Annotated in this window: 97 protein-coding genes and 1 tRNA gene (1 of these 98 running past the window's edge); 44 read left to right on the forward strand and 54 right to left on the reverse strand. The window is 70.5% G+C overall.

Annotation, left to right across the window (positions count from 1 at the left end):
* Positions 1–496 precede the first annotated feature (496 nt).
* A complete protein-coding gene (locus ABTW72_RS15465; protein ID WP_350859121.1) occupies positions 497–1,183 on the forward strand; it encodes a Type 1 glutamine amidotransferase-like domain-containing protein in 687 nt (228 codons plus the stop codon).
* Positions 1,184–1,241: 58 nt separating this feature from the next.
* Here ABTW72_RS15465 and ABTW72_RS15470 read toward each other — a convergent pair whose 3' ends face one another.
* Entirely contained in the window at positions 1,242–1,781 is a 540-nt protein-coding gene (locus tag ABTW72_RS15470) for a DinB family protein (protein ID WP_350859123.1), read from the reverse strand.
* Between the two features lie 141 nt (positions 1,782–1,922).
* On the opposite strand from ABTW72_RS15470, the gene ABTW72_RS15475 reads away from it, so the two are divergent.
* From ABTW72_RS15475 to ABTW72_RS15490, 4 genes are all read left to right on the forward strand, one after another.
* The gene (locus ABTW72_RS15475; RefSeq protein ID WP_350859126.1) at positions 1,923–2,318 is read left to right on the forward strand and encodes a hypothetical protein; all 396 of its coding nucleotides are present in this window, start codon (positions 1,923–1,925) and stop codon (positions 2,316–2,318) included.
* Positions 2,319–2,989: 671 nt separating this feature from the next.
* The gene (locus tag ABTW72_RS15480) at positions 2,990–3,487 is read left to right on the forward strand and encodes a DUF1877 family protein (RefSeq protein WP_350859129.1); all 498 of its coding nucleotides are present in this window, start codon (positions 2,990–2,992) and stop codon (positions 3,485–3,487) included.
* Between the two features lie 189 nt (positions 3,488–3,676).
* A complete protein-coding gene (locus ABTW72_RS15485) occupies positions 3,677–4,402 on the forward strand; it encodes a hypothetical protein (RefSeq protein ID WP_350859132.1) in 726 nt (241 codons plus the stop codon).
* Positions 4,403–4,691: 289 nt separating this feature from the next.
* Positions 4,692–5,039 carry a pentapeptide repeat-containing protein gene (locus tag ABTW72_RS15490; RefSeq protein WP_350859135.1) on the forward strand — a complete coding sequence of 116 codons (348 nt, stop codon included), beginning with the start codon at positions 4,692–4,694 and terminating at the stop codon, positions 5,037–5,039.
* A gap of 130 nt (positions 5,040–5,169) precedes the next feature.
* Here the strand turns inward: ABTW72_RS15490 and ABTW72_RS15495 are convergent, their stop codons facing one another.
* The 3 genes from ABTW72_RS15495 to ABTW72_RS15505 form a co-directional block, all read right to left on the reverse strand.
* A complete protein-coding gene (locus tag ABTW72_RS15495; protein WP_350859138.1) occupies positions 5,170–5,505 on the reverse strand; it encodes a hypothetical protein in 336 nt (111 codons plus the stop codon).
* A gap of 116 nt (positions 5,506–5,621) precedes the next feature.
* A tRNA-Val gene (locus ABTW72_RS15500) sits at positions 5,622–5,693 on the reverse strand.
* A 50-nt stretch (positions 5,694–5,743) separates the two neighbouring features.
* On the reverse strand, positions 5,744–6,391 hold the full coding sequence (locus tag ABTW72_RS15505; protein WP_350859141.1) for a PGPGW domain-containing protein: 648 nt from the start codon (positions 6,389–6,391) through the stop codon (positions 5,744–5,746).
* A gap of 273 nt (positions 6,392–6,664) precedes the next feature.
* Between ABTW72_RS15505 and ABTW72_RS15510 the strand changes: the two genes are divergently transcribed.
* Entirely contained in the window at positions 6,665–7,096 is a 432-nt protein-coding gene (locus ABTW72_RS15510) for an SsgA family sporulation/cell division regulator (protein ID WP_007457244.1), read from the forward strand.
* Between the two features lie 114 nt (positions 7,097–7,210).
* On the opposite strand, the gene ABTW72_RS15515 is transcribed toward ABTW72_RS15510, so the two are convergent.
* Positions 7,211–7,987 (reverse strand): glucose 1-dehydrogenase, encoded by a 777-nt coding sequence (locus ABTW72_RS15515; RefSeq protein ID WP_030333678.1) that lies wholly within the window; start codon positions 7,985–7,987, stop codon positions 7,211–7,213.
* Between the two features lie 202 nt (positions 7,988–8,189).
* Between ABTW72_RS15515 and ABTW72_RS15520 the strand changes: the two genes are divergently transcribed.
* Both ABTW72_RS15520 and ABTW72_RS15525 read left to right on the forward strand, forming a co-directional pair.
* On the forward strand, positions 8,190–9,182 hold the full coding sequence (locus ABTW72_RS15520) for a helix-turn-helix transcriptional regulator (protein ID WP_350859144.1): 993 nt from the start codon (positions 8,190–8,192) through the stop codon (positions 9,180–9,182).
* Between the two features lie 7 nt (positions 9,183–9,189).
* A complete protein-coding gene (locus ABTW72_RS15525; RefSeq protein WP_030333674.1) occupies positions 9,190–9,645 on the forward strand; it encodes an RrF2 family transcriptional regulator in 456 nt (151 codons plus the stop codon).
* Between the two features lie 21 nt (positions 9,646–9,666).
* On the opposite strand, the gene ABTW72_RS15530 is transcribed toward ABTW72_RS15525, so the two are convergent.
* The 8 genes from ABTW72_RS15530 to ABTW72_RS15565 all read right to left on the reverse strand — a co-directional run bounded on the left by ABTW72_RS15530 (position 9,667) and on the right by ABTW72_RS15565 (position 18,998).
* On the reverse strand, positions 9,667–10,632 hold the full coding sequence (locus tag ABTW72_RS15530) for an acetylxylan esterase (protein WP_350859147.1): 966 nt from the start codon (positions 10,630–10,632) through the stop codon (positions 9,667–9,669).
* Between the two features lie 94 nt (positions 10,633–10,726).
* Positions 10,727–11,407, reverse strand: coding sequence for an N-acetylmannosamine-6-phosphate 2-epimerase (locus ABTW72_RS15535; RefSeq protein ID WP_350859149.1), 681 nt, complete (start codon positions 11,405–11,407; stop codon positions 10,727–10,729).
* The gene (locus ABTW72_RS15540; protein WP_350859152.1) at positions 11,404–12,351 is read right to left on the reverse strand and encodes an ROK family protein; all 948 of its coding nucleotides are present in this window, start codon (positions 12,349–12,351) and stop codon (positions 11,404–11,406) included. The genes ABTW72_RS15535 and ABTW72_RS15540 overlap by 4 nt, the downstream gene beginning before the upstream one ends.
* Positions 12,352–12,353: 2 nt before the next feature.
* The gene (locus ABTW72_RS15545; RefSeq protein WP_350859155.1) at positions 12,354–13,292 is read right to left on the reverse strand and encodes a dihydrodipicolinate synthase family protein; all 939 of its coding nucleotides are present in this window, start codon (positions 13,290–13,292) and stop codon (positions 12,354–12,356) included.
* Positions 13,289–14,356 carry an oligopeptide/dipeptide ABC transporter ATP-binding protein gene (locus ABTW72_RS15550; protein WP_350859158.1) on the reverse strand — a complete coding sequence of 356 codons (1,068 nt, stop codon included), beginning with the start codon at positions 14,354–14,356 and terminating at the stop codon, positions 13,289–13,291. The genes ABTW72_RS15545 and ABTW72_RS15550 overlap by 4 nt, the downstream gene beginning before the upstream one ends.
* Positions 14,353–16,311, reverse strand: coding sequence for a dipeptide/oligopeptide/nickel ABC transporter permease/ATP-binding protein (locus tag ABTW72_RS15555; protein ID WP_350859160.1), 1,959 nt, complete (start codon positions 16,309–16,311; stop codon positions 14,353–14,355). Before ABTW72_RS15555 ends, ABTW72_RS15550 begins: the two co-directional genes overlap by 4 nt.
* On the reverse strand, positions 16,311–17,267 hold the full coding sequence (locus ABTW72_RS15560; protein ID WP_350859163.1) for an ABC transporter permease: 957 nt from the start codon (positions 17,265–17,267) through the stop codon (positions 16,311–16,313). The genes ABTW72_RS15555 and ABTW72_RS15560 overlap by 1 nt, the downstream gene beginning before the upstream one ends.
* Positions 17,268–17,372: 105 nt before the next feature.
* Positions 17,373–18,998, reverse strand: coding sequence for an ABC transporter substrate-binding protein (locus ABTW72_RS15565; RefSeq protein WP_350859166.1), 1,626 nt, complete (start codon positions 18,996–18,998; stop codon positions 17,373–17,375).
* 138 nt (positions 18,999–19,136) lie between these two features.
* Here ABTW72_RS15565 and ABTW72_RS15570 point away from each other — a divergent pair, with 138 nt between their 5' ends.
* Positions 19,137–19,868: a FadR/GntR family transcriptional regulator gene (locus tag ABTW72_RS15570; protein WP_350859169.1), complete on the forward strand. Its 732-nt coding sequence runs from the start codon at positions 19,137–19,139 to the stop codon at positions 19,866–19,868.
* A gap of 225 nt (positions 19,869–20,093) precedes the next feature.
* On the opposite strand, the gene ABTW72_RS15575 is transcribed toward ABTW72_RS15570, so the two are convergent.
* Positions 20,094–20,972 (reverse strand): amidohydrolase family protein, encoded by an 879-nt coding sequence (locus ABTW72_RS15575; RefSeq protein ID WP_350859172.1) that lies wholly within the window; start codon positions 20,970–20,972, stop codon positions 20,094–20,096.
* Between the two features lie 216 nt (positions 20,973–21,188).
* Between ABTW72_RS15575 and ABTW72_RS15580 the strand changes: the two genes are divergently transcribed.
* The 4 genes from ABTW72_RS15580 (at position 21,189) to ABTW72_RS15595 (ending at position 31,863) form a co-directional block, all read left to right on the forward strand.
* Positions 21,189–23,978, forward strand: a complete 2,790-nt coding sequence (locus tag ABTW72_RS15580; RefSeq protein WP_350859175.1) for a glycosyl hydrolase family 95 catalytic domain-containing protein — start codon at positions 21,189–21,191, stop codon at positions 23,976–23,978.
* Between the two features lie 90 nt (positions 23,979–24,068).
* Positions 24,069–26,852, forward strand: a complete 2,784-nt coding sequence (locus ABTW72_RS15585) for an alpha-L-fucosidase (RefSeq protein ID WP_350859178.1) — start codon at positions 24,069–24,071, stop codon at positions 26,850–26,852.
* A gap of 31 nt (positions 26,853–26,883) precedes the next feature.
* Positions 26,884–29,154: a family 20 glycosylhydrolase gene (locus tag ABTW72_RS15590; RefSeq protein WP_350859181.1), complete on the forward strand. Its 2,271-nt coding sequence runs from the start codon at positions 26,884–26,886 to the stop codon at positions 29,152–29,154.
* 75 nt (positions 29,155–29,229) lie between these two features.
* Positions 29,230–31,863, forward strand: a complete 2,634-nt coding sequence (locus ABTW72_RS15595) for a discoidin domain-containing protein (protein ID WP_350859183.1) — start codon at positions 29,230–29,232, stop codon at positions 31,861–31,863.
* A 67-nt stretch (positions 31,864–31,930) separates the two neighbouring features.
* On the opposite strand, the gene ABTW72_RS15600 is transcribed toward ABTW72_RS15595, so the two are convergent.
* From ABTW72_RS15600 to ABTW72_RS15625, 6 genes are all read right to left on the reverse strand, one after another.
* Positions 31,931–32,254, reverse strand: a complete 324-nt coding sequence (locus ABTW72_RS15600) for a DUF202 domain-containing protein (protein WP_350859186.1) — start codon at positions 32,252–32,254, stop codon at positions 31,931–31,933.
* 15 nt (positions 32,255–32,269) lie between these two features.
* Positions 32,270–32,581 carry a YidH family protein gene (locus ABTW72_RS15605; protein ID WP_350859189.1) on the reverse strand — a complete coding sequence of 104 codons (312 nt, stop codon included), beginning with the start codon at positions 32,579–32,581 and terminating at the stop codon, positions 32,270–32,272.
* A 74-nt stretch (positions 32,582–32,655) separates the two neighbouring features.
* On the reverse strand, positions 32,656–34,068 hold the full coding sequence (locus ABTW72_RS15610; protein ID WP_350859191.1) for a sulfatase family protein: 1,413 nt from the start codon (positions 34,066–34,068) through the stop codon (positions 32,656–32,658).
* 28 nt (positions 34,069–34,096) lie between these two features.
* Positions 34,097–35,098, reverse strand: a complete 1,002-nt coding sequence (locus ABTW72_RS15615) for an aliphatic sulfonate ABC transporter substrate-binding protein (protein WP_350859194.1) — start codon at positions 35,096–35,098, stop codon at positions 34,097–34,099.
* On the reverse strand, positions 35,095–35,877 hold the full coding sequence (locus tag ABTW72_RS15620; RefSeq protein WP_350859197.1) for an ABC transporter ATP-binding protein: 783 nt from the start codon (positions 35,875–35,877) through the stop codon (positions 35,095–35,097). The genes ABTW72_RS15615 and ABTW72_RS15620 overlap by 4 nt, the downstream gene beginning before the upstream one ends.
* A complete protein-coding gene (locus tag ABTW72_RS15625; RefSeq protein ID WP_350859199.1) occupies positions 35,874–36,689 on the reverse strand; it encodes an ABC transporter permease in 816 nt (271 codons plus the stop codon). Before ABTW72_RS15625 ends, ABTW72_RS15620 begins: the two co-directional genes overlap by 4 nt.
* A 330-nt stretch (positions 36,690–37,019) precedes the next feature.
* Between ABTW72_RS15625 and ABTW72_RS15630 the strand changes: the two genes are divergently transcribed.
* Entirely contained in the window at positions 37,020–39,452 is a 2,433-nt protein-coding gene (locus ABTW72_RS15630) for a family 20 glycosylhydrolase (RefSeq protein WP_350859202.1), read from the forward strand.
* Between the two features lie 103 nt (positions 39,453–39,555).
* Positions 39,556–40,749 carry an ROK family transcriptional regulator gene (locus ABTW72_RS15635; RefSeq protein ID WP_350859205.1) on the forward strand — a complete coding sequence of 398 codons (1,194 nt, stop codon included), beginning with the start codon at positions 39,556–39,558 and terminating at the stop codon, positions 40,747–40,749.
* Between the two features lie 66 nt (positions 40,750–40,815).
* Here the strand turns inward: ABTW72_RS15635 and ABTW72_RS15640 are convergent, their stop codons facing one another.
* Genes ABTW72_RS15640 through ABTW72_RS15650 form a run of 3 tightly spaced genes read right to left on the reverse strand, consistent with a single transcriptional unit; the run spans position 40,816 to position 43,569 of the window.
* The gene (locus tag ABTW72_RS15640; RefSeq protein WP_350859208.1) at positions 40,816–41,658 is read right to left on the reverse strand and encodes a class II fructose-bisphosphate aldolase; all 843 of its coding nucleotides are present in this window, start codon (positions 41,656–41,658) and stop codon (positions 40,816–40,818) included.
* A 10-nt stretch (positions 41,659–41,668) separates the two neighbouring features.
* Complete coding sequence (locus ABTW72_RS15645; RefSeq protein WP_350859211.1) at positions 41,669–42,565, reverse strand: SIS domain-containing protein; 897 nt, start codon at positions 42,563–42,565, stop codon at positions 41,669–41,671.
* Positions 42,541–43,569: a 1-phosphofructokinase family hexose kinase gene (locus ABTW72_RS15650; RefSeq protein ID WP_350859214.1), complete on the reverse strand. Its 1,029-nt coding sequence runs from the start codon at positions 43,567–43,569 to the stop codon at positions 42,541–42,543. The genes ABTW72_RS15645 and ABTW72_RS15650 overlap by 25 nt, the downstream gene beginning before the upstream one ends.
* Positions 43,570–43,955: 386 nt before the next feature.
* On the opposite strand from ABTW72_RS15650, the gene ABTW72_RS15655 reads away from it, so the two are divergent.
* From ABTW72_RS15655 to ABTW72_RS15665, 3 genes are read left to right on the forward strand one after another with little or no spacing between them, the layout of a single operon-like run.
* Positions 43,956–45,029 (forward strand): right-handed parallel beta-helix repeat-containing protein, encoded by a 1,074-nt coding sequence (locus ABTW72_RS15655; RefSeq protein ID WP_350859217.1) that lies wholly within the window; start codon positions 43,956–43,958, stop codon positions 45,027–45,029.
* 20 nt (positions 45,030–45,049) lie between these two features.
* Positions 45,050–47,401 (forward strand): family 20 glycosylhydrolase, encoded by a 2,352-nt coding sequence (locus ABTW72_RS15660; protein ID WP_350859220.1) that lies wholly within the window; start codon positions 45,050–45,052, stop codon positions 47,399–47,401.
* The gene (locus tag ABTW72_RS15665; protein WP_350859223.1) at positions 47,398–49,590 is read left to right on the forward strand and encodes an RICIN domain-containing protein; all 2,193 of its coding nucleotides are present in this window, start codon (positions 47,398–47,400) and stop codon (positions 49,588–49,590) included. The genes ABTW72_RS15660 and ABTW72_RS15665 overlap by 4 nt, the downstream gene beginning before the upstream one ends.
* A 68-nt stretch (positions 49,591–49,658) precedes the next feature.
* On the opposite strand, the gene ABTW72_RS15670 is transcribed toward ABTW72_RS15665, so the two are convergent.
* The 3 genes from ABTW72_RS15670 to ABTW72_RS15680 form a co-directional block, all read right to left on the reverse strand.
* Positions 49,659–52,382: a discoidin domain-containing protein gene (locus ABTW72_RS15670; protein ID WP_350859225.1), complete on the reverse strand. Its 2,724-nt coding sequence runs from the start codon at positions 52,380–52,382 to the stop codon at positions 49,659–49,661.
* A gap of 363 nt (positions 52,383–52,745) precedes the next feature.
* Positions 52,746–53,525 (reverse strand): DeoR/GlpR family DNA-binding transcription regulator, encoded by a 780-nt coding sequence (locus ABTW72_RS15675; RefSeq protein WP_350859228.1) that lies wholly within the window; start codon positions 53,523–53,525, stop codon positions 52,746–52,748.
* Between the two features lie 213 nt (positions 53,526–53,738).
* On the reverse strand, positions 53,739–56,081 hold the full coding sequence (locus ABTW72_RS15680; RefSeq protein ID WP_350859231.1) for a beta-galactosidase: 2,343 nt from the start codon (positions 56,079–56,081) through the stop codon (positions 53,739–53,741).
* 359 nt (positions 56,082–56,440) lie between these two features.
* Between ABTW72_RS15680 and ABTW72_RS15685 the strand changes: the two genes are divergently transcribed.
* On the forward strand, positions 56,441–58,165 hold the full coding sequence (locus ABTW72_RS15685) for an exo-alpha-sialidase (protein WP_350859234.1): 1,725 nt from the start codon (positions 56,441–56,443) through the stop codon (positions 58,163–58,165).
* Between the two features lie 63 nt (positions 58,166–58,228).
* Here ABTW72_RS15685 and ABTW72_RS15690 read toward each other — a convergent pair whose 3' ends face one another.
* The 7 genes from ABTW72_RS15690 to ABTW72_RS15720 all read right to left on the reverse strand — a co-directional run bounded on the left by ABTW72_RS15690 (position 58,229) and on the right by ABTW72_RS15720 (position 63,693).
* Entirely contained in the window at positions 58,229–58,846 is a 618-nt protein-coding gene (locus ABTW72_RS15690; protein ID WP_350859237.1) for a malonic semialdehyde reductase, read from the reverse strand.
* A complete protein-coding gene (locus ABTW72_RS15695; RefSeq protein ID WP_350859240.1) occupies positions 58,843–59,406 on the reverse strand; it encodes a flavin reductase family protein in 564 nt (187 codons plus the stop codon). The genes ABTW72_RS15690 and ABTW72_RS15695 overlap by 4 nt, the downstream gene beginning before the upstream one ends.
* The gene (locus ABTW72_RS15700) at positions 59,403–60,737 is read right to left on the reverse strand and encodes an LLM class flavin-dependent oxidoreductase (protein WP_350859243.1); all 1,335 of its coding nucleotides are present in this window, start codon (positions 60,735–60,737) and stop codon (positions 59,403–59,405) included. Before ABTW72_RS15700 ends, ABTW72_RS15695 begins: the two co-directional genes overlap by 4 nt.
* An 11-nt stretch (positions 60,738–60,748) precedes the next feature.
* The gene (locus tag ABTW72_RS15705) at positions 60,749–61,618 is read right to left on the reverse strand and encodes an ABC transporter permease (RefSeq protein ID WP_350859246.1); all 870 of its coding nucleotides are present in this window, start codon (positions 61,616–61,618) and stop codon (positions 60,749–60,751) included.
* Positions 61,611–62,456 (reverse strand): ABC transporter ATP-binding protein, encoded by an 846-nt coding sequence (locus tag ABTW72_RS15710; protein WP_350859249.1) that lies wholly within the window; start codon positions 62,454–62,456, stop codon positions 61,611–61,613. The genes ABTW72_RS15705 and ABTW72_RS15710 overlap by 8 nt, the downstream gene beginning before the upstream one ends.
* Entirely contained in the window at positions 62,453–63,484 is a 1,032-nt protein-coding gene (locus ABTW72_RS15715) for an ABC transporter substrate-binding protein (protein ID WP_350859252.1), read from the reverse strand. Before ABTW72_RS15715 ends, ABTW72_RS15710 begins: the two co-directional genes overlap by 4 nt.
* 131 nt (positions 63,485–63,615) lie before the next feature.
* Positions 63,616–63,693 (reverse strand): putative leader peptide, encoded by a 78-nt coding sequence (locus tag ABTW72_RS15720; RefSeq protein WP_349881247.1) that lies wholly within the window; start codon positions 63,691–63,693, stop codon positions 63,616–63,618.
* 247 nt (positions 63,694–63,940) lie between these two features.
* Between ABTW72_RS15720 and ABTW72_RS15725 the strand changes: the two genes are divergently transcribed.
* Positions 63,941–64,120, forward strand: coding sequence for a DUF4236 domain-containing protein (locus tag ABTW72_RS15725; protein WP_030333600.1), 180 nt, complete (start codon positions 63,941–63,943; stop codon positions 64,118–64,120).
* Positions 64,121–64,290: 170 nt separating this feature from the next.
* Here the strand turns inward: ABTW72_RS15725 and ABTW72_RS15730 are convergent, their stop codons facing one another.
* Both ABTW72_RS15730 and ABTW72_RS15735 read right to left on the reverse strand, forming a co-directional pair.
* The gene (locus ABTW72_RS15730; RefSeq protein ID WP_350859256.1) at positions 64,291–65,175 is read right to left on the reverse strand and encodes a hypothetical protein; all 885 of its coding nucleotides are present in this window, start codon (positions 65,173–65,175) and stop codon (positions 64,291–64,293) included.
* A gap of 24 nt (positions 65,176–65,199) precedes the next feature.
* The gene (locus tag ABTW72_RS15735) at positions 65,200–65,721 is read right to left on the reverse strand and encodes a VOC family protein (protein ID WP_350859259.1); all 522 of its coding nucleotides are present in this window, start codon (positions 65,719–65,721) and stop codon (positions 65,200–65,202) included.
* A 49-nt stretch (positions 65,722–65,770) separates the two neighbouring features.
* On the opposite strand from ABTW72_RS15735, the gene ABTW72_RS15740 reads away from it, so the two are divergent.
* Together ABTW72_RS15740 and ABTW72_RS15745 are read left to right on the forward strand one after the other, a co-directional pair.
* Positions 65,771–66,232 (forward strand): MarR family winged helix-turn-helix transcriptional regulator, encoded by a 462-nt coding sequence (locus ABTW72_RS15740; RefSeq protein ID WP_030333595.1) that lies wholly within the window; start codon positions 65,771–65,773, stop codon positions 66,230–66,232.
* A 57-nt stretch (positions 66,233–66,289) separates the two neighbouring features.
* The gene (locus ABTW72_RS15745; protein ID WP_350859260.1) at positions 66,290–67,936 is read left to right on the forward strand and encodes a tetratricopeptide repeat protein; all 1,647 of its coding nucleotides are present in this window, start codon (positions 66,290–66,292) and stop codon (positions 67,934–67,936) included.
* Positions 67,937–67,963: 27 nt separating this feature from the next.
* On the opposite strand, the gene ABTW72_RS15750 is transcribed toward ABTW72_RS15745, so the two are convergent.
* Positions 67,964–69,325 (reverse strand): ATP-binding protein, encoded by a 1,362-nt coding sequence (locus tag ABTW72_RS15750; protein ID WP_350859950.1) that lies wholly within the window; start codon positions 69,323–69,325, stop codon positions 67,964–67,966.
* 74 nt (positions 69,326–69,399) lie between these two features.
* Complete coding sequence (locus ABTW72_RS15755) at positions 69,400–70,056, reverse strand: response regulator transcription factor (protein ID WP_112585109.1); 657 nt, start codon at positions 70,054–70,056, stop codon at positions 69,400–69,402.
* A gap of 95 nt (positions 70,057–70,151) precedes the next feature.
* Here ABTW72_RS15755 and ABTW72_RS15760 point away from each other — a divergent pair, with 95 nt between their 5' ends.
* Positions 70,152–71,279, forward strand: a complete 1,128-nt coding sequence (locus ABTW72_RS15760) for a LolA family protein (protein ID WP_350859263.1) — start codon at positions 70,152–70,154, stop codon at positions 71,277–71,279.
* 68 nt (positions 71,280–71,347) lie between these two features.
* Here ABTW72_RS15760 and ABTW72_RS15765 read toward each other — a convergent pair whose 3' ends face one another.
* Complete coding sequence (locus tag ABTW72_RS15765) at positions 71,348–71,974, reverse strand: SGNH/GDSL hydrolase family protein (RefSeq protein WP_350859266.1); 627 nt, start codon at positions 71,972–71,974, stop codon at positions 71,348–71,350.
* Positions 71,975–72,120: 146 nt separating this feature from the next.
* On the opposite strand from ABTW72_RS15765, the gene ABTW72_RS15770 reads away from it, so the two are divergent.
* Complete coding sequence (locus ABTW72_RS15770) at positions 72,121–74,433, forward strand: HelD family protein (RefSeq protein ID WP_350859269.1); 2,313 nt, start codon at positions 72,121–72,123, stop codon at positions 74,431–74,433.
* Between the two features lie 85 nt (positions 74,434–74,518).
* Here ABTW72_RS15770 and ABTW72_RS15775 read toward each other — a convergent pair whose 3' ends face one another.
* Positions 74,519–74,938 (reverse strand): hypothetical protein, encoded by a 420-nt coding sequence (locus ABTW72_RS15775; RefSeq protein ID WP_350859272.1) that lies wholly within the window; start codon positions 74,936–74,938, stop codon positions 74,519–74,521.
* A 191-nt stretch (positions 74,939–75,129) separates the two neighbouring features.
* Between ABTW72_RS15775 and ABTW72_RS15780 the strand changes: the two genes are divergently transcribed.
* Together ABTW72_RS15780 and ABTW72_RS15785 are read left to right on the forward strand one after the other, a co-directional pair.
* On the forward strand, positions 75,130–77,172 hold the full coding sequence (locus ABTW72_RS15780) for a glycerophosphodiester phosphodiesterase family protein (protein ID WP_350859275.1): 2,043 nt from the start codon (positions 75,130–75,132) through the stop codon (positions 77,170–77,172).
* Between the two features lie 270 nt (positions 77,173–77,442).
* Positions 77,443–77,727 (forward strand): hypothetical protein, encoded by a 285-nt coding sequence (locus tag ABTW72_RS15785; protein ID WP_373861193.1) that lies wholly within the window; start codon positions 77,443–77,445, stop codon positions 77,725–77,727.
* 65 nt (positions 77,728–77,792) lie between these two features.
* Here ABTW72_RS15785 and ABTW72_RS15790 read toward each other — a convergent pair whose 3' ends face one another.
* On the reverse strand, positions 77,793–78,740 hold the full coding sequence (locus tag ABTW72_RS15790) for a sporulation protein (RefSeq protein WP_350859278.1): 948 nt from the start codon (positions 78,738–78,740) through the stop codon (positions 77,793–77,795).
* Between the two features lie 344 nt (positions 78,741–79,084).
* Here ABTW72_RS15790 and ABTW72_RS15795 point away from each other — a divergent pair, with 344 nt between their 5' ends.
* A complete protein-coding gene (locus ABTW72_RS15795) occupies positions 79,085–79,615 on the forward strand; it encodes a hypothetical protein (protein ID WP_350859280.1) in 531 nt (176 codons plus the stop codon).
* On the opposite strand, the gene ABTW72_RS15800 is transcribed toward ABTW72_RS15795, so the two are convergent.
* The 4 genes from ABTW72_RS15800 to ABTW72_RS15815 all read right to left on the reverse strand — a co-directional run bounded on the left by ABTW72_RS15800 (position 79,602) and on the right by ABTW72_RS15815 (position 85,118).
* Positions 79,602–80,141 carry a hypothetical protein gene (locus ABTW72_RS15800; protein WP_350859283.1) on the reverse strand — a complete coding sequence of 180 codons (540 nt, stop codon included), beginning with the start codon at positions 80,139–80,141 and terminating at the stop codon, positions 79,602–79,604. The genes ABTW72_RS15795 and ABTW72_RS15800 overlap by 14 nt on opposite strands.
* Before the next feature lie 82 nt (positions 80,142–80,223).
* Positions 80,224–81,726: a chymotrypsin family serine protease gene (locus ABTW72_RS15805; protein WP_350859286.1), complete on the reverse strand. Its 1,503-nt coding sequence runs from the start codon at positions 81,724–81,726 to the stop codon at positions 80,224–80,226.
* Positions 81,727–82,312: 586 nt separating this feature from the next.
* Positions 82,313–83,089 carry a DeoR/GlpR family DNA-binding transcription regulator gene (locus ABTW72_RS15810; RefSeq protein ID WP_350859289.1) on the reverse strand — a complete coding sequence of 259 codons (777 nt, stop codon included), beginning with the start codon at positions 83,087–83,089 and terminating at the stop codon, positions 82,313–82,315.
* Positions 83,090–83,126: 37 nt separating this feature from the next.
* A complete protein-coding gene (locus ABTW72_RS15815) occupies positions 83,127–85,118 on the reverse strand; it encodes a beta-galactosidase (protein ID WP_350859291.1) in 1,992 nt (663 codons plus the stop codon).
* Between the two features lie 282 nt (positions 85,119–85,400).
* Between ABTW72_RS15815 and ABTW72_RS15820 the strand changes: the two genes are divergently transcribed.
* The 7 genes from ABTW72_RS15820 to ABTW72_RS15850 all read left to right on the forward strand — a co-directional run bounded on the left by ABTW72_RS15820 (position 85,401) and on the right by ABTW72_RS15850 (position 93,640).
* Positions 85,401–86,729: an ABC transporter substrate-binding protein gene (locus ABTW72_RS15820; RefSeq protein WP_350859294.1), complete on the forward strand. Its 1,329-nt coding sequence runs from the start codon at positions 85,401–85,403 to the stop codon at positions 86,727–86,729.
* Positions 86,730–86,750: 21 nt separating this feature from the next.
* Complete coding sequence (locus ABTW72_RS15825) at positions 86,751–87,707, forward strand: carbohydrate ABC transporter permease (RefSeq protein WP_350859297.1); 957 nt, start codon at positions 86,751–86,753, stop codon at positions 87,705–87,707.
* On the forward strand, positions 87,704–88,618 hold the full coding sequence (locus ABTW72_RS15830; protein WP_350859300.1) for a carbohydrate ABC transporter permease: 915 nt from the start codon (positions 87,704–87,706) through the stop codon (positions 88,616–88,618). Before ABTW72_RS15825 ends, ABTW72_RS15830 begins: the two co-directional genes overlap by 4 nt.
* On the forward strand, positions 88,615–90,750 hold the full coding sequence (locus ABTW72_RS15835) for an alpha-galactosidase (protein ID WP_350859303.1): 2,136 nt from the start codon (positions 88,615–88,617) through the stop codon (positions 90,748–90,750). Before ABTW72_RS15830 ends, ABTW72_RS15835 begins: the two co-directional genes overlap by 4 nt.
* 104 nt (positions 90,751–90,854) lie before the next feature.
* Entirely contained in the window at positions 90,855–91,256 is a 402-nt protein-coding gene (locus ABTW72_RS15840; protein WP_350859306.1) for a YciI family protein, read from the forward strand.
* Between the two features lie 3 nt (positions 91,257–91,259).
* Entirely contained in the window at positions 91,260–92,522 is a 1,263-nt protein-coding gene (locus ABTW72_RS15845; RefSeq protein WP_350859952.1) for an RNA polymerase sigma factor, read from the forward strand.
* A 797-nt stretch (positions 92,523–93,319) separates the two neighbouring features.
* Positions 93,320–93,640, forward strand: coding sequence for a DMT family transporter (locus ABTW72_RS15850; protein WP_112585076.1), 321 nt, complete (start codon positions 93,320–93,322; stop codon positions 93,638–93,640).
* 55 nt (positions 93,641–93,695) lie between these two features.
* On the opposite strand, the gene ABTW72_RS15855 is transcribed toward ABTW72_RS15850, so the two are convergent.
* A complete protein-coding gene (locus ABTW72_RS15855; RefSeq protein ID WP_350859309.1) occupies positions 93,696–95,057 on the reverse strand; it encodes a cellulase family glycosylhydrolase in 1,362 nt (453 codons plus the stop codon).
* A 374-nt stretch (positions 95,058–95,431) separates the two neighbouring features.
* Here ABTW72_RS15855 and ABTW72_RS15860 point away from each other — a divergent pair, with 374 nt between their 5' ends.
* Together ABTW72_RS15860 and ABTW72_RS15865 are read left to right on the forward strand one after the other, a co-directional pair.
* Entirely contained in the window at positions 95,432–96,394 is a 963-nt protein-coding gene (locus tag ABTW72_RS15860) for a TIGR03557 family F420-dependent LLM class oxidoreductase (RefSeq protein ID WP_350859312.1), read from the forward strand.
* Positions 96,391–97,266 carry an alpha/beta fold hydrolase gene (locus tag ABTW72_RS15865; RefSeq protein ID WP_350859315.1) on the forward strand — a complete coding sequence of 292 codons (876 nt, stop codon included), beginning with the start codon at positions 96,391–96,393 and terminating at the stop codon, positions 97,264–97,266. The genes ABTW72_RS15860 and ABTW72_RS15865 overlap by 4 nt, the downstream gene beginning before the upstream one ends.
* A gap of 137 nt (positions 97,267–97,403) precedes the next feature.
* Here ABTW72_RS15865 and ABTW72_RS15870 read toward each other — a convergent pair whose 3' ends face one another.
* From ABTW72_RS15870 to soxR, 7 genes are all read right to left on the reverse strand, one after another.
* Entirely contained in the window at positions 97,404–98,213 is an 810-nt protein-coding gene (locus ABTW72_RS15870) for an endonuclease/exonuclease/phosphatase family protein (protein ID WP_350859318.1), read from the reverse strand.
* A gap of 11 nt (positions 98,214–98,224) precedes the next feature.
* Positions 98,225–99,715 carry a phosphatase PAP2 family protein gene (locus ABTW72_RS15875; RefSeq protein ID WP_350859320.1) on the reverse strand — a complete coding sequence of 497 codons (1,491 nt, stop codon included), beginning with the start codon at positions 99,713–99,715 and terminating at the stop codon, positions 98,225–98,227.
* Positions 99,716–99,784: 69 nt separating this feature from the next.
* Positions 99,785–100,786, reverse strand: coding sequence for a YihY/virulence factor BrkB family protein (locus ABTW72_RS15880; protein ID WP_350859323.1), 1,002 nt, complete (start codon positions 100,784–100,786; stop codon positions 99,785–99,787).
* Positions 100,779–101,783 carry a diacylglycerol/lipid kinase family protein gene (locus ABTW72_RS15885; RefSeq protein WP_350859325.1) on the reverse strand — a complete coding sequence of 335 codons (1,005 nt, stop codon included), beginning with the start codon at positions 101,781–101,783 and terminating at the stop codon, positions 100,779–100,781. Before ABTW72_RS15885 ends, ABTW72_RS15880 begins: the two co-directional genes overlap by 8 nt.
* A 94-nt stretch (positions 101,784–101,877) precedes the next feature.
* Entirely contained in the window at positions 101,878–102,456 is a 579-nt protein-coding gene (locus tag ABTW72_RS15890) for a Clp protease N-terminal domain-containing protein (RefSeq protein ID WP_091400793.1), read from the reverse strand.
* A complete protein-coding gene (locus ABTW72_RS15895) occupies positions 102,456–102,692 on the reverse strand; it encodes an HTH domain-containing protein (protein WP_030336062.1) in 237 nt (78 codons plus the stop codon). The genes ABTW72_RS15890 and ABTW72_RS15895 overlap by 1 nt, the downstream gene beginning before the upstream one ends.
* Before the next feature lie 32 nt (positions 102,693–102,724).
* Complete coding sequence (gene soxR / locus ABTW72_RS15900) at positions 102,725–103,204, reverse strand: redox-sensitive transcriptional activator SoxR (protein WP_350859328.1); 480 nt, start codon at positions 103,202–103,204, stop codon at positions 102,725–102,727.
* 84 nt (positions 103,205–103,288) lie between these two features.
* On the opposite strand from soxR, the gene ABTW72_RS15905 reads away from it, so the two are divergent.
* The 6 genes from ABTW72_RS15905 (at position 103,289) to ABTW72_RS15930 (ending at position 111,383) form a co-directional block, all read left to right on the forward strand.
* Positions 103,289–104,176: an NmrA/HSCARG family protein gene (locus ABTW72_RS15905; RefSeq protein ID WP_350859330.1), complete on the forward strand. Its 888-nt coding sequence runs from the start codon at positions 103,289–103,291 to the stop codon at positions 104,174–104,176.
* Between the two features lie 91 nt (positions 104,177–104,267).
* Positions 104,268–105,128, forward strand: coding sequence for a universal stress protein (locus tag ABTW72_RS15910; RefSeq protein WP_350859332.1), 861 nt, complete (start codon positions 104,268–104,270; stop codon positions 105,126–105,128).
* A gap of 67 nt (positions 105,129–105,195) precedes the next feature.
* Positions 105,196–107,589 carry a phosphoketolase family protein gene (locus tag ABTW72_RS15915; RefSeq protein ID WP_350859954.1) on the forward strand — a complete coding sequence of 798 codons (2,394 nt, stop codon included), beginning with the start codon at positions 105,196–105,198 and terminating at the stop codon, positions 107,587–107,589.
* Positions 107,550–108,458, forward strand: a complete 909-nt coding sequence (locus ABTW72_RS15920) for a universal stress protein (protein WP_502892210.1) — start codon at positions 107,550–107,552, stop codon at positions 108,456–108,458. Before ABTW72_RS15915 ends, ABTW72_RS15920 begins: the two co-directional genes overlap by 40 nt.
* Positions 108,459–108,631: 173 nt before the next feature.
* A complete protein-coding gene (locus ABTW72_RS15925; RefSeq protein WP_350859338.1) occupies positions 108,632–109,615 on the forward strand; it encodes an Acg family FMN-binding oxidoreductase in 984 nt (327 codons plus the stop codon).
* Positions 109,616–109,709: 94 nt separating this feature from the next.
* Positions 109,710–111,383 (forward strand): sensor histidine kinase, encoded by a 1,674-nt coding sequence (locus tag ABTW72_RS15930; RefSeq protein WP_502892215.1) that lies wholly within the window; start codon positions 109,710–109,712, stop codon positions 111,381–111,383.
* A 15-nt stretch (positions 111,384–111,398) separates the two neighbouring features.
* Here ABTW72_RS15930 and ABTW72_RS15935 read toward each other — a convergent pair whose 3' ends face one another.
* Positions 111,399–112,037, reverse strand: a complete 639-nt coding sequence (locus tag ABTW72_RS15935; RefSeq protein WP_030488585.1) for a response regulator — start codon at positions 112,035–112,037, stop codon at positions 111,399–111,401.
* A 192-nt stretch (positions 112,038–112,229) separates the two neighbouring features.
* Between ABTW72_RS15935 and ABTW72_RS15940 the strand changes: the two genes are divergently transcribed.
* On the forward strand, positions 112,230–113,204 hold the full coding sequence (locus ABTW72_RS15940) for an Acg family FMN-binding oxidoreductase (RefSeq protein WP_350859341.1): 975 nt from the start codon (positions 112,230–112,232) through the stop codon (positions 113,202–113,204).
* Between the two features lie 14 nt (positions 113,205–113,218).
* Here ABTW72_RS15940 and ABTW72_RS15945 read toward each other — a convergent pair whose 3' ends face one another.
* A complete protein-coding gene (locus tag ABTW72_RS15945) occupies positions 113,219–114,211 on the reverse strand; it encodes an NAD-dependent epimerase/dehydratase family protein (RefSeq protein ID WP_350859344.1) in 993 nt (330 codons plus the stop codon).
* A gap of 239 nt (positions 114,212–114,450) precedes the next feature.
* Here ABTW72_RS15945 and ABTW72_RS15950 point away from each other — a divergent pair, with 239 nt between their 5' ends.
* A protein-coding gene (locus ABTW72_RS15950; RefSeq protein ID WP_350859347.1) for an ABC transporter ATP-binding protein crosses the window boundary here: on the forward strand, positions 114,451–115,343 show its 5' portion. It continues 40 nt past the right edge of the window; 893 of the gene's 933 nt are visible here — the first part of the coding sequence; its start codon is at positions 114,451–114,453; the stop codon falls past the right edge of the window.

Raw genomic sequence — 115,343 nt, forward strand, 5'->3', positions numbered from 1 at the left:
CCAACGATCGCCAGTACAGCCGCAAATTGGAGACCCAGATCAAGCGGCTACGCCCCGAGGACCTCGACTGTCTGATGCGTGACGACGAAGGCGACGCCCAGTAGCAGGCACCAGAGCCTTTGGCCGGCGCTCCTTGCCCCCAGACAACCGACACGGAGGCCCTGACCCGCCGTTCCAGCGAGGTGTACGCGGCAGACCGCATCCGCGGACCGCTGACAGTGTCGTAACCGCCGGCGACCCTCCTTTGGGAATGCGGACCGAGCCTGTCGGCCTCTGCCGGAGGTCAGCGGCTGGCATTGGGAGCAGATCGATTGTGCCGTCGCCCGCCCGGTTGGACCCACGTGTGTGCTCACCTCCGCTCAATTCGCGTGGTTGACGGTTGGACGGCCGCCAGCGGATGATCGAGCGATGTGTCGCTCGGGTCAGCGAGCCGGGACGCTGGTTCTCATGGGCAACATGATCGCCGTCTTACCGTGGCTTTAGGAGAGCGGATCTGATGAAGTTTCTTCTCACGTCGTCGGGCATCTGTAACCCGAGCATCTCCGACGCGCTCGTCGACCTGCTGGGCAAGCCGATCGCCGAGTCCACGGCTCTGTTCGTCCCCACCGCTGTCTATCCCTTCCCCGGCGGAGCGGAGAGGGCGTGGAAGGCGGTCCACGGCCAGGCTTCGATCCCGCTGTCCCAGCTCGGCTGGAAGTCCCTGGGGTTGTTGGAGCTCACCGCGCTGCCGACCATTCGACAAGAGAACTGGGTCCCCGCGGTCCGGGAGGCCGATGCCCTCCTGGTCTGGGGCGGCGATGTGCTGTACCTGACCTACTGGCTGCGCCAGTCGGGCCTGGCCGACCTCCTGCCGTCGCTGAGTGACACGGTTTATGTGGGGGTCAGCGCCGGGAGCATCGCGGTCACCCCGTACAACTGCGACGCCGAATTCGACAGTCAGTTCGTCCCTGACGGCAGCGACATGGCGCAGGGCGCCGACCGGGCGCTGGGGCTGGTGGATTTCACGCTGTACCCCCACCTCAATCACCCGGACATGGAAGACACCGAACTGTCCAACATCCAGAAGTGGGCGTCCGGAATCCCGGTCCCGACTTACGCCATCGACGACAACACCGCCATCAAGGTGGTCGATGGCAGCGTTGAGGTCATCTCCGAAGGAGACTGGGAACTGATCAACCCCTGACCGAGACGTCAGCCGAGCCAGCCCTAGACAGGGCGGGCCGACACCTCACAGGTGTGGGTCACAGGCCGGTTCGCCCGTCGATGCACTCGCGCAGGAGGTCGGCGTGGCCAGCGTGCCGCGCATACTCCTCGATCACGTGGACAAGCACGTCGCGCGTGGCGTGGCTGCCACCATCGACCGGCACCTCGCGGCCCAGGTCGGCCTCCTCGAGGGCGTCGAGCCATTCGTCGGCCTTGGCGATCTCGGCCTTCCAGGTTGCAAAGGCGTCCTTCACCACCGCTGGGTCGGGGACCGCGCCCCCGAAGTCCCAATTCGGGTCGTCGTCGTGCTTATAAAGGCACGGCGCGTCGGTCCGCCCTTGCAGCACGCGCTGGAACCAGTGGTTCTCCACCTGAGCCAGATGGCGGACCAGGCCGAGCAAGCTCAGGGTGCTGGGCGGTACCGAGCGTCGGCCGAGCTGCTCGGCGTCCAGTCCGTCGCACTTCATCTCTATGGTCAGACGGTAGTTGCCGAGGTACTCCCGGTAGGTCGCCTTTTCGCCGACGGGCTGACCGAAGGTCCTGGGGTCGCCCCCGGGGGCGGTCCACAGTTTGCTCACGGCGCCACCCAATCGCGGCCGGAGCGCACCAGTCAAGTGCGTTGTGGTCCCCCAACTTCGACGGCCACCAGGAGGGGTTCGACCGCCGCTCGCTCTCGTCACCCATCTCGGCTCCAGTACCTCCCCGGATAGCCTCAGCGCATGCGTTACCTCACCCGGCCGTTCATCCTCGGCGCGCTCGGCCGCAGGAAAGGCGTTGAGCAGTTCGTTGGGGCCATCACGCTGGCGGGCGTCCGAGGCATTCGCTTGGTCGCGGTCTGGCCCTGGCAGGACGGCTACAACGTGTCCGTCCACGACCTACAGGACCTGGACGACGAACACTGCCGCGATCTTCTCGTGTTCCCGCCCCTCGACCCGGAAGACGAGGACGACACGGGCTACGGCCACGTGATCGACCACGTTCAGGACCCCGCCGAAGCGTTGGAGCTGGCGGAGCGGGACACCGGGGCCTCCCCTGATCGGTGGGTCAACCACGGGGTCGCCGGGGAGGACTATGCGGACTTCGTGGTGGCGAGGCGAGCCCAGCACCGACCCTGACCGTCGGTTCGACTGTCAGCTTGGGAATCGGGTTGATCTGCACGGTGGGTAGTGACGCCCTCGTGCAGCGTTAGACGGAACGTGTCCTATTCGGCCAGTGGAGCGCACCTCAGCTGACCGGCGTTGACCGCTGCATCGGGCACGCTGCGGGCACAGCTGGCTGAGTGCCTACGCTGATGTCCATGGAAGGCATCGGGGCTGGGGCCATGTTGCTGTGCGGCGCGCTGAGTTGCCTGTTCGTCTGCCTCATGGTTTGCGCCGTCGCTGCGGCATGGGCCACTCGGCCCGAACGTAGGCGCTGACCCCACAGCCTGACCTCTGCGTCCCGAAAGAACAGTCACGGTCGCTTCACCTGCACCCGCACGTGCCTTGGCCTGCGAGAACGGTCCACCAACGTCCGTGCAAGTCCCGCGCGAACCGGTTGTCACCCAGTTCGGCACTCACCATCTTTGCTGATGCGGCGCCACGTCATCGAGTGGTCGACGCCCGCCCCGCCGGACCACCACCAACACCGGCACCCGAACCCATGCGGGTGGAACGCCGCGTCAGCTGATCACCGAGGTCGCTCGATCCACCACCAAGGTCATCGCTAGATTCAAAGCTCGTAAACCAGAGCTCCCACGACGAGCAGCCGCCCCGCTCGCCCGTCCAGCGCAAGGAGTAACAGCCCGGTGAGCTTTCACATGCACCTGCGGGCCACGGCCTCCAACGAGATCCCACAGGATTTCACGTCGCTGCTCGACTTCATGTGGTCCGCCTGGGAGACCCATCCGGAAGAGTACGCAGCTGGTATCGCCGGTTCCATCGAGAAGGACTTCGGCCACGTCGACGAGCTCTACACCATGGGCACGGACCAGGGTGACGCCACGACTGCCGCCAGCACTCTGCCGATCTTCGGCGGCCGTCACATCTGCAGCCCGGCGAAGGACCAACCGCCGTTCGTCATCCTCAACCCCGCCGAGACGCGAGGAACGGCCGAGTTCCTCCGCATCGTCTCCTTCGACGAACGCTGGCAGATCGCAGGGGCGAAACTCTCCAAGCCATACGTCGGCTGGAAGGACGAGAACGCGGCCAGGAACATCTTCCTCGGCTACCACAACGACCTACGCACCTTCTACGCGCGGGCCGCAGAAGCCGGACGCGCCGTGATCAAAGCCTTTTGGTATTAGACGCGTCGGGCAACGCAACCCAGAAGAAGTAGCCGCTGGATGTGCAGCTGGCTACCCTGACACAAGATCGTCTAGCCGAACGTGTCACCCAAGCCCCGAGACTGATCTGTCAGGCAGGTCCTGAGACCCGACAGTGCTACCCGTCTCATGTCGTACTCCGGATCATGGGTTACACCTCGGCTCCAGTTGATGGGTTACACGATCTTGCGCTCGCCGGCTACTGGTCGTGAACCTCCCCATTGGGACGCGAAGGGCCTCATCGACAGCCGCTGTGGCACGCTGGCCGGCGTGACGGACTTCCAGGCGCTTCTGGATGCAGCGGCGGTTGACCCCAGATCTCCGGCGTGGAACAAGATATGGACGCAGTCGTGCCACCAGGACACCTGCGATCCGGCGAGTGCTGTACTACTGCCGTGGCTGGCCCGTACCTGCGCGGCCTTCCCCGCCGAGGATCGGGAGAAGGCTTTGGTCCTCGCCGGATTCATCGCAGTCGACGCCGACGCCAACAGCCGCACACTCCACGCCGACGACATCGCCATGCTGCGCGCGCTGACCCTGGACACCCTGGCGACCGGCACGGCGAGCGACGAGATGTTCGTCTACCTTCTGCAGGCGGTCCTCGGCTTTGAAGGCGACGAGACCTGGGGCAAGGAACTGGACCATCTCAACGACGGCGAAGTCGACGTCCAGTGCCCGGCGTGCGACGAGGAGCTTCTCATCGAACTCGAATCCCAAGATTCGCCCGTTGAACCCGGTCTCTCCTCCCCGCTCGCTGCACGCTTGCACTCGACGGCCGTGCAGGCGGGACGCGCATCGGTAGCGACTGGACTCACGTATCTGTTCGGACGAGTCACCTGTACCTCGTGCGGGGCGACGTTCCCGCTCGCGGACCACCTGGCCGGCCACGCACTCTAGACGTCCGCGCCCGACGGCATCAGGCAGCCAGCCCAGCCGCCATCCTGGCAACCGCTCTTGAGACGCGTCGCCACGAGCATCGTGTCCCGGGCGGGGTTAGCCGATTGGTTACCTCCCGTAACAGCGCCACTGCATCGGCAGGCTAACTGTCACCCATCAATCGGAACCGATGCGTCACGCATCAACTGAAGCTCGACAGCCAGCTGGCGGCTGTCCTGCCGAATGCCCCCCAGGTCAGTGAGGAGAAAGCAGGTGGTTCGGCAACGGACGACCACGCTACGGTTCGCGGATGAGCATCCTGCCCGGCGCGACGAAGAAGTCGTTCGCGGGTCGCGATCTTCGGCATCACACACTTGATGGGCACTCGTTCAAGTTGTGTGACTTCCGTGGCGCCGACCTTCGGGGCGCCTCCCTCCGCGGTGTCAGCTTCTCTGGCTGCGATCTGCGGGATGCCGACCTGCGTGACACGGATCTGTCCTACGCGCGGTTCAGCCACGTCGTGACGCACGATCCGGAGTACGGACGCACGGACGTTACCGGGGCCCGGTGGAACGGGGCCAACCTTCGAGGCGTCACCGCCGAGCGCGTCATTGGATGGCCGCACGGCCTCTCAGACTCCGGGGTCACGTCCGGTTGACGTGTCGGCACCCGGTGCTGCTCTGGCGCTCGTCGAGGATGCCAGTGCGGCCCTTCCTGCCGGATCGCTGGCCTCGACCTCGGTTGACCGACGGCAAGGTCGCCGCCTACCTGACCAAACCGGTGGTCCTTCAGCTCTCGCCGGCGCTGACGGCTGGCAGGTCGAGGTAGGCCAGCAACCTCAGAACACCGGCGAGGTGTTGCAGGTCGTGCCAGAGCACCGGCACGTCGTCTGCCGGACGGCGCAGCAGTGCCTGTAGCTCTGCCACGTCGTCACTACTCTGCCCGACGTCGATCCCCGACTTCGGAACGTCTCTCGATTCGAATGCGGTCCCCAGGTCGACGTTCCAGTAGAGATCGACACCGACACGGGACAGATCGATCTCCGCGCCGAACCGCTCCTCCACCATGTCCAGCAGCACGCCGCACACCCGGCGAAGGTCTTGAACCTTCAGCACGTCCGTCACGGTTCACGCCCTCCCGGCTGCGCCACACGCAGACGCAACGATCCCGGCTGCTGCACAGGCAGCAAAAAGGCCATCCCCAATGAAGAGAATGACCTTTGACCTGCGCGAACTGAGAGTGGGCGATGCTGGTATCGAACCAGCGACCTCTTCGGTGTGAACGAAGCGCTCTCCCACTGAGCTAATCGCCCTCAGCGCCACTGACTCTACCCGATCGTGGAACCGGACCGGAAATCCGGGGTCAGTGCGTCGCGAGGTACTGCATCGCCTCGGCCACCACGTCGATGCCGAGGCTGTACTTGAGGGACAGCCAGACCACCGTGGCCACGAAGACCAGGCCGACGGAGCCGAGCACGATTCGCACCAGCAGCGATTGTCTCGTTACCCAGCGTGTCCATCCGTGGACGTGGCGGCGGGTGAAGCCGAGCAGTCGGCGCGCCCAGTGATATTCGACGGCCCAGATGCCCAGGCCGGCGATCACCAGCAGCCAGCCGGGCCCGGGAAGCGGGATGAGGGCGATGCCGATGGTCACCACCAGCGCGCCGGCGATCGCGATGAAGATCTTGAGTGCGATCCGGCCGGTGGGGTTGGCGCGGATGAGGTCGAGGGTCAGCGAGATCCGCTCACGCCAGCGGGGCGGGCGCGGCCGCTCCTGCACGGCGATTCCGCCACCACGGCCAGCGTCGGCGTCGCCACCGCCACCAGCACCGGTGCCGCCGCCACGACCGGTGCCATCACCACCGGGACGACCGGCGTCGGACGCCGGCCGACCGGCCGGTTCGGGCTGCTCCATCGGCACTCCGTACCCCCGCTTTTCGGCTGTTCGGACCGCGACTTTCGGCGGGACGGGCGCCGCCGCCGGATCCACTGAGGATTGCTTCGTCACCATTTCACCCCCCAGTGTCGCTCGGGCCCGTCACTGCAACGGCCGACTGGACGTTACCGGAGTAAGTCGACGACTGAGCCACCCGATACCGGGCGGGATCACGCACTGGGCAGAACCGGAAATCCTACATGAATGCTCACATTCACGCGGCCTTTCCGTCCCCCTTCCCACCACTGGGTGAAGTCAGCGTATGGCGGAGCGTAGCCAGGAGTAGCACCTGAGTATGGGAAAAGCGGGACACGCGCGTTCCGCAGCGGTGCCGGGGGGAGAACGTCCATGAGTGTCATCCGACCGACGACCGTAGAGGTCGAGACGTCGCTAAGGCTCGTCGCACCTGACGCCACCGCCTTGCCGGTGCGTGCCAGTCTGCGTTACGACCCTGCTGACCCGTATGCGGTCCATGTCCTGTTCCATGCCGAATCGGCAGGGGGCGAGGCGGTGAGTTGGTCGTTCGCTCGCGAACTTCTGGTCACCGGCCTGGACGAGCCGGCCGGCATCGGGGATGTGCGGGTCTGGCCCTGGGCCACACCGCGCGGCGACTTCGTCGCGCTGGCCCTCTCGTCACCGGACGGCAACGCCCTCTTCGAGGTGCCGCGCAGCGTCCTGGTGCGTTTCCTTCGACGGACCTACGTCGTCGTCCCGCGCGGCCGTGAGGCCGAGCACCTGGACGTCGACACGGCGGTGAACCGGCTGCTCGCCGGTCGCTGACCGCCCGAACCTGCAACACCGGCCACACCGGGGCCGCGCGGATCTGCCGAGTCCGCGCGGCCCCGGCACACACCCGAGGTGTACGCGGACAGTGCGCCCCGGATCGGCCGGTGCTCAGCCGTGCGTGGTGATGCCGCCGTCGACGGGAATGACCGCCCCGGTGAGGTACGCGCCGGCGCGCGACGAGAGGTAGATGGCCGTGCCGGCCATGTCCTCGGGGCGCCCGATGCGGCCCAGCGGCACCTGCTGCTCGATGGCGGCCCGGCTCGCCGGGTCGTCGAGCGCGAACGCCATCATCTTGCTCTCGAACGGGCCGGGTGCGATCGCGTTGACGGTGATCTGCTCACCGGCGAGTTGGTGGGCGAGGCTGCGGGTGAGCATGTGCACGGCCGCCTTGGTGGCCGAGTACGCGTACACCTCCATCATCGGCACCCGGATGCCGTCGATCGACCCGATGTTGATCACGCGGGCCGGGTCGTCGGCGCTGGCGGCGGCGCGCAGCGCCGGCAGCAGCGCCGTGGTGAGCCGGAAGACGGCCTTGACGTTGACCGCCCAGAGCTTGTCGAACGCGGCCTCGGGGTAGTCCTCCAGCGGTGCGCCCCAGGTCGCGCCGGCGTTGTTGACCAGCACGTCGAGGCGGCCGAAGCGCTCGCGCACGGCGGCGGCCAGCGTCTCGGCGCCGGCGTCGTCGCTGAGGTCGGCGGGGATGGCCTCGCAGCGGCCCTCGGCGGACAGGGTGGTGGCGACCGCCTCGCAGACGTCCGCCTTGCGCGACGAGATGATCACGTGTGCGCCGGCCCGGACGAAGCCCTGGGCGATCATCAGCCCGATCCCCCGCGAGCCGCCGGTGACCAGGACCGTCTTACCTTCGACCGAAAACAGCTGCGTCATGCCCATCCCATCGCGAGTCGGCGGGTGCCGCCGGCCGGTCGGGTGACCGGCGGATGCCGGGCGGACCGCGGACCGACGGCGCTACCGCCGGGTAACGTAGCCCGGCCGCCGGGAGCGGGACAAGCCCGCAGCTTGCCGCGGATTCCGCTAGGAACGTCGATCGGGATGCGGTGACCTGCGGTTCGAGCTACCGTCGCAGGCGATGGTCTCCACCGATCCCTCCCCCGCGCCATCGATCGGAACGGCGTCTCCCGTCACCGACGAGATAGCCACGTTCGCGCTGGCCGATCTTGCCGGTGCCCCGGGCTGGCGTCGGCCGGTGATCGTCGAGCGGGAGCTGTTGATTCTCACCACGCGTGGGCACGGCGACGCGGAACTCGACTTTCACCTGCTGCCGTGCCGGCCCGGCACACTGCTGCGGGTCCGCCCCGGCCAGGTGCTGCGCTGCGCCGGCCCCCAGTTCGACGCCACAGTGGTCGCCTGGGAACCCGAGGCGCTGCGCGACTTCGACGTCGACCTGACCACGACCGCGACCTGGCGGCAGTTGGCCGGTGAGGACGAGGACGCGGTGATCAGCGAGGTGAGCCAGTTGGCGGTGGACTGTCGGCGGCACCCCGACGGCCCCACCGCCCGTGCGCTGCTCCGGCATCAACTGGCCGTGCTGCTGCTGCGGCTTGCCGTGGCCCACGACGACCGGTCGCCGTCCCGACCCGAGGACGAGACGTTCCACCGGTTCCGCCGCCAGGTGGAGCATGGCTACCCGCACACCCGGCGGGTGGAGGACTACGCGGCCGAACTCGGCTGCTCGGTACGGACCCTGACCCGGGCCTGCCTGGCCGTCACCGGTCGCAGCGCCAAACAGGTCATCGACGAGCGGGTCGCGTTGCAGGCCAGCCGGTTACTGACCGCGACGGATCAGCCGATCGCCCAGATCGGCCGGCGGCTCGGCTTCTCCGAACCCACCAACTTCGGCCGCTTCTTCACCCGCGAGGTCGGGGTCAGCCCCGGCGCGTTCCGGGCCGCCCGTGATCAACCGATGGCCGGCCGGGTGGTCCGACCGCGACCGCCGGCCGAGTCGACCGGCGTCAACGGCGGCTGGTTCCGCACCGGCACCCCGGGCGAACCCGCCAACGGCGGGCACGCCACGAGGTCCGGGCCGCCCGCCGGAGGGCCCGGCGGCACCGGGCGGGCATGATGGCAGGGTGCAGATCTCCGCGCGCGGCGACTACGCGGTACGGGCGGCGTTGAGCCTCGCCACCGCGTACCCCTCGCTGCTGTCTACCCAGGCCATCGCCGCGGAGCAGGACATGCCCCGCAAGTTCCTGGAGGCGGTCCTGGCGGATCTGCGCCGGGCCGGCATCGTCCGCGCCCAACGCGGCGCCGAGGGCGGCTACACGCTGGCCCGCCCGCCACGCGAGGTGACCGTCGGCGCGGTGCTGCGCGCCGTCGAGGGCCCGCTGGCCGGGGTACGCGGGTTACGCCCCGAGGAAACCCGGTACGAGGGTTCGGCGGAGAACCTGCCCGGCCTGTGGGTGGCGGTGCGCGCCGCCGTGCGGCGGGTCGTCGACGAGGTGAGCCTCGCCGAGATCGTCAGCGGTCGGCTGCCCGCGCACGTCCGCAAGCTCACCGCGCTGCCCGACGCGTGGGAGCCGCGCTGACGCCGGCCGGGCAGCCTGTCCTCAGCGGCCGAAGAGCTTGTGCAGCCAGGCGAGCTGTTCGAGCTGGTGGTGCGCCTCGCCACCCTCGTGGTCGTTGAACTCGTACACGCGCACCTCCTTGTCGCCGCCGTAGCGGTGGTAGGCGGCGAAGCAGGTCGAGGGCGGGCAGGTCTGGTCCATCATCGCGATGGAGAACAGCGCGGGCGCGGTCGCGCCGGGCGCGAGCACCGCGGCGTCGACGTACGACAACGTCCGGAACACCTGGCCGCTCCGGTCCCGGTGGAGCGAGAGATACTCGACGATCTCGCCGTAGGGGCCCTGAGGGGCGACCTGGACACCACGCGGGAAGTCACACAGGAAGGGCACGTCGGGCATGGCTGCCGCGACGCCCGGGAACAACGCGGCCACCGCCAGCGAAAGGCCGCCTCCCTGACTGATGCCGGTGACGACGACCCGGTCGGGGTCGACGGCGGGATGTTCCTGAGCGGCCTGGGCGAACCGGACCGCGTCGGTGATCAGCCTGCGGTAGTAGAAGTCGTCCGGGCTGGTGACGCCGCGGGTGAGGAAGCCGGGAACGGTGCCCGACGGGTACGGGTGCGGGTCGGCGGTGACGCCGGTCGCGGCACTCCAGCCCTGACCCCGGGTATCCATGATCAGGTGAGCGAAGCCCGCCGAGGCCCAGAACAGTTTCTCGTGTGCCAGGCCACGGCCTCGGCCGTACCCGAGGTACTCGACCACGCACGCCAACGGCTCGGTGGCATTCGCCGGCAGGTGCAGCCAGCCGTGCACCGGCTCGCCGCCGTAGCCGGGAACGCTGACCGAGAACGTGTGGATCTGGGTGAGGCCGGTGTGGACGGGTTCGTACGTCGCCGCCGCGGCCCTGTCGGCACCCAGCGTCCGCTCCCAGAAGGCGTCCAGGTCGTCCGGAACAGTCAGGTCGGGTCGGTACGCCCAGCAGTCGGCGAGGGTGAGATCGCTCAGAGCCACAGCTTGGCCTCCAGGACAGCAGGTTTGTCGGTGGGTGTGACGGGCCGCCGTCGGTCCGCACAGGACCGCCGGGCGGTGGGGCGTTCGGGAGCCGCTACCGGGCGTCCGCCATCGCCGACGCGAACCAGCCGGTGATGGTGCTGGGGTGGGTGATCGCAGTGCCCACCACCACCGTCCACGCCCCGGCCCGTAGCGCCTGCGCCGCGTGGGCCGGTGTGTGGATCCGGCCCTCGGCGACCACCGGCACGTCGATCGCGGTGGAGAGCCGGGCGACCAGGTCCAGGTCGGGGCCGGGCTGCTTGCTGGTGTACGCGGTGTAGCCGGACAGGGTGGTGCCAACCAGGTCGGCTCCCGCCGCCGCGGCGGCGATCCCCTCGGCGAGGGTGGAGCAGTCGGCCATCACCAGAGCCCCGGTCAGCTCGTGGACGGCGGCGATGGTGTCGCCGAGAGTGCGGCAGTCCGGTCGGGGTCGCGCGGTGCCGTCGAGAGCGACGACGTGCGCGCCGGCCCGCGCCACGGCCAGCGCGTGCTCGAGCGTGGGGGTGATGAAGACGTCGTCGTCCCCGTCCTTCCACAGCCCGATCAGCGGCAGGTCGACCGCCCCCCGGATGGCCGCGATGTCCGCCAGGCCCTGGGCACGGATGCCGGCGGCGCCACCCTGGGCGGCGGCGAGGGCCACCCGGCGCATCGTGTCCGGGCTGCGCATCGGCTCACCGGGGTACGCCTGGCAGGAGACGACGAGGCGGTGGCGGAGGTGCGCGATCAGCTTGTTCATGCGGTGCCCTCCCAGGCGAGTGAGGCGGCGCCGAGAAGTGGGGCGTCCGATCCGAGGGTGGAGGCGAGCACGGGCACGTCGACCAGGCTGGGCAACGTCTCCCGCCGCACGGCGTCCCGAAGTGCCTGCCACCAGAGGTCACCGAGGCCGGCGACCCCGCCGCCGATGACGACCGCGGCGGGGTCGAGCACGTTGACCAGCCCGCCGACCGCCGAGCCGACGGCGGCCCCGCCGAGCAGGACCACCTCCCGGGCGGTGGCGTCGCCGTCCGCGGCGCGCGTGGCCACCGCGCGCAGGTCGTCGACCGGCCGGCCGGTACGCCGGACGTACTCTTCGGTGAGGCCGGGCCCGGAGGCGATCGCCTCCAGGTGCTCCTGGCCGCCGCAGGTGCACGCCAGCCCTGCCGCGTACGGCGAGGGCTGGTGGCCGGCGTGGCCGGCCGCGGAGTGGGCACCGGCCAGCACGGTGCCGCCGATGACGAACGAGGCGCCGATACCGGTGCCGACCGCGATGAAGAGCGTCGTCTCGTGGCCGACCGCGACGCCATGACGCGCCTCGCCGAGGGCGTGCGCGTGCACGTCGTTGATGACGGAGACGGGCAGGTCCAGCAGCGCCCGCAGTCGGCCGCTGAGGTCCGTGCCGGCCCAGCCGGCCAGGGCGTCGGTGGCCGAGAGCACCCGGCCCGTCCGGTGGTCGATCACACCGGCACTACCGACTCCGAGGGCACGGACGTCTGTCCCCGTCGCCCTCGCCCGCAGCCGACCGACGAGGTCGGCCGCGGTGTCGAGGATGGCGGTCGCCCCGGCCCGGCCAGGGGTGGGCGCGGTGATCCGGTCGACGACCTCACCGTGACGCGTCACGATGGCGGCAGCCGTCTTGGTGCCCCCGATGTCGAGCGCGGCTACCGCCTCGTCGACGACCGGGGGCTTGCGTGCCTCGGACATGGCTAGAGCAGCCCCGCCAGTTCCAGGTGGGCGCGCACCCGGCTCGCCTCATCGGCGTCGAGCGGTCGCATCGGAAGTGACACGGCGTTGCTGTCGATGACGCCGAGCAGGGCCAGGGCCGTCTTGAACGCGCCCACGCCCCGGGTCGCCCCCGCCGCCGTCGCCGGGTCGGCCGCGTCGACGATCCGGAACAACCGGGTCAGCCGTTCCTGCTCCGCGCGGGCGGTGTCCCAGTCGCCACTCACGCACGCCCGGTGGAGCCGCACGTAGCCCTCCGGGTCCACGTTGCCCAACCCGGGGACGGAACCGGAGGCACCGGCGAGCATCATCGCGTCGACCACCACCTCGTGGCCGGTCAACAGGCTGAAGCCGGCGTCCGGGGCGTGTTCGGCGATGGACAGCACCAACTGGCGGAAGGAGACGTCGTCGCCGCTGGAGTCCTTGACGCCGGCCAGGACGCCCTCCGCGGCGAGCCGGCTCAGCAGACCCGGTGAGAGCTTGGTGTGCACACAGACCGGGATGTCGTACGCCAGCAGGGGCAGCTCGACCGAAGCGGCGAGCGACCGGAAGTGCCGCTCGACCTCGTGCGGGCCGACGATGGCGTAGAAGGGAGCGGTGGCCACCAGGCCGTCGACACCCAGGCGCGTCGACGCGTCGGCCCGGTCGAGGACCCGGCGCGTGGTCGGCTCGATGCAGCCCGCGATGACCGGCACCGTCCCGCCGACCGTCTTCACGACGGTTTCGAGTGCCTGGTCCCGCTGGCTGTCGGTGAGGAACACCGTCTCGCCGGAACTGCCGAGGGCGAAGATGCCGTCGACGCCGGCGGCGAGCATCCGCTCGACGAGTCGCTCAAGGGAGGCGACGTCGACCGCCCCCTCCTCGGTCAGGGGGGTGACGACCGGCGGCACGACTCCGGCGAACCGCGGGGCTGGGGTGGTCACGCTGTCTCCTCGACATCTAGGGGGGTGGTGCGGCCGGTCGCTGCTCTGGCGAGCTCGACCAGCTCCGTGTTGCTGGATCCGGCAGGAACGGGGTGGTAGCACCGGAACTCGTGGGCACCGCCGGCGCCCGACTGGATCGGCGGCATCTCGATGGCGCAGCCGTCGGTGGCCTTCCAGCACCGGGTGCGGAACGGGCATCCGGTGGGCGGCCTGGTGGCGAGCGGGACGGGGCCGACGAGCGGGATCGGGTCGAGCGGCGAGAGCAGACCCGGCGTGGCGGAGAAGAGCGCCCGGGTGTACGGGTGCTGCGCGACCTCGGGAAGCCCGGCGGCGGGTGTCTGCTCCACGATCCGGCCCAGGTACATGGTGACCACGCGGTCACTGATCCGCTTGACCGTCTGGATGTCGTGCGAGACGAAGACCATGGCCAGGTTCAGCCGCTCCTTGAGGTCCAGGAGCAGGTTGAGGATCTGCGCCCGCACCGACACGTCGAGGGCGCTGGTGGGCTCATCGGCGATGACCAGGCCCGGTTCCAGGGCCAGGGCACGCGCGATGGACACCCGCTGACGCTGACCGCCGGAGAGCTGGCTCGGCAGAACGTCGGCGACCGACCGGGGCAGCCCCACCAGGGCCATCAGCTCCCTGACCCGCTCCTCGCGCTCCGTGCGGGTGCCGCGGCGGTGCACGTCGAGCGGATCGCGCAGGATGTCGCGGACCGGCATGCGCCGGTTCAGCGACGTGGCCGGATCCTGGAAGATCATGCCGACCCCGGCGCCGATGTGCTGGCGTCGTTCCGACGAGTTCATCGACCAGACGTCCTTGCCGGAGAACGCGACAGTGCCGCTCGTCGGCTTCTGGAGACCCACCAGCACCTTGGCCATGGTGGACTTCCCGCAGCCGGACTCACCGACGACACCGATGGTCTCGCCGGAACGCACGGTCAGGTCCGCGCCGGTGAGGGCGTACACCCGCTCGCGGCCGAACATGCCGCCCCCACGGGTGCGGTGAACCACGTGCACGTCGCGCAGCTCGACGATCGAGTCGTGCGGGGCTGTCGCACTCATCGGGCCAGCTCCTCTTCCCTGATGGTGACGGCCGGGTGGTGACAGGCGTACCGGTGGCCGGCGTCGCCCTCCAGGCGGGGCGTCTCCTCCCGGCAGATCTCGGTCGCCATGGGGCAGCGGTCGGCGAACCGGCACCCCGGCGGGAAGTCGGCGGGCGACGGCACCACACCACGGATCTGGGTGAGCCGCTCCGCGCCGGCTTCGAGGGAGAGCACGGAACCGAGAAGTCCCCGGGCGTAGTGGTGCGCCGGCGCTCCGACCACGTCGGCGGTGACACCGCTCTCGACGATCTGCCCGCCGTACATCACCACGACGCGGTCCGCGACGTCGCTGACCAGCGCCAGGTCGTGGCTGACCAGGATCAGCGCGAAGCCCAGCTGGCCGCGCAGCCGCAGCAGCAGTTCCATGACCTGTGCCTGGACGGTGACGTCCAGCGCGGTGGTCGGCTCGTCGGCGATGATCAGGCGTGGGTCCCGGGACAGCGCCATGGCGATCACCACGCGCTGCCGCTGCCCACCGGAGAGCTCGTGCGGGTACGCGGACAGGGTGCGCCGCGGGTCAAGGCCGACGAGTTCCATCAGCTCCTCGGCGGACCGGGTGCCGCCACGGCTGATCATCTGGCCGAGCTGGGGGCCGATGCGCAGTGAGGGGTTCAGGGCCGACAGGGCGTCCTGGTAGACCATCGCGATCTCGCGCCCCATCAGGGCACGGCGTCGTTTGGTGCTCACCGTCAGCAGGTCGGTGCCCGCGAACCGGACCTCACCGCGAACCCGGGCACCCTGCGGCAGCAGGCCCATCACGGCGAGGGAGGTCAACGACTTACCCGAGCCGGACTCCCCCACCAGGCCGAGGACCTCGCCGGGGCGGACGTCGAAGGTCAGGTCGTCGACGATGTCGACTCCACGGTGGCGTCCCTCGAACCCGATCGACAGGTTCCGGACCTCCAGGACCGGCTCACCCTCGGGGAGCGGACGGGCCCGCTCGCGCAGCCGCTGCGCCGCCTCGGCCAGGCCGGGCAGTTGCACCATCTCACCGGAGCCGGGCTGCGCCTCCTCCTGCGCGTCGCCGACCTTCGTCGAGGTGGCCCGCCGCGCTGCCGGGGCGGCCCAGGCGTCGGACATCCCCTCGGAGAGCACGTTCAGGGCGAGCACGGTGAGCAGGATCAGCAGGCCGGGGAAGAACGTGGCCCACCAGCCACCGATCTGGACCATCTCCTTGCCGAAGGCGATGACCGAACCCCACGAGGACGCCGCCTCCTGGGGCGCCAGCCCGCCACCGATGAAGGAGAGGGACGCCTCGAACACGATCGAGTCGGCCACCATGACGGTGACGAAGACGAGGATCGGGGCAGCGCAGTTACGCAGGATGTGCCGCCAGAGGATGTGCGGTCGTCGGGCGCCGATGATCCGTTCGGCCGCGACGTAGTCCTCCCGGTACTGCGAGAGCACGTTGGCGCGGACGATACGCGCGATCGAGGGCACGAAGACGAAGCCGATCGCGACCACGAGGACCACGAGACTGTTCTTGCCGAACGAGATGATCAGCAGGGCGGAGAGCACGATGGCGGGGAATGCCATGACGACGTCGAGGCAGCGCATCACCACCTCGTCGATCGCGCTCCGGCTCGTCGCCGCGATCGCGCCGAGGATCGCACCGAACAGCAGGGCGATGCCGGCGGCGCCGAAACCGACGATCAGGGAACGCCGGGTGCCGGCCACCAGCCGGGAGAAGACGTCGCGTCCCAGTTTGTCCAGGCCGAACCAGTAGTCGCCGTTCGGGCCGGTCAGCGCCGGGCCGAGGCCGGCCTGCGCGGGGTCGTGCCGCAGGATCAGCGGCGCGAAGATGCCCACCACGACGATGAGCAGGACGAAGCTCAGGGCGATCCGGGCGGTGACGCTGAGCCGTTTGAAGGCGATGCCGGGCGCCGACAGTCGGGCGGTGAGTGTTCGACGCATCAGTGGGCTCCGCGCAGTCGAGGGTTGGCGAAGAGGTAGAGGATGTCGACCACCAGGTTCACGAAGACGAAGCAGATGGCGATCGTCAGCACGGTTCCCTGCGCGAGTGCGGTGTCGTTCTGCTGCACCGCGCTCATGATCTGGGTGCCCATGCCGGGCAGCGAGAAGATGGCCTCGATGACGACAGTGCCGCCCAGCAGGTAGCCGATCCGCAGGCCCAGCACGGTGAGCGGGTTGACCAGTGCGTTGCGCAGCACGTTGCGTCCGATCACCACGCGCGGTGGCAGCCCGGCGCCGATGGCGGTCCGGACGTAGTCCTTGTCGAGTTCCTCGACCATCGACGTCCGCACGATTCTGGCCAGCGTGCAGCCGACCGGCACGGCGAGAGCCAGCGCGGGCATGGCGAGGGACTGCAACCAGAGGGAGAGCGAGTCACCCGGGTTGACGTACCCGCCGGTCGGGAAGACGGGGCGGCGGACCGACAGCTCCTGGATGAGCAGGAGGGCCAGCCAGAACGACGGCATGGCGATACCGGCCATCGAGACGAACCGGATGACCTGGTCGGGCCAGCGGTCGCGGTACAGCGCCGCGGTGATGCCGAGGACCAACGCGATGACCAGCGCGCCGACGATGCCGAGGGCCGTCAGCTGGATCGTCAGCGGCAGCGCCATGGCGATCTTGTCAGCGACCGGAACGGACGGCGGGAAGGTCACGCCGAGATCGCCCCGGAGCAGGTCGCCCAGGAAGTGCAGGTACCGCAAGGGCAGCGGGTCGTCGAGCCCGTTGGCGGTCTTGAAAGCGGCCACCTGCTCGGGGGTCGCCTGATCGCCGAGGACGGACAACGCGGGATCGATCGGGGAGAACTGCATGATCACGAAGACGAAGATCGTGATGCCCAGCACCAGCGGTATCAGGGTCAGTAGTCGTCGCGCGACCAGGCTCAGAACGCTCAGCATGGTGTCTTTCTCTCGTCGAGGGCCGCCGGGACGTCCCGCCCAACCCCAAGGGACAGAGGGCTGGGCGGGACGCGGAGGGGCCAGGGTGGGGCCCCCGAGGCGGGCTCAGCCCTTTCGGCTGGAGCCCAGGAAGTACAGGCCGGTGGTCGCCGCACCCGAGAAGTCGGAGAGCTTCGCGGGGTCGTACGCGGTGACGACCTTGGTGTGCAGGATCGGGTACAGGGGAGCCTCGTCGGCCACCTTGTCCAGGGCCTGCTTCCACAGCGCCTTGCGGGCCGCCTCGTCGGAGGTCTGCGCTGCCTTGTCGAGCAGGTCGGCCATGGCCTTGCGGTCCGCTGCGTTCCAACGGTAACGCTGCCCCGGCCAGGTCTCGCCGTAGTAGAACCAGCGCATCAGCAGGTCGGTGTCGACGCCGAAGACGCTCGGGTCACCGGTGGCCATGAGCACCCGGAAGGTGTCCTTCGGAACGATGTCACCGTAGATGGCCGAGGACGGCACCGTGTTGAGCTTGGCGGTGACGCCGATCTTCTTCCACTGCTCGATGACCAGCGGCGCGACATCCTTCACGACCGAGTTGTCAGTGGTGTCGAGCTGGAACGACAGGTTCGTGACACCGGCCTCCTGAAGCAGGCTCTTGGCCTTCTCCAGGTTGTAGTCGTAGACGGTGGCGGCCTTCTGGTAGTCCTTGTTGCCCTCGTCCAGGTAGCTCGTCGCCGGGCTGCCGTAGCCGTTGAGGGCGGTCTTGATGACCTCGTCCTTGTTGATCGCGTAGTGCAGCGCCTGGCGCACCCGCTTGTCGTTGAACGGCGCCGCCGACGAGTTGAACATGAGGAAGACCTGGTTGAAGGCCTGCTTCACATCGACGGTGTACTTGTCCTTGAGCGAGTCGACGTTCAGGTACGGCACCGACTCGATGGCCTGGACACGACCGCCCTGCAGGTCCGACACCCGGGCCGAAGCCTCCGAGGTGGTGTTCCAGGTCATCGTCTCGACCTTGGCCGGACGCGGGCCGTTGTAGTTCGGGCTCTTGCTGAGCTTGACGCCCGACTCCTTGGACGCGCTGTCCAGCTTGAACGGGCCCGAGCCGATCGGTGCCGTGTCGAAGGCCTTCGAGGCCGCCGGGTCCGCGGTCTTCGCCTTCGGCAGGACCTTGATGACGGCGATCCGCTCGGAGAACAGGGCGAACGGGTACTTCAGCTTGAACTCGACAGTCGTCGCGTCCTTGGCCGTCACCGAGTCGATGAACGACACGAAACCCTGCATCAGCGGCGGGGCCTTGGGGTCGGCCGGCTTCAGCACGCGGGTGAAGGACCAGGCGACGTCCTCGGCGGTGACGGGCGTGCCGTCGGAGAACTTGGCGCCGTCACGCACCGCCACGGTGTAGGTGAGCCCGTCGGCGCTGGCCACCGGGTCTTCCTTGGCGAGGGCGCGGTAAGGTTCCCGGGTAACCGGGTCAAGATCGATCAGACCCTCGAAGATGTGCTGGTTGACCGCCGTCGCCACCGCCGACGAGGCGTTCCCCGGGTCGAACCCGCTAGAGAGGGTGAACGCGAGGGTGGTCTCGATCGACGTCTTCCCCCCGCTTCCCTCGACGGCGTTGGTCGAGGCCGGGCCGCCGCTGCAGGCGACCAGTCCGAGAGCGAGGGCCGCCGCGGTGGACGCGACGCCCAGCGCGCGGAGCCGGCGCGCGGGGAAGCGCCAAGTCCCCGATGACTTAACGGTGGTGCTCACGTAGCTGCCTCCATAGGCTCTTCATGCGCTCGCGTAACGCTCGCGCTGAGGGATTCGAAGATAAATGGGGTCTGACGTCAGACATCTGATGCCGATAGGGTGAGCGTGTCAGATCCGTGAACGAAGGGCAAGTGGCAGATGACGACCATTGACGCATCCCCGCTACGCGGTGCGGAGCGCCCAGGTCCGCGCCGGCAGGAGGTGGGGGCCAAGATCAAGGAGTACATCCTCCGCAACCGCCTCAAGCCGGGAGACATTCTGCCCACCGAGGCGGAACTGTGCGAGGCGGTGGGCGCGAGCCGCTCAAGCGTCCGCGAGGCCGTCAAGATCCTTTCCGCCCTCGACATCGTCGAGGTGCGGCACGGCCACGGCACCTTCGTCGGCCGCATGTCCCTCGCCGCCCTCGTGGAGGGTCTGACCTTCCGCGGCCTCCTCAGCGGTGAGGAGGACCATCACGTGCTGGGGCAGGTCGTCGACGTCCGGCAGACCCTCGAACAGGGGCTCGCGGCCCAGGTCATCGCCGTTCTCGACAGCGAGCACCAGGCCGCCCTCTCCGCGCTCGCCGACGAGATGGAGAGTCTGGCCGCCCAGGGCATGGACTTCCTCGACGTCGACCGGGCCTTCCACGTGAAGCTGCTGGAACCCCTCGGCAACGACCTGATCCTCCAGCTGACCGAGGCGTTCTGGCAGGTACAGGCCATCGTCGCCCCCACACTGCGTACCCAGCAGGAGGACCGGTTGATCACCGCCCAGCGGCATCGGGCGATCGTGCACGCGATCGCAGCCGGAAACGTGGAGGGCCTACAGGCTGCCATCGCCGAGCACTACGCGCCCATCCGGGCGAGCATCGCCCGCGTCGTACAGGCCTGACTCGCCACGATCACCCCCTACGGACTCCGGCAGAGGACCCGCGACCCACGCCATGTCGTCACCTGACTGGGTCGGCATGACGGCCAGGGGTGACCGCACTGGTCGTGCCGCTGACGGTTGAGCTGTTCGAAGAGTCGGACGGCGATGCCGGTCAGCGGCCACGGCCGGTCACCACGCCCGACACCCACCCGCTCGACGGCCATCGCCGTGCCGTCACCGCAACCCTCACACCGCCAGCTGGTAGACGCGCGCGGCGGTGGCTCCGAAGATCGCCTGGGAGGCTGCCTCGGTCAGCGGCGGCAACACCTGGTGCAGCGCGGCCCGGATCCGGCCGTAGCTACCCGCGAGCAGGCACACCGGCCAGTCGGAACCGAACATCAGGCGCTCCGGTCCGAATCGGACGATCGCCTCGCGGACGAACGGTCGCAGGTCGGCGGCGCGCCACGAGTCCCAGTCCGCCGCCGTCACCAGACCCGACACCTTGGCCGTGACGTTGGGCAGTTCGGCCAGCGCCGCGAGCGGTCCGCGCCACCGGTTGAACCCCTCCGCACCAGCCCGGATCTCCGGCTTGCCGAGATGGTCGAGAACGAAGCGCACGCCCGGCAGCGCTGCCGCGGCCCGGGCTGCGGCGGGCAGCTGGTCCACCCGAACGACCAGGTCGAAGGCCAGCCCGGCCGCCGCAACGACACGCAGGCCGTGACGCACGTCCGGACGGTCCAGGTAGTTCGGGTCCGGCTCGGCCTGGATCTGGGCGCGGACACCGACCACCCGTTCGCCACCGAAGCGCCGAAGGTGCCTGGTGATGCGGGCCGTCAACCCGGGACCGGTCAGGTCCGCCCACAGCACCACACCGGCGATCTGCGGCGCCTCGGCGGCCCACCGGAGCAGGTCGTCCGACTCCGCCTCGTCGCATCGCCCGCCCTCCACGAGGACGGAGTAGTCGACCTGGGCCGAACGTAGTTGCGCCTGCCACTGGGCCACTGTGAACGGGCGGCGGACCGACCGCATCCGGTCGTCGTCGAGCCAGGCGTAAGCGGGCGGATCTTCCCAGAGGTGATGGTGCGCATCGACGGTCAGCGCGCGGGCGCCGGATTGAGGCCGCACCCCACCTCCCACATACATCATATGTTTGCGGAGATCATAGCTCTGACATCAGATATCTAACATGAGTCGATGTCTAAATCAATACCCCGGATGAGCTGTTATTCCATGACCACACGCGACGACCCTCCGCCCAGGCGGCGTCACCAGGCTCTTACGTCCGCGCCATTGACAAAAATATACATCCCACGTTAACTCCCGTGGCATAGAGGAGGCCCTATGCCTGTCATCGGCGGTATCCAGACGATCCTGCGCGCCGCGAGCGCGGCCCTTCTTGTGGTCGCGTCCCTGACATCCGTGTCCACCAGCTTCGCCGCAGCCGAAGCCGCGGCCGACCCCGAACTCGCGCTCTGGTACGACGAACCGGCTGCCAACTGGGAGAGCAACGCGCTGCCGCTGGGCAACGGCGCGCTCGGCGCCATGGTCTTCGGCGGCATCCAGACCGAACGCCTCCAGCTCAACGAGAAGACACTGTGGACGGGCGGGCCTGGGACGGCCGGATACCACCACGGCAACTGGACGTCACCACGGCCCGGCGCCCTGGCCGGGGTGCAGGCGCAGATCGACCGGGACACCCGGATGGCACCCGGCGCGGTCGCCACCGCGCTCGGCCAGCCGGCGACCGGATTCGGCTCGTACCAGAACCTGGCCGACATGTACCTCGACATGTCCGGCACACCCACCACGGTGAGCGGCTACCGGCGCGAACTGGACCTCGCTGAGGCCACCGCCCGCGTCGGGTACGCCCACGGCGGGGTGACCTACCAGCGTGAGTACGTCGCCAGCTACCCCCGCAACGTGATCGTCGCCCGGCTGTCGGCCAGCCAGGCCGGGAAGATCTCCTTCGTCCTTCGCACCGTCTCGGCCCAGCCCGGCAGCACCGTCACGGTGGCGAACGGCCGGATCACCGTCCGAGGCACGCTGCCCGGCAACGGGCTGATCCACGAGACCCAGTACCGGGTGGTGACCACCGGCGGCAGCCGGACCGACGGCACCGACCGGATCACGGTCGCCGGCGCGGACTCGGCTCTCGTCGTGCTGTCCGCCGCGACGTCGTATGCCGACACCTACCCCACCTATCGCGGCGTCGACCCCCACACCCGGGTGACCCAGGCGGTCGACGGCGCGGCGAGCTCGACGTGGGCGGCGCTACGGGCGGCCCACCTGGCCGACTACCAGAAGCTCTTCGACCGCGTCCGGCTCGACGTGGGCGGGCAGATGCCGAACATCCCCACCGACGACCTGCGGTCGGCCTACACCGGTGCCGCCGGACGGGCCCAGGACCGCGCGCTGGAGTCGCTGTACTTCTCCTTCGGCCGGTACCTGCTCATCTCGTCGTCCCGCGGCGGCTCCCTGCCGGCCAACCTCCAGGGCATCTGGAACAACTCCAACAGCCCGCCCTGGCAGGCCGATTACCACACCAACGTCAACGTCCAGATGAACTACTGGCCGGCGGAGACCACCAATCTGTCCGAGACGGCCACGCCGCTGTTCGACTTCATCGACGCGCTGCGGGCGCCCGGCCGGGTCACCGCACAGAACATCTACGGTACGAGCGGCTGGGTCACGCACCTCAGCACCAACCCGTACGGCTTCACCGGCGTCCAGGACTGGGCCACCGCCTTCTGGTTCCCGGAGGCGGCCGCGTGGTTGTGCCAGCACCTCTACGAGCACTACCGCTTCACCCGTGACACGACGTTCCTCCGCGACCAGGCGTACCCGGCGATGAAGGAGGCCGCGGAGTTCTGGCGGGCCAACCTGCACGTCGATCCGCGCGACGGCAGGTTGGTCGTCTCGCCCAGCTACTCACCCGAGCAGGGTGACTTCTCGGCCGGCGCATCGATGAGCGAGCAGATCGTGTGGGACCTGCTCACGAACACCATCGAGGCGAGCGCCACGCTCGGCGTTGACGCCACCCTGCGCGGGCAGTGGCAGACCACGCTGAACAAGCTCGACCCCGGCCTGCGGGTCGGCTCCTGGGGTCAGTTGCAGGAGTGGAAGGCGGACTGGGACAGCCCGACCAACGACCACCGGCACGTCTCGCACCTGTACGCCCTGCACCCGGGGCGGCAGATATCACCGTCGACGACCCCCGCTCTCGCCAACGCCGCCCGCGTTTCGCTCACGGCGCGCGGCGACGGCGGCACCGGCTGGAGCAAGGCCTGGAAAATCAACTTCTGGGCTCGGCTGCTCGATGGCGACCACGCCCACAAGATGCTCAGCGAGCAGTTGAAGAGCAGCACCCTCGCCAACCTGTTCGACACCCACCCGCCGTTCCAGATCGACGGCAACTTCGGGGCCACCGCCGGAATGGCGGAGATGCTGCTACAGAGCCAGAATGCCGTCGTCGACGTGCTGCCCGCCGTGCCGGCGGCCTGGCCCACCGGCTCGGTCAGCGGTCTGCGGGCACGCGGCGACGTCACTGTGGACGCCGAGTGGCGCAATCGGCTGGCCACTCGGATCACGCTGACCGCCGGCAGCGGCGGTTCCCTCACCGTACGGAATCCGATGCTGGCCACCGCGTCGCTGGTGGACCTGACCAAGAACCAGGCCGTGCCGGTGAACCGCACAGGTGACCGGGTGACGTTCACGGCCGAAGCAGGGCACCGCTATCAGGCGGTCTCCGACGCCGCGACCGGCACGATCGCCGGGGTGGCCAGCGGTCGCTGTGTCGACGTACCCGGCGCCGCCACCACCGACGGCACCGCCCTCATCCTCTGGGACTGCACCGGAGCCACCAACCAGACCTGGACCCGCCAAGCCGACAACACCATCCGCAACCGCGGCAAATGCCTCGCCCCCGCCAGCACCACAGCCGGCGCCGCCGCCACCATCACCACCTGCGGCACCACCACCAACCAACGCTGGACCTACGACACCACCACCAGAACCCTGCGCAACCAGGCCACCGGCACCTGCCTCGACGCCAACGGCGGTGCCACCGCCAACAACACCAAACTCATCCTCTGGCCCTGCACCACCGCCACCAACCAGCAGTGGCTGATGTGACGCGGGCCCTCACCGCCGGCCGGCCGTACCCGTAGGTCACCCCACCTCCGCGCCGCCCCTCCCTGACCCGTTCCCGGAGAGGACATCCCCGTGACCCCCACCCCGCGCCGCCGCGCGCGCGCAAGCGGCGCCGCCCTGGCCGCCCTGATCATGCTCGCCACCTGCCTGGTCCAGCTCACCCCACCGGCGGCACCGGCCGCCGCGGCCCCAGGGGACGGCACGATCACGGGGGTGGCCAGCGGTCGCTGCGTCGACGTACCCGGCGCCGCCACCACCGACGGCACCGCCCTCATCCTCTGGGACTGCACCGGAGCCACCAACCAGACCTGGACCCGCCAAGCCGACAACACCATCCGCAACCGCGGCAAATGCCTCGCCCCCGCCAGCACCACAGCCGGCGCCGCCGCCACCATCACCACCTGCGGCACCACCACCAACCAACGCTGGACCTACGACACCACCACCAGAACCCTGCGCAACCAGGCCACCGGCACCTGCCTCGACGCCAACGGCGGTGCCACCGCCAACAACACCAAACTCATCCTCTGGCCCTGCACCACCGCCACCAACCAGCAGTGGCGCGTCGCCGCCGCCGGCTACCAACCACTGCTCGATGTCGGCTTCAGTGGCACGTTCACCTCCACCACCGGCTACACGCCGTCGACTGGTGAACTGGTCGACGGGCAGCTCACCCGACTGGCCGGCAGCGAGACGATCAGCGGTTCGGCCGTCACGCTCACCGGAGGTGGCACCGGCGTCGGGTTCTCCCCACGGATCCCGGTGACCAGCACGAAGTACGTCAACAAGAGTCTGCTGGCCGAGGCGGTCGTGCGTCGCCAGAGCGGTGCCACCCTCAGCTTCGACACGGTGCTCAGCCTCGCCGGCGGCGGCTACTACCGCTACGCCAGTGGCTCACAGAACACGACCGAGTTCGGCATGTACGGCCCGGACGCGCCCTACTACGACACCAGGCAGAGCGGGCCCAACCTGTCCGACACGCAGGACACCCACGTGGCGCTGGCCTACGAGTACGTCAGCGACTCCGCAGCCCGCCTCGTCGCCTACGTCAACGGCTGCCAGGTCGGGACCACAGTCACCACGCCGGTCGCCGCCGCCAACGCCTCGCAGGGCCTGCTGACCTTCGGCAACGACGCCGGCACGAGGAACCGCGGCTGGCACGGCACGGTGGACGCCATCGCACTCGCCTCGATGAGCGGTGCCGCCAGCCCGGCCGATTTCCAGCTCGACGCGCCGGTCTGCGGAGGCAATCCACCGCCCGCCGGCTGCGCGGGCAACCCCGGCACCAGCGGCCCGGTCACCCCGGCCAACGTCATCGCCGTCGACCCCTGCGACACCCTCGACCGGGTCCGGCAGAAGGCCGCCCAGGTCACCCCCACCGCCGGCCAGCTGGCCTGGCAGCAGCGCGAGCTGACCGCCTTCCTGCACTACGGCATGAACACCTTCACCGACGTCGAATGGGGCAGTGGGAACGAGGACCCGGCCCAGTTCAACCCGACGGTGGTCAACCCGACCCAGTGGATCGACGTGCTCAAGCGCAACGGGTTCAAGCAGGTCATCCTCACCGTCAAGCACCACGACGGGTTCCTGCTCTACCCGTCGCGGTACAGCACCCACTCGGTGCGCAGCACCCCCTGGTGGGGCCGGACAAGCCAGAGTGACATCCTGCGCGCCACCGTCAGCGCCGCCCGCGCCGCCGGACTCGCCGTCGGCTTCTACCTCTCCCCCGCCGACGGCGCGGAGATACCCGGCCGGCGTGGCGGCGACCGCTTCGGCAACGGCAGCGCCAAGCGGTCGGTGACCATCCCGACGCTCGTCGCCGGGGACACCCGCAACCCGACGCGGACGTACGCGTACAACGCCGACGACTACAACGCCTACTTCCTCAACCAGCTCTACGAACTGCTCACCGAGTACGGGCCGATGGCCGAGGTGTGGTTCGACGGTGCCAACCCGTACACCGCGTACCCGCAGCCGTACCAGGTCGATGACTGGTACCGGCTGATCCGGACCCTGCAACCCGACGCCACGATCGCGATCAACGGCCCGGACGTGCGCTGGATCGGCTCGGAGTCCGGGGCGTTCCGCGCCGACGAGTGGAGCGCACTGCCGTTCAAGGGCGCCGGCCCCGGCGCGTTGAACCGCGACGACGACATGCTCGGTGGTGCCGCGTCGGGCGACCTGGGTTCCAGCGCGCTGATCGGCCGCAACCTGGGGACGGTCACGTACCTGTCGTGGTATCCGGCCGAGGCGGACGTGTCGATCCGGCCCGGCTGGTTCTGGCACGCCGGCCAGAACGGCTCGGTCAAGCAGCCGGCCGCGCTGATGCAGCTCTACGAGAACGCTGTGGGTCGCAACGCCAATCTGCTGCTCAACGTCCCGCCGAACCGGGCCGGCGTGATCGACACGCCGGACGTCACCGCCCTCGACGGGTTCGGCACCGCCCAGCGCTCGCGGTACGGCCGGGAACTGTTCGCCACGGCGGGTGCGACCGGCACCCACGCCACCCTCACCGACGCGGCCCTCGCCACGTACTGGTCACCCTCGGGTGGTGCCACCACCGGCGCTGTCGAACTGACCGCCTGCCGGGCCCGCACGTTCGACCGGCTCCTGCTGCAGGAGTCGGTCGGCAACGGCCAGCGCATCGAGGTGTTCGCCGTGGACGCCTGGATCAACGGCGGCTGGCAACAGGTCGCCGCCGCCGGAACGGTCGGATACAAGCGGATCGTGCCGCTGACCGCCGCCGTGAACAGCGACCGGCTGCGGCTGCGGGTCACCGCCGCGCGCGGTGTCCCGCAGGTCGCGACGCTCACCGCGTACGCCACCGACAGCACCGCCAACCCGGCGTCCTGCTGACTTCCCAGCCCTTTCCCGAGAGGAGCGGTTCATGCGTCTTCGACGTATCAGCGTCACTGGAGCGGTGGGGGTCCTCGCCGCCGCACTGTTGACGGTGCCGGCCACACCGGCCTCGGCCGCACCGGGTGACCTGCAGGTGATCCCGGCGCTGAAGCAGTGGACGGCGGGCACCGGCAGTTACACCTTCGGCACCACGACCCGGATCGTGGTCGATCCCGCGTACACCGGCCAGCTCAACGACGACGCGGCCACCTTCGCCGCGGACCTGCGGGACCTGACCGGCCGCACCGTCCCGGTCACCACGGGAACCGCCGCCACCGGCGACATCCGGCTGACCCTGGGCGGCAGCCAACCCGCCGAGGGCTACACCATGACGGTCGGGTCGAGCATCACCATCCAGGGCTCGACCGACGCGGGCGCCTTCTACGGCACCCGGACGGTGCTGCAACTACTCAAGCAGTCCGCCACCGTGCCGGCCGGCACGACCACCGACGCCCCGACCAAGTCCGAACGCGGCATGATGGTCGACGTCGGTCGCAAGTACTTCACCGTCGACTGGCTCCGCAAGCACGTCAAGGAGCTCGCCTACCTGAAGATGAACCGGCTGCACCTGCACCTGTCCGACACGTTCGGATTCCGGTTGGAGAGCACCACCCACCCGGAGGTGGTGTCGGAGCAGTACTACACCAAACAGCAGATCCGCGACCTCATCGCCCTGGCGGCCCAGTACCACATCGAGGTCGTCCCCGAGATCGACATGCCCGGCCACATGAACGCGATCCTGGCCGACCACCCGGACCTGCAGCTCGCCGACACCAGCGGCAACCGCAACCCCTACTACCTCGACCTGTCCAAGCCGGGTGCCTACACCCTCACCCGGGACCTCATCACCGAGTTCCTGCCGCTGTTTCCCGGCCGGTACTGGCACATCGGCGCGGACGAGTACGTCGGGAACTACGCCGCCTACCCGCAGCTTCTGACGTACGCCCGCGCGACATACGGGCCGAACGCCATCGCGAAGGACATCTACTACGGCTTCATCAACTGGGCCAACGACATCGTCCGAGCCGGCGGCAAGACCACCCGCATGTGGAACGACGGCATCGGCACCGACGGCACCATCCGGCCGGCGTCCAACATCCACGTCGAGGTCTGGTACAACTACGGCATCACCCCGCAGGCCCTGCTGGACCGGGGGCACGCCATCTCCAACCAGGCGTGGGATCCGACCTACTACGTTCCCGCCATCAGCAAGCCGAACGTGACGTGGGCGTACGAGACGTGGACCCCGGACCGGTTCCAGGGCAACAACACCATCGGCGATCCGTCCCGCAACCTGGGCACGATGCTGCACATCTGGTGTGACTACCCGGACGCGGAGACCGAGGACCAGATCGCGGCGGGCATCCGGACCATCCTGCGGGTGATCGCCCAGCAGACCTGGGGGTCACCGAAGCCGGTCACCACGTACACCTCCTTCGGCGCGATCATCGACCGGATCGGCCGGGCTCCCGGCGGCCCGGCGGTGGCGACCGGCAACCTGGCGACCAACCGCCCGGTGACCGCGTCGTCGACCGAGACGGCCAGCTTCCCGGCCTCGGCGGCGGTGGACGGCGACATCAGCACGCGCTGGTCCTCGGCCTACACCGACCCGAGCTGGATCCAGGTCGACCTCGGCAGCAGTCAGGAACTCTCCCGGGTCGCACTGCGCTGGGAGGCCGCCTACGCGCGGGCGTACCAGATCCAGACCTCCACCAACGGCACCACCTGGACCACCGCCGCGACAGTCACCGCCGGGGACGGCGGCACCGACGAACACCTCCTCAACACGACCGCCCGGTACGTGCGCATGCAGGGCACGGCAAGGGCCACCACCTTCGGTTACTCGCTCTGGGAGTTCGAGGTCTACGGCCCGAGGAAGGGCATCATCACGGGCGCAGCCAGCGGCCGCTGCGTCGACATTCCCGGGAGCAACACCACCGACGGCACCGCCGTCAACCTCTGGGACTGCAACAGCGGCGCCAACCAGACGTGGACCCACCGCAACGACGGCGCCCTCACCGCGCTCGGCAAGTGCCTCGGGCCGGCGAACGGCAGCCTCACCGACGGCACCGCGATCGTGATCAGTGCCTGCACCACCGCCACGACCCAGCGGTGGACGTACGACGCGGCCTCGGGCAGCTACCGCACCGGCGGAAAGTGCCTCGACGCCAACGGCGGCGCGACCGCCAACGGCACCCGCCTCATCCTCTGGTCCTGCACCAGTGGCGCCAACCAGCGCTGGAGCACCCCTACCGCCTGAACCACAGATGGAGGCACGATGCAGCACGCCATCCCCCCGCCATCCCCATCGGCAGCACGGCCACGGCGACGCGTCGTGCCCACCATCGTTCTGGCCCTGATCGCCGGTGCCGTCGCCACGGTCGGGGGCCATCCGGCCCCGGCCGGGGCGGCGGTCCCGGTGGATCCGACCTACACCGACGCCGCCGGCCTGGTCTTCCCCGGCGTCCAGCCGGGGGCGGCGACGGCGTCGCGGTCCGGCAGCAGCTTCACCCTGGCCAACGCGGCGCTGTCGACCACCTGGAGCCTGCTCGGCAGCACCGTGTCGCTGACCCGGTTCGACAACCGGGCGGCGAACGCCACAGTGCCGATGAGCCTGCGTGGGCTCTTCACCCTCACCCTGGCCGACGGCAGCACCATCACGACAGCGAACACGACGGTCTCCGCCGCCCCGGTGGTCAGCGACCTGCCGGCGAACCCGGCGTCGGCACGGTTGGCGGAACGTTTCGCCGGCAAGGCGGTGACCACCACCTTCCGGTACGGCGGCGGCGCGCGGACCCTCGACGTGCAGTGGCAGGTACGGCTGCGCGGCGGCGCCAACTCCGTGCAGCACAGCTTCACGGTGCGCTCGGTGGCCGGCACGTTCGACGTGACCTCCCTGCGCCTCGTGGAACTCGGACTGGCGAACGCACGGGTGCTCGGCAGCGACGACGGCAGCCCGGTGGTGTACGGCACGACCGGCAGCGAGACGGTGTTCGTCGGCATCGAGAACCCGATGGCGAAGGCGACAGTGACCGGGTCGGCGGTCGACATCGCGGTGCCGCGCGCCGGGGACCTCACCGTCGGCACATCGTGGGTGTACACGGCATCCACCGGTGTGTCGCCGGCCGGGCAGCTGCGCCGCTCGTTCCAGTACTACCTGCAACGCGAACGGGCTCACGACCGCCGGACGTTCCTGCACTACCAGAGCTGGCTGGACCTCAAGCCACCCGGCGAGGTCATCAACAGCGCCGAGCTGACAAGGGCCATCAACCTGTTCGGCACCCAGCTGCGCAACCGCGGCGCCACCATCGACAGCTTCTGGGTCGACGACGGCTGGGACTACCTACGGACACCTCAGGTCGACGAGACGAATCTGAACGTCTGGTCCTTCGACCCGACCCAGTTCCCCACCGGCTTCGCACCGCAGAAGGCCGCCGCCGCGCAGTACGGCGCGTCGATGTCGGTGTGGATGTCACCGTTCGGCGGGTACGGCACCAGCGCCGCCACCCGCCAGGCCATCAACGCGAGCAAGCCGGCCGACCAGCGGCTGGAGACCCACAGCGGGGGTCAGTTCAAACTCGGTGCAAGCCGCTACTACGACCGGTTCCGGTCGGTCGCGTTCGACATGATGGACAACCAGGGCGTACGCGGCTTCAAGCTCGACGGCATCGGCGGTGGGCTCTACCAGTCCGGCCCGAACGCGAACTACATCGCCGACTACGAGGCACTGCTCGGGCTGACGGGGGATCTGCGGGCGCACCAGAAGGACGTGTTCGTCAACGCCACCGTCGGCACCTGGGGATCGCCGTACTGGTTGTGGTACACCGACTCGATCTGGCGCGACGGGCACGACGCGGGCCTGGTCGGCGCCGGCAGCGCCGAGCAGCGCTACGTCAACTACCGCGACTCGGAGACGTTCCGCAACAACACCACGCAGAACCCGCTGTTCCCGATCCCGAGCCTGATGAACCACGGGGTCATCTTCTCCGACCGCACACCACAGTTCACCGCCGACTACGACCTGACCAAGGCCAGCGTGCAGGCGGAGGTGTCGCAGGACATCCGTGCCTACTTCGCGCTCGGTCTGAGTCTTCAGGAGCTGTATGTGCGCAACACGCTCGTCGACGCCAGCAGGCCGGGCGCGGCCTGGTTCTGGGACACCGTGGCGGCCAACGCCAGGTGGGCCCGCGCCAATCAGGGACTGCTCAGCGACGTGCACTGGGTCGGCGGTGACCCGGCGGTGGGTGCCGTCTACGGCACGGCCGCCTGGAACTCCTCGGCCGGGGCGTCCAAAGGCATGCTGATGCTGCGTAACCCGTCGGCGTCCGCGCAGAGCTTCACTGTCAACCCGCAGACGGTCTTCGAGCTGCCCGGCGGGACCCACCAGCGGTACAAGTTCACCGAGCGCGACGGGCGCCGGTCCGGCTTCGTGTCGGGTCCTGCCGCACCGGTGACCATCACGCTGGCGCCGTTCGAGGTCGCCGTCTTCCAGGCCACGCCGACGGACGAGGCGATCGGCGGCGGAGACAGCCCACAGCTGTCGCGCGCCCGCTGGACCGCGACGGCGGACAGCGTCGAGACCGTCGGCGAGAACGGCGCCGCCGCCAACGCCATCGACGGCAACCCCACCACCATCTGGCACACCCGCTACGCCGGCGGCGTCGCCGCCATGCCGCACCAGATCACCATCGACCTGGGCGGCACCTTCCGCATCGACAGACTCGACTACCTACCCCGACAGGACGGCGGCACCAACGGCACCATCGCCGACTACCAGATCCAGACCAGTACCGACGGCACCACCTGGACACAGATCGCCGCCGGTACCTTCGGCTCCGGCAGCACCCTGAAGTCGGTCGTCTTCGCGTCCACCACGGCCCGGCACGTCCGCCTGCGCACCACCCGCGCGGCGAACGGCGCCGGGTACGCCTCCGCCGCCGAGATCAACCTGTACGGGTCGACGGCCTGATCGGTCCCTGCCGTTCCGGGGCGATGCTGGTGTGCCCCGGAACGGCAGGATCGACGGCGATCCCGCCCTACCGGGCGAGAACGTGGGCGAGGACCGCCACGCCGCCGGTCACGACCAGCGCGCTGCCGGCGGCCAGCAACGCGGCACCCTCCGGCTGACCCGGGTGGGTGGGCAGTCGGACGGTCCGATACCGACGCCGCGCCAGGACGGCCACCGCGACGGCGAGTGGAGCGCAGGCCAGCACGAGCCCCGCCGCGAACGGATGACGCGGCACCAGTTCCCGTCCGACGGCCACCAGCACGGTGGCCGTCGCCAACGCCGTACGAAGCCACGCCAGCAGGGTGCGTTCGGCCTGCGCTCCCCGGTCGGCGAGCCACGGCGGCTGCGTCACATCAGCACCACGACATCAGATCAGCACCACGACGACGATGGTCACGCCGGCCGCGACCACCCCCACCGCCGACACAACGGCGACGGGGGTGGACGGCAACGGCAGTTGGAGCCGCAGCGCCCGTTCGTTGCGGCTCCAACGAGGGAACGCCTCGACGGCCACCCCGACGGCGAGCACCGCCAGCACGGCCGCCGCCCACTGCGAGCCTTCCGTGCCGAATGCCTTCACCGCCGCCGCGGCCACCATGAGACCCAGCGCGGTCCGCAGCCACGCGAGGAAGGTGCGCTCGTTGGCGAGGGTGAACCGCGGGTCCGGTTCCGTGCCCACCCCGTAGACGCGGTGTGGCCAGCGGCGGTCGGCTGGTCGGCCCCGACCGGCCGGCGCGGGAGGTACCTCGTCCGTCACCCGCTGACCGGCGCCGGGGGCTGCCACGGGGCGTCACCGCACTCCCGCTGGACGCGGGCGAGTTCCTCGACGAGCGCCGCCCTGATCCGCGCGTAGGCCGGGTCGTCGTAGACGCTGCGCATCTCCCACGGGTCGGCGCGCAGGTCGAACAGCTCCCACTCCGGCTCCTGCGCCGTGGCGGAGGTGCCGGGCAGACCCAGCCCGTCGGCGTAGTAGTAGACCAGTTTGTGGTCGTGGGTGCGTACGCCGTAGTGCGCCCACACGTGGTGCTCGTCGTCGTCGTGTTCCCAGTAGCGGTAGTACACCGACTGCCGCCAGTCGTCGACGTCCTCGCCGCGCAGGAGTGGTCGCAGTGAACGTCCCTGCATGCGGGGGTCGGCCGGTACGTCGGCGTAGTCGAGGAACGTCTGGGCGAAGTCGACGTTCATGGCGAGCGCCCCGGTGGTGGAGCCGGCCGGGATCTCTGCCGGGTAGCGGATCAGGAACGGCATCCGCAGTGACTCCTCGTACATGAACCGCTTGTCGTACCAGCCGTGGTCACCGAGGAAGAAGCCCTGGTCGGACGTGTAGACGACGATGGTGTCGTCGGTCAGCCCGTGCTCGTCGAGATAGTCGAGCAGGCGGCCGACGTTGTCGTCGACGCTGGCGACGCAGCGCAGATAGTCCTTGATGTAGCGCTGGTAGGTCCAGAGAGCGGCCTCGTCGGGGTCCAGGTGTGGTGGCAGCATCTCCTTGATGTCGTTGGCGGTCAGGTCCCGATCCACCCGCATCCGGGCGGCTCGGGCGGCGGCGGCGTGCCCCGAGTGGTCGTCGTCGAACGAGCCCGGCACGGCCACGTCGTCGACGTACATGTCGCGGTGCTTTTCGTCGGGTTCCCAGTTGCGGTGTGGCGCCTTGTGGTGCACCAGCAGGCAGAAGGGCCGCTGCGGGTCGCGCTGGTCGAGCCAGTCGACGGCCAGGTCGGTGATGATGTTCGTGCAGTAGCCGGGGCGGACGTGCTCGGTGCCGTCCATACCGATGAAGACGGGATCGCGGTAACGACCCTGGCCGGGTACGACCTCCCAGTAGTCGAACCCCCGGGGGTCGTGCTCCGGGCCGTGCCCGAGGTGCCACTTACCGACCAGGGCCGTCTGGTAGCCCGCGCGGCGCAGCAACTCCGGGAAGACGAGCTGTCGGTTGTCGAACTCGGTCGACAACGTCTGCACGCCGTTGACGTGGTTGTAGGTCCCGGTGAGGATGGTGGCCCGGCTGGGCGCGCACAGCGAGTTGGTGCAGAAGCAGTTCTCCAGGAGAGCACCGCCCGCCGCGATACGGTCGATGTGTGGCGTCTCGTTGACCTTGCTTCCGTAGGCGCCCACCGCGTGCGCGGCGTGGTCGTCGGCCATGATGAAGACGATGTTGGGCCGCACGTGCTGGTCCTCTCTCACGCGACTCGACTCAGGACGCGTACGCGGCGGCGTCGTAGTAGGTGCTCGGGTCGACCGCGTTCGGCAGCTTCCCGAGGTCCTTGAAGAGCCCGTTGAGACCGGTCAGCCAACCCGCGACGGTGCCGTCGGTGGACTTGGCGGCGAGCTCCGCCGACGGCAGGAACCGGGCGTTGGCGGCTTCGGCGCGCAGTTGGTCGATCGGGGCCGACTTGAGGAATTTCGCGGTGACCTCGACAGCGCGGTCCAGGTTGGCCGCTCGCTCGTCGTTGGCGACACGCAGCACCGCGAGCACCTTCTTCACCAGGTCCGGCTTGCCCGTCACCACGTCGTTGCGGCCCACGTAGGCGGACGGGAAGCTGATGGCCGGGTAGAAGTCGTCGTTCTTGGCCAGCTCGGTCAGCTTCGGCACCCGCTTGCTGATGGTGCCGATGAGCGGGTACCAGATGCCGGCCGCGTCGATCTGGCCCGACCCGAACGCGGTGACGACGGTGCTCGGGTCCATCGTGACCTTCTTGACGTCGTCGATGGAGAGGCCGGCGCGCCGCAGGGCCAGCCGCACGATCATGTCGCCGGAGGTGCCTTCCGGCACGCCGACCCTCTTACCCTTGAGCGCGGCCATGGAGGTGATGCCCGGCTGGGCGATGACCCGGTCGGCGAAACCGAGCGAGTTGATGGCGATGACCCGGGCCTTGCCGGAGGCCGGCAACCACATCGCGCCCGGGCCTAGGTAGCCGAAGTCCAGATCCCCCGCGCCGAGCGCCTGCACCTGGAGGGGGCCGTTGGTGAAGACCTTGAGGTCAGGCTTGAGCCCGTGTTGGGCCCACAGCTTCTTGTCGTCGGCGATCGCCATCAGGCTCGCGCCGGTGAAGTCGGCGATGTAGCCGAGCTTCACCGGTTCGGTGGCGGAGCCGCCGGCTCCGGACTGGTCGTCGTCGCCGCAGGCGGCGAGGGCCGCGGTGGCGCCGAGGCCGACGAGGCCGGTCAGCATGGCACGACGGGAGAGAGCGCTCATCGGGATGCACCTTCCTGGGGGGTCTGGTGGTAGACAGCGCGCCAGACCCGATTGCGGATCCGGGAGAATTCCGGGGAGAGGCGAACGGCTTCGGTGCGTGGGTACGGCAGGTCGACGTCGATGACCTCGTGCACCCGGCCCGGCCGGGCAGCCATGACGACGACCCGGTTGGCGAGGTAGACGGCCTCGTCGACGTCGTGGGTGATGAACATGACGGTGCGTCGCTCGGAACCCCAGGTGGCCAGCAGCTGATCCTGCATCTGCACCCGGGTGAGGGCGTCCAGGGCGCCGAAGGGTTCGTCCATGAGCAGGACGCCGGGGTCCACGGCGTACGCGCGGGCGATGGCGCACCGCTGCCGCATCCCGCCGGACAGCATCCGGGGCAGCGCGTCCGCGAAGTCGGTGAGGCCCACCAGGTCGATGAAGTGCTGCGCCCGTCGTCGCCGCTCAGCCCGCCCGACCTTGGCGATCTGGAGACCGAACTCGACGTTCTGGCGCACGGTCAGCCAGGGGAACAGTGCGTACTGCTGAAAGATGACGCCACGTTCCGGGCCGGGTCCACGCACCGGTCGCGAGTCGACGAGCACCTCACCGCCGGTGGGTTCGACCAGGCCGGCCGCGATGTTCAGCAGGGTCGACTTGCCGCAGCCGGACGGGCCGACCACTGTGACGAACTCGCAGTCGGCGATGTCCAGGTCGACGTCCCGCAGCGCGTGGAACGGTTTGCCGCCCACCTCGAACGTGCGGCTGGTGGAGCGGAAGGAGATCTTCTCGGTCATCGGCGTTCCTGCCATCCGGTGAGGCGCTTCTCCGCGCTGAGCAGGAGCCGGTCCATGATCAGGCCGAGCACGCCGATGGTGATCAGGCCGACGAAGATGCTTGGCAGGTCGTAGTAGATCTGCGCCTGCTGCATGCGGTAGCCGAGGCCCTCCTGCGCGGCGATCAGCTCGGCGGCCACCAGGGTCGCCCACGCCGCGCCGAGGCCGACGCGCATGCCGACCAGGATGAACGGGGTGGACGCGGGGACGATGACCCGGCGGAACACCACGGCGTCGTTGGCGCCGAGCACCCGGGCTGCGTTGATCATGGTGCGTTCGACGCTCACCACGCCCTGGAACGTCGACACGACGCAGGACAGGAACGCGGCCAGGAAGATGACGAAGATCTTCGGCGTCTCCCCGATGCCCATGAGCAGGATGGCCAACGGGATGACGGCCAGGGGCGGGATCGTGCGGAAGAACTGCACGTAGGGCTCGATCAGGCCACGTGCCGTCCGGTACCACCCCATCAGGAAGCCGACCGGAATCGCGAGGGCGGTGCCGAGCGCGAATCCGATGAGCACCCGGCGCAGGCTGGCGAGGCTGTCGTCGAGCAGGGTGCCGTCCATGGCGAGTTCACCGGCGCGGACGGCGACCGCCTGCGGCCCGGGAAGGCCGGACACCCCGACCCGGGCGAGCACGATCCAGATACCGATGCCGAGCACGACGGCGATCACGTTCCACGCCAGCAGCGGTACGGCGCGGCGTGGTGGCGACGCCGCGCGGGTGGTTTCCGGCCCGCGGGTCCGGGGCGGCTGAACGTCTATCGGCACGGTGACCCTCCGTAGCCCAGGTCGGATTGGGCGCGCCTTCCGGGGCGGGTGGCGCTCAAGGTAAGGGAATCTTTGGTGACCCGACTAATCATGTCAACCCTCCGGACTAAAAAGGCCGAGCTGGGAGCGCCGTCTCGATTCATAGGACATCCGATGTCTGGTGACCAGGAACCCTATGGGTGGCTGCGGTGCGCTGACAACGCCCGCCCACCCCACCGGAGGTGGCGAATATTGTTCGACGCGTTGACTAAATTGGCGACTCTCGTCAGACTGCGGCGTACCGAGCCATCCCAGCCGCCCGGCGCTCCGGGCGACGGCCCAAGGAGTCCCATGTCGATTCCACGCTCCCGCCACGGCACCGGATCGAGACGCCGGCTGATCGCCGCCCCCGTCGCGCTGCTGATCGCCGCGACGCTCGTCGCGCCGGTCACCTCCGGCACGCCGGCCGCGGCTGCCGCCGCGCCGGTGAACCTGGCCCGCACCGGCACCGCCACCGCGTCGAGCGTCGAGCTCGACCGGGCCGACTTCGTCGCCGCGCACGTCAACGACGGCGACCGCAACACCCGGTGGTCGTCGAAGTACCAGGACGCCAACTGGGTGCAGGTACGGCTGGCGACCCCTGCCACGGTCGACCACGTCGTGCTCGCCTGGCCCAACGCGTGCGCCCGTGACTTCACCCTGCAGACCTCGGCCAACGGCACCACCTGGACAGACGTCGCCCGCGTCCAACGCGACACCTGCCCCCGGACGGACGTCATCGCGGTGAACTCGGCGCAGCCGGTGTCCCACGTGCGCATGCAGGGGCACCAGCGGTGGGCGGGTTACGGCTACTCGATCTCCGAATTCGAGATCTGGAACGAGACGGCGCCCGCACCCGCGCCCTCGCTGGGCCTGCTGCCCCGACCGGTGTCAATGACGGAGAACGGCGGCACGCCGTACACGCTGGACCGGAACACGCCCGTCGTCGCGGTCGGGGCTCAGGCGACCGCGCCCGCGACCTACCTCGCCAGCCTGCTACGGCCGGCCACCGGGTACGGCCTGCCGGTGGTCACCCAGAGCACCGCGCCCGCGCCCATCGTCATCGAGGTCGGCGCCGGCAAGGGCCCAGCCGGGCACACCGCCGAGGGGTACCGGCTCGTCGTCACCACCGCGAAGGTCCAGATCAGCGCCGACACGGCGAACGGCGCACTCAACGGCGTGCAGACGTTGCGGCAACTCCTCCCCCAGTGGGTGGAGTCCGACACCGTCGTCGACGCCACGTGGAGGGTGCCGGCGGTGACGATCTCCGACTACCCACGCTTCGCCCACCGCGGAATGATGCTCGACGTCGCTCGCAGCTTCTACCCGATGAACGAGATCAAGGCGTACATCGACGGCGCCGCCCAATACAAGATCAACCGTCTGCACCTGCACCTGACCGACGACCAGGGCTGGCGGATCGCCGTCGACAACCCGGCGAGCAACCCGGCCGGCATCGACTACCGCCTGCTCACCACGGTCAGTGGCCGTACCGCCATGACCTACAACGACAGCGGCCAGTTGATGGGCACCGAGCTGGGTGTCACCGGCTTCTACACCAAGGCTGACTACGCCGAGATCGTGCGCTACGCCGGCGTGAACGGCATGACGGTCATCCCGGAGATCGACATGCCGGGGCACACCAACGCCGCGCTGCACGCCATCCCCCAGCTGAACACGACCGGCGCCCAGCCCAAGCCGGCCGCCGGACAGCGGACCGCCCCGGCCAACGGCACCGGCAACGTCGGCTACTCGACGTTCGACTCCGCCAGCACGACGACGTACGAGTTCGTCACGCAGGTCCTGACCCAGATCGCCGCCATGACCCCCGGGCCGTACCTGCACATCGGCGGCGACGAGGCCCACGTGACCAGCCACGCGAACTACACCACGATGGTGAACGCCTTCACCTCGACGGTCGCCTCGCTCGGCAAGAACGTGGTCGGCTGGAACGAGTACGCCGGCACGACGCTGCCACAGAACAGAGCCGTCGTGCAGTACTGGAACGGCGACCGCACCGCGGTGGCCAACGCGGTGACCGGCCGCGGCGCCCAGGTCGTCCTCTCCCCCGCCGCCCACACGTACGTGCCGCAGAAGCAGGACTCCCGCCAGCCGCTCGGCGGCAGTTGGGCGTGCGGGGGACCGTGCGGGCTGGACCGGCACTACAACTGGGACCCCGGCACCTTCATCCCGAACATCGCCGAGACCAGCGTGCTCGGAGTCGAATCGGCGCTCTGGGGCGAGTTCATCCGTCGCATCGGCCAGGCGCAGTACTACAGCTTCCCGCGCCTCGTGGCCACCGCCGAGGTCGGATGGACGCCGCAGGCGCAGCGCGACTACGCCGACTTCACCACGCGCCTGTCGGTGGCCGGGGGCCGGTTGACGGTCCAGGGCGTCAACTTCTTCCCCACCGCCGACGTGCCGTGGCGCAAGCAGGCGATCGGCCGTCCGGCCACCGCGGTGGTCGGCGCACCGGCCGGCGCCACCTGGACGGTCACCGCCCCTGGACTCCGCTCCGCCGACCTGGCCGCCACGGTCACCTGGAGTGACGGGCGGGTGGAGGCGCTGACGCCGACCGTCACGCGCGAGCCGAGCATCCCGGCGATGCAGATCAACAGCGTGTTCACCATGGTGTCCCGGCGCACGTTCGGCACGCCGGGGACGTACACCGGGACGCTGTCGGCGCGCTCGGCCGGGGCTTCCCCCGTCGAGGCGGCGCTGACCGTCACGGTCCGAGCGCCCTGACCACCGGCCGGCGCCGCCACCTCGCACCGGTGACGGCGCCGGCCACCGCGCCCGTACGCTGCCGCAACGACATCGGAAACGAGGCATCGGTCATGATGGTCCGGTGATCGAACGCCCGGATGCCATGCAGCGTGTGCGGCTGGCGCACACCGAGGTGCTGCTGGCCCAGCTCCGCAGCGTCGGCCCGCTCAGCCGGGCCGAGCTCATCCGACTGACCGGGCTGTCGCGCACCACGCTGTTCGACATCATCGGCGACCTCATCGCCCGCGGTGTGGTCGTCGAGCGCGAGCCTGCGCTGTCCGGCCACCGGGGCCGGGGACGGCCGTCCACGACCGTCAGCCTCAACCCGTCGGCCGGCCGCATCGTCGGCATCGACCTCGGCCGCGCGACGATCACCGTCATCGTCGCCACCCTGGGTCACGACATCCTGGCCCGGGGCAGCCGTCCCATCACGCTGACGGCGGGGCCGGCCCGACGAGCCAACGCCGCGATCAAGCTGATCGACGACCTCGTTCAGGAGCACGACATCGACCTGCGGGCGCTGGAGGCGATCGGCCTCGGCCTGCCCGGCCTGGTGGCCGGTCGGAGCCGTTCGGCCGGCGGCAGCGGCAGCCCCTCGGTAGCCGCGAAGCAGGTCAGCACGCGAATCCAGGACCGGTACGGCGTCGCCGTCGTCACCGACAACAACTCCCGACTGGCCGCGCTGGCCGAAGGCACCTGGGGGGCGACCCGTGACGTACGGGACGCCATCTACGTCCGGTGGAGTGACGGCGTGGGCGGCGGGCTCATCGTCGACGGCCGGCTCGCCCGGGGCGCGCACGGAGCGGCCGGCGAGATCGGTCACGTCAGCGTCGAGCCCGACGGCGACCCCTGTCCGTGCGGCGGCCGTGGCTGCCTCGAGCTGCTGATCCGCCCGTCGGCACTGATCGAGCAGTGCGCCCGGCGCGGTGTCACAGTCGCGGACCCGGCAGATCTGGTCGCGCGGGCGCTCGCCGGCGAGCCGATCGTCTCCGACGTGGTGCGGCACGCCGCGACGCTGCTCGGCCGAGTCCTGTCGGGAATGGTGGTGCAGTTGGATCCGGGCAAGGTGGCCATCGGTGGCACCCTCGCCCATGCCGGTGACGCGGTGCTCGAACCGGTCCGGACGGCCATCGGTCAGCTGGCGATCCCCGGACACACCCGCCGCCTCGACGTCGTGACGGCCCAGTTCGGCGACGAGGGCGGTGCCCTGGGCGCCGTCGCGGCCGCCCTGCGGCTCAACACGTCAGAGCCCCTGCCGACCCTCCCCACGCCGTAGGACCAACGCACCGCAGGGCAACGCGGCGCAGGGCCAGCGCCTCCGCCTGGGCGGCGCGGCGGCCGGCTACGGTACCGCCGGGAGGAGCGTGAGCAGTCGTTCGACAACTATGGTCACCGCATCCCGTCCGGCTGCGAGGTACCGGCGCGGGTCCCGGGATTCCGGCAGGGCGCCACGGACCGCGTCGGTGAACGCCACGTTCAGGGCCGTACCGACGTTGATCTTCACCATGCCATGAGCGACCGCGGCGCGGATCTGCTCCAGCGGCACCCCCGAGGAACCGTGCAGGACCAGGGGCACGGTTACGGCGTCACGGATCGCGGCCACCAGGTCGAGATCCAACGAGGCGGTGCGGTCCGCCATCGCGTGCGAGCTGCCCACAGCGACGGCCAGGGCGTCGACGCCGGTCTCGGCCACATACCGGGCGGCCTCGGACGGGTCGGTGCGGACGCCGGCGGTGTGGGCGCTCGCCGGAGCGTCCGGCTTACCGCCGACGTAGCCGAGTTCGGCCTCCACCCACAGCCGGTGCTCGTGCGCCCACTCGGTCGCCTTGCGGGTGGTGGCCACATTGGCGGCGTACGCCAGCGCGGACGCGTCGACCATCACGGAGCTGAAGCCGCAGTCGGGAGCCTGCTCCAGCAGACTGATGTCGTCGACGTGGTCCAGATGCAGCGCCAGGTCGGCGCTGGACTTCCACACGACTTCCGCCGTCGCCGCGGCGATGGCGGACACCCCGGAGTGGTAGCGCGCCGCGTTCTGGCTGATCTGCAAAATCGCGGGCCGGCCGGCACGCTCCGCCGCGGCGGAGATCGCCTGGGCGTACTCGATGGTGATCACGTTGAACGCCAGCACGCCGGTACCGGCGGCCCGGGCCGCCGCCACCAGGTCGGCGGTGGGAACGAGGGTCATCGGGCGCTCCTCACCCGGCCGGCGCGGTAAGGATGACGGCCCGGGTGAGCAGCCGGGGGCGGTCCGGATCCAGGCCGCGGCGCGCCGCGAGCTCGACCGCGAGCCGCTGCGCGGTGGTGAGGTGCGCCATGGCGTCGACGTCCTCGTGCACCACTATCGCGCCTGTGGCGGCCAGATCGTCGCGGAGGCCGGGCACCACCGGCCCGAAGATCCAGACCACGGACCGGTCGCTCACCACGCTGATCGGCCCGTGCCGGAACTCCATCGCCGGGTACGACTCGGCCCACACCTGTGCCGCCTCGCGCAGCTTGAGCGCCGCCTCGTGCGCCAGTCCCACGGTCCAGCCGGCACCGAGGAAGGTGAACTGGTCCCGGCCGACCACGGCCGGGTCGAGTGGCGTGCTCAGTTGGGCCCGCGCGTGGGCGATCGGCTCGGTCAGATCCTGCCCGAGACCGGCGCGCCAGAGGGCCAGTGCGGTGGTGGCGAAGCGGGTCTGCACCACCGACTCCTCGTCGGCGAAGTCGAGGACGACGCAGTCGCTCACCAGCCGGGTCACCGGCCGGTCGGCGTCGGTCGTGAGCACTGTCGAGCGGCTGCCGGGCGGCAACTGCTCCAGGAGCGCGATCACCTCGGTGGTGGTGCCGGAGCGGGTGATGGCGACCACCCGGTCGTAGCGCCGGCCGGCGGGGAATTCCGAGGCGGCGAAGGCGTCGGTCTCCCCCTGGCCCGCCGACTCCCGCAGCGCCGCGAAACTCTGCGCCATGAAGTACGACGTGCCACAGCCGACGACGGCGACCCGTTCGCCGGGCTGAGGCAGAGCCCGCGCTACCTCAGGTCGAGTGACCAGTTCCGCGGCGCGACGCCACGTCTCGGGTTGCGTGGCTATCTCGGAGGCGACGTGGGACACGATTCCTGCTCTCTGTCGGTGCGGTGCTCATCCAGTTCTTCGACAGTGGTTCCGGGCAGCAGCCGGGAAGCCACGACGTCGTCGTACTCGCCCGCCCACGGGCAGGCGACGGCGGCCGCCGAGACGGCCGCGCCCCGGGCGAGGAGGTCCCGCCAAGGCGTGCGGGTGAGGAGCCCGTACGCGAGCACTGCCGCGAGGGCGTCGCCGGCACCGGTCGGGTTGCCGGCCATCCGTTCGGGCGCGCGGACGCTGTAGGCGGCCCCGCCGTTGACCGCCACGAAGCCGTCCGCGCCACGGGAGACGACGCTGGCGACGGCACCGAGCCGGATGAGCCGGTGCGCCACCTGCACGGCGTCGTCGCGGGTGCGCACCGGGCGGCCGAGCAGCTCCGCCGCCTCGTGGGCGTTGGGTTTCACCAGCGTCGGCGCGGCGGCCAGCGCGTGCCGGAGCGCGGCACCGTCGGTGTCCACGATGGTCTCGGCCCCGCGGGCTCGGGCGATGGTGACGAGATCGCGGTACGCGGTCTCGGGGACGCCCGGTGGCCGGCTGCCGGACAGCACCACCACCCGTGCCGCCCGGACCCGCTGGGCGAATTGTTCCCGGAACGACTCCCACTGGGCGTCGGTGACGCGCGGGCCCGGTTCGTTGAGGACGGTCGCCATGCCTCGCCCGAGGACGGTCACCGTCCGGCGCGTCTCCGCGTCCAGGCGGGTGAACCACGCCGGCACGCCGGCCGTCGCCAGCTCGGCCTCGATCTGCTCGCCGGCCGCGCCGCCGGCCAGACCGAGGACCATCGTCTCGACGCCCAACTGCCGCAGCACCCGGGCGACGTTCAGGCCTTTGCCTCCGGCACGGGAAACCACGTCCGTGACCCGGTGGGAGGTGTCCGGCACCAGGTCGGGCACGGTGTAGGTGATGTCCAGGGCCGGATTGAGCGCCACCGAGATGATCAGGTCGCCGCGCACCCGGGACTCCGGCGGGCCGCCGTTCAGATCTCGTTTCATATCCGCCTCTTCCGGAAGATGCCAGCCACACGACCACGCATGATCTTTCGTGACATCCAAGTGCCAGAATCAATCAGGATGTTGCAGACCCTAGGATCTGGCACTGACGGCGTCAAGGTCGGCCCTGAGCGCTCGTACACCGTTACCGCGCTCGCGGGCACCCACATCGAGAGAGCGCCGCGGCGTTCAGGCAGGCCCAGTGCACCGCGTTCCGACTCGCAGAAATTTGCATCAAGTTGCACGGCCACCACGGAGCCGCTGGCCGGACGCCCGTCGCGTGACGGCCGCCGAGGGCAGGGGATGGCTCTCTTGACGGACGTCAATATCACTCGTAAGTTCGTCCGACATCTGACGTAAGACAATCCCCCTCGGTCCGAAGGACACCCATGACCACACGACTCCCCCGCCGCGCGGTCGCGCTGACGGCCGCCGCCGGCGCCCTCGCCGCCGTCGTTCCGCCCGGCCGCGCCGACGCCGCGATCGCCTCGACGTCCCTGCCGGTGCTCGGCGTCTCCGACGACTGGAACGCCGTCCTCGCCCGTACGCCTCAGGTACAGCTCGCGCCCGGCGCCACGTACACCCTTTCCGCGCCGGTCGCCCTGCCCGATCGCTGCCTCATCGTGGGCAACGGCGCCACTGTCACCGTCCCCTCCGACCAGACCAGCGCGCTGTCCATCACGGGCCGCAGCGGTGTCACCATCAGCGGTGTCCACTTCCTCGGACGCCAGGCCAGCCCGGTCGGATCCGCACCACAGTTCGCGCACGTCGCCGTCCGGATCACCCGCAGTACCGGCGTGCGGATCCTGGACTGCGACTTCACGAACTGGCGCGGCGCCGGCCTGGCGATCACCGGATCGGCGGCGGACGACTACTTCGGCTACCGGCTCAAGGTGAGCGGCAACGCCTTCCACCGCTGCTACTTCGGTGTCTCGCTGGCCGACCGCAGTGAGTACTCGCAGTTGACCGCGAACAGCTTCACCTCGTGCCGACTCGCGATCTGGAACTCGTCGGGAAACTGGACGATCAACGGCAACGTCGCCGTCGGCTGCTACGGCGCCTACTACTCGTTCGCCCGGACCAGCCCGTACGGGGCGCTCGCCAGCGACAACTGGGGGCACGGCAGCCTGACCGGCAACACCTTCAACCACTCCAACGGCGGCGTCCCCGTGCGGTGGAGCGCCGGGCTGTCGTTCCCGATCGGTGGAGCTGAGCGCGATCCCGGCACCGGTGTGGTCGTCGACGGCGTCCTGCCACCGACCTTCACCGGGAACACCCTCTGGTACAGCGACGTCCGCGCCACGAACCTGCTGGGCACCCGGTGGCTGCTCTCCGGCTGCACGCTCTCCAACCTCGCCGTCACCTGCGCCGGCACGGTTCCGGTGCACCTGGTCGGCACGCAGTCCAACAGCGGCACAGCGCCCCTGTTGCAGGGCAACGTCAAGGATCTCCTACCGCTCTGAACGATCGGGGGTACGCGACCGTGTTCTCATTCCGCAAGCCGTTTCTTCCCCTCCTACTCGCCTCAGTGCTGGCCGGCGTGGGGCTCCAGGTCCCGTCGGCGGCGCAGGCGGCCAACCCGACGCCCCAGGTCGCGCCGAGTGTCCGGGAGTGGACCGGAGGGACCGGCGTATGGACCCTGGCCCCGTCGTCCCGGATCCTGCTGGACCCGGCACACACCGCCCAGTTGTCAGCCGCGGCGACGTCGCTGCGCGTCGACCTCGGCGCGATCAGTGGCGCCGACGTACCGGTTGTCTCGTCGGCGACGGCCGGGACCGGCGACATCCTGCTCACCCTGGCCAGCACCGACGCCGGCATCGGGGATCAGGGCTACCTGCTGACCGCCGGCTCGACCATCGTGGTCCGCGCGAACGGGGCGGCCGGCGTGTACTACGGCACCCAGACCCTGCTGCAAATGATCAAGCAGAGCGCGACGAAGACGACAGTACCGGCGGGGACCATCCGGGACTACCCGCAGTACCGGGACAGGGGGGTGATGCTCGACGTCGGCCGGCACTTCTACGAGATGGACTACCTCGAGAACCTTCTCCGCCGGATGGCGTGGCTACGCCTGAACACGCTGCGCCTGCACCTCACCGAGTGGAACGGATTCCGGCTGCGCAGCGACCGGTACCCCGGCCTGGCCTCGGCGCAGTCCTACAGCAAGGCCGACCTGCGCCGGTTGCAGGACGTCGCCAAGCGCTACCACATCACCATCGTTCCCGAGATCGACCTGCCGGGCCACGCCACGGCGATGACGACATACGACCCGAGCATGCGGTTCACCTGCCCGTCGATGGACTACGCACCCTGGCCGGGCGGGTCGAACGGCGGCTGGACGCTGAACCTGACCAAGGACTCGGCCCGGACGTTCGTGATGAACCTGCTGTCGGAGTTCGTCCCACTGTTCGACGGCCCCTACTTCCACGTCGGCGGCGACGAGTACCAGACCGACGCCGCCAAGAACTCCTGCCCGGAGCTGGTCAACTACGCGCAGGCGCGGGGCTTTCCGTACCCCGGTGACGTCTTCACCGAGTTCATGAACCTGATGAACGACAAGGTGCGCTCGTACGGCAAGACGGCCCAGCTCTGGAACTGGTGGGAGACGAACGGTCAGCAGACCAGCATCAAGCCGGCGAGCAGCATCGTCCTGACGCCGTACACCGGGTCGCTGAACTACTTCTACAACCTGGGCTACACGGTGGTCGGCGTACCGGAGAGCACCCTGTACGTGACACCCGGCCTGAACCTGGCCGTCAACACCAGGAACGTCTACGAGAGCTGGACACCGGACACCAACGCCAAGGTCAACGGCTACCAGATGGCCCGCTGGTCGGACGCCGTGGAACACCAGACCGACGAGTGGTTCGACCAGTACGCGAAGCGGCCGGCCGAGGTCCTGGCCGAGCGCCTGTGGGGAGGGCCGCGGTCGAGCACCGTGGAGGCGTTCTTCACCCGCGTGGACGCGATCGGGGACGCCCCGGGCGTGCCGAGCGTGCTCCAGGTCAACGACAACACCACGGGGACCGGCGACAACCAGTTCAGCTACTCGGGCACGTGGTCCTACGGGGCCGGCGGCACCCAGCAGTTCCAGCGTGACGACCACTACAGCAGCACGCTCGACAGCGCCTACCAGGTGCGGTTCATCGGCAACAAGATCAAGCTCTTCGCGGCCCGGGCGGCGAACCACGGACGGGCGGGCGTCTCGATCGACGGCGGCCCGGAAACGGTCATCGACCTGTACTCCCCCACCCGGTTGGACCAGGCGATGGTCTTCACCAGTGGACAACTCGCGCAGGGCCCGCACGTCCTCAAGGTGCGGGTGCTGAACAGCAGGAACACCAGCTCATCCGGTACGGCGGTCACGGCGGACAAGGTCGAGGTGTCCACGGCGGCGACCCCGGCCGCCGCGTTCGACCCGTCGAGCGAGTACCGCGTGGTCAACCGCAACAGCGCCAAGGTGCTCGAGGTGCCGGCGGGCAGCGGGGACGGCGTGAACGCCATCCAGTGGTCGGGCAACGGCGCGGCACATCAGCGCTGGACGCTCGTCGAGGCCGGCGGCGGCTACTACCGCATCGTCAACCGCAGCAGCGGCAAGGCGCTGGACGTCTCCGGCTCGTCCACCGCCGACGGGGCGGGCGTCGTGCAGTGGACGTACCACGGCGGCGCGAACCAGTTGTGGAGCGTCATTCCGGTGGGCGCCCACTACAAGATCCTCAACAGGAGTTCCGGCAAGGCGCTCACCATCGCCGGCGCCGCGACCAACGATGGCGCCGCCGTCGTCCAGTCGACCTACCGCGGAGGTACCGAACAGCAATGGACCATCACCCGATGAACCGCCGATCGAGGGCGCGCCGGGGCGCGCTGGCCCGGAGCGGCGCCGCCGCCACGGTCGCGCTCGCGCTTCTACTGAGCCTGCTGATGCCGGCGTCCGCTGCTCAGGCGGCCACGGCGACGCTGAACTACCCGGTCAACCAGGCCTTCAACGGCAGCAGCACCTTCCTCGACAGGTCGGCCGACCTGTCGAGGGTCGCGAACCTCGCCCAGGGGGCGATCGCGGTCCGGTTCCGGTCCACCAGCACCGCCATCGCGAAGAGCTTCTTCAGCGCGTCGCACACCGCCGACGAGTCCAGCAACCTGTCGTTCTCCCTCAACGGCGGATCGGTGTACTTCGAGAACCGGGAGAACGGGGCGTACGCCACGCAGGTGACGTCCACCGGCGGCCCCTACAACGACGGGGTCTGGCACACCGCCATCCTGACCGTCGGCAGCGAGGGCACCCGCCTCTACGTGGACGGGACGGTACGCGCCACCAACCCCTCCACCCGGTTCTTCGCCAATGTCCGGGACCTCGACGGGATGTGGATCGGTCGTAACGTCGACGCGCAGGGACCGCAGTGGCACTACAGCGGTGACCTCGACTACGTGCGCGTGTACGGCACACCGCTGTCGGCCGGTGAGATCAGCGACCTCAGCATGCGCATCGACTACACGATCCCGTTCCTGGACCTCAAGGACGACACGCGCCGCCAGGTGCTCACCGACCGCCAGGCCGGGCAGTACCTCGGGCACCCCGACACCGTCCTGCTCGACGACGGCCGCACGATGTTCGCCGTCTACCCGCAGGGCCACGGCACCGGCCCGATCGTCCTGAAGCGCAGCGACGACGGCGGTCGTAGCTGGACCGGTCGGCTCCCCACGCCGGCGAGCTGGGCCACCAGCAAGGAGACCCCCACCCTCTACAAGGTGGTCAAGCCGAACGGGGTGACCCGGCTCCTGCTGGTCAGCGGCCTTCCGGCGAGTCCGGGCGGGTTCAAGACCGCGTACTCCGACGACAACGGGCGGTCCTGGTCGGAGTTCACCCACCACTTCGCCGACGCCGGCTTCGCCGGGTACGTGGCCCACGCAACCCTGGTGCGCCTGAAGAAGGCGGACGGGTCGTGGGACTTCCGGTACCTGGGCGTCTTCCACGACGGCGGCTACAACAACTGGAAGACCTACCTGACCTTTGACGCCAGCGGCAACGCCGTCTGGAGCACGCCAACCCGACTGCTCGCCGCGCACGACGCCATCGAGAAGTACGCCGGTCTCTGCGAGATCGAGATCATCCGCTCGCCGGACGGTCGCCAGCTCGCGCTGCTCGCCCGAGCGCAGCACAAGCGCACGAACGCCATGGTCGCGTTCTCGAACGACGAGGGAAACACCTGGACCGAGCCGCGCGAGATGCAGGGCGCGCTGATGGGTGAGCGGCACGCCGCGACGTACGACCCGGCCTCCGGTCGGCTCGTCATCACCTTCCGCGACATCATCCGCAACAGCGTGAGCAACACCGGCGCGTGGGTAGCCGGCGACTGGGTGGCCTGGGTCGGCACGTACGACGACCTGGTCAACTCCCGCGAGGGTCAGTACCGGGTGCGGCTGCTGGAGGACTTCACACCCTCGGCCAGGAGCGGCGACACCGGCTACGCGGGCAACGTCGTGCTGCCCGACGGGACGTTCGTGCTCACGTCCTACGGATACTTCGACCCGGCGGACACCAGCTACCCGTACATCATGACCGTCCGGTTCAGCCTGAAGGAACTCGATGCCCTGAACGGCTCGTTCGACCCGAACGCGAGCTACACCATCACGAACCGGGCCAGCGGGAAGGTCGTCGAGGTCGCCGTCGCCGCTCCGGCTGACGGCGGCGACGCCGTCCAGTGGGCCGACAACGGCGGCCAGCACCAGAAGTGGTCGGTCGTTCCCCTCGGCAACGGGTACCACCGCGTCGTCAACCGCCGTAGCGGCCGCGCCCTCGACGTGGCCGGCAACTCCACCGCCGACGGCGCCGACGTGATCCAGTGGACGTACACGGGCGCGGCCAACCAGCAGTGGCGCATCACGCGGGTCGGCACCTCGTTCACCATCACGAACCGCAACAGCGGGCGGGTGCTCGACCTCGACGGAACGATCACGGACAACGGCGCGGACGTCGTCCAACGCACCGCCAGCGGTGCGACCCGCCAACAGTGGTCCCTGTCCTAGGACCGTCGTCGGAGGACGCCGCGGGCCGCTCCGGCAGCCCGCGGCGTCGCTTCCACCGGTGTACGCGGTCAGTTCCCCGACGCTGACGCCACCGCTCTGCCGGTGATCGTCAGGTCGGCCACCGTCGTCCACGGCCCCCGGTCACCGGCCTCGCTCAGTGCCCGCAGACGCAGGTACCGGCCGCTGCGGGCGGCGCTGAACGGCACCACCTTCTGCGTCGACGTGTCGGCGAAGGTGCCGGACGCCACCGCCGTGCCCCAGTTGCTCGGGCTGTCGGAGACGTAGACCTCGTAGCGGCCGATCCGGCCGTTCACCCCACCGTCCTGCCGTGGCAGGTACCGCAGCCCGTCCACCTGGTACGTGGCGCCCAGATCGATCTGGATCTCGTGCGGCAGGGGTGCGGCCGTCGACGACCAGGCGGTGTGCCAGAAGGTGGCCGGATCATCGTCGAAGGCGTTGGTGGCAGCGCCGTTCTCCGCGCTCGTCTCCGCGCTGTCGGCGTACACGAGCCGCCAGTTGTCGTTCGGGATCGGTGGCGTCGTCGTGCTGGTGCCGGGAACCGGCAGCACGACGCCGTCGATGCGGGTCTGGAACGCGCTGCTCCTTGACCCGGCCTTGATCCACAGGATCCCGGCGGCGTAGAACCAACCGCTGCTCGCCGAGTCGTAGGCGGAGCGCGTGCTCAGCCCCGGCAGCGTCTGGCCGGCAACCGTTACCGCTTGCGGGGCACCCCCCAGGTGCACGTTGAACTCGTAGGAGCGCGACGACGGCTTACCGGCGTACGTTCCGGTGGACGCTCCCACATCCACGGTGACCGTTCCGGTGCCGGATGCCGGCGCGGTCATCCGGACCTGCTGGGTGGCGTAGGCCCCGTTCTGGTAGGCGCGGGTGATGCCGTCGTCCTCGTAGAGCGTGAAACTCGACGACCCGCGCGGATACAGGTCGTAGGTGAGCGTGGAGACCGGCTTCTCGCCGGTGTGGTTCATCTGCGGCCACATCGGCACGATGGAACCGCCCTTGACGAACAGAGGCAGCCGATCGAGCGGTGCGGCGTACCCGTTCAACGTGAGCGGCCCCTGGTACACCCGCCCGGTCCAGTAGTCGGTCCACGTGCCGGCCGGCAGGTAGATGCCGTCGCGCAACTCGGTGTCGGACACCACCGGCGCCACGAGGAACGCGTCGCCCGCCATGAACTGCCCCGACGTCGCGTTGCCCCGGGCGACCGGGTCGTTGGGGTATTCCAGCACCAGGGCTCGGGTCGCCGGCACGCCGGTCACGCTGGCGACGCGGCTCATCGTGTAGTGGTACGGCATCAACCGCATCTTGAGTTGGAGGTACCGGCGGTTGATCGACAGGTACGGCTCGGCGTAGCGCCAGGGCTGCTTGTCCTGGTAGCCGGGAGCCGGGTTGGTCGCGCCCCAACCGGACATCGTCATGAACGCCGGTGTGAACGACTTCCACTGGATGTCCCGCACGTAGGTGTTCGGGCTGCCACCGAAGATTCCGTCGACGTCGCCGGTGGCGTAGTTGAAGCCGGACAGCCCGGCGCCAGCGACGGCCGGCACGGTCCACCGCATGTCGTCCCACCGTCCGTACGTGTCACCGGTCCAGACCACGGCGTTGCGGTGGGTGCCGGCCCAACCGTCGACGGTCCACACGTAGCGGCGGGCGTCGGAGTTCCGCTCGATGCCGTCCACCGCCTGCTGGACACCACGGAAGGCGTTCTGGTAGCCGCCGCCGACCCAGGCGACGTCGGTCTTCACACCGCGGCTGCCGGCGGTGCCCACCTCCCAGTCGATGGACCCCAGGCCGGTGGAGGTCCACAGGCCGGTCTGGAAACCGAGCGCCTTGGCGCCGGCGACGGTCGCGGGCAGGTCCGTGTAGCCGCAGCCGTACCCGTCGTTGGGCAGGAACCAGCCGGAGGGCATGTCCTTGGCGCGGGCCTCCCGGGCGTACGACAGCACATCGGGAGTCCGCTGGTGCCCGGCCCGGTTGTGGTCGCCCTGATAGGTCGGGTTGGACGCGTTGAAGCAGTCCGCGTTGCCGAGTTCGAGGCCCCACATCGGGCTCAGGAACGGCTTGCCGGTCACGTCGGTGTACGCCCCGAGCACCGCCTTGAGCGAATCACCCACGAAGTAGTAGGCGTCGAACCGTTCCTCGTTGTGGGTGGTGGTCACCGGCGAGGTGAAACCGTACGATCCGGGCGCCCACGTGTTGCGCAGGACGCCGTAGCCGTTGGTGGACAGGTAGAAGGGCGCCGGACTGGCATTGGTGTTCTCCCGCCACTGGTTGTCCACGGCGATCGGCACCGTCTTGTCGCGCAACGCCCACTCCCCCAGCCGCAGGCCGGTGCCGTAGAACTGCTCGTCCGTGGCGCGGGCCAGCCGTTGCGTGGTGCGGCCGGCGGCCCAGTCGAGCGGTTGCGCCTCCCGCCAGATCGGCCGCCCGTCTGGACGTTGGACCTGCAGCGTCAGGGGGCTCTTGTTGATCCGGACGACCACCGCCGCGGTGGCGATGCGGAAGGCGGTGCCGTCGTCGGTCGCCGTGCTGGCCACCGCACCGAAGTCGGTCCGCACGGTGATCTCGTTCGCTGCCGGTTCGGTGAAGGTGCCGTTCGGCGCTGCCCAGACGCGGAAGATGTCCGCGCGGACCAGCGTGAGCCGGATGCGGGCGGCGGTGCTGGTGGCGATGGTGTAGGTGTTCCCGGTCCGGGTGAGGCCGGTCGCGCTTCCCGGGGTGCTCGCGCGAGCGGGTAGGGCTTGCAGCATCGCGGCGAACAGGATGAGAACCACGATGGCAGCCCGAACGGCGGTACGGCGGCGTGGGGAAGGCAGCGGTGACCAGATCATCGTTTTCTCCGGTGAGGTGAGGGACGATGCGGGCGTCGAGGGCGCCGGGCCGACGCGTCGGCGCTGGCCGGAGGCACGGTTTTCGGTCCATCGGCCTCGACAGACGCGGACCACGAGATTCACGAAGGCCGATGAGATGGAATGCTGCACCCGCTTGACTCAAGATGCAAGAAGTAAGCCGCGATTTTGCATCGGACTACATCTTTGCCAGTAGCCCGTCTTCGCCCGAGTGGGCCAGCGGAAGATCCAGACGACCGGCCAGGGGCGGTGGAACCACGCCTGGCACACCGGCCCGCGACCTGGCCGTCAGACCTGGAGGACCGTGACCCCGGCCTGTTCGACGAGACTCACCTGCTGCGGGTCCGCCGACCGATCGGTGATCAGAGTGTCGATGTTGCCCAGCGGACAGATCCGGTTGAAGCTCCGGCGGCCCAGCTTCGAGGCGTCCGCGACGACGATCGTCCGCGCCGCGCTGGTCACCATGACGTGGTTGACCGCCGCCTCGCCGTCGTTGTGGGCGCTGGCGCCGTGCTGGTGGTCGATGGCGTCCACCCCGAGCACGACGACATCCAGCGCCACGGACGCGAGCATCGTCTCCGCGATACGACCAACCAACTCGTACGACTGCGGGCGGGCCGTCCCACCGGTGAGCACCACCCGGATGTGCGGACGCACGATGAGCTCGTGGGCGATGTTCAGCGCGTTGGTCACCACCGTGGCCGCCGACAGCTGCCCGCTCGGGTCGGTGCGCAGCGCGAGCGCCCGGGCCACCTCGGTCGTCGTGGTGCCGCCGTTGAGCCCGACCGTGCTGCCCGGCGGGATCAGTGCGAGGGCGGCCGCGGCGATCCGCTGCTTCTCCGATGCCTGCCGCACCGCCTTGTAGCGCAGCGGCAGGTCGTAGGAGACGTTGGTGACGACCACGCCGCCCCGGGTGCGGGTCACCAACTGCTGGGTGGCCAACTCGTCGAAGTCACGACGAATGGTCGCCGTACTCACGCCCAGCTCGCGGGCGGTGGACTCGATGTCGAGTTGACCCTCGACGGCGACCATCTCCAGGAGCCGGTGCCACCGCTCGTGCTGGTTCACGTCTCACTCCGGTCGCTCCACCCGCCCATGCGGCCATCTTTGCATCTCCGATGCAATGCCCGTACCGCACCACGACGCCGTGGACAGTTGACCGCAACGGGTGAGGGTCGGCAGGCGACCCGCGGCGGCCGCCGCACCGCAACAGGTCACCCACCGACCCTCACCTACCCGGCCCGCCCCCTGGCCAGCCGGGCGTCAGGTGGTCCGACGACGTCACGCCGGCGTGAGCCGCCAGTGCTGGGTGGTGGCGCCGGTGTCGCTCTGCTGCACGATGGCGGCGCCGTCGGTCGTCGCACCGCCGGCCACAGCGAGGACCTTGCCGGTCTGCACGTTGACGAGCTTCACGAAGTCGCCGGACGCGGTCACGACCCGCCACTGCTGGTTACCGCCGCCGGTGGCGGTCCACTGGATGACCCGCGCCCCCTCCGCCGTGGAGCCGGCCTCGACGTCAGCGAGCAGACCCGAACTGACGCTGGTCATCGTGGTGACGCCACCCACCGCGCCGGCCATCAGCCACGCCTGGTTGGCTCCACCGTTGGGGGTCCACTGGATCAACTGCACGCCGGTGGCCCGGGACAGGTCCGGCACGTCGAGGGCCTTGCCGCTGGCCCGGTTGACCACCGTGTGGCGGGCAGCGCCCGACTGGCCGCTCAGGGTGGCTTCGAAGGAGATCGGCTGGGCCTGCACCTGGTGCAGGTCGAAGACGACGATCTCGTTGGCGCCGACCCGCAGCCACGGGGCCGGGCAGTAGAGCCGCTGCTGTGGCCCCACCTTCCAGTAGCGGCCCAGGTTACGGCCGTTGACCCAGACCACGCCCTTGGTCCACCGGGACATGTCGAGGTACGTGTCGCCGGTCTGGGTGAGGTTGACAGTGGCCTTGAAGAAGATGCCGGGCCGCGAGCTGTTGCTGATCACCGGGCGGAGGCCGGCCACGAACGCCTCGTCGACGGGCAGCAGGTGGGTCTGCCAGTTGGTCAACGTGCCGGTCAGGGTGCCCGCGTCGACCAGTGACACCCGCTCGGTGATGCCCTTGCGGTCGACCAGGGCCTGGCCGAAGTTGTTCCGACCCATGCCCTCGACCAGGATGTCGAGCGTGGGGCTGCCACTCGCCGAGGTCTTCAACGCCAGTGGCGCGTCCTGCACCGTCACGCCGAGCGGAGTCGTGTAGGCCGCCGGGAGGCTGCTCCGGGACAGGCCGCCCTGGTAGACGCCGTCGAGGAACACCGTGGCGTAGTCGCGCACCGACCTGATGTCCAGTGTCGCCCGGGTGTAGCCGGGCAGGACGCGGCGGTAGAGCATGAAGCCGGAGTTCTGGCCGTACATCTCCATCGGTTGTGGGTTCGTCTGGGTCGACAGCGCGGCCGGCAGGTTGTCCCACAGCGAGGCGTACGCCGCCGGCAGGACGGCCTGGCCGCCGGTGCGCACGATGGTGGGGATCGGCGCGGGTACGGCCGGCAGCGTCACCCCGAGGGCGGTGCCGATGATCTCCCGGTAGGCGGGGTAGAGCCGCGACGGGCCGCCCTGCTCGTTGATCGGCGCGCCGTAGTCGTAGGTGGTGATGTCCGCCTGGTAACCCGACCCGTTGTCGGCGGCGTTGGCGCCTGCGGAGTATCCGAAGTTCGTGCCGCCGTGGATCATGTAGAGGTTGAACGACAGCCTGCCGGCCATCAGGCCCCGCAGCTGGTTGGAGATGTCGGTGTTCGACCCGGCGAAGCCTCCGTCGCCCCAGTGGGTCAACCAGCCCGTGTACAGCTCGCCGGACATGGCCGGAACGGTCGGGAACGACTGGCGTGCCGCGGCGATGGCGGTCGCGTCACCACCGCTGAGTGCGATCGCCCCACCGGTGACGACGGTGCGGTTGCCCTGCACCTGGCCGAGCCCGTCCTCGGTGTAGAACGGTCCGGTGATCCCGGCCCGCAGCCACAGTTGCCGCAGCTCCTCGAGATAGACGACGTCGTTGCCGTACGACCCGTACTCGTTCTCGATCTGGACCATCAGGATTGGTCCTCCGTTGCCCACCATGAGGGGCTTGACCAGCGCGGCGAGCGCGTTGATGTAGCGCGTGACGGCCGCCATGTAGTTGGGGTCGGCGGCGGTGCGGACCCGCAGCCTGATGTTTGGGTTGCGCAACAGGTACGGCGGTAGACCGCCGAGGTCCCATTCGCCGCAGACGTAGGGGCCGGGGCGTAGCAGCACGTACATGCCCTCGGCCTGGCACAGCCTGATGAAGCCCGCGATGTCACGCCGGTCAGTGGTGAAGTCGAAGACACCGGGCCGTTCCTCGACGTGGTTCCACATCACGTAGATGGCGATCGTGTTCATGCCCATGGCCTTGGCCATCTGGATCCGGTGCCGCCAGTACTGCACCGGGATGCGGGCCGGATGCATCTCGCCGCTGCGGATCTGGAACGGCTGGCCGTCGAGCAGGAAGTTGCTGCCGTCGGCGGAGAACCCGAAGGTCTGCGCCGCGGCCGCGGCACGGGCCGGGCCGCCCGATGCCAGCATCGCCGCGAACGGACTGAGCACGCCCAGGGTAAGGAGTTGACGCCGTTGCATGGTGTCTCCTTCGGACAGGCATCGTCGGCACGCCGGCGGCGATCACGGCCGGGGCGGGCCGGGACGCCAACGCGATGACAATGGTCGATGTGCTTCGAGCCTGCCAGACCACGCAACATGATGTAAATATCTGCGCCAAATTTGCATGTTCAATCAATGCCGCCGGGAGTCCGGAGCGTCCACTGCGGACCTGGGGCCATCGGCCGGCGCTCGCTCGTCGATCTATTGACGACCCGCGCGCAGCCCTTTACCGTCTCGACATCAGATATCCGACGTCTTATGCCCCTCGGTTTTCCCTGCCCCACCCCCGTCCCGGAAGGACATCCCCCGTGTCCCCTGCCCGAGCACTACCTCGTCGAGTGACAGCGGTCATGGCCGCCGTCCTCGGCGTGGCCGCGATCCTGCCCGCCACGCCAGCTCACGCCGCCCCCGCCGGTGTGAGCGCGACCGCCAGCTCCGACTGCACGACCGGCCGCCTCAACCTGCGGCTCACCAACGGCAGCGCCACCGCGCAGACCTTCACCGTCACCTGGCCGGGCCGCACCAACTCCCCCTGGACCCGAACGGTCGCCGCCGGCAGCAGCAGCAGCGAGCTGTACTGGACCCTCCCGGCGGGCACCGCGTACACCCTGCGCACGACGACCCCGACCGGGTTGGACGACACCTCGGCCGGCATCTTCCACTGTGGTACCGGCATGTCAGCGGTAGCCAGCTACGACTGCACCGCCGGGCGGCTCCAGCTCGCGGTGGAGAACCGCACCACGACCGCCCGGGACTTCAGCGTCGCCTGGGCCGGACGCACCGGATCCCCGTGGGTCCGCACCATCGCCGCTGGCGGCAACTACCTGCACTACTGGACCGTCGGCGCGGGCACCGCGTACACCCTGCGGGTCACCGCCCCCGGCTTCGACACCACAGTGCGGGGAACCGCCGGGTGCGGTCTGACCGCGGGCACCCCGCAGATGAACTCCACGGCGGTGCTGACCACGCAGAGCGTCATCCGCAACCTCAACGGCGCCAACGGCCGCTACGACGGCACCGCCGCCTCGGTCCGCATCCCGGGCATGGCCGTCACCAACAACGGCACCGTCATCGCCGTCGCCGACGCCCGGGTCAACGGCCAGTACGACCTGGGTGGCGGCACCAACAACATCCAGATCGCGATGACCCGCAGCACCGACGGGGGTCGCACCTTCGACCAGCCGCGCATCATCCACTCGCCCGCCACCACCAGCGAGGGAGCGGGCGACCCCAGCCTGCTGGTGGACCGCAACACCGGCGTCGTCTACTGCTTCTACACGTACTCCCCCAAGCCCGGTATCAGCTTCTGGTCCGGGTCCTCCGGCCTGAACACCGCCAACGACCCGAACAGCCTGCACCTGCAATACATCAGCAGCCGGGACAACGGCGCCACCTGGAGCGCCCCGGTCGAACTGAACCCGACGATCAAGGTCCCGACCTGGCAGCAGGCGTTCTTCTCCTCCGGGCACGGCATCCAGAGCAGCACCGGACGCCTGATCCAGCCGTTCGTCTACCGCGACTCGGCGGGCCTGACCCAGACCGGCAACATCTACAGCGACGACCACGGCGCGACCTGGAAGCGTGGCGGGCCGGCCGGCGGAAACATCAACGAGAGCAAGGCCATCGAGCGCGGCACCGGAGCGATCGTGCAGAACATGCGGCACAACAGCACCCGTAGCCGGTTCTACTCCACGTCCACCGACGGCGGCGTGACGTTCGGCCCGGCCACGGCCAGCGCCGTGCTGACCGACCCGCTCTGCAACGCCGACGAGGTGTCCTACCTGCGCCCGTCGGAGGTGGGCACGAACGGTGCTCCGGTGCGCACCCGTACCGCCCTGTTCAGCAACAACGCGGCACCGTCCGCGCGTAACGACCTCACCGTCCGGCTGTCCACCGACGACGGCGCCACCTGGCCGGCCCGGGCACTCGTCAAGCCGGGCGCCGCGGGCTACTCCACGATGGCCGTGCTGAACGACGGCACGATCGGCAACCTGTACGAGGTCGGCGGCACCGGAGGCATCTTCTTCGCCCGCTTCACCCTCGACTGGGTCAAGGGGGCCTGACCCGCAACCTTCCGCCCCCGGTGCCGGCGCTACGCCGGCACCGGGGGCGGTCCCGTTCGTCGCTCAACCGTCGAGGGTGCGGATCACCTCCTCGGCGGCCAGCCGGGGCAGACGGGTCGGCCCGGTGTGCGGTCCCGGGTGGCCGAGGTTGAGCAGGAGCAGCACCTCGTGGCGACCGTCGGGGAAGAACTCCCGTTGGACGCCCGCGACGTCGAAGCCCGCCATCGGTCCGGCCGCGAGACCAGCCGCGCGGACGCCGACGATCAGGTAGCCGATCTGCAGGGTCGCGTTGAACCGGGCCTGGTCGACGCGTGCCGCCCGGTCCGCCAGCCAGTCCCGGGCCTGCGGGCGGTGCGGATACAACTCGGGCAGCCGCTGGTGGAAGTCCACGTCGGCGGCGAGGATCGCGGTCAGCGGGGCGCTGGACGTCTTCGCCCGGTTGCTCGACGAGACGTACGGCAGCAGCCGGGCCCGGGACTCCGGCGACCGCAGCAGCAGCAACCGCAACGGCTGGCCGTTGTACGCGGTCGGCCCGTACCGGATCAGGTCGTGGATCGCCGCGACCTGGGCGTCGGTGACCGGCTCGTCGGTGAACGTGTCGGCCGTGCGGGCCGCCCGGAACAGCAGGTCCTGGGCGGCCCGGTCCAACGCGAGCAGATCCGGCGCGGCCGGTGCCGTCACGTCGGCGAACCGGCGGTGGTGTAGCCGCCCCGGTGGTGCACCAGCGGCGCGCCGTCGCCGCCGTCACCGAGCGCCAGGGGCTCGGCGATCACCAACGTGTGGTCGCCGGCCGGAACCCGGTGCACCACCCGGCACAGCAGCCAAGCCAGCACCCCGTCGAGCAGCGGCACCCCGAACGGTCCCGACGTCCAGTCCGGGTACGCGGCGAACCGGTCGATGCCGCTGGTCGCGAAGACCGTGGCGGCCTCCCGCTGCCCGGCGCTGAGCAGGTGGACGGCCACGTGCTCGGCGCGGGCGAGCACCGGCCAACTCGACGACGCCACCCCGAGGCAGAACGAGACCAGCGGTGGGTCCAGCGACACCGACGTGAACGAGGTCGCGGTGAAGCCCGCCCGCATGGGCGCGCCGATCCCACCGAGGCAGGCGGGGTCGGTGGCGCGGGCGACAGCGGTGACCACGGTGACGGTGCTGGCCTGCCGCCGCAGCAGGGCGCGGAACAGGTCCGGGTTCACCGGTCGCAGCTCGGTGATGTCCGCCGAGGGGCGCTCCACCGTGGTCATGCCGGCACCAGGGCCGACGCGGCGTACGCGCTGGCCGGTCGGGGCAGGCCGTAGTGCTCGCGCAGTGTCCGACCGGAGTACTCGGTGCGGAACAGCCCACGGGAGCGCAGCACCGGCACCACGTGGTCGACGAAGTCGGCGAGCCCGCCGGGCAGGTGCGGCGGCATGATGTTGAACCCGTCGGCGGCGCCCTGGGTGAACCACAGCTCGATCTGGTCGGCGACCTGCTCCGGCGTACCGGCGACCACACGGTGACCCCGCCCGCCACCGAGGCGACCGATCAGCTGGCGGATGGTGAGCTGTTCCCGGCGGGCCAGCTCGGTGACGAGCTGGTAGCGGCTCTGGTGGGCCTGCACGGTGCCGGCGGCCGGCAGCTCCGGCAGCGGCCCGTCCAGCGGCAGGCCGGTCAGGTCGATGCCGAGCATCCCGGAGAGCTGGGCCAGGGCGTAGTCGGGGACGATCAGCTCCTCCAGCTCCGCGGCGAGCGCCCGCGCCTCGGCCTCGGTGCCACCGAGCACCGGCGCGATGCCGGGCAGGACCTTCACCAGGTCCGGGTCCCGGCCGGCGGCGGTGACCTGCCGGCGCAGCTCGGCGTAGAAGCTCTGCCCGTCGGCGAGGGTCTGCTGTGCGGTGAAGACCGCCTCGGCGTAGCGGGCGGCGAAGGCTGTCCCGTCCGGCGACGAGCCGGCCTGCACCAGCAGCGGTCGACCCTGCGGCCCCCGGGGGATGTTCAGCGGGCCACGGACCTGGAACTCCGGCCCGCGGTGCGCCACCTCGTGCACCCGGTCGGTGTCGGCGAACACCCCGGCCGTCGTGTCGAAGACCAGCGCGTCGTCCTCCCAGCTGTCCCAGAGCTTGATCGCCACGTCGACGAACTCGGCGGCCCGCCGGTACCGGTCGGCGTGTTCGGGGTGGCTGTCCCGGTTGAAGTTGACCGCCTCCCGTTCCTGCGCCGAGGTGACGATGTTCCAGCCGGCCCGACCGCCGCTGAGGTGGTCCAGTGAGGCGAACTTGCGGGCGACGTGGAACGGCTCGTTGTAGGTGGTGGAGACCGTCGCGATGAGACCGATGTGCTCGGTCACCGCGGCGAGCGACGCGAGCAGGGTCAGCGGCTCGAAGACGGCCTGGATGTTGTGCCGGGGGTTGGGTCCGACCGACAGACCGTCGGCGAGGAAGAGTGAGTCGAGGGTGCCGCGTTCGGCGATCCGGGCCAGCTCCTGGAAGTGCCGTACGTCGGTGACCCGACGCGGGTCGGTGCGGGGGTGCCGCCACGCGGCCTCGTGGTGGCCGACGCCCATCAGGAACGCGTTGAGGTGCAGGGTACGGGTCATTGGTGTCCGTCCTATCCGGCAGAGACGTCGACGCGCCACGTGGAGAAGCGACGTTCGAGGGCGACGAGGAGCTGGTTGACGACCAGGCCGATGGCGGAGATCGTGATGATCCCGGAGTACATGTCGGCGATCGCGAAGTTGTACTGCGCGTAGTTGATGAGGTAGCCGAGCCCGGCCTTCGCGCCGACCATCTCGGCCGCGACCAGCACCAGGATCGAGTACGCCCCGGCCAGCCGGACGCCGGTGAAGATGGTCGGCACAGCGGCCGGCAGGATCACCTTCTGGAACAGCCGCAGGTGGTTGAGCCCCATCGAGCGGGCCGACCGGATCAGCAGCGGGTCGACGCCCTTCACCCCGGCGATGGTGTTCAGCAGGATCGGCCAGGAGCAGGCGTACAGCACCAGGGCGATCTTGGAAGTCTCCCCCAGGCCGAGGATGAGCACGAACACCGGCAGCAGGGCCAGCGCGGCGGTGTTGCGGAACACCTCCAGCAGCGGGCTGAGCAGCTCGGCGAGCGGCCGGTACCAGCCGATCAGCAACCCGAGTGGGATGGCGGTGAGCACCGCCAGGCCGAGCCCGGCCAACGACCGGGTGAGGCTCGCGCCCACGTGCTCGGCGAGCTGCCCGCTGCGCAGCAGCTCCCACCAGGCCACCAGCACCTCCGACAGCGGCGGCAGGAAGACCCGGTCCACCAGCCCGAGCCGGGGTGCGCCCTCCCAGATCGCGGCCAGCGCGGCGATGGCGACGGTACGGTGCAGCACCTTCGCGCCGATGCCGAACAGCCGACCGGCGCGACCGGGAACGGCACGGTCGTCGGCCGCAGCGCGGGGCACGGTGGGTGGGCCGACGAGTCGGGTGGGACGTTCGGCGATGTCAACCAACGCGGGCCTCCTCGGTGTGGCGGACGCCGGTGCCCTCGGCCGCCTGGGCGGCCCGCACCTCGTCACGCAGCAGGGTCCAGATCTGGTGGCGGTGGTGGCGGAACGCGTCGGTGGAGCGGACGTCCTCGACCGCGTCCCGGTCGCCGAGGTCGATGTCGATGACCTGTTTGAGCCGCCCGGGCCGGGACGTCAGCACCGCCACCCGCTGACCCAGGTAGACGGCCTCGTCGATGCCGTGGGTGATGAACACGATGGTCTTGCCGGTGCGGGCCCAGATCCGCACCAGCTCGTCCTGCAACGAGTCGCGGGTCTGCGCGTCCAGGGCGGCGAACGGCTCGTCCATCAGCAGCACGTCCGGGTCGTACGCGAGGCTGCGGGCGATGGCCACCCGCTGCTTCATCCCGCCGGACAGTTCGTGCGGGTAGCGGTCGGCGAACCCGCGCAGGCCCACCAGGTCGAGGTGGTGCTCGATCAGGGCGGCGCGTTCGGCACGGGGCACCCCCTTGGCCTCCAGGCCGAACGCGACGTTGCCGGCGGCGGTGCGCCAGGGCAGCAGCGCGTACTGCTGGAAGACGATGCCCCGGTCCAGCCCGGGGCCGGTGACCGGCCGACCGTCGACGAGTACCCGCCCCGCGGTCGGCTCGGTGAGCCCGCCGAGCAGGTCGAGCAGCGTGGACTTACCGCAGCCGCTGGGGCCGACGACGACCAGGAACTCGCCGGGGCGTACCCCGAGGGTGACCTCGTCCAGCGCGGTCACCGCGCCGGCGCCGCCACGCCGGCTGGCGCGGACCGGGAAGGTCTTGCTCACCCGATCAAAGAGGATCTTGTCGGTGCTCACGCGCTCCCCCCGTCCACGAAGGGGTTGAACCGGTTGGTGTAGATGTCGCCGGGCTTCGGACGGTCGCCCTTGAGCTCGCCCTCGGCGGCGAGCCAGTCGATCCAGGTGCCGAACTCCTGCTCGCCGATCACGCCGCCACGGCCGGCGACGCCACTGCTCTTCCAGTACGCGACCAGCGACGGGTCCTCGTTGCGGCCGCGCTTGCCGATGATGTCCCGCATCCGGGCGACCACTGTCTCCCGGGGTTGGGTGCGGGCCCACTCGATGGCCTTGCCGACCCCGGTGACGAACGCCTTGACGGTCTCCGGGTTGCGCTTGATGAAGTCGTCGCGGAAGACGTAGGTGCCGCCGCTGAAGGCGCCCAGCAGCTCGTAGTCGGTGAAGATGGTGCGGATGCCGCCACTGGCGACCGCCTTGTCCCGGATCACCCCGCCGAGCACCGCGACGTCGATCTGCCGCTGCCGCAGCGACTGCTCGGTGTTGACCGGTGGCAGGGCGACCAGCTCGACCTGCTTGATCTCGGCGGGGGTGAGACCGCCGCGGGCGAGCCAGGTCTTGAGCACGGCCTCGGCGTGCGCGCCGAGGGTGTTCATGCCGACCTTCCTGCCGATCAGGTCACGGGGGCTGCGGACCGGGCTGTCGTCGAGCACGTAGTAGCCCTGGAAGGTCTGCGCGTCCGAGCCGTAGTAGCTGACCACGGCGGTGATCGGGGCGTTCGCGGTGGCGAGCTTGACGATGGCGCCGTTGAACGCGCCGCCGAAGTCGCTCTGCCCGGTGGCCGTGGCCTGGATGTCCTGCGGACCGCCGGTGACGTTGCCGATCCACTTGAGCTTGACGTCGCCGAGGTAGCCGAGGTCGGCGGCGAGTTCGGGGAGGGTGACCTGACCGACCGAGCCCTGGTAGCGCAGCTCGTTGGCCTGGGCACCGTCGGCTGCCGCATCACCGCCGCAGCCGGCGGTGGCGGTGAGCACGACCAGCGCCGCAACGGCGGCGACAGTACGCAGAACGACACGACGGGGTGGGGACATGAGGAGTCTCCTGATCTGTCCACGATGGGAGCGGGGACGCCCGGATGAGGGCGTGCGGGCACGCTGCTCCGCGTTGAGCGGGCGGGCGATGGGAGTGCGGCGCTGGAGCCGAGCCGGATGGACCGGTCAGCTCAACAGAGCGCGCTCGCGTGCCGGACCAGGTCGACGTGCACACGAGCGGTGAGGAGAAGCTCATCCCGCTGCGACATGACCCCATGCTGCCCGGGATCGGAACGAGCGGTCAACGGCCTTCCAGAAGATGAGACTTCAATCGCTGCCGATGTTACGAAGCACCGCGAGCAGCGTTTACCGTGCCGCAACACCTATCTGGTGAATAGAGATTGGACGCGCGGCGAGCGACCGTCCAGGGCGGACAGCGAGAGGGTTTCAAAAGTTGTCGGTTCGGGCATGTTCGATCTCGACACGGCAGGGAACGGTGACGAGGGGAGACCTCCGATGGGCCTCATGTTTCGCAAGCGCAAGAAGTACGGTCCGATCATCCTGAACTTCACCGAGAACGGCTTCTCCTCGTGGAGCATCAAGATCGGTCGCTGGTCCTGGAACTCCAAGGCTCGCGCGCACCGGGTCGACCTGCCGGGTCCGCTCTCCTGGAAGCAGGACAAGTCCCGGTCGTAGACATCCCGGGAGTCGAGCGGGGTGCCGGTGATCCACCGGCACCCCGCTCGGCGTCTACCCCGGCCCGGCCCGGCGATCTTGCAGTTCCTGTCGCTGTTTTGCGTGGAATAACCCTTATGCCGGAGCAGAAAGTGCAAGATCGCGTGGGGTGGGAGTGCGGGGTGGGGCGCTCAGCGCGTTGGGGTGATGATTTCGTCGCCGGCCAGACGGCCGGACTCGCGCTCCCGTCGCAGGGCACCGGCGTCGACAAGGTCGACGAGCGCCTGATTGGCGTCGGCGGCCCGATAGACGGTCGCGGTGAGGGTGTGCCGTCGCAGCTCGGTGACCGGCCGTGGCCCACCCGCCCGCAGCTCGGCCAGCAACTCGTGGGCCAGCGGTTCGAGGTCGGGTTCGCCGACCACGTCGACAGTCGTGCCGGTCGGGTCGAGCGGGTCGCGGTAGCGCACGCCGAGCTCCGCGCCGAGCTCCCAGAGCGCGTCACGGACGGCCTCCAGGCTCCGGTCGGAGCGGCTGCCGAACGCGATCACCCCGGCCGCCTCGCCGCCGGACAGCACCGGTGCCACCTCGGCGACCAGGGGGAAGCCTGCGGAGACGAGCACGTCCCGGGCGCTGTCGCCGGTGTGCAGCAGCAGCTCTCCGGTCCGGCCGTTGGTCGCGGCGGTGAGCAGCTTCGGCGTCATCGCGCCGGGCAGGTCCACGAAGGAGAACAGCGGCGCGCCGGCCGCCCCGGCGGCCTTCACCGCGACCGGTAGCCGGTAGGCGTCGCCGGGCAGCAGGTGCACGGTGACCTCAGCGGGCAGCTCCGCCTCGATCGGGCCGAGTCGCGCCGGCAGGTCGGCGGCGGCGTCGGCCAGCACCAGCACCGTCACCTGCCGGCCACGCACCTGGTCGCCGTGCGTGGCGACCAGGCGCAGCGCGGCCTCCGCGCTGTCCGCGTCGGCGCCCGCGAGGGCTATGGTGGCCCGCCGGGAGCGGTGCAGGGCCGCGGGCAGCCAGGTCGTCAACTGGCGGACCAGCAGCTCGCGGAGGAAATCAGTGGTCCGGTCGGTCGGCATCGGTCCGTTCTACCGTACGGGCGGTCAGGCCGGGACGGAGATCCCCACCCCGCCCCGGGTCTGGCCGCCGTAACGCTGCCGCTCGGCGTCCAGGTCGAGCCGGCCGATCTGCTTGCGGGCGGCCAGCGCGGTGTCGTCGAGCAGGTCGGCGGGGATCAGCCAGACCACCTCGAACTCCAGACCGTCCGGGTCCTTGCCGTAGAGGCTCTTGGTCGTGCCGTGGTCGGACGTGCCGGCCAGTGCGCCGACCGCGGCGAGCCGCTCGGCGGTGGCGGCCAGCTCGTCGAGCGTGTCCACCTCCCAGGCGAGGTGGTAGAGGCCGACGGTGGACCGACCTGCGGTCGACCGACCGGCGCCCGCGCCGATCTCGAAGAGGCCGAGGTCGTGGTCGTTGGTGGAGTCGGGGGCCTGGAGGAAGGTGGCGCCCCGGAAGCCGTCCGGGGTCATCGCCACCGGGCGAAAGCCCAGCACGTCGCGGTAGAACGCGACGCTGCGGGCGAGGTCACTGACGTAGAGGACCGCGTGGTTGAGCCGGTGGATACCCATGACCCGAGACTAGCGCGGTTTAGTTGAACCTTCAACCATCGGGAGTATGATGGCGGTCATGACCCGCTGGTTGGACCCCGACGAGCAGCGCACGTGGCGCGCGTACCTCACCGCCTCCCGAGTGCTGATGGACACTCTCGACCGTGAGCTGCAACGCGACGCGGGCATGCCGCACGCGTACTACGAGATCCTGGTCCAGCTCTCCGAGGCCCCCGGTCGTCAACTGCGCATGAGCCAGTTGGCGCAGGCAGCGGGGTCGTCGCGCAGCCGGCTCTCGCACGCAGTGGCCCGGCTGGAGGCCGCCGGCTGGGTGCGCCGCGAGGACTGCCCCACCGACCGGCGCGGGCAGATCGCGCTGCTCACCGACGAGGGTTTCGCCACCCTCGCGGCCGCCGCACCCGGCCACGTCGAGGGGGTACGCCGACACCTGTTCGACGCGTTGAGCCCCGCCCAGGTCGACCAGCTACGCCGGATCAGCGAGACCCTGGCCGAGCACCTGACCGGATCCTGACCAATCGACACCGGCGCGGGTCTTGTACTTACCGTCGTCGGATGAGCACGATGGGGCGTGTCTTCCGGCTTCGGTGAACTGACTGATCAGGCGCACCACCTCGTGTCCTCCGGCGATCTGGCCGGCGCACAGCAACTGCTGTCCGACGCGCTCACCGACGCCGACCCCCGCCCGGCCAACGCCACTCCCGAGCTGGCCGAGGCGGCCAGCCTCCAGGCGCGGGTGCTGATCGCCCTCGGCGAGCCGCACTCGGCCCGCGGGTGGGCCGCCTTCGCGTACGCGGCCACCACCCGCCTGCACGGCCGCGCCGACCCGCGCACGGTGGCCGCGGCGGCGACTCTGGCCGCGGTGCTGCACCGGGTCGGCAGCCACTCCCGGGCGGCGCGGCTCTACCAGGAAGTCATCATCGAGCTGACCGCGCAGGACGGCCCGGAGTCACTGCGGGTGCTCGCCGCGCACGCCGACCTGGCCACCGTCGAGTACGCGCGCGGCCAGTGCACGGTGGCCCGCGACCGCCTCCAGGACGCCTGGGAACTGCACCGCGAGGTGTACGGCGACGGGCACCCCAGCGGCATCAAGATGCTGGCGCGGCTCGGGGCGATGCAGCGCGACTGCGGGCAGTTCGCCGAGGCACACGACAACCTGGCGCTCGCCCGTGAGCTGTGCCGCCAGCACCTGCCCGCCGACGATCCGCTGACCACCCAGGTGGCGGCCCTGGCCCGGGCGGCGGCCAGTCCCGACCACGCCTGCGCCGACAACCCGCCCACCGCTCGGGACACGCCGGTCGTGCCGGCCGCCCGCGTCCCACCGCACGGCGACGGGCCGGCCGAATCCGGCTACCACCCGCAGGCAGCCGCAACCCAACACGCCGGGGCGGTGCCGAACCCCCGGCTGCCCTCCGACGAGGCGGTCGGGTCGACGGGCAGCAGATGGTCGACCGAAGGGGCGGACGAGCCGTCACCCCACCCCACCGACCCTCCGGTGCCCCCGTCGGTGGTCGGGCTGGCCGGCGGCACCGAGGAGCAGCCCGGGGTGTACCGGCTGCACCGACCCGCCGACCCGTACGGGTCGCCCGACCCGAACCCGCCGTCCGACCAGTACCAACCGTCCGACCCGTACGCGCGGCCCGACCCGTACGCGCAGCCCGATCCGTACGCGCAGGTCGAGCCGTACACGCCGTCGCGGCTGCTGCCGGTGCCCGTGCACCGCGCGCCGCCGGAGCAGCGCAACCGGCTGGTACCGGTGCTGGTGGCCGGCGTGGTCGTGGTGCTCCTCGGCGCGGCAGCGGTGATCGCCGGGGTGGCCCGGGTCGACGGCGACGACGAACCGAACCCGCCGCCGGCCAGCGCCTCCCCCACCGCCGGCGCGCCGGCCAGCACCGCGCCCGCCCCGGGCGGCACGGCACCCACGTCGGCTGCCGCCGCGGCGCCGCCCGGCACCCCACCCAGCGCGGTGACCCTGCGCGACAACCGGGACAGCATCGCGCTGAACTGGACCTACCCGGCCGGCGGCGAGGGCCCGGTGGTCATCGCTGGCGGCCGCACCGGCCAGACCCACAACATCTTCGCGACGCTGCCCGCCGGCACCACCAGCTTCGTCATCTACGCGCTCAACCGCACCAACGACTTCTGCTTCACCGTCGCCGTCGCCTGGTCCACCGACACCGTGGCCCGTTCCAAGCAGGTCTGCACCCGCCGCCGCTGACCCGCAGAGGTCGTTGTCACGGACCGTCTACCGTTGGCCGTCCTCGGCCGGCAACGCGGGCAGCAGCAGGCACACCCGTAGTCCTCGCTGCTCCGGCGCGTCGGTCAGGGTGATGCTGCCGCCCGCGCGTCGGACCAACTCCCGGACGATGGCCAGCCCCAGACCGGCGCCTCCGTCGTCGCGGGCCCGTCCGTCATCCAGCCGGGTGAACCGGTCGAAGACCCGCTCCCGGTCGGCCATCGCGATTCCCGGGCCGTCGTCGGTCACCGTCACCAGGTGGTACGCCCCGACACCAGGCCCGGTCGTCGTCGACGTCGCTTCGGCCGCGAGCACGACATCACCCTGCGCGTGCCGTACCGCGTTGTCGACCAGATTGGCCAGCACGCGACGCAACTCCTCGACGGTGCCGATCGTCCAGAGCGGGCCCGCCGGCGGCGTCACCCGCACCGGCGGTGACGGATACCGGGCGGCGACCTCGGTCAGCAACGCGCCCAGCTCCACCGGGCCGGTCCCCCGGGCCGGCGGAGCCTCGTCCAGGCGGGCCAGCAGCAGGAGATCGTCGACCAGGCGGCTCAACCGGTCGGTGTCGGCGAGCAGGTTGGCGGTCACCGCCGTCCAGTCCGTCCGGTCGGCGAGGCGCTGGGCCACCTCCAGCTCGGTCCGGATGTTGGTCAACGGGCTGCGCAGCTCGTGTGCGGCGTCGGATACGAAGGCCCGCTGCCGGACGCGGGCGGACTCCAGCCGGCCCAGCATGCCGTTGAGGGTGACCGCCAGACGGTGGATCTCGTCGGCCGACGCCGGCACCGGCAACCGGCCGGCACCGGCCCTCCCGGTGATCTCCTCGGCGCCTCGACGTAACGCCTCGACCGGCCGGAGGGTCGCCCCCACCACCCGCCACGCCACCCCGGCCAGCACGGCCACCAGCAGCGGGAACGCCACCAGCAGGATGGTCCGGACCACATGGGTGCTGTGCCGCACGTCGGCCATCGAGCGGGCGACCAGCACGGTGAGCGGGTCGGCCGCGGTCCCGGCGGGTACGGCGACCACCCGGACCGGGCCGACGAGCCCGACCCGCTCGGCCGGCACCTCCAGCCGCTGCCGACCGTCGCGGTTCAGTCGCTCCGGGCGGACCATCGGCACCAGGCGGTCGGCGTCGATCGAGGCAGCCCGGATTCGTCCCTGCCCGTCGATGACCTGTACCCGGACCTGCCCCCCGGCCACCGGCAGCGGGTCGGGCAGAGCGTCCTCGGCGGCGAGCAGGGCGACCGCGTCGGCGGTGCGGAACGCCTCGGTGTCGACAGTGCGCTGGAGTACGAAGCTGAGTGCGCCGAGCAGCACCACCCCGCCCAGCGCCAGCCCGATGGTGAGACCGACCACACCGATCGCCATGAGCCGCCCGCGCAGCCCCAGGACCGGCATCCAGCCGAGCCTGGCCCGACGGGTGGGTACCGGGCCGTCGGCGGTCACGTCGCCAGCCGGTAGCCGGCGCCCCGAACCGTCTCCAGGCGGTCCCGGCCGAGCTTGCGGCGCAGGTAGCCGACGTACACCTCGACGGCGTTCGGCGCGGTCTCCAGGCTCGCGTCCCAGACGTGGTCCAACAACTCGACCTTGGAGATCACCTGGCCTGGCCGGCGCATCAGGTAGTCCAGCAGCGCGAACTCCCGCGCGGTCAGCGCCACCTCGGCGTCCGCCCGGGTCACCCGCCGGCGTGCCGGGTCCAGCCGCAGGTCCCCCACCGCCAGCACGGTCGGGCGCTCCGGTGCGCCCCGACGCAGCAGCGCCCGTAGCCGGGCCAGCAGCACCACGTACGAGAAGGGTTTGGTCAGGTAGTCGTCGGCGCCGCAGTCGAGGCCGTCGGCCTGGTCGTACTCGCCGTCCTTGGCGGAGAGCATCAGCACCGGCAACCAGTGCTGCTCCGCGCGCAGCCGTCGGACCAACTCGTACCCGGAAAGGCCGGGCAGCATCACGTCGAGGATCATGGCGTCGTACCCGCCGTGCCGGGCCGCGTCCAGGCCCGCCGGGCCGGTTGCGGCCACGTCCACCGCGAACCCCTCCGCCTGGAGACCGCGTTGTAGGGCAGCCGCCAACCGGGCCTCGTCCTCCACCACCAGCACCCGCACAGCTCAAGGGTGCCACCCGGGTCAATCGGCGCGGTTCGGTGTCCTCAGCGCGTTCACAGCACGGACGAGGCAGGATGGCCGCAGGAGGTGCCACCATGTCCGTCCTGAGAAGCCGTCCCGTCCTTCGCTGGCTGGTTCCGGCCACCGCTGCCGTCGCCGTCATCGGCGGTGGCGCGGCGATCGGCACGTTCGCCGCCGAGGCCGAGCCGAGCCTGCCGCCCCGAACCGCCGCTCAGCTCCTGGTCGACCTGCAGACATCCCGACTGGAGGGGTTGTCCGGGACCGTCGTGCAACGCGCCGACCTCGGCCTGCCGCCCCTCGTCGGGCTGGTTCCCGGCAACGAGCTGACCACCCTGCTGACCGGCACCCACACCCTGCGGGTCTGGTATTCCGGGCCGGACCAGCAGCGGGTCGCGCTGATGGACACGCTGGGCGAGCAGGACATCATCCGCAACGGCCGGGACCTGTGGACGTGGCAGAGCCGCAGCAACACCGCCACCCACCGCACGCTGGGCGGCGACGCCGGAGCCTGGAAGCCCGCCCCCGAGCCGGCGGCGAGCCTGCCGGCCACCCCGCAGCAGGCCGCCGACCTGGCGTTGGACGCGATCGACCCGAGCACCGAGGTCAGCGTGGGCCGGTCGGCCACCGTGGCCGGCCGGGACGCGTACGAGTTGGTGCTCCAGCCGCGCGACCAGGACTCCCTGGTGCACCAGCTGCGGATCGCCATCGACGCCACGCAGCATGTGCCGCTGCGCTTCGAGGTGCTCGCGAAGGGCAGCGACCGGCCGGCGTTCGAGGTGGCCTTCACCCAGGTCGACTACCGCCGCCCCGACGCTGACCAGTTCCGCTTCAACCCGCCGCCCGGCGTGACGGTCGACGAGGAGAAGGCCGAGCGCCCGACCGGCAAGCCCGGTCACGTCAAGCCGACGGGTGACCCGCAGGTCCGCGCGGTGGGCGACGGCTGGACGACAGTGCTGGTTGGCCGCCTCGACGGGGCCGATGTCGGCCGGAAGCCCGCCACGAAGCCGGCCGCTCCCCCGGCCGGCGCCGGGCCCGACCTGGACATGTCGAAGCTGCTCGGTGGGCTGCCGGCGGTCAGTGGTGACTGGGGCAGCGGTCGGCTCCTCACCAGCAAACTGTTCAGCGTCCTACTCACCGACGACGGCCGGGTGCTGGCCGGAGCGGTGACGCCGGAGCGGCTCTACCAGGCCGCGCGCGGCTGATCTCCGCGGTGTTCGCGCCGGGTCGACCTGACGGTCGGCCCGGCGCTTCGCTGTGGGTCGGGCCGAGGTCAGGAGACGCCGAGGGCGCTGAGGTACGCGTCGGCGAGGACCGCGTGGCCGGGCAGGTACGGGTGGACGCGGTCGTCGGCCCAACGCGTCGCCGGACTCACCGCCAGCACTCGGTCGAACGCCGCCTGGTTGGGCACGTGCACCGCGTCGAACTCGGTGGCCAGCCTCGCCACGACCGCCGCGTACCGGTCGGTGTCGGCGCGTTGCGGGACGCTCCGGTCAGCCTCGATGAAGAACGGGTCGCCGAGGATCAGTCGGCAGCCGGTGGCGTCGACCGCCCGCCGGAGCAGATCACGCAGGGTGCGCTCGTACTCTTCGATACCGACGGCCTCATCCGGCCGGTCACCGTAGTGCCGCCAGATGTCGTTGATGCCGATCAGCACCGCGAGCCAGTCGGGGCGCTCGGCGATGGCGTCGTCGTCCCAGCGGGCGGCCAGGTCGCGCACGGTGTCGCCGCCCACACCCCGGTTGACCCACTCCAGCTTCAACTCCGGGTGCCGCGCGTCGACCAGGGCGCGCACGAGACTCACATATCCGCTGCCGTAGGGCGCGGCGACGTCGCGTCGACCACAATCGGTGATGCTGTCCCCGATGAAGACCATTCGTTGCCCGGTCCGCAGGATCATCCGTCGCCACCTCGCGATCACCGGCGCGCCGGACCGCCCGGCTTGGTGAGAACCGGCGGAACGCGCTATCTTCAACAGTTCGAAGGCACAAAAAAGAACGGCTAAAAGCCGTTCCTGCAAAGGATTCTAATCTTTAGGGAGACGGCTTGTCAAGGCACTCCGGCGGTTCCGGCGAATTGCCGCTCGACGACGAGATCGGTCGCGAGCAGGAGTACGTCTCGATGCTCTACAACCGGCTGGACCAACTGCGTGAGCAGGCCACCCAGCGGCTCACCGCCGAGCTGCACAACACCGGCGGCACCCTCCAGGACCGCTCGCAGCGCGACAGCTCGGTAGCGATGTACGCCGATCAGGTCGAACAGTTCTCCGCCGTGGAGAACGGGCTCTGCTTCGGCCGTCTCGACGGCGACGACGACTCCCGCCGCTACATCGGCCGGATCGGCATCTTCGACACCAGTGGTGACTACGACCCGCTGCTGATGGACTGGCGGGCACCCGCCGCCCGCCCGTTCTACCTCGCCACCGCCGCGAACCCACAGGGCGTACGCCGTCGCCGGCACCTGCGCACCCGGCAGCGCAAGGTGACCGGGCTCAACGACGAGGTGCTCGACATCGACACCGCCTCCCCCGGCGCCCACGAGGAGCTGACCGGTGAGGCGTCGCTGCTCGCCGCGCTCAACGCGGGCCGTACCGGCCGGATGCGCGACATCGTCGAGACCATCCAGGCCGAGCAGGACGAGGTCATCCGCGCGGAACTCCCGGGCGTGATGGTGGTCCAGGGCGGCCCCGGCACCGGCAAGACCGCTGTCGCGCTGCACCGGGCGGCGTACCTGCTCTACACGCACCGCCGGGAACTCTCCAGCCGTGGTGTGCTGCTGGTCGGCCCGAACGCGACCTTTTTGCGCTACATCTCCCAGGTGCTGCCGACGCTGGCCGAGACCGGCGTGCTGCTGCGTACCCAGGGTGATCTCTTTCCCGGGGTGAGCGCCCAACGGACCGAGCCGGCCGAGACCGCGGCGCTCAAGGGCCGGGCGGTGCTGGCCGAGGTGTTGGCGCGGGCCGTACGGGACCGGCAGTGGGTGCCGCACGAGCCGCTGGAGATCGAGGTCGAGCGGGAGACGCTGACCCTCGACCCGGAGATCGTGCGCGCGGCCCGGGACCGGGTCCGCCGCGCCGACCGACCGCACAACCTGGCCCGCGCGCTGTTCGACGTGGAGATCGTGCACGCGCTCGCCGACCAGGTGGCCGAACGGATCGGCGCCGACCCGCTCGGCGGGGACAACCTCCTCGACGAGGCGGACCGGGCTGAGATCCGCCGCGAGCTGCGCGAGGAGACGGAGATCCAGGCCGCCCTGGACCGGCTGTGGCCGGTGCTCACCCCACAGCGGCTGCTCGCCGACCTGTACGCCGACCCGGACCGGATCGCCGCCGCGGCGCCGATGCTCAGCGAGGACGAGCGGGCGCTGCTGCGGCGCGAGCGCGGTGGCTGGACGCCGGCCGACGTCCCGCTGCTGGACGAGGCCGCCGAACTGCTCGGTGAGGACGAACGCGCGGCCGCCGCCCGACGGGACCGCATCCGGATGATGGAACGGGAGTACGCCGAGGGCGTGCTGGAGATCGCCCGGGGTTCCCGCTCGATCGACGTCGAGGACGAGGCCGAGGGCGGCGAGATCCTCGGCGTGACCGACCTGATCGACGCGGATCGGCTGTTGGAGCGGCAGGAGGAGGCCGACCGGCTGACCACCGCGCAGCGGGCCGCCGCCGACCGGACCTGGGCGTTCGGCCACGTGATCGTGGACGAGGCGCAGGAGCTCTCGCCGATGGCCTGGCGACTGCTGATGCGCCGCTGCCCGAGCCGGTCGATGACGATCGTCGGGGATGTGGCACAGACCGGCGCGCTGAGCGGTACGCCGTCCTGGGCGGACGCCCTCGCCCCGTACGTCGAGCAGCGGTGGCGGCTCACCGAGCTGACGGTCAGCTACCGCACTCCCGCCGAGATCATGGCGGTCGCCGCCGACGTACTGGCTGAGATCGACCCGGCACTGCGGCCGCCGCGCTCGGTGCGGGAGAGCGGCGTACCGCCGTGGGACCGCACGGTGCCCGACGGTCGGCTGGCGGCGGAGTTGGTCGCCGAGGCCACCCGGGAGGCGGCTGGGCTGACCGAGGGGCGGCTCGGGGTGCTCGTGCCGGCCGGCCGGGTGGGCGAGTTGGGCGCGGCGGTGACCGCCGCACTGCCGGAGGCCGCCGTCGGCGAGCATCCGGAGCTGGAGAGCCGGGTGGTGGTGTTGACAGTCGCGCAGGCCAAGGGGTTGGAGTTCGACTCGGTGCTGGTGGTCGACCCGGACCGGATGGTGGCCGAGTCCCCCCGCGGACGCAGCGACCTGTACGTAGCCCTGACCCGCGCCACCCAACGCCTAGGAGTCCTCCGTCCCACCCCCACCCCCACCCCCACCCGCTGAGTCGATCATGAGGTTGACGTGGACTGTGATCTCCGTCAGCCACGTCAACCTCATGATCACGCCGCCAGGGGGCGGGTGGGTGGGGTTAGTCGTTGGATTTGTCCCTGACGGACTTTGCCGGGCCCGTTGCGGACGTGGACTGGTCGCTGGTGCCACCGCCCGTCGGGGTGCTCAGGCCGCCGGTGGTGGCATCTCCGGTGGTGGTCGGCGCTACCTTGCCCGGGTGACGCTCCGGCTGTCGGGCCACCCGGCGTACGCTCGCCGGCCCGGCGGTGCCACCGGTGGTGGTCACCGCGCCCTGCCCGCCGACGGGGCCACCGTCACGCAGCACCTGCGGGTCGATCCGTTCCTTCGCCGGATCGAACGGGTCATCGCGCTGGATCTGACTCTCCACATCGGTGCGGGGCACCGTCACCTCGTCGAGGGCGCCCTTGCCGTACACGCCGCCGGCGATCCGATCCTCGGCCTCGCGGGCGGCGTCCTGCCGCATGTCGTCCTCACGCACGTCCATCACCTCGCAGAAGCTGTGGAACTGACAGCGTGCCCGGCCACCGGCCGACCAAACCCGGCGTGACCGGGAGGTCGTCCACGGCGGTTCACCGTCACGCCGCCCGCTGGCCGCCTGCCCGCAGCCCGAGATGTCCATGCTGTCCCGCGACCGGTGGGAGATGCCCGCCGGCAGGAGGGGATGACAGCGTGCGCGCAGTACGCCGTACCGCCGTCGCGGCCCTGGTGGCCGCGACGGTGACGACCGGGCTCGCGGTGCCCGCCCAGGCGAAGCCACGACCGGACCGGACATTCGACGTGCAGGCCCACCGAGGTGGCCTCGGGTTGCGGGTGGAGAACACCCTCGCCTCCTTCGGGAACGCCCTCCAGCTCGGGGTGAGCACCCTCGAACTGGACGTGCAGATCACCGAGGACGGCCAGGCCGTCGTCACCCACGACCGCAAGGTCACCGGCACCAAGTGCGTCGACACCACCCCGGTGACGCCCGGCGACCCGGAGTTCCCGTACGTCGGGAAGTACATCAACACGCTCAGCCTGGCCCAGGTGCGCTCGCTCGACTGCGGCTCCAGGACACTGTCCGACAAGCCCGGCCAGCTCGCCGTCCCGGGTGCCCGGATGCCGCTGCTGCGCGAGGTCTTCGCGCTGGTCAACCGCTACCGGGCGAAGGACGTGAAGCTCAACGTCGAGACCAAGGTCGAGGCTGGCGCGCCGACCGAGACCGCCCCCCGTGAGCAGTTCGTCCGGGTCACCGCGGCCGAGATCCGCGCCGCCGGGCTGCTCAAGCAGGTCACCATCCAGAGCTTCGACTGGGGCGCGCTGATGCGCATGCGTCAGGTCGAGCCGAAGCTGCCGCTGGTCGCCCTGACCAACTACGACTTCCTCCAGACCGGTCAGCCGGGTGCGTCACCGTGGCTGGGCGGGCTGGACATCGACGACTTCGGCGGCGACCCGATCAAGGCGATCCGCACCTTCGGCGCCAGCGCCTTCTCGCCGGTGCACGGCACCCCGCAGAACGGCACGGTCACCGACCCGGGCTACAAGCCGTACGTCACGAAGGAGATGGTCGCCCAGGCCCACCGCTACGGGATCAAGGTGATCCCGTGGACGGTCGACGACGTGCCGACCATGACCAAGCTGATCGACGACGGCGTGGACGGCATGATCACCGACTACCCGGACCGGTTGCGCGGCGTGCTGGCGCAGCGTGGTTACCGGCTGCCGAAGGCGTACGCCGCGCCGTTCGACATCCAGGCGCACCGGGGTGGTCGGGCCACCCGGCCGGAGAACACCCTGCCGGCGTTCGCGAACGCGCTGTCCAACCGGGCCATCTCCACCCTTGAGCTGGACACCAACGTGACGGCCGACGGCAAGCTCGTGGTGCTGCACGATCGCACCGTCAACGGGTCGCACTGCGTCGACACCGCCCCGGTGCGCCCGGGAGACCGAAAGTTCCCGTACGTGGGCAAGCCGGTGCACGAGTTGACCCTGGCGCAGCTCAAGACCGTGGACTGCGGCACGAAGACGCTGCCCGAGCTACCCGCCCAGGTGCCCGCGCCCGGTGCCCGGATCCCGACCCTGGACGAGGTCTTCGCCCTGGTGAAGGCGAGTGGCCGCACCGACATCGGCATGAACATCGAAACGAAGATCAGCCCGGTGGTGAACGACACCGAGCCGTACCGCAGCTTCACCCGCAAGCTCGTCGACGCGATCCAGCGGGCCGGCTTCACCAGCCGGGCCACCATCCAGTCGTTCGACTGGCGCACCATCACGTACGCGCGGCAGCTCGACCGGCGGATCGGCACGGTAGGCCTGGTCTGGCAGTACGGCCCGGACGAGTGCGCGACCCTCGCCGACGAGTGCTCGCTGGAGGCGGTCTACGGCAACCCGTCGCTGAAGAGCCCCTGGACCGGTGGACTGGACTGGTGGAAGTACCAGGACCTGGGCAAGCTGACCCGGGCCGCGGGCGCTGGCACGGTCTCCGCCAACTGGCAGGTGCACGACCCGAAGCAGGGCACCGTCGCCTCGACCGACTGGTACCTGCGGGAGAACCCGGCATACTTCCACGGACCGGACGTCCGGACCCTGCAGACGCGGGACAACCTGAAGGTGATCCCGTACACCGTCGATGACGCGACGGTCATGCAGCGGGTCATCGACCTCGGTGTCGACGGCATCATCACCGACGACCCGGACCTGTTGGTGAGCGTGGCCATCCGCAACGGCCTGCGCTGACCGTCGACCAACTGATCGCCGGCCGGACTTTTCCGGCCGGCGATCGGTGTTACCTGCTCCGGGGCCTCGGGTAGTCGGGGGTTGTCCCCGCCACGAAAGCGAACCGTGCCGTGGCCGAAACGCGGTAGCGGGGCGAGGGAATGCAGGTACGACTCATCGCATCCTGAGGAGGACCAGATGAGCACGCAGGCTGCTTCCACCCGGCCGATGAACCGGCCCATGAACGACCCGCAGAATCCCGCTCAGATGCGGGACATGCAGACCCAGCAGATGCCGGTCATGCATGACGGGCGCCGTAACGACATGCAGGCACCCGGTACGGAGACCAAGCAGGCGTTCAAGACCACCGAGTTCTGGATCTACCTGATCGCGGTGGCCGCCGTACTGGGCGCGTCGCAGGTCGTTGGTCAGAACTCCGCTGGGGTGGACATTTTCCGGGCCGACAACGCCTGGTTCCTGATCACCCTGCTGACGCTTGGCTACCTCGGTAGCCGCGGCCTCGCGAAGGCCGGCAGCAACTGGCGCAGCGGCGAGGAGCGCAAGGCCCGGCACTGACCGGTTCACAGTGCACGGTGGCCTCCGGGAGATCCTCCCGGAGGCCACCGTCGTGTTCGGTCCGGCTACTCGTCGCCGCCGAAGTCGCCGAAGTCGCCCTCGAACGATTCCTCGATCATCTCGCCGGCGATCATGCCGCCGGCGACACCCAGAGCGGCGCCGGCCACCATGCCGCCCATACCGTGCCCGCGGCTGTGACCGTGACCGTGGCTCGGGCCGTACTGGGAGCGCAGGCTGCCGTAGCGGGATGTGGTCTCGCGCAGCCAACCGTCGACGACCTGCGCCCAGTCCACCCGGTCAACGTCGGCGTGCGACACCTGGTAGCGGCCGAACGCGTCGTGCCCGGCGCTGAGGAACCCGCCGCGCTTGTCGCACTCCAGGATGACCTCCACACCGCGCTGGCTGGTCACGAAGGTCAGCTCGACCTCCCGGATGGTGTTCGCGTACTGCGGGGAGGCGAAGAACTCGATCTCCTGGTAGAACGGCAGCGTCTGCTGCACGCCCCGGATGTGACCACGCTCCAGGTCGGCGTGCTTGAACCGGAAGCCGAGCCGCTGGAAAGCCTCGAGGATCCGCTCGTGCACCGGCAGCGGGTGCACCGCCACCTGGTCCAGGTCGCTCTTGTCGACCGCGCGGGCGATCGCCAACTCGGTACGCAGACCCATCGTCATACCGTGCAGACGCTGGCCGTACACGTCGGTGATCGGGGTCTCCCACGGCACCGGCAGCTGGAACGGGATCGAGAGCTGCTGCTTCGGTGCGAGGACGAGTGACCCGCTGACCGCCATGCGGTGGAACTCCATCGTGCCCGCGTACTCGGTGTCGTGTCCCTCGACCTCGACCCGGGTGACCAGGCCGATCACCACCTGCTCGATGGCTGCCTCAGCGTCGCCACCGACGAGGTTGACCTGCCCGTCGAGGGTCAGGCCGGGCCGGGTGTTGGGGTTGGTCAGCACGGTGTCCACGCTGGGACCGCCCACACCGAACGCGCTCAACATCTTCTTGAAGACCATCGGAACTCCTGTGCGACGCCGACCGCTCCAGGCTGGAGTCGGACGTTGACTCAAACGGCACCCTATCCAGCACCCCTGTGAGGTGGCTGTGAAGCGCCGGCGTCGAGTCGATCAGCGCCTTCCCGCTCAGCGTCAGCCAGGCGCGGATGTCGGTCGATGAGCCTTTGGAGCTGATGTCGCAAACGAATCAGGCGTTCGCCCCTCCGCTGCGAAGACCACCGGACCGGCGACTGGCCAGAGCGTCGACGGCGGCGCGATCCGCCGAGCGCCGATGCGCGGGAGGCCGACCACGCCGGTGTCAGCCTGCCCGACGACGGTCCGCGGACAGATCTAGAGTCTGGCCGATGAAGACGGGGAGACGGGCACGTCCAGCGATGCTCGCCGCGGCGGTGGGGCTGCTGCTGGTGGCGGGATGCGACGCGGCAGCCGTGGACGAGACGCGTGGATGCCAGGAGCAACGACAGGCCGACGAGGCGAAGGTCCGGGTCAGCCGCTGGGATCCGCCGGAGGACCTGCCGCATGTCGGTGAGTACTCGGAGATTCACTGGCAGGCGCGCGCGTTGAGCGATCCGTGCTCACGGATGCCGGGTCCGACGGACTGGGAGTACCAGGGCGTCATCGTGCTGGGTCCGCAGGACGCGCACAGGTTGGCCGAGCAGTTCGCCTTCGTGCCGTTCGCATCCATCGACCCGGCTGAGCTGCGGCACTCGCACACGCCTACGGACGTGCGACTGGACCTCGTACCGTTCCTCCCGGCCAAGCCGCGCTGGCTGCACAGCGAGATCTACAACGAGACACTGCCGTCGACACGTAGGCGGGTGGCCTTCCTGGACCTGGAGCATCGAACGCTCCTGTTCATGCTCAACGACCACTAGGGGGCTCAGATCCGGCAGCCGGTGCGGCATCGGTGCTGTAGGCGGGCGTGGCGGCCGACTCGGCCGGGGCGTTCGGCGCCGGCCTCGGTGCCTTGACCGTAGCGGTGATCAACCAGGCGAGCGCGGCCAGCAGCGCCACGAGGCCGGCAGGGACCAGACCCCAGGGGAGGGCACGCGGCGACAACGTCCATGCCTGCCGGGTGTCGGCGAGTACGCGTGGCTGCCGAGCCGAGGCCGGGACGGCCACCTCCCACTCGTACGCGCTGCTGGGCTCGTCGTCGATGATCTTCCAGGACTCCTGGACGTCGACGCCGTGGATCGGCCCCTGCTGCCCGCGGCCGCCGCGGGTCCAGTTGCCGACGCACCGGCTGTGCATGGCCTCCAGCCGATCGTGGGTCACATAGCAGTGATCGACGGTCGCCCGGCTCTGGTCGGCGGGCCACGAGCCGGCCACCCAACTCAGCATCCCGAGGAGGGCCAGGCCCACGACGACGACCGCCGTGATTCGCACCTTGACCGCAATCATGGCCGTGCTCCCTTGTTCGAGTCCTGGTCTGCCGGACAGGTGGGCGTGCGGGCCGTCCGACGAGGACGGCCCGCACCAGGCGTCAGCCGTTGGTGCCCGTGATGAGCCGGAAGACCGCGCCGCCGGTGTAGCCGCTCGTCCTCCAGGTCTCCATCAGTTCGTAGATCTTGCTGATGGCCGTGTAGTTGTTCTTCTCGCCCGAGGCGCATGGACCGCTACGGCTCTGCTGGTCGCCTTCGAGAATGCCGTAGGCCTTGTTGTCGAGCTGGCTGAACAACGGCCCCCCGCTGTCGCCCGCCCGGGCGCACACGTCGGTGTTGATCCCGACGTCCTTCGACAGGACCCGGCCGCATCGTGTGCCGACCAGGTAGCCGTCGCCGGCGCCCGAATCGTACGACTCAGGGTAGTTGGCAGTGTCGGATCCACTTCCGGACGCGCAGACGATCCACCCGGAACCGATCGCGCTCAGCGCGTGGTAACCGTTGATGGTCACCCGTGCCTCGGTCGCCTGGTTGCCGCACGGTGTGTCGGCGTTGCTGTCCTGACCGCCGTTGCGGCAGTACTTCAGCACGCTGTTCCGGTAACCCGTACCGCCCCAGTTCTCCAGCCAGGCACCCGACTCGGTGCCACTGATGTAGTTGAGGAACGCGAAGTCGTACGGGTAGGAGTTGACCTCCATGTAGTAACCGCCGGCGACACCGTGCGGGTTCAAGATGTTGTACCCGTTGTGGTGCACCTTGACGGTGTTGGTCTTGCCGACGACGCAGTGACCGGCTGTCAACACCCATCCCCAGCCGTTCACGTCGCCGCCGCCCGACCGGACGTTGAACCCTGCCGTGCAGCCGCCCGTCGTGCCGTTGTCGCGCCTGATGTTCAGACGAAGACCACCCCGCATGCCGCCGTAGACCGACTTGCAGTAGAGCGGATGGCAGGTCCCCCAGTCGATGTAGGGCGTGTAGGACTGCTTCGGCTCCGGCAGGACACGCCGCTCGACGGCGGTCGGCACCATCTTGACGGCCGCGTCAGCCTTGGATTTCTCCGCCGACACGGCCAGGCGCTGGTCGCCGGGCACGGCTGCCGTCGGCCGGTTCCTACCCGACTTCTCGGCCCAGGTGCCGTTGCTCTTGCTCTCGGCGACCCAGCCCCGCTCCCACATGACAACCGAGTTGTTCTCGGTGTCAACCGAGGTCACGTAGACCGAGTCGGCTCCTTCGCCGACCTGCTTGGCGAGCGTCTCGCGGGTCTGCTCCAACGCCTGGAGGGAGCGCTTGACGGTCCTGGTCCGCACGTGCGCCCGGTCCGGCATGGACGCGACGTAGGCCTCCACGTCAGCAGGCCTGGTCGTCGAGACGACGAGCACACCACCGTTGTCGTGGTCCAGGGACATGCCACCGTAGGACGCGGCGCTCTGCTCGCTGAGCATGGCATGCAGTGCCTGGGCGTCGTTCTGGAGCTCAAGCCGCCGCAGCGCCTCGGCCTCCGACACGCCGAAGGTCTTGACCAGGTACTGCATCGACTCCTTCACCTTGCTCGGGTCGAGCGAGGTGTGGAAGGACGGCACCGCCGCGAACGAGACCGTCGGCACGAAGACCGCAGCTCCCGGTGCGAGGCAGACCGCCATCGCCACCGCGAGCCGACGTACGCCGGGGCGTCGACGATGATGAGTCGGTGGATCGGGTAGAGGGTAGGCTTTTCCGTGGACCTGCACGCATCCTCCAGTGGGTTGAGGTGGGGCCACGGGCGCCGCGTTCCGAGCGCGGCGCCCACCACTTCTCGTGCCAATGATCATTGGCAAAAATGAGTATTGACGGGTGCGTTGAGTCGCGCTGCCCCGAAGGCGACCGTTGGAGCGCCACGGTAGGAGCGAAGTCACTCAAACGACATGGGTGCGCGGCCTGAACGGGCGTTCACGATGACGGCCGAGGTGATCTCTGCACCGTGAATGCGGTGATCAGCCGTGGTGTTCCGGCCGCAACGGGCGGCGTGACGAGTGGCCGCACCGTCGGTCACGGTGGGTGGCATCCGGGCCGGTCAGTGGCAGGCATCTATGCCGCTTGATGGCGCAGGGCCGGTTCTTGCTGTCATCGGCGAGACGGACAAACCCTCGCCACCGCCCCAGCCGAGGCGGGGACGGTGTCATGGCCCCCGCTGAGCAGGATGGGCCCTCGCCACTATTCAGGTTCCACGATCACCAGTTCGCCGACCTGTTCGCCGATCGTGGTTCGTGCCTCGGCCGGCAGCCCCCGGTCGGTGATCAGCACGTCGGCGGCCTCCAGCGGGGCGATGGTGGCGATGCCGATCGTCTCCCACTTGGTGTGGTCGGCGAGCACCACGAGCCGGCGGGCCGCGCCGATGAGGCAGCGGTTGACGCCGGCCTCCAGCAGGTTGGGCGTGGTGAAGCCGGTCCGTGGGCTGAGGCCGTGCACACCGAGGAACAGCAGATCGACGTTGAGCGCACTGATCGCCGCCTCGGCCACCGGCCCGGTCAACGCGTCCGACGGGGTGCGGATGCCCCCGGTCAACACGACGGTCTGGTCGGCGCGCGGGTTCTGGTAGAGCGCGTCGGCCACCGGGATCGAGTTGGTCACCACGGTCAGCCCGCGTACGTCGGAGAGCAGCGTGGCCAGCGCGGCGGTGGTGGTGCCGGCGGAGAGCGCGATGGCCATCCCCGGCTCCACCATCGTCGCCGCCCGCTCGGCGATGGCCCGCTTCTCCGCCTGCTGGCGGATCGACTTCGCGGCGAATCCGGGTTCCTCGGCCGAACCGGGCCCGGCGAGGGTCGCGCCGCCGTGCACCTTGTCGACCAGGCCGCGCTCGGCCAGCACCTCCAGGTCGCGCCGGATCGTCATGTCGGACACGCCGAACCGACTGACCAGGTGACTCACCCGCACCCCGCCACGTTGGCGGATCAGATCGAGGATGGCGGTCTGCCGCTGCTGGGCGAGCATGTGGGGAACCTCCTTCGCGCCGTGACTGTCGTCAGAATCAGGTCCGATCCTCACGGACCACCGCCACCTCACCGGCCGGCAGTGCCAGCTCACCGGCGCAGTGTCCTCCGGTCAACAGCTCGACGCCGTGCACCGGCAGGCGTACCTCGGTGTCGGTGTGGTTGATCGCGAACAGCCAGGTCCGGTCGCCGTCACGGCGGCGGACCACCTCCACCCCGGACGGTGCCGACACCGTCGGGTGGACGCCGGCCTCGGCGAGCAGCCGAGCCACCAGTCGATCGGTCGCCTGCTCGTCCAGCCGGGTGCCGACATACCAGGCGGCGCCGTCGCCCACCCGGTGCCGGGTCAGCGCCGGCACGCCCGGCAAGGGCCCATCGGTGTACGAGGCGAGCACCTCGGCGCCGTCGGGGTGCACCCACTCGGTCCACACGTCGGCGGTGCTGCCGTCGTCCAATCGGACCTGCTCGCCCTCGCGCAGCGGGAAGAACTCCTCGGTCCGGACGCCGAGCAACTCCCGGAACGCGCCCGGGTAGCCACCCAGCCGGATGTGGTCGTTGGCGTCGACGATGCCGCTGAAGTAGGTGACCGCCGCCGTGCCACCGGCCTCGACGTACCGGTGCAGCGCGTCGACGTCGGCGTCCCGGACCAGGTAGAGGGTCGGCACCAGGACCAGCCGGTAGCCGCTGAGGTCGGTCGACGGGTGGACGATGTCGGCGGTCACACCGGCCCGCCAGAGCGAGTCATACAGGGCCTTCAGCCGGTCGGTGTAGGTGACGTCGACGCTGGGGTGCGAATCCAACTCGACACCCCACCATGCCTCCCAGTCGAACAGGATCGCCACGTCGGCGTCCACCCGACTGCCGCGTACCTCCGCGAGGGCCTTGAGGTCCGCGCCGAGCTGGCAGACCTCGCGGAACACCTTGGTGTCCGGCCCGGCGTGCGGCACCAGCGCGGAGTGGAACTTCTCCGCGCCGGCCCGGGAGGCACGCCACTGGAAGAAGAGCACCCCGTCGGCGCCGCGGGCGACGTGCGCGAGGCTGTTGCGGCGCAGTTGCCCGGGCAGCTTGGCCACGTTGCGCGGCTGCCAGTTGACCGCGCTGGTGGAGTGCTCCATCAGCAACCACGGGTCGCCGCCGGCGACGCCCCGGGTGTGGTCGGCGGCGAGTGCCAGCCCGAGGTGCGCCTGCGGGTCGGCGGCGGTCAGGTAGTGGTCGTTGGAGACGAGGTCCACGTCGGACGCCCAGGAGTGGTAGTCCATGTGCTTGATGCCCAAGCCGATCATGAAGTTGGTGGTGATCGGCTGCCGGACCAGCGTCTGCAACACCTCGCGCTCGGCGCGCAGTTGTGCGCGCTGCTCGTCGGAGGAGAACCGCAGGAAGTCCAGCTGCTGCGTCGGGTTGGCGAAGGTCAGCGCGGCGCGCGGCGGGTTGATCTCGGCCCAGTCGCCGTAGCGCTGGCTCCAGAACGCGGTGCCCCAGGCGTCGTTGAGCCGGTCCAGGTCGCCATAGCGCTCGCGCAGCCAGCCGCGGAACGCCTCGGCGCTGACGTCGCAGTAACAGTGCACGTTGTGGCAGCCCAGCTCGTTGGAGATGTGCCACATGACGACGGCGGGATGCTCGGCGTACCGCCCGGCGACCGCGCGCACCAGCTCCAGCGACCGCTCGCGAAACACCGGTGAGCTGGGGCAGTACGCCTGTCGTCCCCCCGGCCAGAGGATCGCGCCGTCGGCCCGGCGGGGCAGCGTCTCCGGGTGCTCGTGGGCCAACCACGGCGGTGGGCTGGCCGTGGCGGTGGCCAAGTCGACCTGGATGCCGCCGTCGTGCAGCAGGTCCAGCACCCGGTCCAGCCAGCCGAACTCGAACCGCCCCGGGGCGGGCTCCAGCAACGCCCAGGAGAAGATGCCGACGGAGACCAGGTTGACCCCGGCCTGGCGCATCAGGTCGACGTCCTCGGACCAGGTTTCCTCGGGCCACTGCTCGGGGTTGTAGTCGCCGCCGAAATAGATGCTGTCACCCTGCCATCGCCGCATGACAGCTGAGGCTGCACCCGCCAGACCACCGAAGTCAACAGGTTCCAACATCGAGCTTCTTTCCAACGTTTACCAGGTAACGGCCGTGTCACGACTGGGTTATCAGAGGCGAACTGCCCTCTTGACAGCGCCCGACCGCAGGGTAGCTTGAGGCCCCAATGGCCGTTCGTGTTCGCCAATGTGGATTCTCGGTGGATCTCAATGTGTGATCACAACGCTGGACCTGCCTTCACCACCCTGAGGCCCTTGGGCGTAGCTCCTTCTCATCCGCAGGAGGCACAGATGTCCCGTCCCCAATCCCAAGCCGAGTACCTGGCTCGGCTCGTACCGCCCTCAGTCGCCGGCATCAACCGACGATCGTTGCTGGCCGGCGCGGCCGGCACAGGCGCGCTGCTCGGCACCGGCCTGCTCACCGGCTGCGGCGACGACTCCGGCTCCGGCGGGTCCAGCAAGGACGTCTCGCTCGGCTCGAACCAGTCCGACCCGAAGCCGAAGGACGTCCTGGTCAAGGTCACCGACGGCTTCAAGACCTCCTCCGGCGTGCAGGTCGCGGTCAATACGGTCGACCACAACACGTTCCAGGAGAACATCAACAATTACCTACAGGGCAAGCCGGACGACGTATTCACCTGGTTCGCCGGCTACCGGATGCGCTTCTTCGCGCAGAAGGGCCTGGCCAGCGACATCAGTGACGTGTGGGGCAAGCTCTCCGGCTACTCCGACGCCTTCAAGAAGGCATCCACCGGCGACGACGGCAAACAGTACTTCGTACCGGCGACGTACTACCCGTGGGCGGTCTTCTACCGCAAGTCCGTGTGGCAGCAGTACGGCTACCAGGTGCCCACCACCCTGGACCAGCTCACCGCGCTCACCACGCAGATGAAGAGGGACGGCCTCATCCCCATCGCCTTCGCCGACAAGGACGGTTGGCCGGCCATGGGCACCTTCGACATCCTCAACCTGCGCATCAACGGCTACCAGTTCCACATCGACCTGATGGCCGGCAAGGAGGCCTGGACCTCCGACAAGGTCAAGAAGGTCTTCGACACCTGGGCCGGCCTGCTCCCCGCGCACCAGCCGGACAGCCTCGGCCGCACCTGGCAGGAGGCCGCGCAGTCGTTGCAGCAGAAGAAGAGCGGCATGTACCTGCTCGGCCTCTTCGTCGGTCAGCAGTTCAGCAACGAGGAGCAGAGCGACCTCGACTTCTTCACCTTCCCCGAGATCGACCCGGCCATCGGCGCCAAGGCGCTGGACGCGCCGATCGACGGCTACATGATGGCCCGCAAGCCCAAGAACGAGGACAACGCGCGCAAGCTGCTGGAGTACTTCGGTGGCAAGGACGCTGCGGACATCACGGTCAAGAACGACCCGGCCACCCTGGTGGCCAACACCAGCGCGGACGTCAGCGGCTACACCGCCCTGCAGAAGAAGGCCGCCGAGCTGGTCGGGTCGGCCACCGAGATCGCCCAGTTCCTCGACCGGGACACCCGGCCGGACTTCGCCTCGACGGTGATCATCCCGGCGCTCCAGCAGTTCATCAAGAACCCCAAGGACATCGGCGGGCTCACCTCGTCCATCGAGAACCAGAAAAAGTCGATCTTCACTGACTGACGGCGGAAGGGGGAGGACATCGTGTCCGACCTGCCCCTGATCCAAGCGGATCGCGCCGTGCCGCCGCCGGCGACGACCACCTCCACGGGTGGCCGTCGCCGACGGCTACGGCTCCTGTCCCGCACCGACCGCGTGGTCATCACGCTGATGGTGCTCGTCCCGCTGCTGCTCGTCACCGGGTTCGTCTGGTTGCCGGCGGCGGCCACCGTGCTGCTCTCCGGCACCAACTGGGACGGCATCGGCCCCTTCAACGAGATCGAGTTCGTCGGCGCCCGCAACTACAGCGACGTGGTGACCATCTACCCGCCGTTCGTACCGGCGATCCAGCACAACCTGCTCTGGCTGGCAGCGCTGTTCGTGGTCGCCACCCCGTTCGGCATGTTCCTGGCCGTGCTGTTGGACAAGGAGCTGCGCGGCAGCCGCTTCTACCAGACCGCGCTCTACCTGCCGGTGGTGCTCTCACTGGCGCTGATCGGCTTCGTCTGGCAACTGCTCTACTCCCGGGACCAGGGGCTGATCAACGCCGTCTTCGGCAGCAGCATCGACTGGTACGGCGACTCGAACGTCAACATCTGGGCGGTGATGGTCGCCTCCGGGTGGCGGCACGTCGGGTACATCATGCTGCTCTACCTGGCCGGCCTGAAGGGCGTCGATCCGTCGCTGCGCGAGGCCGCAGCGGTCGACGGCGCCTCGGAGAGCCGGGCGTTCTTCCGGGTCGTGTTCCCGGTCATGCGACCCATCAACATCATCGTGCTGGTGGTGACCGTGATCGAGTCACTGCGCGCGTTCGACCTGGTCTGGGTGGTCAACAAGGGCCGCAACGGGCTGGAGCTGATCTCCGCGCTGGTCACCCAGAACGTGGTGGGTGAGGCGAGCCGGATCGGCTTCGGCTCGGCGCTGGCAACGATCATGCTGGTCGTCTCGCTGGTCTTCATCACCATCTACCTGGCGACCGTGATGAGGGAGAACCGGGAATGAGCACCGCGACCGTCACCCGGCGTACCGAGGGCGGGGCCGACGTGCCGCCGCGGCGCCGCAAGATGACCCCGTTACGGATACTGCTGCACGGCTTCCTCATCGTCGTCTCGCTGGCCTGGCTCTTCCCGATCGCCTGGGCGGTGCTGACCTCGCTGCGCTCGTACGACTACACCGCCGCGAACGGCTACGTCTCCTTCGGCGGCTGGACCTTCGACAACTACGTCACCGCCTGGCGGACGGCGGAGTTCGGGCAGCACTTCCTCAACTCGGTGTACATCACCGTGCCGGCGGTGCTGCTGACCCTCTTCCTCGCCTCCTGCGTGGCGTTCGTCATCGCCCGGTTCAGTTGGAAGCTCAACCTCGTCCTGCTGGGGATCTTCACCGCGGCCAACCTGCTGCCCCAGCAGGCGCTGCTCATCCCGCTGTTCCGGCTGTTCACCGAGGTGCCGCTGCCGGAGTTCATGAGTGACTCGGAACTGCTCTACGACAGCTACTGGGGCCTGATCCTGATCAACGTGGCCTTCCAGTGTGGTTTCTGTGTCTTCGTGCTCAGCAACTACATGAAGGCGCTGCCCCGTGACCTGTACGAGGCGGCGATGGTCGACGGGGCGAGCATCTGGCGACAGTACTGGCAGGTCACCATGCCGCTGTGCCGGCCGGCCCTGGCCGCACTGGCGACGCTGGAGGTGACCTGGATCTACAACGAGTTCTTCTGGGCCACCGTCCTCATGCGCACCGGCGACAAGTTCCCGGTGACCAGCTCGCTCAACAACCTGCGCGGTGAGTTCTTCACCGACAACAACCTGGTCTCGGCGGGCAGCGTGCTCGTCGCGATCCCCACCCTGGTGATCTTCTTTATGCTCCAGCGACACTTCGTTCGGGGCCTGACCTTGGGAGCCTCCAAAGGATGACGATCCTGCACCTGCGCCGCGCGCGGACCAGCCTGGTGCTCGACGCGCGCGGCCCGGGGCTGCCCCGGGTCGTGCACTGGGGCGGCGACGTCGGCGACCTCGACGACGACGGCCTGCGCCAGCTCACCGACGCGACCGTACCGCCGGTGGTGCCGAGCAGCTTCGACGAGCCGACCGTGCTGTCAGTGCTGCCGGAGGCGAGCGCCGGCTGGAGCGGGCGGCCCGGCCTGGCCGGGCACCGCGACGGCGCCGGCTGGTCCACCGCGTTCCGGCTGGACGGTCTCGACGTCGACCAGCCCGCCGACGGACCGGGGCGGGTGACCGTGCGAGCGTCGGACCCGGCCGCCGGGCTGACAGTGACCATCGAGATCACGCTCGACACGTACGGCCTGCTGACCGTTCGACACCGGCTGCGCAACGACGGCGACAGCGCGTACGAGCTGCGGGAACTGACGCCGGTGCTGCCGGTGCCGGCGGTCGCCACCGAGCTGCTCGACCTGACCGGCCGGTGGTGTCGGGAACGGTCCCCGCAGCGGCACCCGTGGCAGCACGGCACCTGGGTCCGCGAGGGCCGGCACGGCCGCACCGGGCACGACGCCACACTGCTGCTGGTGGCCGGCACCACCGGGTTCGGCTTCGGCCACGGCGAGGTCTGGGCGGTGCACACCGCCTGGAGCGGCGACCACGTCACGTTCGCCGAACGTCGGCCCACCGGCGAGTCCACCCTCGGTGGCGGCGAGCTGCTGGCCCCCGGGGAGGTCCGGCTCGGCCCCGGCGAGTCGTACGAGACTCCCCTGCTCTACGCGGTCTGGTCCGACGTCGGACTGGACGGGCTCAGCGACGTGCTGCACACCCACCTCCGGGCCCGCCCCGAGCACCCGCACTCCCCCCGCCCGGTGACCCTCAACGTCTGGGAGGCGGTCTACTTCGACCACGACCTGGACCGGCTGCGGACGCTCGCCGACCGGGCCGCGCAGATCGGCGTGGAGCGGTTCGTGCTCGACGACGGCTGGTTCCGCGGCCGGCGCGACGACACCGCCGGGCTCGGCGACTGGTACGTCGACGAGGGCGTCTGGCCGAACGGCCTGCAACCGCTGATCGAGCACGTCACCGGCCAGGGCCTCCAGTTCGGCCTCTGGGTCGAGCCAGAGATGATCAACCCCGACTCGGACGTGTTCCGCGCGCATCCCGACTGGGTGCTCGCCGTGCCGGGGCGGCTGCCGCCGGCCTGGCGTCATCAGCAGGTGCTCGACCTGGGCCGCCCCGAGGCGTACGACTATGTGCTGGAACGACTCGACACGCTGCTCACCGACCACCCCGGCATCCGGTACCTCAAGTGGGACCAGAACCGGGACCTCACCGAGGCCGGGCACCATGGCCGCCCCGGGGTGCACGGGCAGACCCTGGCGGTCTACCGGCTGTTCGACGAGTTGCGCAATCGGCACCCGGGTGTGGAGATCGAGAGCTGCTCGTCCGGCGGGGCCCGGGTGGACCTGGCCATCCTGGCGCGTACCGACCGGGTCTGGGCCAGCGACTGCAACGACGCCCTGGAGCGGCTCAGCATCCAACGCTGGACGGGGCTGCTGCTGCCACCGGAGCTGATCGGCACCCATGTCGGCCCGGAACGCTCGCACACCACCAACCGCGTACACGACCTGGGTTTCCGGGCGGCGACCGCGCTCTTCGGCCACCACGGCATCGAGTGGGACATCGCGTCGATCAGCGCCGCCGAGCAGACCGAGCTGGCCGCCTGGGTGGCGCTGCACAAGCGGCTGCGCCCGCTGCTGCACGCCGGTCGGGTGGTGCGGGTCGATCACCCGGACCCGGCCGTCTGGGCGCACGGCGTGGTCGACCACGACAAAACCCGAGCGGTGTACGCGGTGGCCCGGCTGGCCACCTCGGTGACGCAGGTGCCCGGCGCGGTGCGGCTGCCCGGCCTCGACCCGGGCCGGCGGTACCGGGTGCGACCGGTGTCGGGCGTACCCGCCCCGGCGAGCATCGACCTGTCCCCGCCCACCTGGCTGGCGGACGGTCTCACCCTCAGCGGGGCGGCGCTGGCCCGGGTGGGTGTGCAACTGCCCGCCCTGCACCCGGAGCAGAGCCTGGTGCTGGAGGTCGACACCGTCGACTGAAAAGATTCTGGAGAATCTTCGGCCGGGGTGTCGAGAACGGCGGGGCCGGCTTCTACCTCAGGGTGAGAGCACCGACGACGGTGCGCAGGCGTGAGGAGCCAACCATGAAGTACATGCTGCTGATGCAGTTCAGCGCCGCCGGGAGCGACTTCCCGAGCATCGACACCTGGACCCAGGACGAGGTCCGGGCGCACATCGCCTTCATGGGCGAGGTCAACGCCAAACTGACCGCCGCCGGTGAGTGGGTCGACGCGCAGGGCCTCAGTGGCCCGCAGCAGGCCCGGATCGTCCGGGCCGGTGAGGGCGGGGCACCGGTGGTCACCGAGGGGCCGTTCGCCGAGACGAAGGAGTTCCTGGCCGGCTTCTGGATCATCGACTGCGAGAGCCCGCAGCGGGCCGTGGAGTTGGCCGCGCACATCTCCACGGCGCCCGGCCCCGGCGGCCAGCCGCTGAACATGCCGATCGAGGTGCACCCGGTGATGTCCGCCCCAGCACAGGAGTTGTGAGGGCTGAACACCGATCCCCGCATCGAGGACCTGCTGCGCGAGTTGGCGCCGCAGGTCCTCGGCGTGCTCAGCCGCCGCTTCGGTGACTTCGCGACGGCGGAGGACGCGGTGCAGGAGGCGCTGCTGGTCGCCGCCACCCAGTGGCCGACAGAGGGGCTACCGGCGAACCCCCGTGGCTGGCTGATCCAGGTCGGCTACCGGCGGATGATCGAGCTGGTCCGCGGTGAGCAGGCCCGACGACGCCGGGAGGACCTGGTCGCCCGCCGGGATCCGGACGACCAGCGGTACGCGCCAGCGCCGGACGAGGAGTTGACCGCCGAGCGGGACGACACGCTGGTCCTGCTCTTCCTCTGCTGCCACCCGGCGCTCGCGCCGACGTCGGCGGTGGCGCTGACACTGCGCGCCGTCGGCGGGTTGAGCACCGCCGAGATCGCCCGCGCGTTCCTGGTGCCCGAGGCGACGATGGCGCAGCGGATCAGCCGGGCCAAGCAGCGCATCCGGGCGTCCGGGCTGCCGTTCCGGATGCCCGAGCCGGCGGAGCGGGCGGACCGGCTGGTCGCCGTACGACAGGTGCTGTACCTGGTCTTCACCGAGGGGCACACCAGCACCACCGGGCCGGACCTGCGCCGCGTCGACCTCGCGGCGGAGGCGATCCGGCTGACCCGCGCGCTGCACACGCTGCTGCCCAACGACAGCGAATCGGCCGGGTTGCTGGCGTTGATGCTGCTCACCGAGGCACGCGGCCCGGCGCGGACCGGGCCCTCCGGCGAGCTGATCTCACTGGCCGATCAGGACCGCAGCCTCTGGGACGCGACGGCGATCGCCGAGGGCATCGCACTGGTGACCCGGGCCCTGCCGCGCGGACCGGTCGGTCCGTACCAGGTGCAGGCCGCCATCGCCGCCCTGCACGACGAGGCATCGAGCACCGAGCAGACCGACTGGCCGCAGATCCTGGCGCTCTACGGGGTGCTGGAACGCATCGCCGGCAGCCCGGTGGTGGCCCTCAACCGGGCCGTGGCGACGGCCATGGTGCACGGACCCACCGCCGGCCTGGCCGCCCTCGACGCGTTGACCGACGACCCCCAGTTGGCCGGACACCACCGGCTGGCCGCCGCCCGCGCCCACCTGCACGAGATGGCCGGTGACCAGGCCCAGGCGATCACCGACTACCGGATCGCCGCCGCCCGCACGAGCAGCCGCCCCGAACAGCTCTACCTGACCATGCGGGCAGCCCGACTGGCAGCGGAGTTCGTTGATCTCCCGTGAAGACAGAGATCAACTGGTTCCCGCGGCGCGACCCACCAGCTTCACCCGCCACAGCTGGCAATCTTGGACAGTTTCCGTCAGCGCGGAACGGAAAGTGTCCAAGATCTACCCTGCGAGCCGCTCCCACTCCACTACCCGGGGACGGCGGCGCGGCCCACAACGGCAGCGCGGCCCACAACGCCAGCGCCGCCACAACGGCGGCCGGCCACAACGGCAGCGCGGCCCACAACGCCAGCGCCGCCACAACGGCGGCCGGCCACAACGGCGGCACGGCCCACAACGGCAGCGCCGCCAGCGACGGCCGCGCCGCCAGCAACAGCGGCGCGGGTGGGTGGGTGGGTGGGTGGGTGGGTGGGTGGGTGGGGTGTGCCGGGCCCGCTTTGGAGCTGATGCCGTAAACGATTCATCCACTGGGCCGGGCGCAGGGCGTCGGGCGCAGGGCGTCGGGCGCAGGGCGTCGGGCGCAGGGCGCAGGGCGCAGGGCGATGGCGAAGTCTGATTCGTCAACGGGATCTGGTTCGTTGGCGGGGTCTGCTGCGTCGCCACAACCGATTCGTTTGTGACATCAGCTCCAAAGGCGGTCTGTGACAGATGCCGAGGCCGCGCGGACGCCAACCACGGGCCGCACGGACGCCACACGACGGGCCGGCCGGATGCCCACGCATCGGCCGCATGCCCACGGGTCGGCTGGATGCCCACGGATCGGCCCGACGTCGACAGGCCGGCCGGGCGGGGACATCGCTGGCACTAGCCTGGATGGCGACGGGTTCATCGACCACGAAGGACCAAGGGGACGAATGGCGTACGTGCTGCTGGGGATCGCCATCCTCGCCGAGGTGGTGGCGACCAGCCTGATCAAGAGCACCGCCGGGTTCAGTCGGCTCTGGCCGACGGTGGCGTGCCTCGGCGGCTACGCGCTGGCGTTCCTCCTGCTGGCCCAGGCCGTCAAGGAGATCCCCGTGGGCGTGGCGTACGCCCTCTGGTCGGGTCTGGGCACCGCGGCCATCGTGGCGATCGGGGCGGTGTTCCTGGGTGAGTCGGTGGGGCTCGCCAAACTCACCGGCATCGCGCTGATCATCGCCGGGGTGGTCATCGTGAACCTGGCCGGGGAGCACTGACCAGGACGGTTCCCGGTGGTCGGGTCCGGCGCGGACCCGACCACCGGTCCGACGGTCAGCTCGCCGTGCAGCTCACCACCGGCAGGCTGTTGGTGCCGGTCCAACTGCCGAGGAAGCCGAAGCTGGCGCTGGCCCCGGCGGCCAGCCGTCCGTTGTAGTCCGTGTTGCGGGCGGTCACCGTGGTTCCGCTGCTGGTGAGTGCCACATTCCAGGACTGGGTGACGCGCTGGCCGTTGGCGAAGGTCCACCCGGCGGACCAGCCGGTGATCGCCCTCGCGCCAGCGGTCACCCGTACCTCACCCTGGAAGCCGCCCTGCCACTGGTTGGTCACCGTGTACGTCGCCGTGCAGCCACCGGCCGGCGGGGGCGTGGTGGGCGGCGGCGTGGTGGGCGGCGGCGTGGTGGGGGGCGGGGTGGTCGGCGGAGGGGTGCCGCCGAAGACGCTGGCCTCCCGGGCGGTCTGCCGGATGCCGTTGACGCCGTTGAAGAGGCGCTGACCCCAGTCGGTCAGGCTCGCCGGATTGAAATTGGTGGCCAGGTCGAGATACTCGACGCCGCCGCCGTTGCCGCTCCACGACCAGCCCAGCCAGCCGATCCCGTTGGCCTGGCTGTACGCGAGGATGGTGTCCTCGTCAGGGTTCCCGTCGGAGTGGTTGAAGCCGAACTCACCGACCACGATGGGCAGCCCGGCGGTGCGGAACCGACCCAGGTAGTCGCTGATCTCCGCGGCGGTGTCGAACACCCCGTACATGTGGATGGAGAACACGGTGTTGCGGGCCGGGTCGGCGGCGAAGACCGACGCGGCGTTGTCGCGCATGGTGAACGACCAGTCCTGCCCCCAGTTCGGCGCGTCCACCATGATCGTGTGGGTCAACCCGCCGGCCCGCAGGCGCTTGATCGCATTGGCGTTGTCGGTGGCCCACGAGGCGTAGTTCTGGTTGCCGTACGGCTCGTTGCCGATGTTGACGATGACGTACCTCTCCTGGCCGACGAGGACGTCGGCGAGGCTGAGCCAGTAGTCGACGGCGCGGTCGAGGGTGATCGCGCCGCTCTGCTCGCCGTACCCGGTGGTGTCGTGCACCTCCAGCACGCAGATCAGTCGGTTGGCCTTGCAGAGCGAGATGACGTTGGCGACGTCGGCGTTGGTGTTGCGGGTCCACCGGTCGCCGCTGGAGAGCACCACCCGCACGGTGTTCGCGCCGAGCGCCTTGACGTCGGCGAACGAGCTGGTCTGCTGCGGGTACCAGGTGTGCGCGTGGTTGACGCCGCGCATGATGAATTCGGCGCCGTTGGCGTCGTACAACTTGCCGCCAGCGACGGAGAAACCAGCCGCGGCGTGCGCCGGCTGGCCGAACGCCAGCACGGTGACGAGCAACGCGAGCACTGTCGCGCCGGCGGCGGAGAGTCGAGTCTTCATGGCCTTCCTCAGGGAGGACCCCCGGTGCCCGACAGGGGTGGGGACTAGACAGGGGAAGGCGGCTGCAGCCCGGCAGCCGCGCCCGGCTCCCGGCGCAGGCATCAGCGTAGGACGATGGATTGCTCCTCGCAACCGGTTCAGTTGACGGGCCCGCAGCCCGGACAGCCGCAACGGCCCACGCGGACGCGGGCCGTCACGGGGCGGTCATCCCCACCACAGGATGTGCGCCACACCCGGCTCTTAACCGGTTAAGAGCGACGGTAGGCAGACGGCCGGGATCCGTCAAGCATTGCGCAGCCGAACCGGACGGGAGGGTTGACCGCCGTGCACCGGGGTATCCCGGGAACGATCCGTCAGCGAGAGGGGATACCAGGATGGTCAGCGTCGGCTACACACTGATGGGCGAGCAGGCCGGGCCCAAGCAGCTGGTGGACCATGCGGTACGGGCCGAAGCGGCTGGTTTCGACCAACTGGTGATGTCCGACCACTACTACCCCTGGCTGGACTCCCAGGGCCACTCCCCGTACGCCTGGTCGGTGCTCGGCGCGGTCGCCCACGCCACCTCCCGCGCGGAGCTGATGTCCTTCGTGACCTGCCCGATCCGCCGCTACCACCCGGCCGTGGTCGCGCAGAAGGCCAGCACCATCGGGGCGCTCTCGGACGGTCGTTTCACCCTCGGCCTGGGCGCCGGCGAGAACCTGAACGAACACGTGGTCGGCGGCTGGCCGCACGTCCAGCAACGGCACGAGATGTTCGAGGAGGCGTTGCAGATCATCCGGCCGTTGCTCAACGGGGAGACGCTGACCTTCTCCGGCAACCACTTCGACGTGCCCGACGCCTACGTCTGGGACCGCCCGGACCAGCCGGTGCCGATGGCCATCGCCGCGTCCGGTCGACAGTCCGCGACGCTGGCCGCCGAGTACGGCAACGGCCTCATCTCCACCGAACCCGACCGGCACATCATCGAGATGTACGACGACGCCGGGGGCGCCGGTCAACCCCGCTACGGCCAGGTCGCCATCTGCTACGGCCCCGACGAGGCGGAGTGCCGCAAGATCGTGCACGACCAGTTCCGCTGGTTCGGCATGGGGTGGAAGGTCAACGCCGACCTGCCCGGCCCGGAGTCCTTCGCCGCCGCCACCCAGTTCGTCCGGGAGGAGGACGTCGCCGAGGGCATCTCCTGCGGCCCGGACGTGGACGCGCACGTCGAGGCGTTCCGCAAGTTCGTCGACGCCGGCTTCACCCACGTGGCGATCATTCAGGTGGGTGGGGAGACGCAGCCGATGTTCCTGGACTGGGCGCAGGAGCAGCTGCTGCCCCGGTTGCGCGAGCTGTGAACCAAGGCGCGGCACCCCGGCCGCCCGGGTCGACCCGCCGCAGCGCCGTCGGCCGGTTCGGGCCGGCCGAGCTGCGGCTCGCCATGGCCGCGCCCCGGCCAGCCGGCGGGCTGACCAGCGACTGGCGGGTCGTCGACGGACTGCGCACCCACACCCGCCGCAGCGCCGATCCGGGGACCGGGGCGCCACCCGTGGTGCTCGTGCACGGACTGGCGGTCTCGCACCGGTATCTCACCCCGCTGGCCGTCGCGCTCGCCACCACCCATCAGGTGTACGTGCCGGACCTGCCCGGCTTCGGGCTCACCGAACACCCCCGGGGCGCGTACGACGTCCGCCGGCACGCCGACCACCTGGCCGCCTGGCTGGCCGCGTACCAACTGCCGCCGGTCTGCCTGCTGGGGCACTCGTTCGGCGCGGAGGTTGCCGCCGCGGTCGCAGCGACCCACCCCGACGCGGTACGCGCGCTGGTGCTGGCCGGACCGACAAGTGACCCGGCGGCCCGGTCCCGACGGGGCCAGTTCGGTCGTTGGCTGGTGGACACTCTGCGCGAGGCGCCGCTACAGGCCCCGATCCTGGTGCGGGACGTCTGGAACGCCCGGCCCTGGCGGGTCCTCGCCACGCTGTCGCACTCGGTGCGCAACACCATCGAGGCGGACCTCGTCCGGGTCAGCGCGCCGACCGCCGTCGTGACCGGCGACCGCGACCCGGTCGTGCCGCAACGGTGGCGGGACGAGGCGACGCGGCTGGTGCCGGAGGCGGCACTGGTGGTCGTTCCCGGCGCCGCGCACAACGTGGTCACGACCGCCCCGACTGCCGTCGCGGACGCGATCCGGCACCTGCTCGCCCCTCATCCCGCACTCACGGACAGGTGAACGTCATGCGCTTCGGCAACACGGAGATCCGCCCGCTCGGCGGGGGCCTCGGCTGCCTCCTGATGATCCTCTTCTCGATCGTGGCGTCGGTGGTGCTGACCGTCCTGCTGAATCTGGTGCTCTGAGGACCGGCGGCGTCAGCCGGGAGACAGCTCCAGCGTGGCGAGCAGCGGATAGTGGTCGGAGGCGGTGGCCGCCGCGCCGTCGCGGATCACCCGACAGTCGTGCACGCGTTGCGCCACCGCCGGGCTGCCGAGCAGGTAGTCCAACCGCATCCCGGCGAACTCGGCCCCGCCTAGCCGGGTGGGCACGGTGTGGCCGGCGGCCTCCGGCGCGTCGATGTTGCCCGACGGCCAGAGGTCGACCAGGCCGGCCGCGAGCAGCCGGGCGATCGCGCGGGTGTCCACGGCGCCGCCGGAGCGACGCAGGTGCCGCCGCCGGTAGAGGATGGGCATGCCGGCCAGCCGGGCCGTGTGGTCGACGGTCGGGTCGAGCGAGTTGAGATCACCGGTGACCAGCGTCAGCTGCCCCCGGTCGCGGCGCATCGCGGCGACCAACCAGTCGACTTCCATCCGCCGCCGGCCCCCGGAGTACGGGTAGAGGTGGGTGCCCAGCACGGTGAACGGGCCGGCGGACGTGGCCACCACGACCCGGGCGGCTGCGTGGTGGAACGGACGACGCACCGACCCCGCGTCGACGACCCGGTACGGCGGCCGGACCAGCACGGCCACCGGTTGCCCGAAGCAGGACCGGGCCAGGTGGGGCGTCATCCCCACCCGGCCCGCCACGCTGGCCATCAGCCCGTCCCGGTCGAAGCCGCGCAACTCCTGCAGGGCCAGCACGTGCGGTGCCTGCTCGTCGACGACCTGGACCACCTGATCCAGCCGGTCGAGGCCGCCGCGGTCCCGCCCGCCGGTACGGATGTTCCAGGTCATCACCCGCAGCACGTCGGCGGCGCCTAGTCGGCTCGGCCGGCCCGCGCCAGCTCGTCGTCCAGGCTGCCCACGTCCTCCGACTCGATGGCCGGTCGGTTGCCTTCCTTCAGGTCCTCGTTCGGTCGGATCACCAGGTAGAGCAAGCCGATCCAGAGCGCGGAGAGCAGGATCGCGCCCATGAAGTCGGTCGGGTGGTGCATGCCCCGGTACATCCGGGAGGTGGCCACCCCGACCGGCATGAGCACGGCCAGCGCCACGAAGATCCAACGCCACCACCGGTCGGTACGCGGGAACACGACGAGAGTGATCGCCAGCCAGACGCAGATCGTGGCCGCGATGTGCCCGGACGGGAACGACGAGGTGGGCATCTGCCCGTCCAGGTTCTCCACCGGCGGACGCGGCCGGTCGACCGCGCGGGCCGACGCGAGGAAGAGGGTCAGCTCACCCACCATCGCCAACGCCACGAAGAGCACCGGGCGCCAGCGCCGCCACACCGCCAGCACCAGCGGGCAGAACACCAGCGAGATCAGCAGGATGGCATGGGTGTCACCGAACTTGCTCCACCACCAGCTGACGTCGGTCAGCACCTCGGTGTGCCGCTCGGCGAACCACTGCGGCACCTTGGTGTCGAGGGTGTCGAAGAAGGTGCCCTTGGCGTGGTAGCTGACGTACATGCCGAAGCCGTACAGCGCCCCGAACACGATCACCCAGCCGACCAGCAGCTCGGCCACCGCCGAGCGGGGGTGGGCCAACACGTGCTCCTCGGCCGGGGCGGGGGCGATGTCGTGCCCCGCCTCCGGCTCCAGGCCCTCGGTCAGCGGCGGCACCGGCCGCCCCCGCTCCCGCCGCCACAGTCGGAAGGCGTACGCGGTGACGCCCAGCCAGGCGGCCCCGAGCAGCCAGGCGGCCAGCACGTCGGAGACGAAGTGCACGCCCAGCGCGATCCGGGTCAGCCCGACCAGTGCCACCAGCACACCGACGCCGACGATGGCCGGCTTGCGCCAGCGGGGCGCCATCGCCGGCAGGAACACCAGCAGCAGCGCTCCGTACGCGACGAACGAGCCGAGCGCGTGCCCGCTCGGGAAACTGTTGCCGGGCGCGCTGGCGATGGGCACGTCCACGACCGGGCGGAGCCGGCCGACAAGCGTCTTCAGTGACGGGTCGAGGATCAGGCCACCGACCCCCGTGATGATCAGGTAGACGGCGAGTCGGGGCTGCCGTCGGATCAGCAGCCCGACCACGGCGATGGTGACCAGCCAGATGAGGATCGGTCGGCCGCCCAGGTCCGTCACCGCCTGGAGCACGGTGACCAGCGCGTGGTGCGGGGCGACGAGCCCGTTGAACCACTCGGCGAGCCCGTGGTCGACATCCTGCAACGGGCTCCACTGCACCCGGACGAGCAACAACAGCAGCCCGAAGGCCACCCCGGCACCGGTGACGGCCACCAGACCGGCAATGCTCCGTTCGGCGAAATGACCGATCGGACGGCGCGCCACCTCTTTGACCGCGGTCACCCCGCACCTCCCTTATCTGTCTGGCGAGGCGCATTACCCGATCCGCGTCCGTCGTACACGCCGGTGCCGCTAGAGCGCCGACATGTCCCCGGTGTCGTACAGCTCGGCGCGGTCCGGGTCGGGCTCCCACAGGTCCGGTTGGGCGGGCTCCTGCACACCGATGCGCAGCGCCTCCAACTGGGCGGCGAAGGACAGCCCGCCGAAGAGCGCCATCCCGGTCAGGTTGGCCCAGAGCAGCAGCGCCATCATGCCGGTCAGAGCGCCGTAGGTCTGCCCGAAACCGTCACTGAACCGCACGTACGCGGCGAGCAGCAGGCTGGCCAGCCACCACAGCGCCGTGGCGATGCCGGCGCCGAACAACAGCCAGGACAGGCCGGGCTGGTTGCGGCGCGGCGCGTGTCGGAACAGCACGGCCACGGCTATGACGGTCAACGCGAGGCTCAGCGGGAACCGGATGACGTCCCAGATCCCGTTGGCGAGTTCGCCCCACTCGTAGTGTTCGCGGACCGAGTCGCCCATCGCGCCGCCGCCGACCAGGATCAGGAAGCCGGCGAGCGCGGGCAGGCCGGCGGTGACGGCCAGCACGGCGGCCCGCAGGTACTTGCGCAGCGCCGGGCGGTCCCGCTCGACGCCGTAGATGCGGTTGGCACCCCGCTCGATCTGGGCCATCGTGGTGGTGAGCGCGAACAGGCCGGTGAGCAGACCGAGGGTGAGCGCCAGCTCCCCGGCGTCCTCGACGCGTTCGCCCTCGCCGAGCAGCTCGGAGACCATCTGTGCGCTCTGGCCTGGGGTGAGCGCCAGGACGGTGTCGGCGACCACCTGGCCGCCCTCCTCGACGCCCAGCTCGCTGATCAGGCCGGTGAGGGCGATCAGGAAGGGCACCACGGCGAGGCAGAGTTGCAGCGCGAAGGCCCGGGAGTGGCTGAACCCGTCGCCGTACCGGAACCGGATGAACGCGTCCCGCAGCAGGTGCCAGCCACCCTGCCCGCGCAGTGTGTGCCAGGCGTCGTCGGCGGACAACTCCTCGTCGGCCATCAGCCGGGTCTCCGGCACGATCCGGGTACTACTCACTGCGGGCTTCCTCGATCAGCTGCTCGCCCCGCTCCCCGGCACCTTGCGCGTCGACGGCCAGGTCGGGGGCGTCCTCGGGCTGGGGGACGCAGAGCCAGAGCGCCTCGGGCCGAACCTCGGCGTGCAGCTGCCGACCCGGGGAGATGAGGTCGCCGTCCAGCTCCCGGGGCTGCGCCCGGTTGCTGGTGACCACGACGCGCCGCCCCCGGTACACCTCCATCCGCGGCACCTGGCCGCTGCGGCGGATCACCGCCCAGCCGAGCGCGAGCCAGTGCCGCAGGCTGCGCGGGGTGAGCACGGCGACGTCGAGCCAGCCGTCGTCCGGCTCGGCCTCGGTCAGCAGGGTCACGCCGCCCTGGAGGCGGCCGACATTGGCGATCAGGACCGAACGGGCCCGGCGGCGCACCGGCGGCCGGTCGTCGATGCGGATCTGCACCCGCATCGGCCGGTCCCGTAGGTGGCGGGCGGCACCCATCACGTACGCCGGCCAGCCGATGCGGGCCTTGGTGGTCTCGTTGGTGGCTTCGAGCATCTGGGCGTCGAAGCCCATGCCGGCCATCACGGTGAAGTACTTGTCCTCGACAGCGCCGACATCGAGCAGCCGTCGGCCGCGTTCGACGGCGACCTGCAACCCGGCGGCCAGGTCGGTGGAGAGCCCCAGGTTGGCGGCGAGCAGGTTGCCGGTGCCCTGCGGCAGCACGGCGAGGGCCACATCGGTGCCGACCAACCCGCTGACGCAGGACATCACGGTGCCGTCGCCCCCGCAGGCGAAGACCAGGTCGACGCCGGCCTTGACGGCCTGCTCGGTCTGGCCGCGACCCGGGTCGTCGACGGTCGTCTCGTACCACTGCGGCGCGGGCCAGCCGGCCGCGGTCAGGGCGTCGTCGACGGTACGGCGCAACTCGTCGAGATCGTCGACCTTGACCGGGTTGACCACCACAGCGGAGCGCAACCCGCCGTCGCCGCCCGAGGGCCGCCTGTCCTGTCCAGCATCCACGGCGCCAGTGTGCAGCACCCGGACGGCTTCAGCGACCCGGCGACCGGCGCGCGTCGGAAGTGCCACAGACAGGTTTCAACCCGGCCCCCACCCGTCAGGCCGCCGCGCGCAGCGCAAGCTCCACCCGCCGGCGCAGATCATCGAGGTCGACCCCGGACTCGGTGAGCACCAGAGCCCCCAGCCCGTTGCCCTCCCGGAGCACCCCGAGCAGGATGTGCTCGGTGCCGATGTGGCGGTGGCGCAGGCGCAGGGCCTCCCGCAGCGACAGCTCCAGCACCTTCTTCGAGCGCGGCGAGAACGGGCCGCCGAGGTACCGCTTACGACCCCAGCGGCGGCGCGGCGCCGGCACCGCCTCCCGTAGCGCGTCCGGGCCGAAGGACTGCTCGATGCGGGCAACGATCGCGGCCAGGTCGATGCCGATCTCCCGCAGCGCCGCCGCGTCCGCGTCACCGAGACCCGCGCCGCCGTTGGCGGTGTGCCGGCGGACGCGTTCGCGCAGGTCGTCGGCGCGTACCCCGGCGTCGGCGAGCACCCGGCTGGCCAGCCCGGCCTCGTCGGCGAGCAGGGCGAGCAGCAGGTGCTCGGTGCCGACCGGGCGCTGGCCCTCGACCCGCGCCTCCTCCAGCGCCCGTCGCACCACGTCGCGCGCCCGGTCGGTGAATCGTTCGAACATCACGCCTCCCAGGATGAGTTGACCGCCGGTCGCCCGGCGTGCTTCTTGTGCACTGCCTGCCGGCTGACCTCGAGCGTGTCGGCGATCTCCTGCCAGGACCAGCCCTGTCGTCGGGCGTTGTCGACCTGGACCACCTCGAGCCGCTCGAGCAGCCGGCGTAGCGCGCGGACGGCGCGCAGCCCGACCCGGGGGTCGGTGCTGCCGGCTGCCGCCGCGAGTTCTGTCGCCTGACTCATGCCGTCAACATACGTTGACAAGCCCCCCCGTGTCAACCCTGGTTGACGCGATCGGTTCGCGGCGACAGCAACCGGCGCGCTCCGGCGCCCTCACGGCCGAGCACGTCGCGGGGGTTGGTCAGATGGCAGGCCCGCAACGACAGGCAGCCACAGCCGATGCAATCGCTGAGGTCGTCGCGGAGCGCCTGCAACTGCGCGATCCGCGCGTCGAGTTCGGTACGCCAGGCCGCCGACAGCCGGGCCCAGTCGTCGGGGGTCGGGGTGCGTTCGCTGGGCAGCTGATCCAGGGCTTCGCGGATCGCCGTCAGCGAGATGCCCACGTTCTGGGAGGCCCGGATGAACGCGACCCGCCGCAGGGTGTCGCGGCCGTACCGGCGCTGGTTGCTCGCCGTCCGCGTGCTGCGGATGAGGCCCTTGCGCTCGTAGAAATGCAGCGCCGAGATGGCGACACCGCTGCGGTCGGCGACCTGCCCGACGGTGAGTTCGTGAAACGTGGTGCGGGGCCTCGGCATTGATCGACCGTACCGCTTGACCTCAACCGTGGTTGAGGCCAGAGGATCAGCGGCGTCCCCGAACCGCGAACAAGGAGCCCCTCTGTGACCACAGTTCTCGTCATCGGCGCCACCGGGCAGCAGGGCGGCGCCGTCGCCGATCTGCTGCTCCAGCACGGCCACGAGGTGACCGCCTATGTCCGCTCACCCGAGTCGCCGCCCGCCCGGGCGCTGTCCGCAGCGGGAGCACGGCTCGTCACCGGTGACCTGGGCGACCCGGTGGCGCTCGCCGACGCCGCCCACGCCGTCGACGCGATCTTCGGACTGTCCGTGCCGTTCGGATCCGGTGGGAAGAACGAGGAGATCGCCCAGGGTCGCCTCCTGGTCGACGCGGCGGCGCGGGCCGAGGCGCACCTCGTCTACTCCTCGGTACGCGGCGCCGACCGGATGGTCGAGTCCGACATCGACCACGCCGACAGCAAACAGCACGTCGAGGCGTACCTGCGAAAGCAGCAGGTACGCGCGACCGTCCTCGGACCGGTGTACTTCATGGAGAACGTCCTGAACACCGGGTTCAGCCGCCTCACCGACGGCGTCCTGGCCAACCCGCTCTCCGGGGGCAAGCCGCTGGACCAGGTCACCGTCCGGGACATCGCCGGCCTCGCCGTGCACGCCGTCGAGCACCCCGATCGGTTCGTCGGCGAGCGGATCGACGTCGTCTCCGACCGGGTGACCGGCGAGGAGGCGGCCCGCGTCCTCAGCGACGTGCTCGGCCGTGAGATCCCGTACCGACAGCTGCCGTTGGATCAGGTCCAGCAGTGGGCCGGCAACGAGATCGCCGACATGTTCCAACGCTTCGAGGACAACACCGACTTCGTCGACGTCGACGCGCTGCACGCCGCGTACCCCGACGTCGCCTGGCACCGCTACGCCGACTGGGCGCGCACTGTCGACTGGGACCGGGTCCTCTCCACCCGGGCGAGCGGGCGATAACCCAACGACGCAACGCCACCGTGCTCATCCGACTACCCTCGGTCAGGACAGCTTGGTCGTGCCGGGCGCGACGCCCGGGAGGTGATATCGGATGGCCGCACCCGCCGACGCAGCGGTGCTGGTCGGCCTCGGGTCGGAACGCGACCTCCCGGTGGTCGAACAGGCCGCGCAGGAGGCCGCCGACCACAGCCGGCCACTGCACCTGCTGCACACCTTCGACTGGCACGCGGCCTTCGCCGCGGACACCGTCGCCGCACCCCGCGACCAGGCCGAAAACCTGATCACCCGCGCCGCCCAGCTCGCCCACCAGACCGAGCCGGGGCTGACCGTACGCGGGGAGATCGTCGAGAGCTCGATGCTGCCCACCCTCATCCGCCGCTCGGAGAGCACCTTCCTGCTGGCCGTCGGCGACAGCGGCATGGCGGGCAGCGGTCAGGGCGTTCCGGCCGAGACGACCGCCGTGCAGTTGGCCGCCCGGGCCGGTTGCCCCCTGTTGGTGGTCCGGCGTGAGCCGCCACCGCAGGGCCCGGTGCTGGTGGGGGTGGACGGCTCGCCCAGCTCACACCTCGCCCTGCAGTGGGCCGTGGAGTGCGCGGCCCGCCGCGACGCCCGACTGCTGGCCCTGCGGGTGGTGGAGTACGACGAGGACACCGACGCGGTCGCAGAGCAGCTCACCGAGGCGCTGGCCCGGCACACCGGCCGCGACAACACCGTGCCGACCGAGTGTCGCGTGGTACGCGGCGACCCCGCCGAGGTGCTGATCGACACCTCCCGCAACGCGCAGGTGGCGCTGGTCGCCGCCCGCGGCGACGAACCGGGCCGGGCCATGCTGGGCGCTGTCGCCCAGTCCCTGCTCTACCACTCCCCCGCCCCGGTGGTCGTCGTCCGCGGCCTGGCCGAGGCGCCGCTGACCGGGCCTGGTGCCCACCCGACGAGGGACCAACGGCCCTGACCCGGGGCGTCCGCGGTGACCAGGCTGGACACCGGACGCCCCACTCCTACCCGCGAGAGGCAGCATGATGGAGACCGCTCTCGACGTGCACCGCGCCCTCACCGACGACGAGCTGCGCCGGCTGGACGCCTACTGGCGCGCCGCGAACTACCTCACCGTCGGGCAGATCTACCTGCTGGACAATCCGCTGCTGCGCGAGCCGCTGACCCCCGACGACATCAAGCCCCGGCTGCTCGGGCACTGGGGCACCAGCCCCGGCCTCAACCTGATCTACGCCCACCTCAACCGGCTGATCGTGGCGCGCGACCTCAACGCCATGCTGGTCACCGGCCCCGGTCACGGCGGGCCGGCCATCGTGGCCAACACCTGGCTGGAGGGCACCTGGTCGGAGCGCTACCACGACGTGGCCCGCGACGAGGCCGGGATGTCCCGGCTCTTCCGCCAGTTCTCCTTCCCGGGCGGCATCCCCAGCCATGTCGCGGCGGACGTGCCAGGTTCGATCCACGAGGGCGGCGAACTCGGGTACGCGTTGAGCCACGCCTACGGCGCCGCGTTCGACCACCCGGACCTGCTGGTGGCCTGCGTGATCGGCGACGGCGAGGCGGAGACCGGGCCGCTGGCCGGCAGTTGGCTCTCCGACGTGTTCCTCAACCCGGCGCGCGACGGCGCGGTGCTGCCCATCCTGCACCTCAACGGCTACAAGATCGCCAACCCGACCGTGCTGTCCCGGATCCCCGAGGCCGACCTGCTCGACCTCATGCGCGGGTCCGGCTACCAGCCGTACGTGGTGGCCGGTGACGAGCCCGCCCGGGTGCACCGGGCCCTCGCCGCGACGCTGGACCGTGTGCTGGGCGAGATCGCCGAGATCCAGCGGCGGGCCCGCTCCGGAAGCGTCGTCGAACGCCCCCGCTGGCCGATGATCATTCTGCGGACGCCGAAGGGCTGGACCGGCCCGCGCGAGGTCGACGGCACCCAGGTCGAGGGCACCTACCGCGCCCACCAGGTGCCGCTGTCGGGCGTACGCGACAACCCGGCGCACCGGGCCGAACTGGAGCACTGGCTGCGCAGCTACCGGCCGGAGGAGCTGTTCGACGCGACCGGCGCGCCGGTGGAGGAGCTGCTGACGCTGCCGCCGCGAGGTGACCGGCGGATGAGCGCCAACCCGGTCACCAACGGCGGCGTGGTGCTGCGCGACCTGACCCTGCCGGACTTTCGTGACTACGGCGTTGAGGTTCCCGAGCCGGGTACGCCGATCGCCGGCGCGACCGGGGTGCTCGGCCCGTGGATCCGCGACGTCATCAGCGCCAACCCGGAGACGTTCCGGCTGTTCGGCCCGGACGAGGTCGCGTCCAACCGGCTGGGTGCGGCGTTCGAGGTGACCGGCCGGGCCTGGGTGGCCGCCACAGTGCCCGGCGACGACCACCTCTCCCCCGACGGGCGGGTCATGGAGGTGCTCTCCGAGCACCTGTGCCAGGGCTGGCTGGAGGGCTACCTGCTGACCGGCCGGCACGGCGTGTTCACCAGCTACGAGGCGTTCATCCACATCGTCGACTCGATGCTCAACCAGCACGCCAAGTGGCTGAAGGTGACCCGGGCCATCCCCTGGCGGCAGCCGATCGCTTCGCTGAACTACCTGCTCTCCAGCCACGTCTGGCGGCAGGACCACAACGGCTTCTCCCACCAGGACCCGGGCTTCATCGACCACGTCGTCAACAAGAAGGCCGAGGTGGTGCGGGTCTATCTGCCGCCGGACGCCAACACGCTGCTCGCCACGATGGACCACTGCCTGCGCAGCCGGCACTACATCAACGTGGTGGTGGCCGGTAAGCAGGCCGCCCCGAACTGGTTGACGATGACCGAGGCGATCCAGCACACCCGGCGTGGCCTGGGCATCTGGGAATGGGCCAGCAACGACGGCGGCACCGAACCGGACGTGGTGCTCGCCTGCTGCGGAGACGTGCCGACCCTGGAGACGTTGGCCGCCGTCGAGCTGCTGCGCCAGAACCTGCCGACGTTGAAGGTGCGCCTGGTCAACGTGGTCGACCTGATGCGACTCCAGCCGGACACCGAGCACCCACACGGCCTGACCGACAACGAGTTCGACACCATCTTCACCGAGGACCGGCCGATCATCTTCGCGTACCACGGATATCCGTGGCTGATCCACCGTCTCACCTACCGCCGCACCAACCACGAGAACCTGCACGTGCGCGGTTACAAGGAGGAGGGCACCACCACCACTCCGTTCGACATGGTGATGCTCAACGACCTGGACCGCTTCCACCTGGTCATCGACGTCATCGACCGGGTGCCCGGGCTGGCCGCCAGCGCCGCGCACCTGCGCCAACGGATGGTCGACGCCCGACAGGCAGCCCGCGACTACACCCGCCAGTACGGCGAGGACGACCCCCAGGTCGCCGAATGGCGCTGGGTCCGCGAAACCGACCCGACCACCCCCTGAAGGAGGACGACGTGCGCGACGCGGAGATCCTGGTCGGCTACGACGGCTCCACAGACGCCTCGGTGGCCCTGAACTGGGCCGTGGAGGAGGCGCGGCACAGCGGCCAGCCGGTGCGGCTGGCGTACGTCTTCGAATGGCTGACCGTGGCCAGTTGGGTCGGCCCGGGCGTGGCCCCCGGCGTGTGGCCGGACGACACCGCCCGCCGGCAGGTCGAGGACCTGGTCGGCAGGGCCGCGGCGGACGCCACCGCGGCGAACCCCGGGCTGCGGATCACCGGCGAGGTGTACGACGGGCCGCCCGCGCTGGTGTTGCAGGAACGCTCGGCGGAGGCGGGGATGCTGGTGCTGGGCAGCCGGGGTCACGGCGGCTTCGGGGGCCTGCTGGCCGGGTCGACGGCGGTCTCGGTCGCCGCGCACGCCCACTGCCCGGTCGTGGTGGTCCGGGACGGGGCCGGCAGCGCCGCGACCGACACGTCGGGGCGCCCGGTGGCGGTCGGGGTGGACGGCTCGGAACCGTCGCTGGTGGCGCTCGGCTTCGCGGCCGAACGGGCGGCACAGCGGCGGCTGCCGCTGCGCGTCCTGCACGCCTGGACACCGGGCCCCGGCGGGGCGGCCGGGGTGCCCGACGAGCGGGCCGCAGTGGAGCAGGCACTGGAGCCGTGGCGGCGAACATTCCCCGAGCTGGCGGTGACCGTCGACCTGGAGTCGACAAGCCCGTCGGCGATGCTGATCGAGGCGAGTCGGGACGCGCGGCTGGTCGTGGTCGGCAGCCGGGGCCGGGGCGGGCTGGCCGGCATGCTGCTCGGCTCGGTCAGTCAACAGCTCATCCAACACGCCGCCTGCCCGGTCGCCGTGGTCCGCGAACGCTGACCACAGCGTCATCGTCGCGGCGGCCAGGCGCAGCGGGCGGGCCCAACGACCCGACGGGATCAGGACCTGTGGCCCTGCGGGCACAGCGCCGAAGGCCACAGGATGAGGCGGCAACCCCCGGGCGCGGCGACGCGCCGTACGGCACGATGAGCAGAGACGGAAAGGTCGTGACCATGAGTCAGGAAAGTCAGCTGACCACCGCGCTGGCGGAGGCCGCCGCCACCGCAGGCCACGCCCCCTCGGTGCACAACACCCAGCCGTGGCGCTGGCGGGTGCTGCCCGACGCGTTGGAGCTGCGCTCGGTCGCCGACCGACAGCTCGCCGCCAGCGACCCCGAGGGGCGACTGCTGGCGGTCAGCTGCGGCACCGCCCTGCACCACGCCCGACTGGCGCTGGCCGCCGAGGGGTGGCGCGTCGTGGTGGAACGGTTGCCCGACCCGGGCGACAGCGAGCTGCTGGCCCGGCTGACCGACCTCAGCCAGACCGGGGCCGACCCGGACGCCATGCGCATGGTGCAGTGCATGCGGGTGCGACACACCGACCGGCGGCCGGTCAGCGACGAGCCGGTTCCGCCCTCGGCGATCGAGGAGATCACCCGGGCGGTCAACGCGGAGGGCTGCCGGTTGCAGATCCTCGACCGTGACCAGTTGTTGGAGCTGGCCGCCACCGCCGCGCACGCCGACACCGTCGAGGCCGAGGACCCGGAGCTGCGCACCGAGCTGGCGTACTGGACCAGCCGGGCCGGCTCGGGCACCGGTCTGCCGGCGGAGGTGCTGCCCGAGCAGCCCGCGCAGACCACCGTGCCGGTCCGGGACTTCGGCCGTCCCGGCAGCCTGCCGATGGGCCCGGGCCACGACCGGATGGCGGTGTACGCGATGCTGCACGGCGACGAGGACGAACGGGACAGCTGGTTGCGTGCCGGCGAGGCGCTCTCCGCCGGTTGGCTGACCGCCACCCGCCTCGGCGTGTCAGTGGTGCCGCTCAGTGCGGTGGTGGAGGTGCCGGGCACCCGGCAGACCCTGCGGCAGCTGCTCTCCGGGATCGGCTTTCCGTACCTCGTGCTGCGGTTGGGCATCGCGGACCCGGCACACTCCGGCCCGCCGCACACCCCACGGTTGACCACCGCGCAGGTCGTCGACACCTCCGCCGTCCGTTGACGGGTCCGGCGACGAACGGCACCGGCGCTACCATCCCCCGGTGACCAGCGCGCCGTTGCCCCGTCAGGAACCGTCCCCGGCACCGTCGCTCGGGCTGAGCCCGCTGTCGCGGGTCCGTCTCGACGAGTTGTTGCAGGAGATGCTGGTCCGGGTCGGTGAGGTGGTGACCAGCCGGGAGCGCCTGCGGGCCCTGCTCGACGCGGTGGTCGGCATCGGCACCAACCTGGATCTGCGCACCACCCTGCAACGCATCGTGCAGGCGGCCTGCGAGTTGGTCGGCGCCCGGTACGGCGCGCTCGGCGTGGTCGGCCCGGACCGGCTGCTGCACGACTTCATCGTCCACGGCGTCACGCCCGAGCAGCACGAGCGGATCGGCGACCTGCCGCACGGGCGGGGCGTGCTCGGCCTGCTCATCGACGATCCCCGGCCGCTGCGGATGCCCGACATCACCCAGCACCCCCGCTCCTACGGGTTCCCGGCCAACCACCCGCCCATGCACAGCTTCCTGGGCGTGCCGGTCCTCATCCGCGACCAGATCTTCGGCAACCTCTACCTGGCGGAGAAGCAGGGCGGCGCGGAGTTCACCGAGGACGACGAGGAGATCGTCGTCGCGCTCGCCGCCGCCGCCGGCGTGGCCATCGAGAACGCCCGCCTGTACGCCCTGGCGCACCGGCGGGAACGCTGGCTCGCCGCCACCGCCGAGATCACCACGGTGCTGCTGGGCGAGGTACGTCGTACCGACGCGTTGGCGTTGGTCGCCCGCCGAGCCCGCGAGGTCTCCGAGGCCGAGCTGGCGCTGGTGCTGCTCTACGACAACGACACCGAGCAGTTCTCCGTGGAGGTGGTCGACGGCGTCGACGAGCAGGCCCTCGCGCTCGTCGGCGCGGTCCTTCCCGCCGTCGACACCAGCTTCGGCGCGGCTGTCGCCCAGGGCCGGCACGACCAGGTGGACGACCTGGCGCACGCCGCGCCGTGGCCTGCGCTGTTGCACACCGGCCCGGCGATGATCTCACCACTCGCCACCGCCGAGACGCTGCACGGGGTGCTGATCGTGGCGCACCGGCCGGAGCGCGGCGGTGGCGCCAGCGAGGAGGATCTGACGCTGCTGGGCAGCTTCGCCGGGCAGGCCGCGCTGGCGATGGAACGGGCGCGCGGCCAGGAGGAACGGGAACTGCTGGTGGTCCTCGAGGACCGCGAGCGGATCGCCCGCGACCTGCACGACGTGGTGATCCAACGGCTCTTCGCCACCGGCCTGCAACTCCAGAGCGCCGCACCGATGGCCCGCCCCGAGTTGGCCAAGCGGATCAACGCGGCCGTCGACGATCTGGACGCCACCATCCGGGACATCCGCCGGACGATCTTCGAGCTGCGTACGCCGATGACCTCGGAGCTGCGCACCGAGATCCGTGCGGAGATCGAGGCGGCCGCCGAAGCGCTGGGCTTCAAGCCGCACCTGGAGCTGACCGGGCCGGTGGACAGCGCCGTGCCGGACGCCATCCGCCCGGACCTCACCGCAGTGCTGCGCGAGGCGCTGTCGAACGTGGTCCGCCACGCGCGGTGCACCCGCGTCGACGTCGTCGTACGCGTCGACGCCGGCCAGGTCATCGTGGTGGTCACCGACAACGGGGTGGGCTGCGACCCGGCCGACGCCCGCGGTGGCCTGGTCAACCTGCGCGAACGCGCCAGCCGCCTCGACGGCACCTTCACGATCACCCCGGCCGAGCCGCACGGCACCGAGGTGCGTTGGGCCGTGCCGCTGCGCGACTGACTCCCGCGACCCGGGTCAGGGCGTTTTGCCGAGCAGACGCGTGGCCAGAACGGCGGCCTGCGTACGACGCTCCAGGCCCAGCTTGGCCAGCACGCTGGAGACGTAGTTCTTCACCGTCTTCTCCGCCAGGAACATCCGCCCGGCGATCTCCCGGTTGGTCAGCCCCTCGGCCACGTACTCCAGGATCCGCCGCTCCTGCTCGGTGAGCGACCTCAGCTCGCGCGGCTGCTCGACGCCGTTGCGGATGCGCTCCAGCACCCGGGTGGTGATCGCCGGGTCGAGCAGCGACTGCCCGGCCGCGACGCGGCGCACCGCGTCGACCAGGTCGGTGCCACGGATCTGCTTGAGCACGTACCCGGCGGCACCCGCCATGATCGCCGCGAACAGCGCCTCGTCGTCCTCGTACGAGGTGAGGATCAGGCCCTTGATGGACGAGTCGACGGCGCGGACGTCACGGCACACGTCGATGCCGTTGCCGTCGGGCAGCCGCGCGTCGAGGATCGCCACGTCGGGCCGCAACGCCGGGATGCGGCGAGCCGCCTCCTGCGCCGAGCCGGACTCACCGACCACCTCGATGTCGCCGCTGCTCTGCAACAGGTCGGCCAGGCCACGGCGGACGACCTCATGGTCGTCGAGGAGGAACACACGGATCATCCCTCGTTTCTACCCGCATCCCACCGCCCACCGCACGGGCCGAAAGTCCCGATCGGCACGCGGCGGGCGGGCGCTCGGACCCGACTGGTCGGGACGTCCGGCCCTGCTCGGCGACCACCGGACGATGGACCGTGAAGGTACGCCGGCACCGCGGCACCACCCGCCACCGGCCCAGCGGAGAGGAGCACCGCCATGGACATCGGCTACACCGCAGCCCAGCTACGGACCGCCGCCGTGGACGCGGTTCGGGCACCGTCGTTGCACAACACCCAACCGTGGCGGCTACGGCTGCGCGACGGCGGCATCGAGGTGCTGGCCGACCCCACCCGCCGGTTGCCTGCGACCGACCCGTCCGGGTGGGGTGTCCGGATCGCCTGCGGCGCCGCGTTGTTCAATCTGCGGATCGCCCTGGCCGTGGCCGGCGTCCCGGCCCGCGTGCGGCTGCGCCCCGACCCGGCCGAGCCGGACCTGCTGGCTCGGCTGGTACCGGACCTTCCGCGCCGACCCACCCCCGCCGAGCAGAGCCTGTACGCGGCCATCCCGCGCCGGTTCAGCAACCGCCTGCCGTTCTGGCCCGACCCGGTGCCGGCCGATGCCCGGTGGCACCTCGGCGAGGCGGCCCGTACCGAGCAGTGCTGGTTGGAGCTGCTGATCGGGGTGAGCGCGGTCTCCGCGTTCGGGGAGATCGCGCGCAGCGCGCACCGGGTGCTGGAGCGCGACCCCGCGTACCGGGCCGAACGGGAACGGTGGCTGCGCCGCGAGTCCGCCCCGGACGGTGTGCCCGGCTCGGCCGGAGGTCCGCGGGGCGAGCCGCAGGACGTCCTCCCGACGCGCGGCTACGGTGGCCGCGACCGCGCCCCCGGGCGGGACTTCGAACCGGAACCCCTGGTGGGGGTGCTGGGCTCGATGGGCAACACCGCCGTGGACCAGGTGATCGCCGGGCAGGCCCTGCAACGCCTGCTGCTCACCGCCACCGACGCCGGACTCAGCGTGTCGCTGCTCTCCCAGCCCATCGAGGTGCCCACGGCGCGGGAACAACTGCGGCTGTCCCTGGGCCGGTTCGGCACACCGCAGATGGCACTGCGGATCGGGTACGGCCAGCCGGGTCGGCCGACCCCCCGACGTGGCGTCGACGAGGTGCTGGACCTGCCGGTGGTGTCCGCCTGACCCGCCGGGCCACGTCAGGCGGCGAGCACGGCGGCCTCCACGGTCGGGTCCAGCCCGACGGAGCTGCGCTGCGGTCGCCCGGCGCGCGGCGGAACCGCACCGACCTCGCGCAGCCAGCGCCAGGTGTCGCCGACGGTCTCGGCCACCGGCCGGCAGGCCAACCCGGCGGCTTGCGCCCGGGTCACGTCCTGCTCCAGCAACCCCCGGTACGGGTGCCCGCGCGGCAGCCAGATCGGCAGGTCGCTCCACGGCTGCACCCCGGCGGCGAGGATCGGCGCCGGATCGGTCCACCGCAGCCGGGCGTCCGCACCGGTGGCGGCCACGCACGCGTCGAGCAGCTCACCCATCGTGGTCTGCGCCGGACGACCGATCGCGTTGAACGTGCCGCCCACCCGCCGGGCGCCCGCGTCGAGCATCCACCCCGCCAGGTCGCGGACGTCGATGTACTGCACCGGCAGGTCGGCCGGCGCGGGGGCGAGCACGTCCCCGCCCCGCTCGACCCGCCGTAGCCACCAGGGCAGCCGACCGATGTCCTCGCCCGGGCCCAGGATCAGGCCGGCCCGCGCGACCAGCGCGCGCTGACCGAACACCTCCCGCACCGCGCGCTCGGCACCGGCCTTGAGCTGCGGGTAGTCGCCGTCGACGGAGCCCGGGTCGGCGTCCACCACAGGGGAGTCCTCATGCAACCCCGCCGCCGCATGGTCGGTGTAGACCGAGCCGCTGGACACGTACACGTAGTGGCCGACCGCGTCGAGCAGGGCGCGGGCGGCGTCGCCGGCGGCCCGCGGCGCACCGTCCCAGGTGTCCACGGCGACGTCCCACTCGCCGCCGGCCAGCGCGGCCAGGCCGTCCGGCGCGGTGCGGTCACCCCGCAACCGGTGTACGCCGGACGGCACCGTGCCGTGCAGCCCTCGGTTGAACACGGTCACCGACCAGCCGCGGCGCACGGCCTCGGTGACAGTGGCCCCGCCCACGAAGCCAGTACCGCCCAGCACCAGCAGTCTCATGCGCTCCACCCTGCCGGCCCCGGCCGGCGAAGGGCACCCCTGTTCACCGGCAGCGGATCTGCCCGTGGCAGAACCCGGTCCGGTGCTCGGGAGACACCGGTCGGGTCGTTCACATCGGCCCCTCGTCCGCCATGCAGGAAAGCCGGCCAGGGCATGGTCAACGAAGCCACCGGTTGCGAAACTGCTTCAATCTGCGTCAGCACGGGCAATCGAGGCGCACAACCCGGACGGAGAAGGGCGTGTCCAGCACACCGCTGTCCCTGCCGCAGCCATCCGCGCGGGCACCCGAGTTCGGCCGGGACGCGCTCATCGTCTGCGAGAACCTGGTGCGGATCTACCAGACCGGCTCGATCGAGGTGCAGGCACTGCAGGGCCTGGACCTGGCCGTGGGAAGCGGTGAGCTGGTCGCCGTCGTCGGTGCCTCCGGATCGGGCAAGTCGACACTGCTCTCCATCCTGGCCGGCATCGACGCCCCCACCGCCGGGCGGGTCCGGGTCGACCGGTGGAACCTGCTGACGATGTCCCGAGCGGACCGGGTGGACTACCGGCGGCACACCGTCGGGTTCGTACGGCAGCAGACGGCGAGCAACCTGATCCCCTACCTGACCGCACGGGAGATGGTGGACCTGCCGATGACGGCGGCCCGCACCGCGAAGAAGGAGCGCCGGGAGCGCACGGCCGAGCTGCTGGACAGCCTCGGTGTCGCCGACTGCGCCGATCGCCGCCCCGGGCAACTCTCCGGAGGGCAGCAGATGCGGGTCGCGATCGCGGTGGCGCTGGCCAACCAGCCGCGGGTGCTACTCGCCGACGAGCCGACCGGCGAGCTGGACGCCGCCACGTCCGCGGAGGTCTTCGGCGTGCTGCGGGACGTCAACCGGCGCTACGGCGTCACAGTGGTCGTGGTGACCCACGATCCGGAGGTCAGCGGCCAGGTCGAACGGACCGTCGCGATCCGGGATGGCCGCACCAGCAGCGAGGTGCTGCGCCGCACCACCACCGACGCCGAGGGCGACACGCACATGATCGCCGAGGAGTACGCCGTGATGGACCGGGCCGGGCGGGTCCAGGTACCCCGCGAGTTCCGCCAGGCGCTGGCGCTGACCCGACGGGTCCGGCTGGCCCTGGAACCCGA

The sequence above is a fragment of the Micromonospora sp. NPDC127501 genome (genome assembly GCF_040302185.1).
Lineage (GTDB): Bacteria > Actinomycetota > Actinomycetes > Mycobacteriales > Micromonosporaceae > Micromonospora.

Bases quoted from the DNA above. Each gene is read 5' to 3' on its own strand.
- ABTW72_RS15465 (WP_350859121.1), top strand. From the start codon at position 497: ATGAAGTTTCTTCTCACGTCGTCGGGCATCTGTAACCCGAGCATCTCC.
- ABTW72_RS15475 (WP_350859126.1), top strand. From the start codon at position 1,923: ATGCGTTACCTCACCCGGCCGTTCATCCTCGGCGCGCTCGGCCGCAGG.
- ABTW72_RS15485 (WP_350859132.1), top strand. From the start codon at position 3,677: ATGGGTTACACGATCTTGCGCTCGCCGGCTACTGGTCGTGAACCTCCC.
- ABTW72_RS15490 (WP_350859135.1), top strand. From the start codon at position 4,692: ATGAGCATCCTGCCCGGCGCGACGAAGAAGTCGTTCGCGGGTCGCGAT.
- ABTW72_RS15505 (WP_350859141.1), bottom strand. From the start codon at position 6,391: ATGGTGACGAAGCAATCCTCAGTGGATCCGGCGGCGGCGCCCGTCCCG.
- ABTW72_RS15510 (WP_007457244.1), top strand. From the start codon at position 6,665: ATGAGTGTCATCCGACCGACGACCGTAGAGGTCGAGACGTCGCTAAGG.
- ABTW72_RS15515 (WP_030333678.1), bottom strand. From the start codon at position 7,987: ATGACGCAGCTGTTTTCGGTCGAAGGTAAGACGGTCCTGGTCACCGGC.
- ABTW72_RS15520 (WP_350859144.1), top strand. From the start codon at position 8,190: ATGGTCTCCACCGATCCCTCCCCCGCGCCATCGATCGGAACGGCGTCT.
- ABTW72_RS15535 (WP_350859149.1), bottom strand. From the start codon at position 11,407: ATGAACAAGCTGATCGCGCACCTCCGCCACCGCCTCGTCGTCTCCTGC.
- ABTW72_RS15540 (WP_350859152.1), bottom strand. From the start codon at position 12,351: ATGTCCGAGGCACGCAAGCCCCCGGTCGTCGACGAGGCGGTAGCCGCG.
- ABTW72_RS15550 (WP_350859158.1), bottom strand. From the start codon at position 14,356: ATGAGTGCGACAGCCCCGCACGACTCGATCGTCGAGCTGCGCGACGTG.
- ABTW72_RS15555 (WP_350859160.1), bottom strand. From the start codon at position 16,311: ATGCGTCGAACACTCACCGCCCGACTGTCGGCGCCCGGCATCGCCTTC.
- ABTW72_RS15560 (WP_350859163.1), bottom strand. From the start codon at position 17,267: ATGCTGAGCGTTCTGAGCCTGGTCGCGCGACGACTACTGACCCTGATA.
- ABTW72_RS15570 (WP_350859169.1), top strand. From the start codon at position 19,137: ATGACGACCATTGACGCATCCCCGCTACGCGGTGCGGAGCGCCCAGGT.
- ABTW72_RS15580 (WP_350859175.1), top strand. From the start codon at position 21,189: ATGCCTGTCATCGGCGGTATCCAGACGATCCTGCGCGCCGCGAGCGCG.
- ABTW72_RS15590 (WP_350859181.1), top strand. From the start codon at position 26,884: ATGCGTCTTCGACGTATCAGCGTCACTGGAGCGGTGGGGGTCCTCGCC.
- ABTW72_RS15615 (WP_350859194.1), bottom strand. From the start codon at position 35,098: ATGAGCGCTCTCTCCCGTCGTGCCATGCTGACCGGCCTCGTCGGCCTC.
- ABTW72_RS15620 (WP_350859197.1), bottom strand. From the start codon at position 35,877: ATGACCGAGAAGATCTCCTTCCGCTCCACCAGCCGCACGTTCGAGGTG.
- ABTW72_RS15630 (WP_350859202.1), top strand. From the start codon at position 37,020: ATGTCGATTCCACGCTCCCGCCACGGCACCGGATCGAGACGCCGGCTG.
- ABTW72_RS15640 (WP_350859208.1), bottom strand. From the start codon at position 41,658: ATGACCCTCGTTCCCACCGCCGACCTGGTGGCGGCGGCCCGGGCCGCC.
- ABTW72_RS15650 (WP_350859214.1), bottom strand. From the start codon at position 43,569: ATGAAACGAGATCTGAACGGCGGCCCGCCGGAGTCCCGGGTGCGCGGC.
- ABTW72_RS15655 (WP_350859217.1), top strand. From the start codon at position 43,956: ATGACCACACGACTCCCCCGCCGCGCGGTCGCGCTGACGGCCGCCGCC.
- ABTW72_RS15665 (WP_350859223.1), top strand. From the start codon at position 47,398: ATGAACCGCCGATCGAGGGCGCGCCGGGGCGCGCTGGCCCGGAGCGGC.
- ABTW72_RS15680 (WP_350859231.1), bottom strand. From the start codon at position 56,081: ATGCAACGGCGTCAACTCCTTACCCTGGGCGTGCTCAGTCCGTTCGCG.
- ABTW72_RS15695 (WP_350859240.1), bottom strand. From the start codon at position 59,406: ATGACCACGGTGGAGCGCCCCTCGGCGGACATCACCGAGCTGCGACCG.
- ABTW72_RS15700 (WP_350859243.1), bottom strand. From the start codon at position 60,737: ATGACCCGTACCCTGCACCTCAACGCGTTCCTGATGGGCGTCGGCCAC.
- ABTW72_RS15715 (WP_350859252.1), bottom strand. From the start codon at position 63,484: ATGTCCCCACCCCGTCGTGTCGTTCTGCGTACTGTCGCCGCCGTTGCG.
- ABTW72_RS15720 (WP_349881247.1), bottom strand. From the start codon at position 63,693: ATGTCGCAGCGGGATGAGCTTCTCCTCACCGCTCGTGTGCACGTCGAC.
- ABTW72_RS15725 (WP_030333600.1), top strand. From the start codon at position 63,941: ATGGGCCTCATGTTTCGCAAGCGCAAGAAGTACGGTCCGATCATCCTG.
- ABTW72_RS15730 (WP_350859256.1), bottom strand. From the start codon at position 65,175: ATGCCGACCGACCGGACCACTGATTTCCTCCGCGAGCTGCTGGTCCGC.
- ABTW72_RS15735 (WP_350859259.1), bottom strand. From the start codon at position 65,721: ATGGGTATCCACCGGCTCAACCACGCGGTCCTCTACGTCAGTGACCTC.
- ABTW72_RS15740 (WP_030333595.1), top strand. From the start codon at position 65,771: ATGGCGGTCATGACCCGCTGGTTGGACCCCGACGAGCAGCGCACGTGG.
- ABTW72_RS15750 (WP_350859950.1), bottom strand. From the start codon at position 69,325: ATGGCGATCGGTGTGGTCGGTCTCACCATCGGGCTGGCGCTGGGCGGG.
- ABTW72_RS15760 (WP_350859263.1), top strand. From the start codon at position 70,152: ATGTCCGTCCTGAGAAGCCGTCCCGTCCTTCGCTGGCTGGTTCCGGCC.
- ABTW72_RS15765 (WP_350859266.1), bottom strand. From the start codon at position 71,974: ATGATCCTGCGGACCGGGCAACGAATGGTCTTCATCGGGGACAGCATC.
- ABTW72_RS15785 (WP_373861193.1), top strand. From the start codon at position 77,443: ATGCCGGTCATGCATGACGGGCGCCGTAACGACATGCAGGCACCCGGT.
- ABTW72_RS15790 (WP_350859278.1), bottom strand. From the start codon at position 78,740: ATGGTCTTCAAGAAGATGTTGAGCGCGTTCGGTGTGGGCGGTCCCAGC.
- ABTW72_RS15795 (WP_350859280.1), top strand. From the start codon at position 79,085: ATGAAGACGGGGAGACGGGCACGTCCAGCGATGCTCGCCGCGGCGGTG.
- ABTW72_RS15800 (WP_350859283.1), bottom strand. From the start codon at position 80,141: ATGATTGCGGTCAAGGTGCGAATCACGGCGGTCGTCGTCGTGGGCCTG.
- ABTW72_RS15810 (WP_350859289.1), bottom strand. From the start codon at position 83,089: ATGCTCGCCCAGCAGCGGCAGACCGCCATCCTCGATCTGATCCGCCAA.
- ABTW72_RS15815 (WP_350859291.1), bottom strand. From the start codon at position 85,118: ATGCGGCGATGGCAGGGTGACAGCATCTATTTCGGCGGCGACTACAAC.
- ABTW72_RS15820 (WP_350859294.1), top strand. From the start codon at position 85,401: ATGTCCCGTCCCCAATCCCAAGCCGAGTACCTGGCTCGGCTCGTACCG.
- ABTW72_RS15830 (WP_350859300.1), top strand. From the start codon at position 87,704: ATGAGCACCGCGACCGTCACCCGGCGTACCGAGGGCGGGGCCGACGTG.
- ABTW72_RS15835 (WP_350859303.1), top strand. From the start codon at position 88,615: ATGACGATCCTGCACCTGCGCCGCGCGCGGACCAGCCTGGTGCTCGAC.
- ABTW72_RS15840 (WP_350859306.1), top strand. From the start codon at position 90,855: ATGAAGTACATGCTGCTGATGCAGTTCAGCGCCGCCGGGAGCGACTTC.
- ABTW72_RS15850 (WP_112585076.1), top strand. From the start codon at position 93,320: ATGGCGTACGTGCTGCTGGGGATCGCCATCCTCGCCGAGGTGGTGGCG.
- ABTW72_RS15855 (WP_350859309.1), bottom strand. From the start codon at position 95,057: ATGAAGACTCGACTCTCCGCCGCCGGCGCGACAGTGCTCGCGTTGCTC.
- ABTW72_RS15860 (WP_350859312.1), top strand. From the start codon at position 95,432: ATGGTCAGCGTCGGCTACACACTGATGGGCGAGCAGGCCGGGCCCAAG.
- ABTW72_RS15890 (WP_091400793.1), bottom strand. From the start codon at position 102,456: ATGTTCGAACGATTCACCGACCGGGCGCGCGACGTGGTGCGACGGGCG.
- ABTW72_RS15895 (WP_030336062.1), bottom strand. From the start codon at position 102,692: ATGAGTCAGGCGACAGAACTCGCGGCGGCAGCCGGCAGCACCGACCCC.
- soxR (WP_350859328.1), bottom strand. From the start codon at position 103,204: ATGCCGAGGCCCCGCACCACGTTTCACGAACTCACCGTCGGGCAGGTC.
- ABTW72_RS15910 (WP_350859332.1), top strand. From the start codon at position 104,268: ATGGCCGCACCCGCCGACGCAGCGGTGCTGGTCGGCCTCGGGTCGGAA.
- ABTW72_RS15915 (WP_350859954.1), top strand. From the start codon at position 105,196: ATGGAGACCGCTCTCGACGTGCACCGCGCCCTCACCGACGACGAGCTG.
- ABTW72_RS15920 (WP_502892210.1), top strand. From the start codon at position 107,550: ATGGCGCTGGGTCCGCGAAACCGACCCGACCACCCCCTGAAGGAGGAC.
- ABTW72_RS15925 (WP_350859338.1), top strand. From the start codon at position 108,632: ATGAGTCAGGAAAGTCAGCTGACCACCGCGCTGGCGGAGGCCGCCGCC.
- ABTW72_RS15935 (WP_030488585.1), bottom strand. From the start codon at position 112,037: ATGATCCGTGTGTTCCTCCTCGACGACCATGAGGTCGTCCGCCGTGGC.
- ABTW72_RS15940 (WP_350859341.1), top strand. From the start codon at position 112,230: ATGGACATCGGCTACACCGCAGCCCAGCTACGGACCGCCGCCGTGGAC.
- ABTW72_RS15945 (WP_350859344.1), bottom strand. From the start codon at position 114,211: ATGAGACTGCTGGTGCTGGGCGGTACTGGCTTCGTGGGCGGGGCCACT.